Origin of the sequence: Bradyrhizobium sp. USDA 223 (genome assembly GCF_044909005.1) — a bacterium.
Lineage (GTDB): Bacteria > Pseudomonadota > Alphaproteobacteria > Rhizobiales > Xanthobacteraceae > Bradyrhizobium > Bradyrhizobium yuanmingense.
On sequence record NZ_JBIYDR010000001.1, the window covers coordinates 7375281 to 7490623 of the forward strand.

The 115343-nt window shown below is 64.4% G+C and carries 99 protein-coding genes and 1 pseudogene (2 of these 100 cut by a window edge); 55 read left to right on the forward strand and 45 right to left on the reverse strand.

Features of this window, described 5'->3' with window-relative positions:
* Positions 1-1222, reverse strand: partial view of an indoleacetamide hydrolase gene (gene iaaH / locus ABIA40_RS34365; protein WP_404545667.1) — the 5' portion only. The gene continues 200 nt to the left of window position 1, outside the view; the window shows 1222 of its 1422 coding nt (coding positions 1-1222); it begins with the start codon at positions 1220-1222; the stop codon falls past the left edge of the window.
* A 75-nt stretch (positions 1223-1297) separates the two neighbouring features.
* Positions 1298-4747, reverse strand: a complete 3450-nt coding sequence (locus tag ABIA40_RS34370) for an indolepyruvate ferredoxin oxidoreductase family protein (RefSeq protein ID WP_404545669.1) — start codon at positions 4745-4747, stop codon at positions 1298-1300.
* A 152-nt stretch (positions 4748-4899) separates the two neighbouring features.
* Between ABIA40_RS34370 and ABIA40_RS34375 the strand changes: the two genes are divergently transcribed.
* Together ABIA40_RS34375 and ABIA40_RS34380 are read left to right on the forward strand one after the other, a co-directional pair.
* Positions 4900-5355: an Lrp/AsnC family transcriptional regulator gene (locus ABIA40_RS34375; RefSeq protein WP_404545671.1), complete on the forward strand. Its 456-nt coding sequence runs from the start codon at positions 4900-4902 to the stop codon at positions 5353-5355.
* Positions 5356-5600: 245 nt separating this feature from the next.
* Positions 5601-9713 (forward strand): GAF domain-containing protein, encoded by a 4113-nt coding sequence (locus ABIA40_RS34380; RefSeq protein ID WP_404545673.1) that lies wholly within the window; start codon positions 5601-5603, stop codon positions 9711-9713.
* Here the strand turns inward: ABIA40_RS34380 and ABIA40_RS34385 are convergent.
* The 5 genes from ABIA40_RS34385 to ABIA40_RS34405 all read right to left on the reverse strand — a co-directional run bounded on the left by ABIA40_RS34385 (position 9687) and on the right by ABIA40_RS34405 (position 15515).
* Positions 9687-10028: a hypothetical protein gene (locus ABIA40_RS34385; protein WP_157283101.1), complete on the reverse strand. Its 342-nt coding sequence runs from the start codon at positions 10026-10028 to the stop codon at positions 9687-9689. The two genes, ABIA40_RS34380 and ABIA40_RS34385, sit on opposite strands and share 27 nt — an antisense overlap.
* A 220-nt stretch (positions 10029-10248) precedes the next feature.
* Entirely contained in the window at positions 10249-11241 is a 993-nt protein-coding gene (galE, locus tag ABIA40_RS34390; RefSeq protein ID WP_404545675.1) for a UDP-glucose 4-epimerase GalE, read from the reverse strand.
* Between the two features lie 19 nt (positions 11242-11260).
* Positions 11261-12064 (reverse strand): WecB/TagA/CpsF family glycosyltransferase, encoded by an 804-nt coding sequence (locus ABIA40_RS34395; RefSeq protein ID WP_404545677.1) that lies wholly within the window; start codon positions 12062-12064, stop codon positions 11261-11263.
* Positions 12057-14432 carry a Wzz/FepE/Etk N-terminal domain-containing protein gene (locus ABIA40_RS34400; protein ID WP_404545679.1) on the reverse strand — a complete coding sequence of 792 codons (2376 nt, stop codon included), beginning with the start codon at positions 14430-14432 and terminating at the stop codon, positions 12057-12059. The genes ABIA40_RS34395 and ABIA40_RS34400 overlap by 8 nt, the downstream gene beginning before the upstream one ends.
* A 282-nt stretch (positions 14433-14714) precedes the next feature.
* Positions 14715-15515 carry a bifunctional 2-polyprenyl-6-hydroxyphenol methylase/3-demethylubiquinol 3-O-methyltransferase UbiG gene (locus ABIA40_RS34405; protein ID WP_157283098.1) on the reverse strand — a complete coding sequence of 267 codons (801 nt, stop codon included), beginning with the start codon at positions 15513-15515 and terminating at the stop codon, positions 14715-14717.
* A gap of 322 nt (positions 15516-15837) precedes the next feature.
* Between ABIA40_RS34405 and ABIA40_RS34410 the strand changes: the two genes are divergently transcribed.
* Positions 15838-16866, forward strand: a complete 1029-nt coding sequence (locus ABIA40_RS34410; protein ID WP_404545681.1) for a glycosyltransferase family 2 protein — start codon at positions 15838-15840, stop codon at positions 16864-16866.
* Between the two features lie 221 nt (positions 16867-17087).
* Here ABIA40_RS34410 and ABIA40_RS34415 read toward each other — a convergent pair whose 3' ends face one another.
* Positions 17088-18074, reverse strand: a complete 987-nt coding sequence (locus ABIA40_RS34415; RefSeq protein ID WP_275510744.1) for a glycosyltransferase — start codon at positions 18072-18074, stop codon at positions 17088-17090.
* Positions 18075-18359: 285 nt separating this feature from the next.
* On the opposite strand from ABIA40_RS34415, the gene ABIA40_RS34420 reads away from it, so the two are divergent.
* The 3 genes from ABIA40_RS34420 to ABIA40_RS34430 are packed head-to-tail and all read left to right on the forward strand — an operon-like array spanning position 18360 to position 21925.
* Positions 18360-19427, forward strand: coding sequence for a glycosyltransferase (locus ABIA40_RS34420; protein ID WP_404546427.1), 1068 nt, complete (start codon positions 18360-18362; stop codon positions 19425-19427).
* Between the two features lie 3 nt (positions 19428-19430).
* Positions 19431-20783, forward strand: coding sequence for an O-antigen ligase family protein (locus ABIA40_RS34425; RefSeq protein WP_404545683.1), 1353 nt, complete (start codon positions 19431-19433; stop codon positions 20781-20783).
* Positions 20780-21925, forward strand: a complete 1146-nt coding sequence (locus ABIA40_RS34430) for a GNAT family N-acetyltransferase (protein ID WP_404545685.1) — start codon at positions 20780-20782, stop codon at positions 21923-21925. Before ABIA40_RS34425 ends, ABIA40_RS34430 begins: the two co-directional genes overlap by 4 nt.
* Before the next feature lie 21 nt (positions 21926-21946).
* On the opposite strand, the gene ABIA40_RS34435 is transcribed toward ABIA40_RS34430, so the two are convergent.
* The gene (locus ABIA40_RS34435) at positions 21947-22486 is read right to left on the reverse strand and encodes an RBBP9/YdeN family alpha/beta hydrolase (protein WP_404545687.1); all 540 of its coding nucleotides are present in this window, start codon (positions 22484-22486) and stop codon (positions 21947-21949) included.
* A 123-nt stretch (positions 22487-22609) separates the two neighbouring features.
* Between ABIA40_RS34435 and ABIA40_RS34440 the strand changes: the two genes are divergently transcribed.
* A complete protein-coding gene (locus ABIA40_RS34440; RefSeq protein ID WP_404545689.1) occupies positions 22610-23086 on the forward strand; it encodes an Lrp/AsnC family transcriptional regulator in 477 nt (158 codons plus the stop codon).
* A 103-nt stretch (positions 23087-23189) separates the two neighbouring features.
* Complete coding sequence (locus ABIA40_RS34445) at positions 23190-24074, forward strand: protein-L-isoaspartate O-methyltransferase (RefSeq protein ID WP_404545691.1); 885 nt, start codon at positions 23190-23192, stop codon at positions 24072-24074.
* Positions 24075-24139: 65 nt separating this feature from the next.
* Here ABIA40_RS34445 and wrbA read toward each other — a convergent pair whose 3' ends face one another.
* Together wrbA and ABIA40_RS34455 are read right to left on the reverse strand one after the other, a co-directional pair.
* Entirely contained in the window at positions 24140-24739 is a 600-nt protein-coding gene (gene wrbA, locus ABIA40_RS34450) for an NAD(P)H:quinone oxidoreductase (RefSeq protein ID WP_057028278.1), read from the reverse strand.
* Positions 24740-24878: 139 nt separating this feature from the next.
* Positions 24879-25577, reverse strand: coding sequence for a pirin family protein (locus ABIA40_RS34455; protein ID WP_404545693.1), 699 nt, complete (start codon positions 25575-25577; stop codon positions 24879-24881).
* A gap of 113 nt (positions 25578-25690) precedes the next feature.
* On the opposite strand from ABIA40_RS34455, the gene ABIA40_RS34460 reads away from it, so the two are divergent.
* Together ABIA40_RS34460 and ABIA40_RS34465 are read left to right on the forward strand one after the other, a co-directional pair.
* Complete coding sequence (locus ABIA40_RS34460; RefSeq protein WP_404545695.1) at positions 25691-26626, forward strand: LysR family transcriptional regulator; 936 nt, start codon at positions 25691-25693, stop codon at positions 26624-26626.
* Positions 26627-26763: 137 nt separating this feature from the next.
* Complete coding sequence (locus ABIA40_RS34465; RefSeq protein WP_404545697.1) at positions 26764-27285, forward strand: REP-associated tyrosine transposase; 522 nt, start codon at positions 26764-26766, stop codon at positions 27283-27285.
* Positions 27286-27397: 112 nt separating this feature from the next.
* On the opposite strand, the gene ABIA40_RS34470 is transcribed toward ABIA40_RS34465, so the two are convergent.
* Positions 27398-27655: a hypothetical protein gene (locus ABIA40_RS34470; RefSeq protein WP_404545699.1), complete on the reverse strand. Its 258-nt coding sequence runs from the start codon at positions 27653-27655 to the stop codon at positions 27398-27400.
* A 142-nt stretch (positions 27656-27797) separates the two neighbouring features.
* Between ABIA40_RS34470 and ABIA40_RS34475 the strand changes: the two genes are divergently transcribed.
* Positions 27798-28784, forward strand: a complete 987-nt coding sequence (locus tag ABIA40_RS34475; RefSeq protein WP_157283087.1) for a tripartite tricarboxylate transporter substrate binding protein — start codon at positions 27798-27800, stop codon at positions 28782-28784.
* 8 nt (positions 28785-28792) lie between these two features.
* Here ABIA40_RS34475 and ABIA40_RS34480 read toward each other — a convergent pair whose 3' ends face one another.
* Positions 28793-31408, reverse strand: coding sequence for an autotransporter domain-containing protein (locus ABIA40_RS34480; protein ID WP_404545701.1), 2616 nt, complete (start codon positions 31406-31408; stop codon positions 28793-28795).
* Positions 31409-31658: 250 nt separating this feature from the next.
* Here ABIA40_RS34480 and ABIA40_RS34485 point away from each other — a divergent pair, with 250 nt between their 5' ends.
* Positions 31659-31997 carry a hypothetical protein gene (locus tag ABIA40_RS34485; protein WP_157283186.1) on the forward strand — a complete coding sequence of 113 codons (339 nt, stop codon included), beginning with the start codon at positions 31659-31661 and terminating at the stop codon, positions 31995-31997.
* Between the two features lie 6 nt (positions 31998-32003).
* Here the strand turns inward: ABIA40_RS34485 and ABIA40_RS34490 are convergent, their stop codons facing one another.
* The 4 genes from ABIA40_RS34490 to ABIA40_RS34505 all read right to left on the reverse strand — a co-directional run bounded on the left by ABIA40_RS34490 (position 32004) and on the right by ABIA40_RS34505 (position 34742).
* Positions 32004-32471, reverse strand: coding sequence for a YbaK/EbsC family protein (locus ABIA40_RS34490; protein ID WP_157283085.1), 468 nt, complete (start codon positions 32469-32471; stop codon positions 32004-32006).
* 41 nt (positions 32472-32512) lie between these two features.
* Positions 32513-33244, reverse strand: a complete 732-nt coding sequence (locus tag ABIA40_RS34495; protein ID WP_404545703.1) for a haloacid dehalogenase type II — start codon at positions 33242-33244, stop codon at positions 32513-32515.
* Between the two features lie 125 nt (positions 33245-33369).
* Positions 33370-33684: a hypothetical protein gene (locus ABIA40_RS34500; protein ID WP_275497763.1), complete on the reverse strand. Its 315-nt coding sequence runs from the start codon at positions 33682-33684 to the stop codon at positions 33370-33372.
* Between the two features lie 686 nt (positions 33685-34370).
* Entirely contained in the window at positions 34371-34742 is a 372-nt protein-coding gene (locus ABIA40_RS34505; RefSeq protein ID WP_275498095.1) for a helix-turn-helix domain-containing protein, read from the reverse strand.
* Between the two features lie 159 nt (positions 34743-34901).
* On the opposite strand from ABIA40_RS34505, the gene ABIA40_RS34510 reads away from it, so the two are divergent.
* Positions 34902-35636 carry an SDR family NAD(P)-dependent oxidoreductase gene (locus ABIA40_RS34510; RefSeq protein ID WP_275497764.1) on the forward strand — a complete coding sequence of 245 codons (735 nt, stop codon included), beginning with the start codon at positions 34902-34904 and terminating at the stop codon, positions 35634-35636.
* A gap of 177 nt (positions 35637-35813) precedes the next feature.
* Entirely contained in the window at positions 35814-36713 is a 900-nt protein-coding gene (locus ABIA40_RS34515; protein ID WP_404545705.1) for a hypothetical protein, read from the forward strand.
* 59 nt (positions 36714-36772) lie between these two features.
* Here ABIA40_RS34515 and ABIA40_RS34520 read toward each other — a convergent pair whose 3' ends face one another.
* On the reverse strand, positions 36773-37657 hold the full coding sequence (locus tag ABIA40_RS34520) for an amidohydrolase family protein (protein ID WP_128266238.1): 885 nt from the start codon (positions 37655-37657) through the stop codon (positions 36773-36775).
* Between the two features lie 309 nt (positions 37658-37966).
* Here ABIA40_RS34520 and ykgO point away from each other — a divergent pair, with 309 nt between their 5' ends.
* The 3 genes from ykgO to ABIA40_RS34535 all read left to right on the forward strand — a co-directional run bounded on the left by ykgO (position 37967) and on the right by ABIA40_RS34535 (position 39232).
* Positions 37967-38092: a type B 50S ribosomal protein L36 gene (gene ykgO, locus ABIA40_RS34525; RefSeq protein WP_006611362.1), complete on the forward strand. Its 126-nt coding sequence runs from the start codon at positions 37967-37969 to the stop codon at positions 38090-38092.
* A gap of 119 nt (positions 38093-38211) precedes the next feature.
* The gene (locus tag ABIA40_RS34530) at positions 38212-38847 is read left to right on the forward strand and encodes a tetratricopeptide repeat protein (protein ID WP_157283076.1); all 636 of its coding nucleotides are present in this window, start codon (positions 38212-38214) and stop codon (positions 38845-38847) included.
* Positions 38848-38971: 124 nt separating this feature from the next.
* Entirely contained in the window at positions 38972-39232 is a 261-nt protein-coding gene (locus ABIA40_RS34535; RefSeq protein ID WP_404545708.1) for a hypothetical protein, read from the forward strand.
* Between the two features lie 7 nt (positions 39233-39239).
* Here ABIA40_RS34535 and ABIA40_RS34540 read toward each other — a convergent pair whose 3' ends face one another.
* On the reverse strand, positions 39240-39422 hold the full coding sequence (locus ABIA40_RS34540; RefSeq protein ID WP_028180446.1) for a hypothetical protein: 183 nt from the start codon (positions 39420-39422) through the stop codon (positions 39240-39242).
* A 328-nt stretch (positions 39423-39750) separates the two neighbouring features.
* Between ABIA40_RS34540 and ABIA40_RS34545 the strand changes: the two genes are divergently transcribed.
* Positions 39751-40707: an alpha/beta fold hydrolase gene (locus ABIA40_RS34545; RefSeq protein ID WP_157283072.1), complete on the forward strand. Its 957-nt coding sequence runs from the start codon at positions 39751-39753 to the stop codon at positions 40705-40707.
* 117 nt (positions 40708-40824) lie between these two features.
* On the opposite strand, the gene cycA is transcribed toward ABIA40_RS34545, so the two are convergent.
* Positions 40825-41220, reverse strand: coding sequence for a cytochrome c-550 CycA (gene cycA, locus ABIA40_RS34550; protein WP_157283070.1), 396 nt, complete (start codon positions 41218-41220; stop codon positions 40825-40827).
* A gap of 228 nt (positions 41221-41448) precedes the next feature.
* Between cycA and ABIA40_RS34555 the strand changes: the two genes are divergently transcribed.
* Positions 41449-42942, forward strand: coding sequence for an FAD-linked oxidase C-terminal domain-containing protein (locus tag ABIA40_RS34555; RefSeq protein ID WP_404545711.1), 1494 nt, complete (start codon positions 41449-41451; stop codon positions 42940-42942).
* A 5-nt stretch (positions 42943-42947) separates the two neighbouring features.
* Here the strand turns inward: ABIA40_RS34555 and ABIA40_RS34560 are convergent, their stop codons facing one another.
* Together ABIA40_RS34560 and ABIA40_RS34565 are read right to left on the reverse strand one after the other, a co-directional pair.
* A complete protein-coding gene (locus ABIA40_RS34560) occupies positions 42948-43718 on the reverse strand; it encodes a hypothetical protein (protein ID WP_404545712.1) in 771 nt (256 codons plus the stop codon).
* A gap of 220 nt (positions 43719-43938) precedes the next feature.
* Positions 43939-45516, reverse strand: a complete 1578-nt coding sequence (locus tag ABIA40_RS34565; RefSeq protein ID WP_404545714.1) for a cation:proton antiporter — start codon at positions 45514-45516, stop codon at positions 43939-43941.
* An 85-nt stretch (positions 45517-45601) separates the two neighbouring features.
* On the opposite strand from ABIA40_RS34565, the gene ABIA40_RS34570 reads away from it, so the two are divergent.
* From ABIA40_RS34570 to ABIA40_RS34585, 4 genes and pseudogenes are all read left to right on the forward strand, one after another.
* Complete coding sequence (locus tag ABIA40_RS34570) at positions 45602-46360, forward strand: tetratricopeptide repeat protein (RefSeq protein ID WP_404545715.1); 759 nt, start codon at positions 45602-45604, stop codon at positions 46358-46360.
* A gap of 306 nt (positions 46361-46666) precedes the next feature.
* Positions 46667-48059 (forward strand): annotated as a pseudogene (locus tag ABIA40_RS34575) (tetratricopeptide repeat protein).
* A 367-nt stretch (positions 48060-48426) separates the two neighbouring features.
* A complete protein-coding gene (locus ABIA40_RS34580) occupies positions 48427-50337 on the forward strand; it encodes a propionyl-CoA synthetase (RefSeq protein ID WP_157283058.1) in 1911 nt (636 codons plus the stop codon).
* Between the two features lie 157 nt (positions 50338-50494).
* Positions 50495-50764, forward strand: a complete 270-nt coding sequence (locus ABIA40_RS34585; RefSeq protein WP_404545717.1) for a hypothetical protein — start codon at positions 50495-50497, stop codon at positions 50762-50764.
* Between the two features lie 149 nt (positions 50765-50913).
* Here ABIA40_RS34585 and ABIA40_RS34590 read toward each other — a convergent pair whose 3' ends face one another.
* On the reverse strand, positions 50914-51609 hold the full coding sequence (locus ABIA40_RS34590) for a DUF1013 domain-containing protein (protein WP_035997500.1): 696 nt from the start codon (positions 51607-51609) through the stop codon (positions 50914-50916).
* Positions 51610-51872: 263 nt separating this feature from the next.
* Between ABIA40_RS34590 and ispH the strand changes: the two genes are divergently transcribed.
* Genes ispH through rnhA form a run of 3 tightly spaced genes read left to right on the forward strand, consistent with a single transcriptional unit; the run spans position 51873 to position 54292 of the window.
* Positions 51873-52841, forward strand: a complete 969-nt coding sequence (gene ispH / locus ABIA40_RS34595) for a 4-hydroxy-3-methylbut-2-enyl diphosphate reductase (protein WP_404545719.1) — start codon at positions 51873-51875, stop codon at positions 52839-52841.
* Positions 52842-52847: 6 nt separating this feature from the next.
* Entirely contained in the window at positions 52848-53831 is a 984-nt protein-coding gene (locus tag ABIA40_RS34600; protein ID WP_404545721.1) for a homoserine kinase, read from the forward strand.
* Positions 53828-54292, forward strand: coding sequence for a ribonuclease HI (rnhA, locus tag ABIA40_RS34605; RefSeq protein WP_271545843.1), 465 nt, complete (start codon positions 53828-53830; stop codon positions 54290-54292). The genes ABIA40_RS34600 and rnhA overlap by 4 nt, the downstream gene beginning before the upstream one ends.
* Positions 54293-54445: 153 nt before the next feature.
* On the opposite strand, the gene ABIA40_RS34610 is transcribed toward rnhA, so the two are convergent.
* The 6 genes from ABIA40_RS34610 to ABIA40_RS34635 form a co-directional block, all read right to left on the reverse strand.
* The gene (locus tag ABIA40_RS34610; RefSeq protein ID WP_028180275.1) at positions 54446-54931 is read right to left on the reverse strand and encodes a peroxiredoxin; all 486 of its coding nucleotides are present in this window, start codon (positions 54929-54931) and stop codon (positions 54446-54448) included.
* A 108-nt stretch (positions 54932-55039) separates the two neighbouring features.
* A complete protein-coding gene (locus tag ABIA40_RS34615; RefSeq protein ID WP_404545722.1) occupies positions 55040-55594 on the reverse strand; it encodes a DUF924 family protein in 555 nt (184 codons plus the stop codon).
* A 15-nt stretch (positions 55595-55609) separates the two neighbouring features.
* Positions 55610-57295, reverse strand: a complete 1686-nt coding sequence (locus tag ABIA40_RS34620) for a long-chain fatty acid--CoA ligase (protein ID WP_157283050.1) — start codon at positions 57293-57295, stop codon at positions 55610-55612.
* Positions 57296-57485: 190 nt separating this feature from the next.
* On the reverse strand, positions 57486-58991 hold the full coding sequence (locus ABIA40_RS34625; RefSeq protein WP_225111594.1) for a D-alanyl-D-alanine carboxypeptidase family protein: 1506 nt from the start codon (positions 58989-58991) through the stop codon (positions 57486-57488).
* Positions 58992-59180: 189 nt separating this feature from the next.
* Positions 59181-60977, reverse strand: coding sequence for a glucan ABC transporter ATP-binding protein/ permease (locus ABIA40_RS34630; RefSeq protein WP_404545724.1), 1797 nt, complete (start codon positions 60975-60977; stop codon positions 59181-59183).
* Positions 60978-61059: 82 nt separating this feature from the next.
* Positions 61060-62109 carry an ABC transporter substrate-binding protein gene (locus ABIA40_RS34635; RefSeq protein WP_404545726.1) on the reverse strand — a complete coding sequence of 350 codons (1050 nt, stop codon included), beginning with the start codon at positions 62107-62109 and terminating at the stop codon, positions 61060-61062.
* 226 nt (positions 62110-62335) lie between these two features.
* Between ABIA40_RS34635 and ABIA40_RS34640 the strand changes: the two genes are divergently transcribed.
* The 7 genes from ABIA40_RS34640 (at position 62336) to ABIA40_RS34670 (ending at position 67924) form a co-directional block, all read left to right on the forward strand.
* Complete coding sequence (locus ABIA40_RS34640) at positions 62336-62695, forward strand: hypothetical protein (protein ID WP_157283042.1); 360 nt, start codon at positions 62336-62338, stop codon at positions 62693-62695.
* Positions 62696-62813: 118 nt separating this feature from the next.
* Positions 62814-63218 (forward strand): phosphoribosyl-ATP diphosphatase, encoded by a 405-nt coding sequence (gene hisE / locus ABIA40_RS34645; protein ID WP_157283040.1) that lies wholly within the window; start codon positions 62814-62816, stop codon positions 63216-63218.
* A 46-nt stretch (positions 63219-63264) separates the two neighbouring features.
* Complete coding sequence (locus tag ABIA40_RS34650; RefSeq protein WP_081492862.1) at positions 63265-63867, forward strand: YqaA family protein; 603 nt, start codon at positions 63265-63267, stop codon at positions 63865-63867.
* Positions 63868-63914: 47 nt separating this feature from the next.
* A complete protein-coding gene (locus tag ABIA40_RS34655) occupies positions 63915-64457 on the forward strand; it encodes a hypothetical protein (RefSeq protein WP_036021240.1) in 543 nt (180 codons plus the stop codon).
* A 30-nt stretch (positions 64458-64487) separates the two neighbouring features.
* The gene (locus tag ABIA40_RS34660; protein WP_271545832.1) at positions 64488-65888 is read left to right on the forward strand and encodes an aspartate ammonia-lyase; all 1401 of its coding nucleotides are present in this window, start codon (positions 64488-64490) and stop codon (positions 65886-65888) included.
* 271 nt (positions 65889-66159) lie between these two features.
* Entirely contained in the window at positions 66160-67128 is a 969-nt protein-coding gene (locus ABIA40_RS34665) for a nitronate monooxygenase family protein (protein WP_036021244.1), read from the forward strand.
* A gap of 22 nt (positions 67129-67150) precedes the next feature.
* Positions 67151-67924 (forward strand): thioesterase family protein, encoded by a 774-nt coding sequence (locus ABIA40_RS34670; protein ID WP_271545830.1) that lies wholly within the window; start codon positions 67151-67153, stop codon positions 67922-67924.
* Positions 67925-68298: 374 nt separating this feature from the next.
* On the opposite strand, the gene ABIA40_RS34675 is transcribed toward ABIA40_RS34670, so the two are convergent.
* A complete protein-coding gene (locus ABIA40_RS34675; protein WP_404545730.1) occupies positions 68299-69861 on the reverse strand; it encodes an AMP-binding protein in 1563 nt (520 codons plus the stop codon).
* 108 nt (positions 69862-69969) lie between these two features.
* Here ABIA40_RS34675 and ABIA40_RS34680 point away from each other — a divergent pair, with 108 nt between their 5' ends.
* The 4 genes from ABIA40_RS34680 to ABIA40_RS34695 all read left to right on the forward strand — a co-directional run bounded on the left by ABIA40_RS34680 (position 69970) and on the right by ABIA40_RS34695 (position 72930).
* The gene (locus ABIA40_RS34680) at positions 69970-70935 is read left to right on the forward strand and encodes a nitronate monooxygenase family protein (protein ID WP_271545828.1); all 966 of its coding nucleotides are present in this window, start codon (positions 69970-69972) and stop codon (positions 70933-70935) included.
* A 136-nt stretch (positions 70936-71071) separates the two neighbouring features.
* Positions 71072-71320, forward strand: coding sequence for a hypothetical protein (locus ABIA40_RS34685; protein WP_271545826.1), 249 nt, complete (start codon positions 71072-71074; stop codon positions 71318-71320).
* 132 nt (positions 71321-71452) lie between these two features.
* Complete coding sequence (locus ABIA40_RS34690) at positions 71453-72166, forward strand: hypothetical protein (RefSeq protein WP_271545824.1); 714 nt, start codon at positions 71453-71455, stop codon at positions 72164-72166.
* An 89-nt stretch (positions 72167-72255) separates the two neighbouring features.
* Entirely contained in the window at positions 72256-72930 is a 675-nt protein-coding gene (locus ABIA40_RS34695; protein ID WP_404545733.1) for a hypothetical protein, read from the forward strand.
* 43 nt (positions 72931-72973) lie between these two features.
* Here ABIA40_RS34695 and ABIA40_RS34700 read toward each other — a convergent pair whose 3' ends face one another.
* A complete protein-coding gene (locus tag ABIA40_RS34700) occupies positions 72974-74530 on the reverse strand; it encodes a winged helix-turn-helix domain-containing protein (RefSeq protein WP_271545820.1) in 1557 nt (518 codons plus the stop codon).
* Positions 74531-74902: 372 nt separating this feature from the next.
* On the opposite strand from ABIA40_RS34700, the gene pcaB reads away from it, so the two are divergent.
* Both pcaB and ABIA40_RS34710 read left to right on the forward strand, forming a co-directional pair.
* Positions 74903-76264, forward strand: a complete 1362-nt coding sequence (gene pcaB / locus ABIA40_RS34705; RefSeq protein WP_404545735.1) for a 3-carboxy-cis,cis-muconate cycloisomerase — start codon at positions 74903-74905, stop codon at positions 76262-76264.
* A gap of 113 nt (positions 76265-76377) precedes the next feature.
* Positions 76378-77637 carry an aminopeptidase gene (locus ABIA40_RS34710; RefSeq protein WP_035997576.1) on the forward strand — a complete coding sequence of 420 codons (1260 nt, stop codon included), beginning with the start codon at positions 76378-76380 and terminating at the stop codon, positions 77635-77637.
* Positions 77638-77826: 189 nt separating this feature from the next.
* On the opposite strand, the gene ABIA40_RS34715 is transcribed toward ABIA40_RS34710, so the two are convergent.
* Positions 77827-78381, reverse strand: a complete 555-nt coding sequence (locus ABIA40_RS34715; protein WP_404545737.1) for a hypothetical protein — start codon at positions 78379-78381, stop codon at positions 77827-77829.
* Positions 78382-78618: 237 nt separating this feature from the next.
* Here ABIA40_RS34715 and ABIA40_RS34720 point away from each other — a divergent pair, with 237 nt between their 5' ends.
* Complete coding sequence (locus ABIA40_RS34720) at positions 78619-79074, forward strand: cupin domain-containing protein (RefSeq protein ID WP_036036523.1); 456 nt, start codon at positions 78619-78621, stop codon at positions 79072-79074.
* Between the two features lie 81 nt (positions 79075-79155).
* Here ABIA40_RS34720 and ABIA40_RS34725 read toward each other — a convergent pair whose 3' ends face one another.
* The 6 genes from ABIA40_RS34725 to ABIA40_RS34750 form a co-directional block, all read right to left on the reverse strand.
* On the reverse strand, positions 79156-80208 hold the full coding sequence (locus ABIA40_RS34725; RefSeq protein WP_157283014.1) for an amidohydrolase: 1053 nt from the start codon (positions 80206-80208) through the stop codon (positions 79156-79158).
* Between the two features lie 110 nt (positions 80209-80318).
* Positions 80319-80840 (reverse strand): hypothetical protein, encoded by a 522-nt coding sequence (locus tag ABIA40_RS34730; protein WP_157283012.1) that lies wholly within the window; start codon positions 80838-80840, stop codon positions 80319-80321.
* A 71-nt stretch (positions 80841-80911) separates the two neighbouring features.
* Complete coding sequence (locus tag ABIA40_RS34735; protein ID WP_157283010.1) at positions 80912-81856, reverse strand: EamA family transporter; 945 nt, start codon at positions 81854-81856, stop codon at positions 80912-80914.
* Between the two features lie 68 nt (positions 81857-81924).
* Positions 81925-82737 carry an MBL fold metallo-hydrolase gene (locus ABIA40_RS34740; RefSeq protein WP_404545740.1) on the reverse strand — a complete coding sequence of 271 codons (813 nt, stop codon included), beginning with the start codon at positions 82735-82737 and terminating at the stop codon, positions 81925-81927.
* 91 nt (positions 82738-82828) lie between these two features.
* The gene (locus ABIA40_RS34745) at positions 82829-84358 is read right to left on the reverse strand and encodes a permease (protein ID WP_404545742.1); all 1530 of its coding nucleotides are present in this window, start codon (positions 84356-84358) and stop codon (positions 82829-82831) included.
* Positions 84355-85104, reverse strand: coding sequence for an ABC transporter ATP-binding protein (locus ABIA40_RS34750; RefSeq protein WP_157283004.1), 750 nt, complete (start codon positions 85102-85104; stop codon positions 84355-84357). The genes ABIA40_RS34745 and ABIA40_RS34750 overlap by 4 nt, the downstream gene beginning before the upstream one ends.
* 274 nt (positions 85105-85378) lie before the next feature.
* On the opposite strand from ABIA40_RS34750, the gene ABIA40_RS34755 reads away from it, so the two are divergent.
* From ABIA40_RS34755 to ABIA40_RS34780, 6 genes are all read left to right on the forward strand, one after another.
* The gene (locus ABIA40_RS34755) at positions 85379-86254 is read left to right on the forward strand and encodes a branched-chain amino acid ABC transporter permease (RefSeq protein WP_036021277.1); all 876 of its coding nucleotides are present in this window, start codon (positions 85379-85381) and stop codon (positions 86252-86254) included.
* Positions 86255-86259: 5 nt separating this feature from the next.
* Positions 86260-87411 carry a branched-chain amino acid ABC transporter permease gene (locus ABIA40_RS34760; RefSeq protein WP_157283002.1) on the forward strand — a complete coding sequence of 384 codons (1152 nt, stop codon included), beginning with the start codon at positions 86260-86262 and terminating at the stop codon, positions 87409-87411.
* Positions 87408-88166, forward strand: coding sequence for an ABC transporter ATP-binding protein (locus tag ABIA40_RS34765; RefSeq protein ID WP_035997604.1), 759 nt, complete (start codon positions 87408-87410; stop codon positions 88164-88166). The genes ABIA40_RS34760 and ABIA40_RS34765 overlap by 4 nt, the downstream gene beginning before the upstream one ends.
* 3 nt (positions 88167-88169) lie before the next feature.
* Positions 88170-88958 (forward strand): ABC transporter ATP-binding protein, encoded by a 789-nt coding sequence (locus ABIA40_RS34770; RefSeq protein WP_404545745.1) that lies wholly within the window; start codon positions 88170-88172, stop codon positions 88956-88958.
* A 95-nt stretch (positions 88959-89053) separates the two neighbouring features.
* Entirely contained in the window at positions 89054-90892 is a 1839-nt protein-coding gene (locus tag ABIA40_RS34775; RefSeq protein ID WP_404545747.1) for an AMP-dependent synthetase/ligase, read from the forward strand.
* 81 nt (positions 90893-90973) lie between these two features.
* Positions 90974-92173 (forward strand): ABC transporter substrate-binding protein, encoded by a 1200-nt coding sequence (locus tag ABIA40_RS34780; RefSeq protein ID WP_035997612.1) that lies wholly within the window; start codon positions 90974-90976, stop codon positions 92171-92173.
* Between the two features lie 222 nt (positions 92174-92395).
* Here ABIA40_RS34780 and ABIA40_RS34785 read toward each other — a convergent pair whose 3' ends face one another.
* Both ABIA40_RS34785 and ABIA40_RS34790 read right to left on the reverse strand, forming a co-directional pair.
* A complete protein-coding gene (locus ABIA40_RS34785; protein WP_271545796.1) occupies positions 92396-93511 on the reverse strand; it encodes a lysozyme inhibitor LprI family protein in 1116 nt (371 codons plus the stop codon).
* 178 nt (positions 93512-93689) lie between these two features.
* Positions 93690-94421 carry a transglutaminase-like cysteine peptidase gene (locus tag ABIA40_RS34790; protein WP_404545749.1) on the reverse strand — a complete coding sequence of 244 codons (732 nt, stop codon included), beginning with the start codon at positions 94419-94421 and terminating at the stop codon, positions 93690-93692.
* A 658-nt stretch (positions 94422-95079) separates the two neighbouring features.
* Here ABIA40_RS34790 and ABIA40_RS34795 point away from each other — a divergent pair.
* From ABIA40_RS34795 to ABIA40_RS34805, 3 genes are all read left to right on the forward strand, one after another.
* A complete protein-coding gene (locus ABIA40_RS34795; protein WP_271545792.1) occupies positions 95080-100869 on the forward strand; it encodes a VCBS domain-containing protein in 5790 nt (1929 codons plus the stop codon).
* Between the two features lie 142 nt (positions 100870-101011).
* Positions 101012-103243 carry a CHASE2 domain-containing protein gene (locus tag ABIA40_RS34800; RefSeq protein WP_271545790.1) on the forward strand — a complete coding sequence of 744 codons (2232 nt, stop codon included), beginning with the start codon at positions 101012-101014 and terminating at the stop codon, positions 103241-103243.
* Between the two features lie 134 nt (positions 103244-103377).
* Positions 103378-104076 (forward strand): nitroreductase, encoded by a 699-nt coding sequence (locus ABIA40_RS34805; protein ID WP_271545789.1) that lies wholly within the window; start codon positions 103378-103380, stop codon positions 104074-104076.
* A 97-nt stretch (positions 104077-104173) separates the two neighbouring features.
* Here ABIA40_RS34805 and ABIA40_RS34810 read toward each other — a convergent pair whose 3' ends face one another.
* Positions 104174-104722, reverse strand: a complete 549-nt coding sequence (locus tag ABIA40_RS34810; protein ID WP_018316216.1) for a sigma-70 family RNA polymerase sigma factor — start codon at positions 104720-104722, stop codon at positions 104174-104176.
* A complete protein-coding gene (locus ABIA40_RS34815; protein ID WP_025032292.1) occupies positions 104722-104955 on the reverse strand; it encodes a NepR family anti-sigma factor in 234 nt (77 codons plus the stop codon). Before ABIA40_RS34815 ends, ABIA40_RS34810 begins: the two co-directional genes overlap by 1 nt.
* Before the next feature lie 231 nt (positions 104956-105186).
* On the opposite strand from ABIA40_RS34815, the gene ABIA40_RS34820 reads away from it, so the two are divergent.
* The gene (locus ABIA40_RS34820; protein ID WP_035997648.1) at positions 105187-105993 is read left to right on the forward strand and encodes a response regulator; all 807 of its coding nucleotides are present in this window, start codon (positions 105187-105189) and stop codon (positions 105991-105993) included.
* Between the two features lie 84 nt (positions 105994-106077).
* Here ABIA40_RS34820 and ABIA40_RS34825 read toward each other — a convergent pair whose 3' ends face one another.
* Complete coding sequence (locus ABIA40_RS34825) at positions 106078-106926, reverse strand: TonB family protein (protein ID WP_404545753.1); 849 nt, start codon at positions 106924-106926, stop codon at positions 106078-106080.
* Between the two features lie 184 nt (positions 106927-107110).
* On the opposite strand from ABIA40_RS34825, the gene ABIA40_RS34830 reads away from it, so the two are divergent.
* The 4 genes from ABIA40_RS34830 (at position 107111) to ABIA40_RS34845 (ending at position 110789) form a co-directional block, all read left to right on the forward strand.
* Positions 107111-107767, forward strand: coding sequence for a nuclear transport factor 2 family protein (locus tag ABIA40_RS34830; RefSeq protein WP_404545755.1), 657 nt, complete (start codon positions 107111-107113; stop codon positions 107765-107767).
* 198 nt (positions 107768-107965) lie between these two features.
* Complete coding sequence (locus ABIA40_RS34835; RefSeq protein ID WP_404545757.1) at positions 107966-108466, forward strand: lipocalin-like domain-containing protein; 501 nt, start codon at positions 107966-107968, stop codon at positions 108464-108466.
* Between the two features lie 283 nt (positions 108467-108749).
* On the forward strand, positions 108750-109907 hold the full coding sequence (locus ABIA40_RS34840; RefSeq protein ID WP_404545759.1) for an alpha/beta hydrolase family protein: 1158 nt from the start codon (positions 108750-108752) through the stop codon (positions 109905-109907).
* 87 nt (positions 109908-109994) lie between these two features.
* Entirely contained in the window at positions 109995-110789 is a 795-nt protein-coding gene (locus ABIA40_RS34845) for a DUF3313 domain-containing protein (RefSeq protein ID WP_404545761.1), read from the forward strand.
* 192 nt (positions 110790-110981) lie between these two features.
* Here ABIA40_RS34845 and ABIA40_RS34850 read toward each other — a convergent pair whose 3' ends face one another.
* Positions 110982-112412 carry a pyridoxal phosphate-dependent decarboxylase family protein gene (locus ABIA40_RS34850; protein ID WP_404545763.1) on the reverse strand — a complete coding sequence of 477 codons (1431 nt, stop codon included), beginning with the start codon at positions 112410-112412 and terminating at the stop codon, positions 110982-110984.
* A gap of 1251 nt (positions 112413-113663) precedes the next feature.
* Positions 113664-114272 carry a TetR/AcrR family transcriptional regulator gene (locus tag ABIA40_RS34855; RefSeq protein ID WP_246732191.1) on the reverse strand — a complete coding sequence of 203 codons (609 nt, stop codon included), beginning with the start codon at positions 114270-114272 and terminating at the stop codon, positions 113664-113666.
* 263 nt (positions 114273-114535) lie between these two features.
* Between ABIA40_RS34855 and ABIA40_RS34860 the strand changes: the two genes are divergently transcribed.
* Positions 114536-115343: the 5' portion of an SDR family oxidoreductase gene (locus ABIA40_RS34860; RefSeq protein WP_404545765.1), read on the forward strand. 107 nt of this gene lie beyond the right edge of the window; only the first 808 of its 915 coding nucleotides appear in the window; the start codon lies at positions 114536-114538; the stop codon falls past the right edge of the window.

Below are 115343 nucleotides of genomic sequence, written 5' to 3' on the forward strand. Positions count from 1 at the left end.
AATTCTCGAGGCTGCTGGACTCCGGATTGGAGGGGATGGCGACGCGCGGCGTGGTCGGGAAGGCGATCGCATCGAGCCGGTTGTCGGCAAAGCTCCTGGCGTACAGCGCCTGCAGCGCGGGGCGCGCAATCTCGATCGCGGCGTCGTAGATCGGCTTGGCGTCGACCAGGGTGCCGTCGGGACCAGGCAGCTTGCGCGGGATCACCAAGCCGTCATAGGTGCCCTTCACATCGGCGCTGGCGATCTGCTCCGCCAGTGCCGCGATGGAGAGGCCGGTGCCGGTGTGCCTGAGATAGGCGACCAGATCGTCATAGGCCTCGTACAGCGCGACGGGAAAGCTGACCTGGGCGTCGAGCTCTGCCAGTTGCGACATCTCGATCTCGACGACCGTGACGCCTTGCATCTTCATTTTCGCGACGGCTTCCTGGAACGCGGCCTCGGTGTCGGCATCGAGATTGGCTAGCATCGATCTCGCGAGGCCGACTCGGACCTGAGTCAGATCCGCCGGCGCAAGCGCATCGCCACCGGCGATGACGCGGTCGAGCAGCGCGACATCTGCCATGGTCGCAGCCATCGGGCCTGCGGTATCGCGGGTGTGCGAGATCGGCGCGATGCCGTCTTGCGGGTAGCGACCGACGGTCGGGCGCAGCGAGGCGCATCCGTTCAGGGCGGCAGGCACCCGCACCGATCCGCCGGTGTCCGTGCCGAGCCCGCCGGCGACGATCCGCGCGCCGATCGCCGCGCCCGTGCCTGACGAGGAGCCGCCGGCGATCAATGTGCGATCATAGGCGTTGCGCACGCCATACTCGGCGCCGGTCTTGAACGCGGTGTTGTAGCCGGAGATACCGAAGGCGAGCTCGTGCATGCTGGTCTTGCCGATGATGACCGCTCCGGCATCGCGCAGCTTTGTCACGACAGGCGCGTCGGCCTTCGGAATGTAATCCCTCAGCGCCGGTGTGCCGGCGCTGCAGGGCAGTCCCGCGACCTCGATATTGTCCTTGATCACGATAGGTACGCCGCCGAGCGGCTTTGTCTTGTCGCCTGCCGCGTCGAACACGGCCGCGGCCTTCAAGGCGCCAGCTTCGTCCAGGGTGACAAAGGCATTGAGTTCGGCGTTGGCCTTGGCGCGGGCCAGGGCTTCCCGGGTGAGTGCGGTGCTCGTGAATGTCCCAGCGGCGAGGCCGGCCGCGGCCTCGGTCAGTGTCAACTGGTCGAAATCCATGATGCATCACCCGATTCCAGGAGGCCATCAGAGCGCCCCTTAAGGAGCAGAGGCTGAAGCGTCCGCGGCGCCGCGTCAACCGGTGGCGAGCATCCTTGCCGGCGTTGGTGTGTCCAGTTCGGCGAGTAGCCGCTCGACGTCGGCCTTCACCTTCACAACCGCGATGTCCTTCACCGGGCCATAGCCGCGGATATCCATCGGGCCTTTGGCGATCGCCACGAGATTTGGCAGATGCGCCGCGTCGAGCTCGCCCAGCATCCGCTCGATCAGGCCCTCATACCAGGCGATCAGCTCCCGCTCGGCGCGCCGTTCCGCGGTGTAGCCGAACGGATCGAACGGCGTTCCGCGCAACCCCTTCAGGCGCGCGAGCATGGCCATAGGCATCTGGATCCACTGGCCGAAGGCGCGTTTGCGGGGACGTCCACGAGCATCGCGCCGCGAGGGCAGGAACGGCGGGGCAAGGTGGTACTGGATGCTGAAGCCGTCCTCGAACTCACGCTTCAGCTCGTCGAGAAAGCCGCTTCGCATGTGCAGCCGCGCCACCTCGTACTCGTCCTTGTAGGCCATCAGCTTGAACAGGCCGCGAGCGACCGCCTCGGTCAGCGCCTCACTGTTCAGCTTGGCCTCGGCATTGCGGACCTTTCCGACCATCGCCCGGTAGCGCGCCGCGTAGGCGTCGTTCTGATAGGCCGTGAGGAACTCGGCGCGCCGGGCAATGAGCTGGTCGAGCGTCTCGGCTTCAGGTGCCTTGTCCGAGGTCGGCAGAAAATCCCGATCGGCCTCGGCGATCCGGCCCCAGGCAAAGGCCTGCTTGTTGCGTTCGACCGCGACGCCGTTGAGCTCGATCGCGCGGATCAGCGCCTGCAACGAGACAGGGACGAGACCGCGCTGCCAGGCAAAGCCCAGCATGATGATGTTGGCGTAGACGGCATCGCCGAGCAGGCGCTCGGCCAGCGCATTGGCATTGATCGCGTCGAGATTGTGCTCGCCGATGACCTGACCGATCGCGCGCAGGCGGCTTGGCGCAGCGAGATCGGCGTCGCGGAAGCGGACCACGTCGCCGGTCGGCATTTCCGCGGTATTGACGGCGGCACGGGTGCCGCGGCGATATGTGCCTGATGCCTTGGGCGAGGCGCTGACGACGAGGTCGCAGCCGATCAGCGCATCGGCCGCGCCCTGGTCGATGCGAACCTGGTGCAGCGCCTCGGGGCTCGCGGCCAGGCGAATGTAGCTCAGCACAGGCCCGAATTTCTGCGCAAAGCCGGTGAAGTCGAGCACCGAAACGCCGCGGCGTTCCAGATGCGCGGCCATGCCGATCAGCGCGCCGACGGTGATCACGCCGGTGCCGCCGACGCCGGTCACCAAGAGATCGTAGGGCCGCTCGAGCGTTGCGGGGGCGGGCAGGGGTAGCGTGGCGGCGTGGCCGGCCGCATCGATCCGGCTCGCGCTCTTCTTCCGCCGCGTCGCGCTTTCTATCGTGACAAAGCTCGGGCAGAAGCCGTTGAGGCAGGAAAAATCCTTGTTGCAGGACGACAGATTGATCTGCCGCTTGCGGCCGAACGGCGTCTCCTTCGGCTCGACGCTGAGGCAGTTGGATTCGACCGAGCAGTCGCCGCAGCCTTCGCAGACGAGGTCGTTGATGTAAGCGAAGCGCTTGGGATCGGCCATCTGCCCGCGCTTGCGCCGGCGCCGCTTCTCGGTGGCGCAGGTCTGCTGGTAGATCAGCACCGAGACGTCGGGAACCTCGCGCAGCTCGCGCTGCACGGCATCCATCTCCTCACGCGGATGGATGGTCACGCCGGATGGCAGGTCGGCCGGCCTGAATTGCGCGGGATCGTCCGACACCAGGGCGATGCGCTCGACACCCTCGGCGCGGACGCTCTGGGCGATGGCATGGACGCTGACGGGCCCGTCGACCGGCTGGCCGCCGGTCATGGCGACCGCGTCGTTGAACAGGATCTTGTAGGTGATGTTGGCCTTGGCCGCGATCGCCTGCCGGATCGCCATCGAGCCGGAATGGTAGTAGGTGCCTTCGCCGAGATTCTGGAACACGTGCTTGCGGCCGGTGAATCGCGATGAAGCAGCCCAGTTCACGCCCTCGCCGCCCATTTGGATCAGTGAGGAAGTCTCGCGGTCCATCCAGCTTGCCATGAAGTGACAGCCGATGCCGGCGAGCGCCTTCGATCCTTCCGGCACTTTGGTCGAGGTGTTGTGCGGACATCCCGAGCAGAAATAGGGCGTGCGGGTCGCGCCGCTGACATTGATCGTGCGCGCGGCCTCCGGCATCAGGGCGGCCGCGCGCGCGGCGAGATTGAGACCCGGAAACATCGGATCGAGCCGGCGCGCGAGCACGTTCGCGAGCGCGCGAGGCGACAATTCGCCGATCCAGGAGATCAGCCGTGCGCCGGTTTCGTCGTGCTTGCCGACCATGCGCTCGGGCTTGCTGCCGGGATAATCGTAAAAATATTCCTTGAACTGGCTCTCGATGATGCCGCGCTTCTCCTCGACCACCAGGATCTCGCGCTTGCCCTTCACGAACTCCATCGCGTCGTGCAGCGCCAGCGGCCAGACCATGCCGACCTTGTAGACGTCGATGCCGATGCGGCGACAGGCCGCTTCATCGAGGCCCATCAGCCGCAGCGCTTCCATCAGGTCGAGATGCGCCTTGCCGGTGGTGACGATGCCGTAGCTGGCGCTGGGGATATCGTAGATGTGGCGGTCGATCGGATTGGCCTTGGCGAAGGCGTAGACGGCGTGCTTCTTGGCTTCCAGCCGTTCCTCGATCTGCGGGCCCGGCAAATCGGGCCAGCGATAGTGCAGGCCGCCGGGCGGCGGCGTGAAATCGGGCGTGCGGAAGACGCGCGGCGGGCGCAGCGCGACGGATGCGCCTGATTCCACGATCTCGGAGATCGCCTTGAAGCCGACCCACATGCCGGAGAAGCGGCTCAGCGCGTAGCCATATTCGCCGAACGCCAGATATTCGCCGACGTCGCCCGGATGCAGCGTCGGCATGAACCAGCTCATGAAGGCGACGTCGGACTGGTGCGGCATCGAGGAGGAGACGCAGCCATGGTCGTCGCCGGCGACCACCAGCACGCCGCCATGCGGCGAGGAGCCATAGGCATTGCCGTGCTTGAGCGCATCGCCGGACCGATCGACGCCCGGGCCCTTGCCGTACCAGAGCCCGAATACGCCATCGACCTCGCGGTCGCCTTGCGTCTCGACCTGCTGCGATCCCAGCACCGCGGTCGCCGCGAGGTCCTCGTTCACGGCGGGGAGGAATTCGATGCGGTCCTGCTTGAGCCGCTGCTGGATGCGCCAGAGCTCGAGATCGATGCCACCGAGCGGCGAGCCGCGATAGCCGGAGATGAAGCCGGCGGTGTTGAGCCCGGCCGCACGGTCTCGTCGCGCCTGGTCGAGCGCGATGCGGACGATGGCCTGCGTGCCCGTGAGGAAGACGCGGCCCTCCTCGCGCTCGTAGCGATCGGAGAGCTCGTACGTGTCGAGTGACGGAATGGCGTCCATGGCGGACCTCGCGCGGCATCCTGCCCAGTGATGGAAGGTTATGCCTGGGTCGCCGGTAGGTCTTACCTATTTATCCCTTCTGCTATAGAAATTCGGTAGAATTTTGCATGCAGACGTCGAATCTGGTAGATCTGCTCGAACTGGAGCCTCCCATGATCGAAGAGCAGGACACCCGCATTCTTGCCCATCTCCAGCGAGATGGCCGCGCCACCAACCAGCAACTCGCCGACGAGGTCGGCATGTCCACCTCGGCCTGCTGGCGGCGGGTGCGAGCGCTGGAGGAGAGCGGCGTCATCCAGGGCTATGCGGCGCTGGTCGCGCGCGAACGGGCAGGCTTTGCGATGTCCGCCATCCTCCACGTCTCGCTGGAGCGGCACGATGCAAAGTTCGTCGATGAATTCGTGGCGAGGGTCACCAAACGCCGCGAGGTGCTGGAGTGTTTTGCGACCACCGGGGACGCCGATTATCACCTCCGCGTCGTCGTCCAGGACATCGCGGCCTACAACCGCTTCCTCGACGAGTTCATGTTCCGCATCCCCGGCATCCGTTACGTCCGTAGCAACGTGGTGCTGAAGGAGATCAAGACCAGCGTGGCGCTGCCGTTTTGAAGGAGGTGCTACGGCACCGCGATATCAACCTCCCGTAAATCATCACAGGCTGCAAACTGGTAGACGGAACATGCCATTCGTGGGCGGTTCGACCTCGCAGCGGTATTCCGGTCAGTTTTGTCGCGCTCGTTCGCAGCTCGTTCACTTTGATCGACGGTTTGCGCCGCGCAATAACGACCACTTAGGCGATCGCCGCGCATAAAGGCCCCGGGATAAATAGGCAGAAATGCCCGGGAGCTGAGATCGTGCCGACGACACTCGCGCGCACCTTTGCGGCGTTGAGCGCCATCAATGAAGCGATCCTGTACGCGAGATCGCCGGAGGAGCTGTACCAGAAGGTCTGCGACGCCGGGTTTTCGAGCGGGGATTTTCTGGCCGTTGCCGTTTTCCTGGTCGAGCCGGACGGCCGAAGGCTGCGCTACGCGGCCGGTTGTGGCGATGACATTGCGCGGCTCCGCTCGATCGTGATCACGACGGAAGCCGGCACGCCAGAGGGATCCGGCGTCGGCGGCGAGGCGTTTCGCGATCAGAAGCTGTGCGTCAGCAACGACTATCTGAACGATCCGCGCTCGCTGGCGTGGCGCGAAGGCGCCGCCAAGGCGCATATCGGTGCGGCCGCGGCGCTGCCGCTGCTCTGCAATGGCAAGAGCGTCGGCGTATTGTATGTGACGCGGAGCGAGGCCAACTCGCTGAACGAGCAGATGGTGTCACTGTTCGAGCGCATGTCGGCGAACGTTTCCTACGCGCTGGACAATTTCGCCCGTGAGACCGCGCGGCAGACCAGCGAGCGGGCGACGCGGCGGCTCAACCGCATGTTCGGCGCCATCAGCGCCACCAACGAGGCCATCCTGCGCGCCAAGACCGAGCGGGAGCTATACCAGCTCGTGTGCGACGCTTCGGTCCACAGCGGCAAGTCGCTGGCGACCATCGTGCTGCTTCGCGAGCCGGACTCGCACTGGATGAAGCCTGTCGCCGCCACCGGGCAGAACCTCGATCTCGTCACCCAGGCGCGCTATTCGGTCGATCCGGACAATCCTTACGGCAAGGGTATCTCGGGCGAGGTGTTCCGGACGCAGAAAGCCATCGTCGAGGACGATCTTGCCAGCCGCACAAGGGGCACGCCGTGGGAGCAGGCCAACGTCAACACCGGCGTCGCCGCCTGCGTGGTCGCGCCGTTGATCAGGTACGGCGAGAGCGTCGGCGTGCTGCTGTTCTTCATCAGCCGGTCCTGGGCCAAGGACGAGGAGATCGTCGCGCTGCTGCTGCGCATGGCCGAGAACGTCTCCTTCGCGATCGAGAATTTCGGCCGCGAGGCCGAGAAAGCCCGGATCTCCGCCGAAGAAGAGTGCCTGGCGCGGATGTATGCGGCGCTCAGCGCCACCAACGAGGCGATCCTGCGGGCACGGTCGCGGGCTGAGCTGTTCGACCTCGTCTGCGAGGCGACCGCAACGGGAGCAAAGTTCACCTCGGCCACCGTCGCGCTGGTCGACCATCAGACCGGGCTGCTGCGCGTCGTCGCCTGCTACGGGCCGAATGCGGATCAGGTTCGCAACTTCACGTTCTCCACCTCCGACCAGGTGCCCGAAGGGCGCGGCTTGACCGGCACCGCGTTTCGCACGCGCCAGCCCGCCGTCAGCAACGACGTGCTCGCTGACGAGCGCATTGCGCCGTGGCAGGCCAGTGCCCGCCGCAACGGCATCGCGTCCTCCGCGGCCTTGCCGCTGTTCAACGGCGACTGGGTCGAGGGCGTCTTTCTGTTCAACTCCCCGGAGCGCGGCACCTTCACCCCGGAGCTTGTCGAGCTACTGCGCAAGCTTCAGGCCAACGTCGCCTTCGCGCTCGAAAGTTTCGACCGCGCCGACGAGAAGGCGCGGGCGGACAAGCAGCGCAATCGTCTGAGCGGAATGTTCGAGGCGCTGAGCGCGACCAACGAAGCCATCATGCGCGCCAAGACGCGCGAGGAGTTGTTCGAGGCGGCCTGCCAGGCGGCCGTGCTCGGCGACCTGTTCGCCTCGGCGACGATCGGCATCATCGACGACGCGCGCGAGCTCGTCCGCGTCGTTGCCGTCAAGGGACGCCTGCAGGAGCGTATGACCGGGCGCACCTGCATCATTTCCGCCGATCATCCCGAAGGCCAGGGCATCATCGGCACCTCGCTGCGGACGTGCCGGCCCAGTGTGATGAACGATTATCTGAACGAGCCGCGCTCCGCATATTGGCGCGCAAAGGCCATCGAGGATGGAACGCGGGCTGCGGCGAGCTTCCCGCTTCTGAGAGCGGGACGGGAACCGATCGGCATTCTGCTCTTCCTCGCACCGGAAGAGAATACGTTCACGCCCGATCTGGTCGAGCTGCTCGGGCGCCTCGCGGAGAACGTCTCCTTCGCACTCGACAATTTCGAGCGCGCTGAGGAGAAGGCCCGCACCGAAGCGCAGAAGGAGCGCCTGACGCGCATGTTCGCGGCGCTGAGTGCGACCAACGAGGCGATCATGCGCGCGAAGTCGCGCGCCGAGCTGTTTGACCTCGTCTGCCTTGCGGCATCGAACGGCGCCAAGTTCACCTCGACCACGATTGCCCTAGCCAGATCCGGCACGGACCAGCTCGAGATCGTCGCCGCCGCAGGTCCCTCCGCCGGCACCACGCGCAATGTCCGTCTCTCCATCGATCCGGATCGGCCGGAAGGGCGCGGCATGAGCGGCACGGCGTTCCGCACGCGCCAGCCCTGCATCAGCAACGATTATCTCAACGACGACCGCGTCCGTGTCTTCCACCCCATCGTGCGCGGGGACGGCGCGCGGTCGGGCGCCGCGTTTCCGCTCATCGTGCACGACCAGGCGGTTGGCGTCATGATCTACATGTCGACCGAACCGGCGACCTTCACGCCCGAATTCGTCGAGCTGTTGCAGCGCCTCGCCGACAACGTCTCCTTCGCGATGGAGAACTTCGATCGCGCCGACGAGAAGAACAAGGCCGACGAGCGCATCGAATACCTCGCCTCGCACGACAGCCTGACCGACCTGCCGAACCGCGAGACCTTCAACGCCCTGCTGCGCGAGGCGATCGATGCGGCGCAACGCCACGATCACCGCTTTGCGGTGCTGTTCATCGACCTCGACCGCTTCAAGGTCATCAACGATTCGCTGGGTCACGAGGCCGGCGACCTGCTCCTGCTCGAAGTGGCGAACCGCTTGCGCGGCGCTCTGCGAGCGAGCGACGTGGTCGCGCGCCTCGGCGGCGACGAGTTCGTGGTGATCCTCGACCAGTGCGGCGAGATCGAGGACGTCCAGCGCATCGCCACCGGGCTGCTCGCCGCGCTCGCCGAGCCCATGCAGCTGGCCGGCCACGAGTGCCATTCCACCGCCTCGATCGGCATCGCGATGTATCCGGCCAACGGCTCCGACGCCCAGACGCTGACCAAGAACGCCGACATGGCGATGTACCTCGCCAAGGAGGACGGCAAGAACGGCTATCGCTTCTTCTCCAACGAGGTGAAGACGCAATCGATCGAGCGGCTGTCGCTGGAGAGCGCGCTGCGCCGCGCGCTGGAGCGCGAGCAGTTCTCGCTCAACTACCAGCCCAAGGTGGACATGGCGACGGGGCAGATCACGGGCGTCGAGGCGCTGCTGCGCTGGACGCATCCCGATCTCGGCAATGTCTCGCCGGCACAGTTCATTCCGCTCGCGGAGGAAACCGGGCTGATCGTGCCGATCGGCCGCTGGGTGCTGAAAGAGGCCTGCGCGCAGGCCATGGCCTGGCAGCGCCGCGGCCTGCTGCCGCTGTCGATGGCGGTCAACCTGTCGCCGCGGCAGTTTGCCGACGAGCATCTGTTGCAGGACGTCGACGAGGCGCTGGCGGCCTCCGGCATGTCGCCCGTGCTGCTCCAGCTCGAGGTCACCGAGAGCATGATGATGCGCAATGTCGGCCGCGCGCTGAAGGTGCTCGACTCCATTCAGAGCCGCGGCATCCGTCTCGCCATCGACGATTTCGGCACCGGCTATTCGTCCATGTCGCTGATGAAGCACTTCCCGATCGACACCATCAAGATCGACCGCTCCTTCGTGCGCGATCTGCCGCAAGATTCGGAGGATCAGGCCATCGCGCAGGCGATCATCAGCATGGGCAAGGCCCTCGGCATGACCGTCGTCGCCGAAGGCGTCGAGAACGCCGAGCAGGAGGCATTCCTGCGCGCCCATGGCTGCGACGAGATGCAGGGCTTCCTGATCTCCAAGCCGCTGCCGGCGCGGCAGATGAGCGAGCTGCTGCGGCCCATGGCGCTGCCCGTCGCGCCGCCGCTGCAGCCGGAGCAGGACGCTGCAGTCACGGAAGCTGCGTCACGGCTGAAACGCACTGTCGTCTGACGGCTGCGGCTGCAGCTCGCGAATCTCGTCATCCTTGGTGTCTGCCTTGCGCGGAAAATCCTCCGGCCAAGACACCGAGGTCTGATCCTCGAACAGAGCGAGGAGCAGACACGCGCCCTCTGCAAAGGTCGATCCGTCTTCGAGGCCGAGCGCATGCGACCACGCACCGGGCATCGGCTGGCGCACGTCGAGCACCGCGATCGCGGGTCCCCACCACCAAGCCGGCGCCGGCGAGCGCTCGTCCTCGGGCACGGCGAGCCAGCGGGCGAACTCGTTCACCACGCGCTCGAATTGCAGGCTTGCGGCCTGATGCATTCGCTCGGTGCTCCTTGTCGCGCCTGAAACCAGGCCGATGCGCGCACTCGGTCGTGGTCGTGAAGTTTTGAAGAACGGCGTCTCTCGGAGGCCGTATGCCGGCCCATCGGGGCCATACCACAAGCAAGCGACGGCCGGAAAAGAGGCCGGCGCGGCTGTCATAGTCTCTTCATTCTCTTTAGCGGTTGAAGGTGCCCACCGGCAAGGAGCAATATGCTGCCTAACGCGGCCTGAACGGATGCGCTTTCTGGTGCCAGGCCCAGGCCGTGCGGACGATCGTCGGCAGGTCGGAGTGACGCGGCACGAAGTTCAGCACCTTTCTCGCAGCAGAGGGATCGGCGACCAGGAAGGTGGGATCGCCGGCGCGGCGCGGCTTGACCGTGTGCGGCACCTCGCGCCCGGTCTCCAGCCTGATGGCGTCGAGGATCTCGCGCACGGAAAAGCCGGAGCCGGTGCCGAGATTGAAGCTGCCGCCGGCGTGGCCTTGCTCCAAGAGCCTCAAGGCCGCCACATGCGCCGCCGCAAGGTCCGTGACGTGGATGTAGTCGCGGATCGCGGTGCCGTCGGGCGTGTCGTAGTCGTCGCCGAACACCGCGAACTCGACATGGCCCTGAAGCGCCATCATCGCGCGGGGAATGAGGTGGGTTTCGTTGTCGCGCAGCTCGCCGATACCACCGGCCGGATCGGCGCCGCTGGCGTTGAAATAGCGCAGGCAGAACGCGCCGAAGCCGTAGGCCGTGCGGTAGTCGGCGAGCATGCGCTCGATCATCAATTTCGACGCGCCGTAAGGATTGATCGGCGCGCAAGGAAAGTCCTCCGGCAGCGCCTTTGAATCGGCGTTGCCGTAGACGGCGCCGGTCGAGGAAAACACGATGCGATGGCAGCCCGCGTTGCGCATCGCCTGCAGCAGCGACAGCGTGCCCTGGACGTTGTTGATGTAATATTTCTGCGGGTCGGTCATGGATTCCCCGACGAGGCTCGCCGCCGCGAAATGCATCACCGCCGCGATCTTGTGGTCGGCGAAGGCGCGCGCCAGGGCCGCGCCGTCGAGCAGATCGCCCGTCACCAGCGGGCCCGATACGAAGCTGCGATGACCTGTCGAGAGATTGTCATAAACGACGGGCTGGTAGCCGGCGGCGGACAATGCACGGCAGGCATGCGAGCCAATATAGCCAGCGCCCCCGGTGACGAGGACGGTCGGTCGGTCGGTCATGTCGTATTCTGCTCTTCTCTTAATGGAGGGGCCGGTTGCGGCTGAAGAGAAGATAGAGCGCGCGGGGGTTGGTGGTCAAATAACGCCAGAGCAGACGGCGCGGCTCGAGCAAGGTGCGCCAGGCCCATTCGAGCCCGATCTTCTGCATCCATTGCGGCGCGCGGGAACGGCTGCCTGACAAGAAGTTGAACAATCCGCCGGATGTCTTGATGACGCCAACATTGGTCAGATGCGGCGTAAATTCCTTCACGAATGCCTGTTCGTTGGGCACACCGAGCGCGACCCACAGATAGTCCGGCGCCAGGGCGTTGATCTCCTCGACCTTGGCACGCAGCGCCTCGCCGCGCAGATAGCCGTGGCTGTGCCCGACGATCTTGAGACGTGGATACATTTTCTGGACGTTCGCGACCGCCGCGGCGTTCTCGGCCTCGCTTGCGCCGAACATGTAGAAGGTGCGGCCGGCGGCTTCGGCCTTGCGCGCGACGACGTGGAACAGGTCCGTGGTTGCGACGCGCTCCGGCAGCGGGAACCAGGATTGCAGCTTTGAAGCGGCGACCAGCGGCTGTCCGTCGGCGTTGATCAGATCGGCGGCACGGAACAGCTGCTCGGTCTGCGGCTCGGTCGAGCAGCGCGCCAGCACCTCGCCATTGGCCGAGGTCAGGAACAGCGGACGGCCGATGCGATGGTCGGGATTCGTCGCCTCGATCATGAAATCGGCGGTCTCTTCCAGGTCGATCGCGGCCATGCGAAGTCCGCCGACGGTGATTCTCGGCACCTCGGCAGTTGCTGCCCGTCCGTCGAGGTTGACGCGGCGCTCAAGCATATTGTCTGCCTCGCTGGCGCGTTTGCATTGCAGGGGTGAGCTCGTCGAGCACGACGCCGACGAGCTTGCGCTCGGCCGGGCCGAGCGCGGCTAGGATTTCTTCCAGGCTGTCGTTGACGTCGAGGCTGGTCGGCAGCACTGCCACCAGCGAGTCGATGTCCTCAAGCAGCTTGCGGCCGCCGGCCGCGAGCGGAATGGCCGGGCCGTCGAGGATCACGAGATCATAGCCGCCGGCTGAACGGGCCTGCGCAATCGCCTTGTGGATGGCATCGGCGGCCTTGCCGGCGTCGCCTTCGGCGGCCGGCAGCACCGAGATGCCGTTGACCGTCTTGATCTCGCGCGCGTCCTTGCTGCCGATCGAGAGCCAGCCGAGCCTGCTCGACTCGCTCTTGCCGGGACGGATGACCCTGTTCGTGAGCGAGCGCGCCTGATGGTCGGCATCGATCATCAGCACGCGGGCGCCGTCGCGTGCGGCCGCCAGCGCGAAGTTCAGCGCGGCCACGCTGCGGCCGCTGGTCTTGCCGGTGCCGACGAGCGCGACGACCGGCATCGCCTTGCCGCCGGCGCGGCGCGTCACCGCGGCGCGCATGTCGCGCCAGGCGTTGAGCAAGCTCGTCATGGGAAAGCCGGGGCGCAGCGTCGGCCAACCCAGCCGCGTGAGATCGACGCCGCCGCCGGTGGGAAGGATGGCGCCGAGCGTATGGATGACGTCGGCCTCCTGGAAGCGTGCGATCAGCGGCTTCTCGATCACTGGCTGCTCGACCATCGAAGGCTGCAGCGGGGGCGCGGCAAGTTCCGGCGTCGATGGCGCTGCTTCAGGAACGCGCGGGGCCTGCCGCGGCGGAGCAACCTCCGCAGCGCGCGGCAGCTCCGGAGCTCGGGACGTCTGCGGCGCCGGCGAGCGCTCACGCCGGGCGGGTGTCGGCGTCCCGGGCGCGGCTGCGCCGGCGAAAAGCAAATCTGCCACAACGAACCAGCTCGACGCCGCGATCGCCCCGAAGATGAAGCCGATCATGGCGAACAGGCTCATGGCCGGCGGGAACGAGCGCCGCTGCGGCACCGTCGCCTCGCCGATGACGCGGGCGGCCGAGGTGTTCAGGCTCTCCTGCTCCTCGGTCTCGCGGGAGCGCTTGAGAAAGGACTGATAGACCTCGCGGCTGGCATCGGCTTCGCGCTCGAGCTCGCGCAGGCGCACGGCGGCCTGGCTGAGCTGGACGCTCTGCCGCTTCTGCGCTTCCAGCGCGCGGTTGAGCGAGGCCTCGAAATCGCGGGCGCGCGTCAGATCGTTCTTGGCGGACTGGGCGAAGCGGTCGATCTCCTCGTTGATGGTGCGCTTGAGATCCTCGACCTGCTTCTCGGTCTGACGCAGCGCCGGGTGGCGCGGGCCGAGCTCACCGGCCTGCTCCGCATATTTCTTGCGCGCATCGGCATATTGCGCGCGCAAATTCGCAATCGTCGGCGATTGCAGCGCCTCCGGAATCGCGCCGGCATCGGCAGCGGTGCGGCGGCTCGCCTCGATCTGGTCGAGCCGCGCCTGCGCGTCCATCGTCGCTGCGCGGGCCGCGGAAAGCCGCTGATTGCTGGCGGAGAGCTGCTGATCGCTAATCAACGCATCCTGGGTGCCGACGAAATTGTTCTGGGCCTTGTAGGTCGCCAGCGCAGTCTCGGCGTTACGCAGCCGGTCGCGCAGCTCCTTCAGGCGGCTGGAGAGATCGTTGGTGGCGCGCCGTGCCGCCGAAGCCTGCGACTTGCGGGACTCGGCGAGATAGGCATTGGTCAGCGTGTTGGCGAGCATCGCCGCCTTGGCGGGATTCGTCGACCAGACCTCGATGTCGACGATGAAGCTCTTCTCGGTTTTGCGGATCGCGATGTGCTTGTTCAACGCATCGAGCGCCGCGAGCTCCACTTCCCTCTTCTCCGCAGCGGAGGGCGCGCGCGGTTGCAGGCCGATCAGGCCGAGCAGCGACGACATCAGGCTCCCAGCCTCACCGCCTCCGAATTCCGGATCCTTGTCGAGGCCGGCCTGCTGGATCACCTGGAGCAGCACGCTGTTGGAGGTGATCAAGCGCGCCTGGCTCTCCACCACCATGGCCATGCCGGTGACGTCCTGGGCCCGGGGCGTGAGCTCGCGGTCGACGAGCTGAAGCTCGCGCGGGTCGACATAGAGCTGAGCGGTGGCGGTGTAGCGGGGCGTCACGCTCTTGCCGATCGTGACGGCAAGCGCCGCACCGAGCAGGGCGGCCGCGGCGATCGCGACCTTCCGCCGCCAGAGCAGATTGGCGAGCTCCAGCACGTTGAAGCCGGCCTGAGGCTTCCGTTGCGCGGCCTCCGGTCCGGCTCGATCGATCGGCTGGTTATAATCAAGCATGATCCCCAGCTTTCATTCCAAGTGCCGCGGGCTGAGGGGTTACTCTTCGCTTTACGCCACGCACCCGGGATATAGGTGTCCGATCAACGCAACAGGGAAAATTAACCATACTCATTGAGGGACTATTCACCGAAATGGCAAACAAAGCGTTTAAGCGCATGCCATCCCTCGGCGCCTTCCTGTGAATCTCGCGATACCCGCTCCTTAACGGTTCGTTACCGCGCGCAGCATGGCCGCGAGCCGTCGCTCGTCCGTTGATGGGCCGCGCACGTGCCATCGCCGTCAGATCCTCCGAAGGATGACGTGATAGTCGCCGCGGCGGACGTCGGTGCCGCGCGGCAGCACGGCGTTGAGCACCGCGGCGCCGGCGTCGACCAGGGCCGCAAACAGCGGCTTGCGCCGGCGCATCTCGGGATAGCGCGGACTTTCGACTTCACGACGATAGATCATCTCGAGGCCGTTGGCGGCTGCGAATGCTTCCAGCCGGGGCAGCGTCACCAGCGGATGGAAGAACGTCGGGAACGGCGGCTCGCCGGGCAGGCCGGCGTCCTTGATGCCGCGGATATGCCGGTAGAACCAGACGTGAAACCAGTGCGGCGAATATTTGGTGACGAACCCGGAGAGCGAGCGCGGATTCGGTGCGCCGATCAGGATCATCCCGCCCCGCCTCAGCGCATCGCGGAAGTTCAAGAGCGCGGCGTCGACATGGGGCAAGTGCTCGATCACGTTGTAGCATATCACGAGATCGAAGGTCTCGCGGGCGAAGCTGTAGGTCTGGACGTCGCCGAGGATCGCCTCGTCGGCGTAGGTGTTGTTGCGGACCTGGTCCTCGTCGATGTCGACCACGGTGACCTTGCTGCGGCTCAGCAAGTCCGGTGGCAGAACGCTGCACGAGCCGCCGCCCGCCTCATAGATCGCGAGCCGGCCCTGCGGCAGCTCGCGGCACAGCACGTCGTGGACGGCGAGCAGGCTGTCGCGGGCTTCGCCGGGAACGAGATCATGGAGCGCCTCGGCATATGGTGCAGCCGCGGGGAATTGGATCGCCGTGGCTGTCGCGAAATCGATCGGTGCTGGCTTGTTCATGGATTCTGACCGCGCTTGTTCTATTCAAATTTACAGGAAAAAATGCGCCTGCCCGAAGAGCAAATCCGATGCCGCACCGTCTCACCGGTCGCAGTGCTTACGGCCCGGTTAATGCGCATGCGCATTAACTACGGTATTGTTCATGTTGGAGCGTTGCCGGCGCATGGACCGCCGATTGCAGCATGACGCGCGGCGAACATGGTGGCTATGTACCGCGCGGCAGCCGTTCATTTTGAGACGCATCTGTCCCGCGGCGATGTGCCGTCGTGGGACGCGCGATCGAAGCAGGGATTCTTCAATACATCTCGGACATCTAGACCTCATGACATTGATCCCGACAGACCTGTCTGCAGCACGCATCCCGGATGCCGTGCGCGATCCCAACCGGGAGATCGTGGCGAGCTCTCGCGTCATCGACCTCTCGGTCGGCATCGTCGTCTGTGTCCCGTGCTTCCGTCGTCCGCAACACCTGCGCCTGACGCTGGAGTCGCTCGCGAACCAGCGCACCCCGCGCTCCTTTGCCGTCGTCATGGTCGAGAACGATGCGGTGCGGCGCGAAAGCGCGCCGGTTGCCGCGGAGTTTCTGGCCGCTGGAAGGCTCCAGGGCGTCTGCCTCATCGAGAAGCGGCAGGGGAACTGCCAGGCGATCAATGCTGCCTTCGAGACGGCGCAACAGCTGTTTCCCGCCGCGACCCGTTTCCTGATGATCGACGACGACGAGATCGCATCAAGCGACTGGCTTGAGCTGATGGTCCGCACCGCGGAGGCGACCGGCGCCGACGTGGTCGGCGGGCCGGTGCTGCCGGTCTTCGACGACGACAGCAAGCCCTGGCTTTCGCGTCATCCCGCCTTCTGTCCAGCCTACGACTACAGCGGTGCGGTGCCGCTGATCTACGGCTGCGGCAATTGCCTGATCACGCGTGCCGCCTTTGAGCGGTTCGACCGTCCCGCGTTCGACCTGCGCTTCAATTTTCTCGGCGGGGGAGATTGCGATTTCTTCGTGCGGTGCCGTGACGCCGGCATGCTGTTCCACTGGACGGCGGAAGCCGTCATCACCGAGACCGTGCCGCGTAGCCGCACCAGCCTCGGCTGGATCGCAAAGCGCGGCTTGCGCATCGGCGCGATCAATTATCGTGTGCAGTACAAGGCCGCCCCGAGCGCAGCAGCGCGGGCGCGGGTGTTTGCGCAGATGCTGGGCCGTTTGCCGCTGTCGCTGCTTCGCGCCGCCGCCTTGTTGCCGTCGTCGAAAGCCGTCGTCGCGATGCATCCGGTGATGGTTGCGTCTGGCGCCGCGCTGGCGGCTCTCGGCCTTGAGCCGAAGCCTTACGAGGCCTCGAAGATCGCGTCCTGACGCGGCGACGACTAGAGCGTGATGAGATCGGGTTGATTGCTACAAGGTAAGTGCACTCCCTCTCCCGCTTGCGGGAGAGGGCCGGGGAGAGGGTGTTTCCGCAATGGGATAGCCCCCTAGAGGAGAAAGCCCTCACCCGCGCCTTCGGCGCGACCTCTGCCGCAAGCGGGAGAGGTTGCAACGAGCCCGTGGCAAGCGATTCGACTTAAAGCCATTCCGCTTTAGATACCGAAACGGGCGAAGGCGACCCGGATTGCCGAGCGTGGCAGCGATTTGAGCGACTGCCGGCCGATCATCGCGAGATAAGCGAACGCCTGGCGATATCTGCCGAAGCGGACCGCCTGCATCGCCGAGTAGGTGACGAGATGAATCTCGGCGGCAAGGCGCAGCCCGGCTGTCATGTGCTCGGGCAATCTCGCCAGGATCAATCCGTCATCGAACACCCGCGCGATGGCCGGGAAGAAGTCCTTCGGCGTCCGGACCGCGGCGTTCATGGTGTTGGCGGTGTGAAGACGATAATCGAGCAGCAGCTCCGGCGCGAACGCGAACTCCCCGATCGCAGCGAGGCGGCACCAGCAATGCCAGTCCTCGCAATATTTGAGGGACGTATCGAAGCCGCCGATGGCGCGGAAAGCTTCCGCGCGTGCGAGCGCGATGCCGCCATTGACGATGAAATTGCCGGCGGCGAGCCGCGTCAGCACGTCTCCGGACGGCTTCCGGCGCCCCTTTAGGAGGCCGCGCCGGCCGATCTGGCGGCCTTCGCTGTCGATGGTGTTGTAGTCGCCATAGACGAGAACGGCGCGCGGCGCGCCACGCGCTGCAGCGAGCAGCGCCGCCACCGCGCCGGGGCGCAGGCGGTCGTCGGCATCGAGGAAGAGCAACCACTCGCCGCTTGCCTGTCTTGCGCCGAGATTGCGTGCGGCCGATACGCCCGCGGAATCGTTGTGGAACAAGTGCAGCCGCGGGTCACGCATGCCGCGGACGATCGCAACGGTTTCGTCGTCCGAGCCGTCGTCTACGACGATCACCTCGGTCACCTCGCGCTGCGCCAGTGCGCTGGCGAGCGTTTCGCCGACATAGGCCGCAACGTTCTTGGCGGGAATGACGACCGATACCGATGTGGTCGAGCCGACCTGAAGCGGAAAGCGCGCCGGCGCTGCCGCGCGGGAGGCGGCTGGCAGTTCAAGAACCTCTTCAGCGGTGATCAAGCTACGGCTCGCCTTTAATGATCCGTTAACCAGGACCCATGTGCCGCGCTGGTAGCGCTGGCGATCTGCAAGTCCGGCGTGCGCGCATGATACTCGCATTGCGCTCGAGCGGTTGCCGAGAAGGCTCGCGTGCCGCCGGTTTCGTAGAATAACGTTAAGCCGCTGGCATTAAGCCTGTGGCAAATTTGGAAGAGTGCGGCGGCCTATCCCGTGCGAGAATACGCATCGGAATGCCGCGGATGGAATCCCGTGCCCGTAAACAGGTTCGAACACGCCCCCGATACGATGATCCTGAACCTCTTCTACGAGGACAAGGATGACCGCTGGTTTCCGGGCGACCGGCATCTGCGCCGCATCGCCCGCCGGTTGTTGCTCGGCGAGCCGCGCATGAGTGGCCAGCTGCGCGTGTTCCTCAATCTCTGTGCGGGGCTCGACCGGCTCGGCATCCGCTACCGCGTCAACGATTACGGCTACATCGCGGAACATCCCGACGAGCTCGCCTGCGTCGTCGGCCGCACTTTCTTGCTCGACAAGTTCCCATGGAAGAACCCGATCCTGCTCGGCGCTGCCGCCCACAATCATCCGCTCGACGACCCTGATCTATTCAAGCGTCTGCCGGTGAAGAAGGTCGTGGTGCCCGGTCCCTGGTACGTCGATATGTACCGGCCATATTGGCCCGAGACCGAGGCCTGGCCTGTCGGCATCGACACGAGTCTCTGGGCGCCGTCGGCTCGAGCCCAAAAGACCATCGATGTCCTGATCTACGACAAGGTGCACTGGGATCGCGAGCGTTACGCGCCGGAGATGATCGAGCCCGTGCGCGCCCGGCTCATCAAGGAAGGCCGCTCGTTCACGGAGCTGCGCTACGGCAGCTACAAGGAGGCAGATTATCAGGCTGCGCTCGCGCGTTCGCGCGCGATGATCTTCCTGTGCCAGAGCGAGAGCCAGGGCATCGCCTATCAACAGGCCTTATCCTGCGGCGTGCCGGTGTTTGCCTGGGATCCGGGCGGGCCGTGGCGCGACCCCGACTATTATCCGCATCGCGTGCAGTTCGCGCCGGTGTCGTCGGTGCCGTATTGGGACGAACGCTGCGGCGTCAGGTTCACCGACATCGCCGGCTTCGAGGCGGGCTGGGACAATTTCTGGGCCGGGTGCAGCGCTGGCGAGTTCGATCCGCGCGGCTACATCCTGGACAATATCACGCTGGAACAAAGAGCGCTGCAATATTACGAGATCGCGCGGAGCATCCTGCGGCAGCCCGTGGTGTCGCAGACCTCCGCAAGGCCCGTTGACGAAGCCTCGGAAGGGTTGAGCCGCGACCCGAAGCTTCACCGGCGTTACCAAATGTCTTGAGCCATGGACCGCAGCGCCGCCAACATGACCGACGTCGAGCCCCGACCGTTCGGCCATATCCTGCGTGATCGCCTCGCAGGGCTCGATGCCGTGCAGGTGGCGCGCTGCCTCGTTGCGGTCGGGGCGCTGCTGCTGGTGCTCGTGACACTCGATCCGTTCCCGGACCTTGGCAATCCCAACGTCACCATGATCGTCGGCGGACGAATGGCGCTGACCTATGTCGCCTGGGGCCTGCTGGCTGCGGTCGCTATCCTGTGTGTCGCTGCCACCGATGCGCCCGCGCTGAAGAGCCTGGTGACGCCGCTGCATCTCTGCCTGCTGGGCTGGCTTGTGATCAACATCGTGTTCTCCGAAAGCCGCGGCGTTTCGATGCAGCGATTCGTGCTCACGGTCAGCGTGACGTCGCTCGCCATCGTGTTGCTGTTGCTGCCGCCGACGCGGCGCAGCTTCAACCTTTGCCTGGGCGGCGCTGCGCTCGTGCTGCTCGCGCTGTGCTATCTCGGCGTCTTCCTCGCGCCGCAATATGCGGTCCACACGGCGCTCGACGTCACCGAGCCGCAGCTTGCCGGCGACTGGCGCGGCAGCTTTGGCCACAAGAACATCGCCTCCGCCGTGATGACCATCCTGGTCTATGTCGGCATCTACCTGTCCGCCGTCGGCTCGTTCGTGATGGGGCCTGTGGTCGCCGTGCTGGCCGGCACCTTCCTGATCTTCACCGGCGGCAAGACGTCCTCGGTGCTGTGCCTTGCGATCTACGTGCTCGCTTCGCTGGTCTATGTCACGCCAAGCCTGTGGCTGAAGCGGCTCATCTGCTTCGTGCCGCTGATTGCGATGAACCTGTTGACCGTCGGCAGTGTCGTCAGCCCGGTGCTGGCGGCGATGACACGGCTGCTTCCGCTCGATCCCACCTTCACCGGACGCTCCGCGATCTGGGATTTCGCGCTCGCGGCCGTCGCCGAGAAGCCGATCATCGGCCACGGCTATTCTGCGTTCTGGGACGACGTGAGTGCGCGGGCCACCGCGGAAGGAGCCGAATGGGCAACATCGGCGGCGCACAGCCACAATAGCTACCTCGATCTCGCGGTCATGATCGGTCTGCCGGGGCTGCTGCTGGTGATCCTCATCTTCGTGCTCGCTCCGCTCCGCAATTTCCAGACGGCGCAGGCTCACAGCCGCAGTGGCGCACTGGCCAAGCTGTTCCTGACCGTGTGGCTGTTCGGCCTGTACTACGGTGCCACCGAGACCTTCCTGCTCGAACGACAGAATCCGATCTGGTTCATGTTCGCGCTGGCGGTGGCCGGCCTGCACTTCCTGGCAAGGTTCCAATGCATCGAGCAGACCGAGCCCCGCGCATGACCTTCCTCAGCGTTGATCAGCCCGACGATTTTGCGTCCAGCGCGTCGGCCATCGCGGTCGATTTCCTGCGTGACTGGCGGCATGCGGCCTCGCGCCTGAACGCCGGGCACCGCACCGCTTTCCAGCATGCTGGCTGGCTCGGCGCCTGGTACGAGTCGTTTCACGACGTCGCTCCGTTGATCGCCGTGATCTCCGATGCTGCCACCGGCAAGGACATCGCGGTCGTGCCGATGATGAGCCATGTCCGGCGCGGCATCCGCATCGTCGAGTTCGCGGACCTCGGCGTCTCCGACAACAACGCACCGATCCTGGCGCTCGATGCCTCGTTGGATGCGGGAACGGCGGATGCGATCAACACGGCGCTGATCGGCACGTTGCGCGCGCTGCCCGATCGTTTTGATCTGCTCCGCCTGAAGAAGATGCCGGCAGAGGTCGGCGGCAAGCCGAATCCGCTGGTATCGCTCGGCCGGATCGGATCCTCCTCGCTCAACGGCAATCTCGTGTTGATGGGCGACGACTATGGCGGCTATCAGGCCGCGATCAAGCGCCTGCAGATGCCGCGCTGCTGGCGGGTCTTCAGCCGTCATGCCGGTGCGCGGTTCGAGATCGCCGCCGATGTCGGGCGTGCGCACGAGCTGTTGGACGTGATGGATCTCCAGCAGCAGGCACGCATGCAAAAGCTCGGCTCGCGGTTCGTTCTCAACGACGAGACCCATGCGCGATTCTATCGCGAGGTCGTCCGCCGGGGCCTCGCGGGAGGTCATGCCATGGTCTCGGCACTCGTGTGCGAGGAAGGCATTGTCGCCACCGCGCTTGGCGTCAAGCATGGCGCGACCTATGTCCTGCTGCGCATCAGCCATGGCGGCGATCAATGGTCGAATTGCTCGCCGGGTCTGCTCGTCATCGAGCGCACCATGGCGGCGCTGCATGCGCAAGGCCTGCGCCGTTTCGACCTCAGCATCGGCAATCAGGACTACAAGCGGCGCCTCGGCGCCGAGAGGGTGCCGCTGATCGATGTCAGCGTCGCGCTGTCCTGGCGCGGCCTGCCCTTCGCCTGGCGCGATCACGCCGCGCAGGGCCTTCGGCGCTATCCGAAGCTCGCCTCCCTCGCGGCGAGGGCGATGGGCAAGGGAGCGCGCTGACGGGCGCCCTCTGTTTCGCCATCACCTCGGAAGGCCCGCCCGGAAAGCATCCAGCAACGCGCGTCCGTGCGGCCAGTCGCAGAGCCCGCTCGCGGCATTGATGTGGCCGAGCGCGCCGGGCACGATCAGGCCGGACTGCCAGTCCTGCGCCCGCCGCCGTGTCACCTCGAGCGCTCCATAGGGATCATTCGTGCTCGCGATGATCAGCGCGGGAAAACGCAACGCGCCGCCGGGGACCGGCTTGAACGCTGCGGCCTCCGCGGGAAAATGGCCGCCATCGGGATCGGGCACGGCCACCAGAAAGGCGCCTGCAATCGCAGAAGGGAAGCGCGCGGCCCAGTGCGCCACCAAAAGGCAGGCGAGGCTGTGTGCGACCAGGACGGGCGGCCTGGCGCAGCGCGCGACCGCGTGCTCCAGGGCTTGCTCCCAGTCGTCGAGCTCCGGCTGGTCCCAGCTCGCCGGCTGGAATCGCGCGAAGCGCGCATCAGCGCGCTCCCATAGCGTCTGCCAGTGGGTATCTCCGGAGCCGCCGAGCCCGGGCAATGTGATGATGTCGTGCATGAACGTCTCGTGATATCTGAGGTGACGCCGCAGTGTGACCGATCGCGGTCCTGCATCACATGGCAAGTCATCGGCGAAATCGACCATCTGCCGATGATCTCAAGGTGGAACGGAGAATTGAGTTTGGATCGCTTCGGGAGCATCGATGCCAAGGATTTGAAGATCCTCGAGGCGCTGCAGGCCAATGCGCGCGTGCCGTTGTCCGAGCTCGGCCGTTCCGTCGGGCTGTCCCAGCCGGCCGTGTCCGAACGCGTCAAGCGGCTCGAGGAAGCCGGCATCATCGAGGGCTACGGCGCCCGCATCAACCCGCGCGCCCTCGGGCTCGGCCTGATGGCGCTGGTGCGCCTGCGCACCTCGCACGAGCATATCAAGACCTGCCTCAAGCGGTTCAGCGAAATCCCTCACATTATCGAAGTCCATCGCGTCACGGGCGATGACTGTTTCGTGCTCAAGGTGCTCGTTCCGGCGCCGGAGGATCTCGAGACCATCGTGGATCGCATTGCCGGTTTTGGCGCTGTGACGACCTCGCTGGTGCTGCGGAGCGAACCCGTGCGGCCAATCGGCAGGGACCTCGTCAGGAAGAAAACAGAACGGAGTTGAGGCGTGGCCACGTCACCGCGCCGTCACAAAGGCCCGCGATTGCGCAAGCCTTCCGATGATCGTCCTCGTTGTGTTATCGTCGCTTCCATTCCGCGGAGGCGACATGGAAGACCGTTCGGCAAAATATCGTGCATTCTATGCGCAGTTGATTTGCGCTGCTGCGAAGGCTGCAGACCCTCGCCTCGAGCAGGCCTTTCGGACCATCAGGCGCGAGCCGTTCGCCGGGCCCGGGCCGTGGTCGATCTGTCTCGGCGGTCATCCCTATGTGGTCACGCCTGACGATGATCCCGCCTTCCTCTATCAGAACGCGCTGTTGGCGCTGGACCCGGCGCGCGGTCTCAACATCGGCATGCCCGGAGCGCACGCCTACTGGCTCAACGGCTGCGCCGTGAAGGAAGGCGAGACCGTGGTCCAGATCGGCGCCGGCAGCGGCTACTACACCGCGATTCTCGCGCATCTCGTCGGTCCCGGCGGCCGCGTTCACGCCTATGAGATCGATGAACGTCTGGCGGGACTGGCGCGCGACAATCTGAAGGGCATCGCCCATGTGGACGTGCGCGGACGCTCGGGCATCGCTTCCGATCTGCCGGCGGCCGACGTGATCTATGTCTGCGCGGGGGCGGCGCAGCCGGCGGCGGAATGGCTCGATGCGCTGCGGCCCGGCGGGCGGCTGGTGTTTCCGCTCGCGCCCGAAGGCATGCTCGGCGGCATGTTGATGATCACCCGGCCGGATGATGGTGCGATCTGGCCGGCGAAATTCCTCAGCCGCGCCCAATTCATCGGCTGCGCGGGATTGCAGGATGCCGAGGCCGGCCGGCGATTGGGCGAGGCGTTCGCGAAAGGTTGGGAAGGGGTGCAGTCGTTGCGGAGAGAGGGCGCCCCCGACGAGACATGCTGGTTTGCCGGTGAGGGCTGGTGGCTCTCGAGAGCGGCCGCACCTCTACCGACGGAGCCGGTTCGGCCTCACGCCGACATCACGCAGATTTAACGGTGACCCTATCCCAATCCCGGATTGGGGCGGCATTCCCGACTGAGAATGCCGCCCGGGTCGCATCAGCCATGCAGCTTCTTGGCGGTCTCCGCGATCTGGCGGCCCTGATAGCGCGCGCCGGCGAGCTCGTTGGCGCTGGGCTGGCGGCTGCCGTCGCCGCCGGTGATCGTGGTGGCGCCATAGGGCGCACCGCCCGTGACCTCGTCGAGCTTCATCTGGCCGGCAAAGCCGTAGTTCATGCCGACCACGACCATGCCGAAATGCAGCAAGTTGGTGATGATCGAGAACAGCGTGGTCTCCTGGCCGCCGTGCTGGGTCGCGGTGGCCGTGAAGGCGCCGCCGACCTTGCCGTGCAGCGCGCCCTTGGCCCAGAGCCCGCCGGCCTGGTCGAGGAAGTTCGCCATCTGCGAGGCCATGCGGCCGAAGCGGGTGCCGGTGCCGACGATGATCGCGTCGTAATTGGCGAGGTCCTCGATCTTGGCGACCGGCGCGGCCTGGTCGAGCTTGTAATAGGAGGCTTTCGCGACCTCGGCCGGCACCAGCTCGGGCACGCGCTTGATGTCGACGGTCGCGCCGGCCTCGCGCGCGCCTTCGGCGACGGCATTGGCCATCGCCTCGATATGGCCATAGGCGGAATAATAGAGGACGAGAACTTTGGTCATGGTGGTCTCCGTTGGGACTAGTGTTGGTCTAATTGTTGAGGTCGTCATGCCCGGGCTTGTCCCGGGCATCCACGTTGTTGTCGGCGCGTGGAGAGGCGTGGATGGCCGGGACGAGCCCGGCCATGACGGAGAGAGCGGTTTAGGCCGCGTCGACGAGCACGAGCTCGGAATCTTCGAGCGCCGTGATCTTCAGCCTGGCCTCGTCGCGGATCGCGGCGCCGTCGCGGGCATTGACGCGGACGCCGTTGACCTCGACGGCGCCTGCCGCCGGCACCAGATAGAGATGCCGCGACGTCTGCGGCTCATATTCCGCGCTCTCGCCCGCCTTCAGCGTGGTGGCGAGCACTCGGGCATCGGCGCGGATCGGCAGTGCGTCCGTGTCGCCCGCCAAGCCGCTGGCGATGGTGACGAGCCTGCCGGAGCGGTCTGCCTTCGGAAACGGCTTCGAGCCCCAGGTCGGCTGTCCGCCGCGCATCGCCGGCTCGATCCAGATCTGGAAGATCCGCGTCCTGGTCGGCTCGAAATTGTACTCGGAGTGGCGGATGCCGCTGCCGGCGCTCATCACCTGCACGTCGCCCGCTTCGGTGCGGCCCTCGTTGCCGAGGCTGTCCTGATGGGTGATCGCGCCCTCGCGCACATAGGTGATGATCTCCATGTTGGCGTGGGGATGGGCGGGAAAGCCGGTGTTGGGCGCGATCTCGTCGTCATTCCACACCCGCAAGGCGCCGTGGCCCATGTTGTTCGGGTCGTAATGGCCAGCAAACGAGAAATGATGCTTGGCCTTGAGCCAGCCGTGATCGGCGCCGCCGAGCTTCGCGAAAGGTCTGAGTTCGATCATCTGTGCAATTCCTTGATGTCGGATTGACTGTTGGATAAGCCTTCGCCCGTGGTATAGAAATAGAAACTGTTGAAACGCATTGTTTCCTCAAATGCCCTACCAGGACGGCTGTCATGGCAAAACTCCCCGACTTCGAGGCACTCGCGATCTTCGCCAAAGTCGTGGAGCTGCGATCATTTGCGGGGGCTGCGAGCGAGCTTGGGATGTCCAAGGCCACGGTGTCCAAGGCGGTCACGCGATTGGAGGAGCGGCTCGGCGCGCGGCTGTTCAACCGCACCTCGCGCCGGCTCGCGCTGACCGATGCCGGCCACAAGCTGGCCGAACGTGCGACGCGCCTCTTGGCCGACGGCGAGGCCGCCGAGAACGAGGCGTTGGCGCAGTCGGTGGCGCCGCGCGGCCTGGTGCGGCTCGCCGTCCCCATGACGTTCGGCATCAAGGCGGTGGCGCCGCTGCTGCCGGAATTTTTCGAGACCTATCCGGAGGTCTCGGTCGATCTGCATTTGAGCGATGCGACCGTCGACCTGATCGGCGAAGGTTTCGACATGGCGGTGCGGATCGCGCGGCTGCCTGACTCTTCGCTGATCGCGCGGCGGCTCTTCACCATGCCGCGCTACACGGTCGCCGCGCCGTCTTATCTCAAGAAGCACGGCCGGCCGACGCACCCGATGCATCTCGCCGCACACAAATGCTTCAGCTACGCCTATCTCTCCACGCCCAACGCGTGGCACTACACCAATTCGGCCGGCGAGCAGGCCAGCGTCCGCCCGGGCGGCCAGCTTCGCGTCAACAATGGCGAAGCCGTGATGCCGGCGTTGATCGCGGGGCTCGGCATCGCCGAGCTGCCGGAATTCATCGTCGGCGAGGCGATCTCGTCGGGCGAGGTCGAAGTCATCCTGAAGGACTGGAAGCAGGCCGAAGGCGCCGTGCATCTCGTGACCCCGCCCGGCGGCCCCCGCCCCGCGCGCGTCGAAGCGCTCGCCGATTTCCTCGCAGCCAAGCTGCCGGGCACATGCAAGCGGCGGCCGAAGAAGGGTGTGAGAGTGCCGTGATATTTGGTCGGCGGGCACGGCGCGCGAGGAGCGCGCCTTTGCCCACCCTGCGGAATCTCGCTAGTCTATCCTAAACGCAGCTATCGTAGGGTGGGCAAAGCGAAGCGTGCCCACGTCTTTGCCCGAGGTTATTGCAAGTGTCTCGATATCGGCGCGCGCAGGGCAGCACGTTCTTCTTCACGGTCGTGCTCGCCGATCGTTCAAGCACGTTGCTCGTGGATCATGTTGATCGCCTGAGGCGAATTTACCAGACGGTCCAGCAACGCCGCCCGTTCGAAACGATCGCGATCTGTATCCTGCCCGATCATCTCCATGCCATTTGGTCGCTTCCGGACCACGACGTCAATTTTTCGTCGCGGTGGAATCTGATCAAGGGCGGCTTTTCGCGCGGGATAGAACCGCGGGAGCGCTCGGTAAGCAAACTGCTCAAGCGCGAGAAGGGCATCTGGCAGCGCCGCTACTGGGAGCATGCCATTCGCGACGATGCGGACCTGGAGCATCACGTTGACTACATCCATTTCAATCCAGTGAAGCACGGCCTCGTCGAGCGCGTGCGCGATTGGTCTCTCAGCAGCTTTCATCGCTACGTGCAACAGGGTGACCTTCCCCTGGATTGGGGCGGGGATATGCGAGACATCGCGGGTCGTTTTGGAGAGTGATCGTGGGCACGGCGCGCGAAGAGCGCGCCTTTGCCCACCCTACGAGATCTCGCTGGTCGAATCTAGGTGCGGCTACCGTAGCGTGACGCAAAGCGGCGTCCCCACCATCTCGCTACGACACCTTCACGCCATGGATCGCGACGACGCGCAGGTTCGGCTTCAGCGTCCCCTCCAATTGCGCCTTCAATTCGTGAACACGTGGGTCGCTCGACCGCGCCGCGCACACACCATATTGATGGACGGATCGTGCCAGCGCGCGCCGCGCTTCCGGCGTTCGCGTCAATTCGGGCGTCGAAAGCCGCAACACGATCGCTGCGAGATTCACCAGCATCTCGTCCAAGGCGACGTCGATGGTTCCAAGATTGTGCATCACTCACTCCCTGGAAGGCCAACGGCGGCTCAAGGCCGGCGTTCCTGGCCACCCCGGACATGGCTAACGTTTGGTAAACGACTTGTCCTTGCCGGTCGCCGCGCTAGGCTGGCGAAACAAGAAAATCAGGGGAGGGACCACTATGGATCGACGCGATCTCTTGCGCGCCGCTGCGGCATTGCCGTTGCTGCGGGCTGCTTGGCCGGACAAGGCCGCTGCGCAAGCCTATCCGGCGCGCAACATCACCATGATCGTTCCGTTTCCGGCCGGCGGACAGGCCGATCTCGCTGCGCGACCGGTCGCGACGGCGTTGGAGCGAATTCTCGGCAAGCCCGTGATCGTCGACAACCGGGCGGGAGGCGGCGGCGGATCGGTCGGAAATGCCGCGGCCGCGCGTGCCGAGCCCGACGGTTACACGCTGCTGATGACACTGTCCTCGCTCGCGGTGCTCCCCGAGGCCGACCGGCTGTTCGACCGACCCGTCGCCTACGAGGTGTCGCAGTTCATGCCGATCGCGCGCGTGCTCGCCGATCCCACGCTGCTCGCCGTGCCGGCCTCGGCGCCCTGGAGAACCGCACAGGATTTCGTCGAGGACGCGAAGAAGCGGCCGGGCCAGATCACCTATGGCTCGTCCGGACCGTACGGCACCCTGCATGTGGCGATGGAGATGTTCGCGAGCAGCGCCGGCATCAAACTGCTGCACGTGCCGTTCCGCGGAGCAGGCCCCGCGCTGACCGCGATCCTCGGCGGCACCGTGCAGGCGATCACCGCTGCACCCGGCACGCTGAAACCGCAGGTCGACGACGGCAAGCTGCGCGTGCTCGGCAATTGCGGCGCGCAGCGCATCGCGAGCTTCCCTGATGTGCCGACCTTCCAGGAGCTCGGCTACAAGGATGTCGAGTTTTACATCTGGGCCGGGCTGTTCGCGCAGAGCGCTCTGCCTGCGCCGATCGCGACCCGCCTGCGCGAGGCGATGGCGCAGGTGATGACGAGCCCCGACGTCCTCAAGGCGTTCGAGACCTCGGGCAGCCTCGTCGCCTATCAGGACGCGCCGGCCTTCTCTGAGTTCGTCGCGACCGACAGCAAGCGGCTGATCGCGGCGGTGAAGAAGATCGGCAAGGTGGAGTAGGGCGAGGTTCAGAATTCGCTGCGGACCAGGCCGCGCAGCGTGTGACGGTCGTATCCCGGCGCGAACGCGCCCTCGTACGAGGCCTTGAACGATGTCGCGGTCGTCAGATCCCACCGGATTTCGGCGCCGGCAAGCGCCACCGTGCGCGCGCGCTCGACGCCGGTGATCGCGAACGGAATGCCGGGTGCGCCTTCCAGAGCCGCCGTCGTGGTTGCCGCGCTGCCGGTAAACTCATGACGAACGGCAATGGTCGCGCCGAACTGTGCCGCGTGGCCATTCGGCATCATCATGCGCTGGCTGCCGCGCAGGCCAGCCGTGCCATAGCCGAGGTCGAAACTGCCGCCTCGCACCAGCTGATTTACCCCCGGCGCACCGGCCTCTGAAAGACTGCCCTGGCGTGTCGCGTACCAGTCAGCCTTGGCAAAGGGCTCGGCGACAAGACCCCATCCGGTCTGGAACGGCCGCGAGATGCCCAGCGAAGCGGCAAAGGTGTTTGCGCGCGAAGCGGCAGTTGCCGTCTCGCCGAGGAACGCGATCGTGCGTGAGGAGTCGAGCGCCGCGAAGGAATAGCTGATCGCCGATGCGAGATTGAATCCGCCGGCTTCGCCGCGCGCGTAGACGCCGGCATGCCCGGCATTGGCCTCGATGCGGTCGGCGCGGCCGGCCATGCGCAGCTGGCCGGTCGATGCGCCAATCGCGAGGCCTGCCGTAAAGCCCGGCCTGTGCCAGAGATCGGCACCGAGCGCGGCGCCGGCGATGGTCGTATTGGTTCCGAAGGCAATGTCGCTCGCGGCCACCTTGTCCCAATTGCCATAGCCGCCAAACCAGACGCTCTGCATCGGCGCCGCGCGGCGGCGGTTCAGCGCCTTGCCGATCGGGTCCGTGGGCTCCGGCGCATAAGCGGACGCGGTCATCCGAACGGTCTCGCCGCGCGACTGCGTTCCGGCGTTCCACATGAAGCTCTGAAACATGTCGGCCTGATCGGCGACGAAGCGGCGTCCATCGGCGTGGATTTGACCGGCCAGGTCGTCGAGGCCGGCCTTGATAACAGGCGTGTTGAGCGCGGCGAGCGTGTTGATCGCAGTCGCCAGCAATCCCGATGCGCCGCCGAGCTGTGCCTGATCGAGTGCGCCGGCCACCGCAGCCTGGTTCGGCGTCAGACCGGACAGCGTGCCGAACCCGCCGATCTGCTGCAGCAGGAAATAGACGTTGTTTGCATCGTAGCTGAGCTGCCCCGTGACCAGCGGGCTGCCGGAGTTCGTGAGCGCCGCGAACGTGCCGCTGACGCCGCCGGCCGCCGAGAGGATGGTGTATTGCGTATTGGCGATAAAGCCTGCGCCGAGCGGCACGATCTGCACCGTCCCGCCGTTGAGCGTCGCGGTGCCCGTTGCCGCGATTCTGTCGGACTGGCCGGCGGGGTTGATCTCGACCTGGAAGGTCGAGCCGGCATTGAAGGCGACGTTGCCGTTGACGTTGAGCGTCCCGATCGAATTGCCGGGCGCGACCATGCCGCCATTGTTGACGACGATTCCGCCGACCGTGCCGGTGCCGCCGAGATAGCCGCCATTGATCGTGACGACCGAGGGCAATGTGCCGTTCACGATCAGGCCGCCCGCGTCCACTGTCGTCGCGCCGTTGAAGGCGGTGGTGCCGGTCAGCGTCCAGACGGAGTTGCCGTTCTTCTTCAGTTGCTCGAACTCGTCATATTGCAGGCCGGGGCCGAGATTGCCGAGGTCGAACGTGGCGCTGCCAATGCTGCCGAAGTTCAGCGTATCGGTACCGCTCCCGCCGCGAACATTCCCGGTGATCGTCGCGCCCGGCGCGAGGCCGAGCTGATCATCGCCGCCATTCAGCTCGATCGCTCCGCTGCCGCCGCCCGAGATGGTGCCGGCGTTGAAGATGGTGTCGCTGCCGGAAGAGCCCTGGATGGCGAGGAAGAAGCCGCCGGAGATCGTGCCGCCATTGACGAGCGAATTGCCGCCGGCGATGAATTGCACGCCGGTATGGCCGCCGCCGATCGATCCGCTGTCATAGACGAGGACAACATTGCCGCTCGACGTCCCGCTGATCCGGAGCCCCGTCGTGTTTGCCCCGGTGCCGACCGCCGTCCCGCGAATGTTGACGAGATTGTCGTTCGAATTGTCGATGACTATGGCTGCTTCGGCATTGCCCGTACCCTCCGCGATCCCACCGGCCGCGATCGTCACATTGTTGTGGATCGATCCGTTGGAGAGCAGAACCGCTCCGCTGTAGGTCGAGGCTGTCGCCTGATTGTTGACGGTAATGTGCGAGGCGATAGTGCTGTCGAAAACGACCGCAGGTATGCCTGCGCCCGGCAGCAGCGACGTCGTGGTGCCGTCACCGACATTCACGGTGACGTTGCTGCCGCCGGTGGCGTTGATGTGATCGGTGTTGCCGAGGCCGGTGCAGGTCGCGACGTCGCCCGAATTGAGCGCGCCGATCGTGCCCGTGCCGGCCACGGTGCAGGCGGCGCGCGCCGGGCTGGACGTCAGGACGGGGAAGGCGAGCACGATGGGCGCCAGCGCGGTGGTGACCAGCAGCTTGCGGCGAAAGATTGCGGCCGTGCTGGCGTTTTGCGCATAGACCGGTTGTGCAGTCGGCATCGACGTTCCCCTCATTGCAGCACATTGCTAGCGGGAGCGCCCTCATCCTTCTTGGCGTCAGGCGAAATGCCTTATGGCGAAAGACGCAAGACGCCGGTTTGCCTCGGCCCTGTTGCTGAGGCGCCACGGACCAAAGCGTCAGCGAGAGCTGCCATGGTTCCTGACCCGTTTTCACAATTTGTTGTTGGTCCAGAACCGGCTCCCGCCTCATTGATTGATGAAAATCGACGGGAATCGGGAAGGATCTGACATGCGGACAGAGCGGATAGCGCTGGGTGTCGTGCTCGCGATCGGCGGCATCGTCGCGCCGGGCGCAGCATTCGCCCAAGAATATCGCGGGACCATGGAGCAGCAGATGGCCTGCACGCCGGATGTCTGGCGTCTCTGCAGCGATCAGATTCCCGATGTGAACCGCATTGTGGCCTGCCTGCAGCAGAATACGCCGCAGCTTTCGAGCGGCTGCCGCGCGGTATTCCAATCCAACAATCAGATGCCGCCGCAGCAACAGGTTCCGCGCGGTCGCGCCGCTCCGCCACCACGCTACATTGCTCCGCCGCCTCCACAGCGGCCTTACGACGAGGACGAATAGCGCCGCTCAGGGCCTGTGCTCGCAGACGTCGACCCATTCAGCCGCGGTCAGCTCGGCCATCCGCTCCGGTGTGATGCGCACCGCGCTATGGGTCGAGCCGGCAGCCGGCACCACGACATCGAAGGCCTTCAGCGAGACGTCGCAATAGATCGGCAGCGGCGACTTCAGGCCGAAAGGGCAGACGCCACCGACCTCGTGTCCGGTGATGTCGGCGACTTCCTCCAGACCCAGCATCTTCGGCTTGCCGCCGAACTGCGCCTTCACCTTCTTGTTGTCCATGCGCGAGGTGCCGCTCGCGACGATCAGGATCACGCGCTCGCCGATCCGCAGCGACAGCGTCTTGGCGATCCGTCCCGGCTCGACGCCATAGGCTTCGGCCGCCAGCGCCACGGTCGCGGAGCTGATCGGGGATTCGATGACGGAGATGTCGGGGGCTTTCTCGGCGAAGAAGGCGCGAACGGATTCCAGGCTCATTCCGGGCAGCTCATTCCAATCTTACAGGCGGGCAACGACCCCTAAGCGATTCTCGGCAGCTCGGAGAGGGCGCGGACACGATGATCCGGCGCAAAGCCGAGCTCATCCATCTGGGTGCGGATCGCCTTGAACATGGTGAGCGGTGCCACGAGTTCGTTCTCGACGCAAGCCAGCGCCATCGCTTCGGGCGTCACCCGCTCGATCCAGGCAACCTTCAGTCCGAACGATTTTGCCCCGGCGGCGTCCCATGGATTGGAGGAGACGAACAGAACCTCATCAGGCGCGGTGCCGAGCACCTCGCCGATCAACTCATAGGCCTGTGGGCTCGGCTTGAAGATCTTCTTCGCGTCGACGCTGATGCTGGAATCGAGCAGGAGGTCGAGCCCGGAATTGCGCACCAGCGCATTGAGCATGTCCGGGCTGCCGTTGGAGAGGATGGCGAGCTTGCGTGGTCTCAAGGCCGCAAGCGTTTCCGCCGCATCCGGATAGAGATCGAGATGCAGATATTTCTCGATGACGCGCTCGAATGCCTGGCTCTCATAGACGAGCCCGAGCACACGCAGCGTATAGGCGAGGGAATCGCGCGTGACCGCGTCAAAATCCTGGTAAGCTTGCATCAGCGAGCGCAGCCAGGTGTATTCGAGCTGCTTGATGCGCCAGACCTGCGTGATGATCTCGCCATAGCCCGGAAACGCATCCTCGGTGACGTCAGCGACCGACTGGATGTCGTAGAGCGTGCCATAGGCGTCGAAGACGACGGCTTTGATGGGCATTGGCTGTCCTCCCGGGGTTGTGGTCACAGGAACTCCGATTGGGGCGTGCGTATAATTCGTCAGCTTACCAGAGCAATGCGGATATGTGTGTCATGCAAGCGTGACCGGTGGCTGCGGACCCGAGCTCAGTTTGTGATTTCAAGACTAGCCGCAACGTTCTCGCCTGTTCGGGTGAGCCGACGCTTTCGTGTTGCTTCCATGGCAGAGGAAAGGTCGTGGACCAGCTCCTTTAGCGCCGGCGCAAGCTGTGCGGTATTCACGACTTTAATGATGTATGGAGGCTTGAGCGCATTCATGCCTCCTCCAAAAATTGAGTCCAGGAAGGCACCGGCCGTGTCGCCATGCCACTCCGGTGCTCCTATCGCAACCTTAAGTGCGGACCGAAAATCGGATGCTGTATTCCAGCTGCTAGCATCGAGTTCTATAGTGACAATAGTCATTTCGATGTCGTCCGCCGCGCGTTTCTGATGCACCAAGGTGGCTACAAAGTCTCACCACGCCCGAAGCAATAATCTCATCTTGCCACTTTCATGGCTATTGCGCCAACTTCCGCTTGGGCCCAGCAGGAACGTGCTGCGCTTCCGCGAGAGGACCGGCTACCGAGAGTATTGCGGGCACCAACGGAGCAGGTAGTAATCTGTGACCCACAGGTCGGCCAACGAATGACTCGGACTAATTCATTCACGCTTCTGCTTGTGCTGGCAGCAGCCCTTCATCCGCTCGTCACGTCTGCGCAAGAACAGAGCTGTCTCGGAATTCGCTGCCGCGCACATGCCCATTTCTAACCTGCGATAGGCCGCGGGAGGGAGCTACGGTCGTTTCGGCGCATGTGATCGCGGTCTCAAGAGAATGCTCGAACGAAATCCTCTCAATGCGGATTGATGATGCGAAAGCCCGGGATCTTCCGGCATCATCGAGGTCAAACTTGGCGGTTGCATTTCGTTTGCCGGTCAAGTGGGTGATTTAATCCGGGTCGCATTATTTGAACGACCTCGTCCCGATAGGAAGCGATACCGCTTCGCCTGTAATGTTTGGTAGGTGAGCTTGTGATCCCAGCCGGTCTCAGAGCCAGTCACGCCAGCGCTGCTGAAGGGCAGAGCAGACCTCGGACGGAGTCTTGCGCAAATCAAACGGTCGGCTGACGTCCTGGCCGCGGCCAGGTCGCCCTTTCGGCAAACACCCGGCTGACCTCCGCCATGTGCTCGGTGCCCCACGTGCAGAGCGGCACCAGCGCTTCGGCGAGGCTCTGGCCCAGAGGCGTGAGGCTATAGTCCACCCGCGGCGGCACCTCCTTGTAGTCGGTCCGCTTCACCAGGCCATCGGCCTCCAGCTCCTTGAGCTGCTGGATCAGCACCTTGTCGCTGACGTCGCGTATGGCGCGCCGAAGCTCGCCGTAACGGGTCGGTCCGTCCTGGGCGACAAAGTACAGGATCAGCGGCTTCCACTTGCCCGAGACGACCCGCAAGGTCGCGTCGAGGCCGCAGGTGAAGCCGGGCAGGTTCGGTGTGCAACGTTGGACGTCTGCTTGGGCTTGCGCCGGCGGGGAGATGAGGTCTGAATGGTCTGACGACATTTTTGGGTACTTACCAAAAGGTGCATACTTGTGGTTAGGTAGGTAGGCCGCCAGCTCAGTGCAACCTCAATGAAGGAGCACATCATGAGCAGACTACAAGGCAAGACGGCGGTGGTGACGGGCGGTGGAACGGGCATCGGGCTCGGAGCCGCCAAACGGTTCGTCGATGAGGGCGCATTCGTCTATCTCTTCGGGCGGCGGCAGGAGCCGCTCGACGCTGCGCTCGCGCAGCTGGGGTCCGCGGCGCGCGCCGTCAGGGGATCGGTCACCGATCTGTCCGACCTCGACCGGCTGTATGCGACGGTGAAGGCCGAACGCGGCAATGTCGACGTCCTGTTCGCCAATGCCGGGACCGGCGCGTTTGCGCCGCTCGGCCAGATCACCCCCGAGCACTATGATCAGATCTTCGATGTCAATGTGAGGGGGCTGGTGTTCACCGTGCAGAAAGCCCTGCCGTTGATGCGCAGGGGATCGTCGATCATCCTGACCGGCTCGAGCACGGGCGTGATGGGGACGCCGCAATTCAGCATCTACAGCGCGACCAAGGCGGCGATCCGCAATCTCGCGCGCAGCTGGGCGCTGGACCTGCGCGGCACGGGCATCCGCGTCAACGTGCTGTCGCCGGGACCGACCAAGACCGAGCTGGCGCTGGAGGTCGTGGGCGAGGAAGCCTTCGATGCACTCGGCAGCGCCACGCCCATCGGGCGCGTCGGCGACCCCAGCGAGACCGGCGCGGTGGCCGCATTCCTGGCGTCCTCCGACAGCAGCTACATGACGGGCGGCGAGGTTTTCGTCGATGGAGGCCTCGCGCAGGTCTGACGCAGCTTGAGCGCGATGGGCGCCGACTGCCTCCACAGCGTCATGGCCGGGCTTGTCCCGGCCATCCACGCCGTTCCACGCAGCACAAAGAACGTGGATGCCCGGGACAAGCCCGGGCATGACGAGCTCTGTGATAGAGTAGAAAGCGACCTCGGAACGCAGGTTAGAGATCCATCAATGAAGGATGATGTCAGTAGTCAACCATTGCTGGTCGAGGTCGCCATCGAGGCAGCGTCTCGGGCGGAGCATGAGAAGCTCGTGACGGCGCTCGCCAGGCTCGCCGCCGAGGACCACTCGTTCATGGTGTCGCTCGATCCCATGTCGGGTCAGACTGTGCTGAAGGGGGTGAGCGAAGGTCATCTCGCAGGCAAGATCGACGTGCTCAATCGGGCCGATGGGATCGCCGTCAATGTCGGCGCGTTGCAGGTCGCATTTCTGGAGCGCCCAACCACACGGGCAGAGGTAACTTACACGCACAAGAAGATCTGTGGCCCTAAAGGCGACTTTGCCGCCGTCAAGCTTGGTGTGGGACCCATCGATTCCGGGAAGGGCTTTCACTTCGAGTCCAAGATCGACGAGAGCGTGCTACCGAGGAAGTATCTCCCTGGCGTCGAGAAAGGTGTGAAGGACGTCCTCGCTTGCGGCGTCGTTGCGGGCTTTCCGGTGATCGATGTCGGGGTCGAGCTGATCGATGCCAAATATCACGATGTCGACTCATCGGTACTTGCCTTCGAGGTCGCTACGAGAACAGCCTTTCGCGAGGCCCTGAACATGGCGAAGCCGGTTCTGCTCGAACCGATCATGAACGTCGAGGTGGTGACACCGGCAGCCTTTGCAGAAGCCATCGCCGACGATTTGCGATTGCGTCGTGGGCAGGTTGGCGTCACGAAGGTCGAGAACGACATTGTCGCGATCGACGCGATCCTGCCGCTCATGACCATGCTTGGCTATACGAACAGTCTTGGCTTGATGAGCGAGGGGCGAGCGACCTACACCATGCGCTTCGACCATTACGCTGCAATTCCATCGCCGGGGGGTGATCCGCCGTTTCGCCCAGCGATCGGGATGCGCGCTTGAGGCCCGCAATGTCCGCGCGCGCAGTCGCGGCAAGCGGCTCCGCCGACTTATAAGGACGCCTAGATCCCTAACAGCTTCCTTGCGTTCGCCTTCAGCACCTTCGGCCGGATCTCGTCGCGGATGTCGATCTTGGCGAAATCGGACAGCCAGCGGTCCGGCGTGATCACCGGCCAATCGGAGCCGAACAGCATCTTGTCCTGGAGAATCGAGTTGATGTAGCGCACCAGGATCGGCGGGAAATACTTTGGCGACCAGCCCGACAGGTCGATGTAGACGTTCGGCTTGTGGGTCGCGACCGAGAGCGCCTCCTCCTGCCAGGGGAAGGAGGGGTGGGCGAGGATGATCTTGAGGTCGGGGAAATCGGCCGCGACGTCGTCCATGTACATCGGGTTGGAATATTTCAGCCGCATGCCCATGCCGCCGGGCATGCCGGAGCCGACGCCGGTCTGGCCGGTGTGGAACAGCGCGATCGCGCCGCCATTGTTGATCTCTTCATAGAGCGGATAGGCCATGCGGTCGTTGGCGTAGAAGCCCTGCATGGTCGGATGGAATTTGAAGCCGCGCACGCCGTATTCCTCGATCAGCTTGCGCGCCTCGCGGGCCCCGAGCTTGCCCTTGTGCGGGTCGATCGAGACGAAGGGGATGAGCACGTCGAGATGCTCGGAGGCGATCTCCAGCATCTCCTCGTTCTTGTAGCGGCGGAAGCCGGTCTCGCGCTCGGCATCGACAGGGAAGATCACCGCGGCGATGTTCTTGGAGCGGTAATAGGCCGCGGTCTCGGGCACGGTCGGCGGATGCTTATGCGGCGACTTGAAATACTCCGCCATCTGCGCCTGGAAATCGTCATAGCCGTCGTCGGGATGGGTGCCGCAGGGCTCCTCGGCATGGGTGTGGATGTCGATGGCGACGACTTTGTCGATATCAGGCAGCTTCAGCTTCGGCATGGGTGTCCTCCCGACGGGTTGCCGAATTGATTATAGGATATAACGAATTTGGCAAGGCCGCGTTGGAGGCCCTTGAAGTCACTGCAAGAAAATCGGGCCGATCCGGCCGCTTCTACTGTGCATGGGGTTGTTTTCACGTTTTGCCGGGCCGCACGGGCAGTTAACATTGACATGACCTCCCGCCATGCCTTAAGAACCGCTCCGTCCCGGGCGGTCGGTCTGCCAGCGGGAAAAATCTCATTTTGCCACATTCGCGCGTGCCGAAACGGTAGTGCCGAACACGGCCTTTCGAACGTTCAGGATTCTGCCATGAAGGTCCGTAACTCGCTGAAATCGCTGCGCGGTCGCCATCGCGCCAACCGCCTGGTCCGCCGCAAGGGCCGGGTCTATGTGATCAACAAGGTGCAGCGCCGCTTCAAGGCGCGCCAAGGCTGATCTGAGCGGCTGACCACGCCCGGCCGGGCGCTTTCGCGCGCCCGCAAGACCACGGTCTCACACGAGTTTGACGCCGCCTTTGCTTTGCAAGGGCGGCTTTGCGCGTTTAGACTTGCACCATGGCAGTGAGATTCCGTTTCGCGCGCACTCTGTGTCTGGCCCTCGTGCTGGGAACCGCCGGCCTTGCTCCGGCCGCCCTGGCCCAGCAGGTCGAGCCGCCCGGCAAGCAGAAGAAGCTGCCCGAGGCGCCGTCAAAGCTGCCGAAGGTCGACCGCAGCAAGAATCTCGATTTCCTGTTCGGCGCGCTGAAGGCGGCGCCCGATGAGGCCAGCGCCAAGCATGTCGAGGCGCGGATCTGGGCGATCTGGCTGCAGACCCCGAGCGACACCGCCGCGCTCCTGATGTCTCGCGCCAAGACCGCGGTCGATGCGAAGAAGATCGACGTCGCGATCAAGCTCCTGGATTCGATCATCAAGCTCAGGCCCGATTACATCGAGGCCTGGAACCGGCGTGCGACGCTCTATTACATGCAGAACGATTATGGCCGCTCGCTCGCGGACATTCAGCAAGTGCTGATCCGGGAGCCCCGCCATTTCGGCGCGCTCGCCGGCCTCGGCATGATCATGCAGGAGGTCGGGGACGAGAAGCGCGCGCTAGATGCCTACCGCAAGGCGCTCGCCGTCAATCCGCACCTGGAAAAGATCCCCGACCAGGTCAAGGCGCTGACCGAGAAGGTCGAAGGCCGCGACATCTAGCTATAACTCGATCATTTCTTGAGCGATCGCGGCCGCCGCGGATTAACCACGATCCGAGCCGGGGCGTCGCAAGGACTATTGCGGGGCCTGTTGCAGGCCTACCTGCATGGGAGGAGCGAAAGCCATGAAGCATTTGATGGTCACAGCGACATTGCTGCTCGCGTCGGGGACGGTGAGCTTCGCCGACGGACTGTTCTGGGTGGTCGGCAATCGTGCCACCGGCAAATGCACCATCGTGACCAGCAATCCAGTCATCATTGGCGACATCTGGTTCGGCGACGGTCCCTACAAGTCCAGGGCCGATGCCAAGCTTGCGCGCTCGACGATTCGCGTCTGTCCCCCGGTCACGCCCGAGGAAGAAAAGCAGGAGGAGGGGGCGAACTAGGCTGCGCTTAATGCAGCACGCTGCTGCCGCGCTCGACCAGGCCGCGGTCGGCGGCTGCGGCGTAGGCCTTTGCCAGCTCGGTCTCGAGATGCTCGTTGATCAGGAGCAGCGCCCGCACGGCACCGCGCAGGTCGCCGTTGCAGCTCGCGACGATTTCGTCGATTGCAGTATCGTTCGATCTGAAGCTCATCGAAAATTCTCCGGTTCAAACCAGGACAATCCTGCCGGTCTTTCCCGCATCCCCTGATGTTGCGAGGAGGATCGGCGCCCACCCGCGCCTAGATGGCGGAACCGACCATGGCGATTATATGGAAGCTGCGATGACGCCCGCATGAAGCTGGTCCGAAGCTTGCGTGCGGCTTTGAACATCCCTGATTTCATTGAGTTTTCTCGATCGGCAATTATGCACATATCCACAGCCCCTGCATTTTCAGTGGAAGCGCGCACCGCCGGCGGCGAAACTGCCGACCGAGCAGACCCGTAACTGCCCCGTGCCCAGGATCACCCGGATTCTCTCCATGATCGTGATGTCAGTCGTGACGGCGCTGGTCCTGCTGGCGCTGCTCACGCAGGCCGGAGTCGTCGCCGTGCAGCGGGCCTTTCCGCCGCAGGGGCGCATGATCGAGGTCGAGGGCGCCGCGCTTCACGTCGTCGAGCTCGGCCCGCGCGAGGCCGCCCCGCCGATCGTGATGCTGCACGGCGCGAGCTCCAACCTCGAAGCGATGCGGCGGCCGCTCGGCGATCTCCTCGCGAGGGATCATCGCGTGATTCTGATCGACCGCCCCGGCCATGGCTGGAGCACGCGCGCAAGCCGGCAGGATTCGACGCCGCAGATTCAGGCGCGCATGATCGACGAGGCGCTCGGCAAGCTCGGGATCGATCGCGCGGTCTTCGTGGTGCATTCCTGGAGCGGCGCCCTCGGCGCGCGGATCGCGCTCGATCACCCGCGCCGCGTGGCGGGCCTCGTGATGCTCGCGCCCGTCACGCATCCCTGGCGCGGCGGTGTCGGGCGCTACAACGAGATCATCGCAACGCCCGTGATCGGCCCGCTGCTCGCCTACACGATCACGCTGCCGCTCGGCTATTTCATCACCGAAGCCGGCGCCCGCAACGTGTTCCTGCCGCAGACCATGCCGGATGGTTTCGTGCAGGACTCCGCGACGCCGCTCTTGCTGCGCCCGCGCGAGTTCATTGCCAATGCCTATGATCTGGTGACGCTGAAGGAGTCGGTCGCCGCGCAAGTCGCGCGCTATGGCGAGATCACGGCGCCTGTTACGATCATCGCCGGCGAGCCCGACAAGACGGTGAGAACCAATATCCACGCGCGTCCGTTCGCCGCGGCTGTGTCGAATGCAAAGCTGATCGTGCTGCCCGATCTCGGCCACATGGTGCAGAACGCCGTGCCGGATCTCGTGAAGGCGGAGATCGAGACGATGATCGGACACATCGCCCCGGCGCAGGCGGTTGCCGAATAAAGCGTTTTTCGAGCGAGGTGGAAACCGGTTCGCGCGAAGAAACGCGTCAGAACAAGAAAGCCAGAGCTTCAATTCCGATCCGATCAGAACCGAAGCTCTAGCGTCCGCCTCGTGCGCTTACTGCTTGATCTTCCCATCCTTGTCGTATTGGGCAAGGAAGGCCCAGAGATTGGTGATCTCTGTCTCGTTCTTGATGCCGGCGAACGCCATCTTGGTGCCGGGGATCTTGGCCTTGGGGTCCTTGATGTATTCCTTGAATGTGGCCTCGTCCCAGGTGATGCCGGAATTCTTGTTGGCGTCCGTGTAGCTATAGCCCTCAGCCGTGCCCGACTTGCGGCCGTTGAGGCCGTTGAGCTCCGGGCCGACCTTGTTCTTGGCGCCTTCGCCGATCGCGTGGCAGGCCAGGCACTTGTTGAACGATGTCTTGCCGGCCGCGACATCCTGCGCCATCGCGGCGGGTGCGGTGGCAATGACGGTGAGGATCGTCAGCGCGCCCAAAGTCAGTTTTGTCATAGTGTGCTCTTCGTCTCTTCCCGGGTCAGATGGAGGGTCGTGGTTTTGGCAGGTCCGATGCAAGTGGACAAGCCGCGAAACTTTGACAGGTTTCCTGCTAGCAGACTTGCCCCAGAGAGAACTTGCGCTGCAACAAAGCAATGCGACCTTCGGAGGACCTACCCAAAGACGACAAGACATGATTGATTTGCCGAGATAATTCCATCCGTCGGACGAAGGCTTCTTAAAATGGCCATCATGATGCCCGCAAGCGACCAGGCCGTGCTGGCGCGTCGCAGCGAAATCGTCGCCGCCTTGCGCGCAATCGTGCCGGGCGAGGGCGTGATCGACAGCCTCGCCGAGATGCGGGCCTATGAATCCGACGGGCTGACCGCGTATCGGCAGCCGCCGATGGTCGTGGTGCTGCCGGATACGACCGAGCAGGTCTCGCTCGTCCTGAAATATTGTGCGGCGCAGAACATCAAGGTGGTGCCGCGCGGCTCCGGCACTTCACTGTCCGGCGGCGCGCTGCCGCTGGAGGACGGCGTGCTGCTCGGCCTCGGCAAGTTCAAGCGCATCCGCGAGATCGATTTCGACAACCGCGTCGTCGTCACCGAGCCCGGCGTCACCAATCTCGCAATCAGCCAGGCGGTCGCCCATGCCGGCTTCTACTACGCGCCCGATCCGTCCTCGCAGATCGCCTGCTCGATCGGCGGCAACGTGGCGGAAAATTCTGGCGGCGTGCACTGCCTGAAATACGGCATGACCACCAACAACGTGCTCGGCTGCGAGATCGTGCTGATGAGCGGCGAGATCCTGCGCATCGGCGGCAAGGGCTGCGAGAATCCCGGCTATGACCTGATGGGCGTCATCACTGGTTCCGAGGGCCTGCTCGGCGTCATCACGGAGATCACGGTGCGCATCCTGCAGAAGCCGGAAACGGCGCGCGCGCTGATGGTTGGCTTCGCGCAGGTCGAGGCGGCCGGCGAATGCGTGGCACGCATCATCGGCGCTGGCATCATCCCCGGCGGCATGGAGATGATGGACAAGCCCGCGATCCACGCCGCGGAGGCCTTCGTCCATGCCGGCTACCCGCTCTATGTCGAAGCGCTGCTCATCATCGAGCTCGACGGGCCCAAGATCGAGGTCGACGAGCTGATCACGCGCGTCGAGGCTATTGCGAACGCTTGCGGCTCGACCACCTGCCAGATCTCGACTTCGGAGGCCGAGCGCAACCTGTTCTGGGCCGGCCGCAAGGCCGCATTCCCCGCCGTGGGCCGCATCTCGCCCGATTATCTCTGCATGGACGGCACCATCCCGCGCGGCGCGCTGCCGAAGGCGCTGGCGCGCATCCGCGAGCTCTCGGAAAAGTACCAGCTCGGCTGCGCCAACGTGTTCCACGCCGGCGACGGCAATCTGCACCCCCTGATCCTCTACGATGCCAACAAGCCCGGCGAGATCGAGCGCGCCGAAGCCTTCGGCGCCGACATCTTGCGCGCCTGCGTTGAGTTCGGCGGCGTGCTCACCGGCGAGCACGGAGTCGGCATCGAGAAACGCGACCTCATGCCCGACATGTTCAGCGAGATCGACCTCAACCAGCAGCAGCGCCTGAAATGCGCCTTCGACGCGAAGGGCCTGCTCAATCCCGGAAAAGTATTTCCGACCCTGCACCGCTGCGCCGAGCTCGGCCGCATGCACGTCCACGCGGGCAAGCTGGCGTTCCCGGATTTGCCGCGGTTCTAGGCCGCCTACTGCGCCAGCGCCAGGATGCCGCCGGCAAATGCGTGCCACGCCGCCGTTTCGCTGACCGGCCAGTTGAGCACCTTCACCGCCAGAAGCGCGAGCGTGCCCGTGATGTACACCGGATGCACGCGGCCCTCGGCGCGCCAGTCGCGCACCATGGCGACGACGAGCAGAAGGGAGGCGACGACAGCAGGCGCGATCGTCACAGGCACCGGCGGCGGGCCGGGCGGTCCTGATGGTGCGAGGAAGGTCAGGAACCAACGCGCGATCGCGGCGTCGAGGATCGAGACCGCCGCGAGCAGCATCAGGCGCTTGTGAACCTCGAGCCTGCGCGTGTTCATGATGGCGAGCACGAACACCACGGCAAAGAACGCGATGCCGCTCAGCGGCACGATCGAGAAGGCGATGCCCGCATCGGCCTGTCCCAGCGCCGCAGCCTTCTTCATCGACGCTACGGAAGCGAAGAATCCGAAAATGACCATCGCGGTCGCGAGCGAGACGCCGACGATGCCGCACGAGCGGTGGTTGACCACACGGCCCGAGGCGGCGAGCCAGGTCTGGAGCACGAAATAGAGCGACCAGGTGAAGAACAAGAGTCCGTGAAAATGGATCACCGGGCTTGCGGAGAATGTCCGGTGAGCGAGCGGCACCCAATAGGTCGGTGCGAAGCCGAGAAAGGCAGTGGCGGCGCAGGCGAGCGCCATGTGAAGATAAAAATATCGTGCAGGCGAGGCATCACGCGCGCGTACACGACGGTCGTCAATCAGGGTCGTCATCAGGGGTGAGTCTGGAAAGGCGGCGTTTGGTTCAACGTCTCCCCGTCCACCCTCCGGTGTCGTCCCGGACAAGCGTAAGCGCAGATCCGGGACCCATAACCATAAGGCGTAGTTGTATCGCTCGCCGGCAACTCCGCGTCTTCGCCAAACAGAATTTCGTGGCTATGGGTCCCGGATCTGCGCGCGCTTTGGGCGCGCTTGTCCGGGACGACAGCGGAGGTTAACCCCCCGCACTCAATTCTGCGCGATCGAGCTCCTCCTCGAGCCGATGAAACGCATCGTCGCCGATCACCTCGGTGGCGCGCAGGTCGAAGATCGCCTTGCGCGCGGCCTCGATAGCGCGGCGGCGCAGGGGATCGGCGGGCAGTTCGCTGTTGCTGATGCCACCGTTGGGATCGGTCTCGGCCTGCATCAGGATGGCGCGATATTCGAGCCGCAGGATCTCCGCCTCCTCCGACGGATCGCTCTCGATCGCATTGAGCGCGGCACGATAGGCCACGGCGCGGCCGCGGGCGACCTCGATGCCGACCGGATCGTCGTCCTTGAGGTTGAAAGCGAGGATCAGCGGCCGCAGCGTCAGGCCCTGGATCACCAGCGATCCCAGCACCACCGCAAACGCGATGAAGACGATGAAGTCACGATAGGGAAAGTTTTCCGGCAGGGCGAAGGCGGTGGCGAGCGTGACGAGGCCGCGCATGCCGCACCAGGAGATGATGAGCCCGCCCTTGGGCGAGGCCACCTGCTGCGGATCCTTGGGGTGATAGAGCCCCTGCGCGATCAGCACCCGCAGGCTCGTGCGATAGAACGTCACCCAGAACAGGCGTACCAGGATCACCGTAAGCAGGATCCAGGCGGCGGCCACGCAGTATTCCCAGCGCACGTCCGCATCCAGCCGCGTCCAGATCGGCCGCATCTGCATGCCGATCAGCATGAAGGCGAGCACGTTGAGCACGAACACGGTCGTCTCCCATACCGCATAGGACGGCACCCGCAGCCGCGCCGGGATGCGCGCCGGCGCGGTGCGCGCGACCGTGATGGCGTAGACCACGATGGTGAGGATGCCGGAGAGACCGAGATGCTCGGCGGCGATCCAGACCATGAAGGTGGTGGCGAACTGCACGATGAAGGCGCTCGGCGCCTCCGTCACCCGCTCCATGAACAGCGGAATGATGCGGCCTGCGGCCAGACCCGCGATGACGCTGCCGACCAGCGCCAACGCCATGGTCGGGGCGACCTGGCTCCAGGTCAGATGCTCGGTGGCGACCGCGCCGACGGCGATGCGATAGATCAGCAGCGCACTGGCATCGTTGAGCAGGCTTTCGCCCTCCAGCACCTTGACCATGCGGTGGGGCAGCTTGACCTGGCTCAGGATAGCAACCGCAGCGGCCGCATCCGGCGGCGCCACGATGGCGCCGAGCGCGACCGCGGCGGCCCAGGGCATGTCGGGCATCAGCCGGTGCGCGACATAGGCCACGGCGGCCGTGGTCAGGCCGACCGCGGCCACCACCAGGGTCGAGACCGGAACCCAGTTCTTGCGAAGGTCGCGCAGCGACGTGTCGAAGGCGGCATCGAGCAGGACCGGCGCGACAAAAAGGGCAAGGGCGAGGTCCGGCTCCAGCGTCCAGGACGGGCTCGACGGCACGAAGGCGATCAGCGCGCCGCCGATGGCGAGAAAGGTCGGGTAGGGCACCTTGATCCGCCGCGCCAGCGCCGATAAGCCGACCGCGCCGAGCAGCAACACAATGATCCATTCGAATGTCGACACGATGATCCCCGAAGCCGATTTCAGCGGCGCCACAAGCTAGCACCAATCCGGCCGTATGATGGATAGTGCGGCTTCAAGGCCAGAGCTTAACATCGACGACAAGGCTCGACTGCAACGCATGCGTTTTCTCATTCAACTGATCGGCGCCGGACTGCTCTATGCGCGCTCGTTCGCCCCGGCCGATGCCGTGACCGGCGGCGAGCCGGTGGCTGTGACGCAGGTCGATGTCGCGCCCTGCCTCGCCGCGGCCGCAGCCGATGACATGGACAAGGCCGCCACGGCCTGCGCCGAAGTGATCGACAACGAGAAGACGACGAAGGGCGATCTGATCAAGGCCCTGATCGCGCGCGGTGCGCTCTATGCGCGGCACGATCAGGTCGACCATGCCATCGCCGACGACAGCCGTGCTCTTCTGCTCGATCCCGGCCTTGCCGACGTCTTCAATGCGCGCGGCGAACTCTGGCTGAAGAAGGGTGACAAGCCGAAGGCGGTGCAGGATTTCGGCGCAGCGCTCAGGATCGATCCGAACCACGAGAAGGCCAAAGCCAATCACAAGGCGATGGCGCGCGAGATCGAGCGGATCGGCGCGCAGATGGCGGTCGCCGGCAAGCCCAGCTTCAATTGCGGGCGAGCGCGTCGGGCGGTGGAACGGGCGATCTGCGGCAATCGCGAACTCGCCGATCTCGATCGCGAGGTCTTTGCCTCCAATGCCCGTGCGATCCGGGAGGCGCGCAATGCGGCCGAGGCCAAAGCGCTCCAGCGCGAGCAGGACGAGTTCATCGCGCGCCGCAATGCCGATTTCGGCCGGCCGGGATACGATCTGAAGAAGGCGATGCAGCAGCGCTTGCAGCGGCTGAACGGTGTGGATGGATATTGAGACTTTCGCCTCTCCCCGCAAGCGGCAGGGCAATCGCATTTGAATATTGCGGGGGTCGTCATGCCCGGGCTTGTCCCGGGCATCCACGTTCTTTGCGCCGTGTGGAAAGGCGTGGATGGCCGGGACAAGCCCGGCCATGACGCTGTGGAGACAGCCGGTGCCCATAGCCACATCTCATATGCGATAGTCCTGCCCAAGCAGGGCGAGGGAGAGCCGGCAGCGCTCCGTCCCTCCCAGGCCCGGTTTGAACCCATCGCTTGCCAGCTGCGACAACGGTGAGAACCCGACGTCACGGAGCCCTATGTCATGTGCGGCACTCACGCCTCCGCGCAAGCGCTTTCGCCTGCCAAAATCTCGCTTCGCGCCCTCTTTCTCGGCGCGGCCATGAGTTTCGTTCTCGCGGCTCCCGCCGCGGCGAGCACCGAGTGCGTGCTGGGAAGCAAGGCCACCCCGGCCGAGTTGATCTCCGCGTGCAGCGCCATCATCGACCAGACCGCCAATTCGGCCGCCGAACGCAGCGCGGCCCTCGTCGTCCGCGCCGAAGCCAATGCGCAGACCCTTGGAGGCCAGTCGCAGGCGCTGCGGGATCTCGACCGCGCCATCGCGCTCGACGGCAAGAACGCGAAGGCCTGGCGCGTGCGTGGCGACCTCCTGCGCGAGGCCGGCGGCGACCTCAATCGCGCCGCGGCGGATCTGACCAAGGCGATCGAGCTCGACCCGCAGGATGCCGAAGCTTACGAGCTGCGCGGCGTCGTCTACACCAATCAGCGCCGCCTCGACCGCGCGCTCGCCGATTACGACCAGGCGATCAAGCTGAAGCCAGACGATGCGCAAGCCTGGTCCGACCGCGGTGTGGCCTATTATCTCGGCGGCGACAACGAGAAGGCGATCAGAAATTTCGACGAGGCGCTGCGGCTCGATCCCAACCGCGCGCGTACCTACACCAATCGCGGCGCGGCCTACAAGAAGCTCGGCCAGCTCGACAAGGCGGTCGCCGACGACGGCGAGGCGATCAGGCTCGACCCGAAGGTGCCGGAATATTACGACAACCGCGGCCTGACCTATGCTGCGATGGGCGAGTACGACAAGGCGATTGCCGATTACGACCAGGCGATCCGGCGGGAGCAGCGCGCCAACTTCCTGACCAACCGCGGCGATTCCTACCAGTTCAAGGGCGAGCTCGGGGCGGCGCTGAGCGACTACGAGGCTGCGCTCAAGCTCGATCCGAATTTCGCGAAGACCTACAATAACCGCGCGGTGCTCCACAAGAAGATGGGCGAGCGCAAGAAGGCGCTGGCCGATTATGAGACGGCGCTGAAGCTGGATCCTGGCAACGAGAATGCAGCGAACGGCCGCCGCAGCATGATTGCCGAGATCGCCAGGTTCGGCGCGGCGTCGCCGGGCCCAATGCATGCGCGCTCGGCCGACGATAGCGGTCCTTCGTTCAATTGCGCCACCGCCAAGCGCGAGGTCGAGAAAGTGATCTGCGCCGATCCGCAGCTCGGCGTGCTCGACCGTCAGATCGCCGAGACCTATGAACGTGTGCTGAGGGCTTCCAAAGGACGTTCCGCTAGCGACCTGCGCAAGACCCAGCGCGAGTTCCTCACGACGCGCAATGCGAGCTTCCGCCGCCCCGGATACGATCTGAAGAAGATCATGCAGGACCGCTTGCAGCGGGTTGAACGCGATGGAGAGCTGAAAGGCGAAGGAGCTGAAGCCTTGCGGCTGGCTCCGTAACCTCTCCCGCCTGCGGGAGAGGTCGACGCGCTCGGAGAGCGCGGCGGGTGAGGGCTCTCTCCTCTGGGGGACCTCATGAATCTTGCACGATCCCAACGCGGAGACACCCCCACCCCAACCTCCCCCGCAAGCGGGAGAGGGAGCCGACTGCCGATGCCGCGCAAGCTTCACACCTCTCCGCCAAAAAACCCATCCTTTTCAGCTTGAACCGCGGCCCGTTCCCGGGAAAATGGCTCCAAACAAGGCCGGCAATTGATCCTGGTCATGGCGGGGCGCCTGTCCTGCCACGAGGTTCAAGCCAGGTGAATAAAGGGAACGGGAGCGCGGGAATGAATATCCAGGGCAAAAGCCGTTATCACGAGGTCCACGCGCGTTCGCTGGCGGATCCGGAAGGGTTCTGGGCCGAGGCGGCCAAAGAGATCGACTGGATCGAGCCTGCAACGAAGATCTTCGATCCCTCGCAAGGAACCTACGGCCGCTGGTTTGCCGGCGGCGTCGTCAACACCTGCTACAACGCCCTTGACCGCCACGTCGAGCGCGGCCGCGCCGACCAAGTCGCGCTGATCCATGATTCGCCGCTGACGGGCTCGGTCACCAAGCTCACCTATGCCGAACTGCTGAACGAGGTCCAGGCGCTCGCCGCAATCATGCAGGATTTCGGTGTCGCCAAAGGCGATCGTGTCATCCTCTATATGCCGATGGTGCCGGAGGCGGTGGTCGCGATGCTCGCCTGCGCGCGGCTCGGTGCGGTGCACTCGGTGGTGTTCGGCGGCTTTGCCGCGAAAGAGCTTGCCACCCGCATCGACGATGCGCAGCCCAAGCTGATCCTGTCCGCCAGCTGCGGCATCGAGCCCGGCCGCATCGTGCAGTACAAGCCGCTGCTCGACGAGGCGATCAAGCTTGCCAGCAGCAAGCCGAAAGCCTGCATCGTGCTGCAGCGTCCGCAGCTCACCTGCGAGATGACGCCGAGCCGCGATTACGACTGGGCCAGCCTGCGGCGCAAGGCGCTGAACGACGGCAAGCGCGCGGCTTGCGTGCCTGTCGCCGCGACAGACCCGCTCTACATCCTCTATACCTCGGGCACAACAGGCGTGCCGAAGGGCGTCGTGCGCGACAATGGCGGGCATCTCGTCGCGGTGAAATGGTCGATGTTCAACCTCTACGGCGTCAAGCCGGGCGAGGTCTGGTGGTGCGGCTCCGACATCGGCTGGGTGGTCGGCCACAGCTACATCGTCTACGGCCCGCTGCTGCACGGCGCGACCACGATCATGTACGAGGGCAAGCCGGTCGGCACGCCCGACGCCGGCGCGTTCTGGCGCGTGATCTCCGAGCACAAGGCGGTGGCCTTCTTCACCGCGCCGACGGCCTTCCGCGCCATCCGCAAGGACGACCCGGAAGGGAAATTCATCCGGCAGTACGACCTCTCGAAATTCCGCACGCTGTTTCTCGCCGGCGAGCGTGCCGATCCGCCGACCGTGGAATGGGCGGAGCAGCAGCTGAAGGTCCCGGTGATCGACCATTGGTGGCAGACCGAGACCGGCTGGTGCATCGCCGGCAATCCGGTCGGCCTCGGCATGTTGCCGGTGAAGCACGGCTCGCCGACGGTGCCGATGCCGGGCTATCAGGTCGATGTCGTCGACGAGGCGGCAAAGCCGGTCGGCCCCAACACCATGGGCTCGATCGTCATCAAGCTGCCGATGCCGCCGGGCTGCCTGCCCACGCTGTGGAACCAGGACGCGCGCTTCAAGGAGGCGTACCTGAGCGAATTCCCCGGCTATTACAAAACCTCCGACGCCGGCTACAAGGACGAGGACGGCTATGTCTTCGTGATGGGCCGCACCGACGACATCATCAACGTCGCCGGCCATCGCCTCTCCACCGGCGGCATGGAGGAGATCCTGGCCTCGCATCCCGATGTCGCCGAATGCGCCGTGCTCGGCGTCAAGGACGCGATCAAGGGCGAGGTGCCCTGCGGCTTCCTGGTGCTGAAGGCAGGCGTGAAGCGCCCGCCGGCCGAGATCGAGAAGGAGATCATCGCGCTGGTGCGCGACAAGCTCGGCCCGGTCGCCGCGTTCAAGCTCGCCATCACCGTCGGCCGCCTGCCCAAGACGCGCTCCGGAAAGATCCTGCGCGGCACCATCAAGAAGATCGCCGACGGCGAATCCTGGACAATGCCGGCGACGATCGAGGATCCCAAGGCACTCGAGGAGATCGGAGAGGCGCTGAAGGGACGGATGTGAGGCGAAGCGTCATCCCGGGGCGGGAAGGGCGTTGCTTCACCGCTCTCCACTGTCATCGCTGCCTGTGCGGGGAACGACAGCGAGCGTGGAACGGCGTCCAGGGACTTACAATCTCCGCATTCCGCGCTAAACAGGGCCGGCCGATAGGGAACCTCGTATGCCACTTGCCGCCGCGCCACGCCTGCTGACCGCCTTAGCTTTCGCCGTCGCTCTCTCCGCCTGCTCGGCACGCTACCAGAATCCGGTGGCGGCGGGCGGCGATGATGACGACGCCGTCTGCCAGAGCCGGGGATATGCGCAGGGCTCGCCGGATTACGTGGCCTGCCGCAAGGACCGCGACGTCCAGCGCAACGCGGCCACCGCGCGCGCCGACCGCCGCCAGCGCGATCTCGGCGAGTACATGCTGAACAACCCCGTGCGGCCGTAAAGATAGCGCTCCCCGCCTTCTACGTCATTGCGCGCTGCGCTTGCAGTGACGGGATGGCTGAAGTTCTCTCGCGACAATCGAGCAAAAAACGCGGCAGTTTTTCCTGCCGCGTCTTGCCTGATGCATAATCGCGAACGAAGTGCGGAGCCTTACTCCTCCTCGTCCTCGTGCTTCTTGCCGCCGAGCGTCTTCAGCTTGGCGAACACGGCGTCGACGTTGAGGTCGTCACTGGACTTCTCCGCGGGCTCGTACTCGTCCTTGCGGGTGGTCTCGGAGGCCGGCAGCAGGGTGGCGCCGCCATAGGCTGCGTCGATCGGCTTCTCCTTCGCCGCGCGCTGCACCTCGAAATCGAGCTCGATCTGCGAGCACAGACCGAGCGTGACCGGGTCGATCGGGGTCAGCGCCGAGGTGTTCCAGTGGGTACGGTCGCGCACGCTCGCGATCGTGCTCTTGGTGGTGCCGACCAGGCGCATGATCTGGGCGTCCTTGAGCTCCGCATGGTTGCGCAGCAGCCAGAGGATGGCGCTCGGGCGCTCATGGCGGCGCGAGACCGGGGTGTAACGCGGGCCCTTGCGCTTGGGCTGGGGCGGCAGCACCACCTTGCTCTCCTGGAGGCGGAGCCGGTAGTCCGGGTTCTTCTCGCCCTTCTCGATTTCCTCGCGGGTCAGCTGGCCATTGGAGAGGGGATCCATGCCCTTGATGCCCTGGGCCGCGTCGCCGTCGGCGATGGCGCGCACCTCGAGGGGATGCATCTTGGTGAAATCGGCGACCTGGTCGAAGGTCAGCGCGGTGTTGTCGAGCAGCCAAACGGCGGTCGCCTTGGGCATCAGAGGTGCGTTGCTCATGGCAAATCTCCTTTGTGCTTCGCCCACCCCTCTGGAGGCGAAACCGGTGGTCATCAGCGATGACAGGGAATTCGCGCTATATAAGCCCGGAGGGGGTAGCCATGCAATGGTTCTGCTATAGATAGTGCCTTGACACCGCCCGAAAGGGGGCCCAATTCCCTTTGAACCACTGTATGGTTCAAGCCGACAGTTTTAAGCCAAATTCCCATCCATCGACCGCCCCGGCAGAACGCGATCGGGTGATTCGGTCCCGAGATCGCTCAATGTCAGCCAAACCAGACCTCAAGATCGTGCTTTGTTCTCCCCGCGGCTTCTGTGCCGGGGTGGTCCGGGCGATCGACACCGTCGAACGGGCGCTCGATAAGTACGGCGCCCCCGTCTATGTTCGCCATGAGATTGTGCACAACAAGTACGTCGTCGATGGGTTGAAGAAGAAGGGCGCCATCTTCGTCGAGGAGCTCGCAGAAATCCCGGATAATACCACCGCCCCGGTGGTGTTCTCGGCCCACGGCGTGCCGAAGTCGGTTCCGGCCGACGCCCAGTCCCGCAACCTGTTCTCGCTGGATGCGACTTGCCCGCTGGTGACGAAGGTGCATCGCGAGGCCGCGATCCACTTCAAGCGCGGCCGCGAGATCTTCCTGATCGGCCATTCCCACCATCCCGAGGTGGTCGGCACGCTCGGCCAGCTGCCGCCGGGTGCCGTGACCCTGATCGAGACCGCCGAGGACGCCAAGACCATCACGCCGAAGGACCCCAACAACCTCGCCTTCGTGACCCAGACCACGCTGTCGATCGACGACACCGCGGAGATCGTCGCGCTGCTCAAGGAACGCTTCCCCAACATCAACGGGCCGCACAAGGAAGACATCTGCTACGCCACCACCAACCGCCAGCTCGCCGTGAAGAAGGTGGCGCCGGTGGTGGACGCGCTCATCGTGGTCGGTGCTCCCAACTCGTCGAACTCGCAGCGCCTGCGCGAGGTTGCCGAGCGCGAGGGCTGCAAGATCGCGGTGCTGGCGCAGCGCGCCACCGACATCGACTGGGGCAGGTTCGGCAACATCAAGAGCCTCGGCATCACCGCGGGCGCGTCCGCGCCCGAGGTGATCGTCGAGGAAATCATGGACGCCTTCGCCGAGCGCTACACGCTGCACGTGGAGACGGTCTCGGCCGCGGAAGAGAACGAGTTCTTCCCGTTGCCGCGTCAGGTGCGCCCCGAAGCCGCCGCCGAGTAGACCTTTATGGCGGTCTACACCGACGTCGCCGCCGACGAGCTTGCGGATTTCCTGGAGCAATACGATCTCGGCGAATTGCTCTCCTACAAGGGCATCGCCGAGGGCGTCGAAAATTCCAACTTCCTGCTGCACACGAGCAAAGGCTCGTTCATCCTCACGCTGTACGAAAAGCGCGTGGCGAAGAACGATCTGCCGTTCTTCCTCGGACTGATGACGCACCTCGCCGAGCACGGCCTCAATTGTCCGCTGCCCGTGAGGGGACGCGACGGCGAGGCCTTGCGCGAGCTCGCAGGCCGGCCCGCCGCGATCATCACCTTTCTCGAAGGCATCTGGCCGCGCAAGCCGAACGCGACCCATTGCGCCGGCGTCGGCGAGGGGCTGGCCCGGATGCATCTGGCCGGCGCCAATTTCGCGGTTCGGCGCGCCAATGCACTCTCGGTCGCCGGCTGGCGGCCGCTGTTCGATGCGGCTTCGAATCGTGCGGACGAGGTGCAGCCGGGGCTGCGCGCCTTCCTCGCCGCCGAGCTCGACTATCTTTCCAGCGGGGTCTGGCCGAGCAACCTGCCCGAAGGCGTGATCCACGCCGACCTTTTCAACGACAACGTCTTTTTCCTCGGCGACAAGCTCTCGGGGATCATCGACTTCACCTTCGCCTGCAACGACATGCTGGCCTATGACGTCGCGATCTGCCTCAACGCCTGGTGCTTCGAGCCGGATCATTCCTTCAACGTCACCAAGGCGCGTGCCTTCCTCAACGCCTATGGCCGGGTGCGCAAGCTGAGCGAAGCCGAAGAAGCCGCGCTGCCGCTGCTGGCCCGCGGGGCTGCGATCCGCTTCCTGCTGACGCGGCTGGTCGACTGGCTCAACGTGCCCGCAGGCGCGCTGGTCAAGCCGAAGGATCCCTTGGAGTATTTCCGTAAGCTGCGCTTCCACCAAAGCGTGACGAGCGTGCGTGACTACGGGCTTATGCCGTCGGGACTGGTGGCGTGAGCGAGCTTCCCAAGGTGACGATCTACACCGACGGCGCCTGCTCGGGAAATCCCGGGCCGGGCGGCTGGGGCGCGATCCTGAAGTTCGGCGACAAGGAGAAGGAGCTGAACGGCGGCCAGCCGCACACCACCAACAACCAGATGGAATTGATGGCGGCGATCTCGGCGCTCGAAGCGCTGAAGCGGCCGTGCACGGTCGATCTCTACACCGACAGCCAGTATGTCCGGCAGGGCATCACCGGCTGGATCTTCGGCTGGAAGCGCAACGGCTGGCGCACCGCCGACAAGAAGCCGGTGAAGAATGTCGAGCTATGGCAGCGCCTCGACGCATCGCTGAAGCAGCACGAGGTCCGCTGGCACTGGGTCAAGGGCCACGCCGGCCACCCCGAGAACGAGCGCGCCGACCAGCTGGCGCGCGATGGGATCGTCATGGCGCGGTTGCAGCAGCGGGTGAGGGAGTAGGGGGCGGCGTCGTCGCTCCGCCCCGAACTGTCATCACCCGCGAAGGCGGGTGATCCAGTATTCCAGAGGCGGTTGTGATTGAGCCGAGAGGCCGCGGCGTACTGGATGCCCCGGTCAAGCCGGGGCATGACAGCGTCTGTTGTCGCGAAGCGCTTACAGCTGCCCAAGCAGCGTATCGCCGCCGGAGACCTCGACCTTGCCGGGCATCGCCTCGAGGTTCAGCTTCTTGACCACGCCGTCCTCGATCAGCATCGAATAGCGCTTGGAGCGGATGCCGAGGCCGTTGGCGGAGGCGTCCAGCTCCATGCCGATCGCCTTGGTGAAGTCGGCATTGCCGTCGGCGAGGAAGACGGCCTCGTCGCGCTGGTCCGTGTCGCGCTTCCAGGCGTTCATGACGAAGGCGTCGTTGACGGAGACGATGGCGATGGTGTCGACACCCTTGTCCTTCATGGCATAGGCGTTGAGGAAGATGCTCGGCAGATGCATCTTGTGGCAGGTGCCGGTATAGGCGCCGGGCACCGCGAACAGCGCCACCTTCTTGCCCTTGAAGATGTCGTCGGTGGTCTTCACCTGCGGGCCTTCCGCCGTCATCACGCGGAATTTCGCCTCGGGCAGCTTGTCGCCAATCTGGATCGCCATCGTCAGTCTCCCTGAAAATCGGTCCCGCTTTTTAGACCGGGCGGCGGGCCTGCACAATATTGCCGGTGGCGGAAGCGGCGAGGATGGCGGCCGTTCACCGTGATGTCATCAGCCGGCAAAACCGCCGCCGTCGAGGAAGGCCTGCTCCTCCTCGGTGGTGTCGCGGCCGAGGAGACGGTTGCGGTGGGGAAAGCGGCCGAACCGCGCGATGATGTCGGCGTGGTCGCGCGCGTATTTCAGGCTTTCGGCATTGTCGGTGTTTTGAAACAGCGCGACGCAGTGCAACTGGTCGGCCAGGTGCTCGGAATGCATGAAGGGCAAATAGAGGAATTCGAGCAGGAGGGGATCGACCCTGCGATCGACGCCGCGCGCGATGGCGCGGCGGGCGACGTCGCGCGCCTGTGCGTCGCTGGCAAAGGCCTGCGGTGTGCCGCGAAACATGTTGCGGGGAAACTGGTCGAGCACGATGACGAGTGCGAGCGCGCCGTCGTCGCTCGCCTCCCATGACGCCAGCTCGCCAGCGGCCGCCCTCTGCCACAGCGAGAGAAAGCGGCGTCGTATCTCCGCATCGAAAGCATCGCTGCGCTCGTACCAGCGTTCGCGCCCGGCCTCTCGCCAGAAGGCGAGAACGCCTGATGGCGTGATGTTGCGGGCGTCAGCCATGAACGGAGGCGCGCCTTAAGCCGCCTCCGCCTTCTTCTCGTCGCGCAGCTGCCGACGCAGGATCTTGCCGACATTGGTCTTCGGCAGATCGTTGCGGAATTCGACGTGCTTGGGCACCTTGTAGCCGGTGAGCTGGTCGTGACAGAACTTGATCACGGCATCCGCCGTGAGGTTCGGGTCCTTCTTCACCACGAAGGCCTTCACCGCTTCGCCCGACTTGGAATCGGGGATGCCGATCACGGCGCATTCGAGCACGCCCGGATGGCTCGCGATGACTTCCTCGACCTCGTTCGGATAGACATTGAAGCCGGAGACCAGGATCATGTCCTTCTTGCGGTCGACGATCTTGATATAGCCCCTCTCGTCCATCACGCCGATGTCGCCGGTGCGGAAATAGCCGTCCGCGGTCATCACCTTGGCGGTCTCCTCCGGCCTGTTCCAGTAGCCCGACATCACCTGCGGGCCCTTGGCGCAGATCTCGCCCGCCTGTCCGAGCGGCACCTCGTTGCCCTCGTCGTCCCGGATCGAGATGTAAGTCGACGGCACGGGGATGCCGATCGAGCCGGCGAACTCGGTCGCCGTCGGCGGATTGCAGGTCAGGACAGGCGAGGTCTCCGACAGGCCGTAGCCCTCGGCGATGCTGCAGCCCGTGATGTTCTTCCATTGCTCGGCAACGGGGCGCTGCACCGCCATGCCGCCGCCGTTCGAGATCTTCAGCTTGGAGAAGTCGAGCTTCTTGAAGTCGGGATGGTTCATCAAGGCGTTGTAGAGCGTATTCACCGCCGGGAAGGTGTTGACCTGGTATTTCGCCAGCTCCTTGATGAAGCCGGGAATGTCGCGCGGGTTCGGGATCAGCAGGTTGCAGCCGCCGGCGCGCACTGCGAGCAGATAACAGGCCGTCAGCGCGAAGATGTGATAGAGCGGCAGCGCGCAGACGATCATCAGCTGCTCGACATGTGGCGGCGCGGCGAGCGCCGGCTGCAGCCACGCATCGTTCTGCAAGACGTTGGCGACGATGTTGCGGTGGAGCAGGGTGGCGCCCTTGGAGACGCCGGTGGTGCCGCCGGTATATTGCAGGAAGGCGACGTCGCCCGGCGACAGCTTCGGCTTGTTGAACGTCATGCCGCGGCCGGCGGATAGTGCGTCGTTGAAAGAGACCGAGCCTGGCAGCGACCAGGCCGGTACCATCTTCTTGACCCGGCGGACGACGAGGTTGACGATCACGCCCTTGAAGCCGAGCAGGTCGCCCATGCTGGCGACGATGACGTGCTTCACCTGCGTCCTCGCGATCACCTGCTCGACCGTATGAGCGAAGTTCTCCAGCACGATGATGGCTTCGGCGCCCGAATCCTTCAGCTGGTGCTCGAGCTCGCGCGGCGTATAGAGCGGGTTGACGTTGACCACCGCGAAACCGGCGCGCAGCACGGCGGCTGTCGCGACCGGGTATTGCAGCACGTTCGGCATCATGATGGCGATACGCGCGCCGCGCTGCAGCCCGCGGCCCTGCAAGTAAGCGGCAAGCGCGACCGACATCTGGTCGAGGTCGCGATAGCTGATCGACTTGTCCATGCAGATGAATGCCTTGCGGTCGGCGAACTTGGTGAAGCTCTCCTCCAGCAGGTCGACCAGCGATGCGTATTGCGTCGGCTCGATATCGGCAGGCACGCCGGGCGGATATTGCTTGAGCCAGATGCGCTCCATGGAAGACTCCCCTCATTGACCAGGGCCCGTTGTTCTCGGGCTTGCCTCGTTGTCGCCAGTATCCAGCTTGCCGGAACGGGTGGCAAGCCGTCGTGGCTTAGGGCAAAGGTCGCAGCGTCGCTACTGGAATCGTCGCAAAACGGTGCTGCCGCAGGTGCTAAGCGGGGCTGCGGTTTAGTGCCGAGCGGCGTTAACTGTTGTTGGCCGGCTTGGCCGCGGCGGGAGGCTTCGTCGCGGCGGGGGTCGTCGCTGCCTTGGGCTTGGCGGGCTTCGCCGCCTGATCGCCGCCGGCCGAAGGCTTCTCGGCGGGCTTCGCCACCGCATCCGGCTTGGTCGCGGCATGCTTGGCGCCAGCCGGCTTGGTTGCGGCCGGTTGGGGCGTGGCCGGCTTGGCCGCCTTGCCGTCAGTCGGCTTGGCATCCGGCTTGGCCGCCGCGGTCTTGGTGTCCTTGGGCTTATCGGCCGGCTTGTCGGCGGCGTCTGGCTTCTTGGCGACGCGCGGCTTCTTGGCGCGCGGCTTGGACGCGGCCTGCTGGTCGGCATCGGCTGCCACAGCAGCAATCAGGGCGGTGCCGGTGCGGGTCGGGCCGGTATAGACCAGCACGGGCTCGGTCGGCGCCGCAGCCGAGGCCATCAGCTCGGAAGCTTTCATCAGCGGCGGCTGCAGGCCTGCCGTGAAGAAGGTGAACTGGGCCGCGCCGCCGGTGGCGGAGCCCGATCCGGTCGCGCCGCCACTGGCCGCAATCAGCGCATCGTCGTCGTCGCTGGCCGGCCGCTTGCGGTTGGGTCCGCACATCTCGTCGCGCAGGTTCGGCGGCGTGGCATCGACCGGCACGAGATTGTCGACCGTGCCGAGCGAGGGGCGCAGCCAGGTGAGGTTGTCCGGAGCGAAGCCACGCTCCAGCAGCTGCGCCGCCTTCACCGCGCGTGCCGTGCCGGAGTTTGCACCGAGCACCACCGCGATCAGCCGGCGGCCGTTGCGCGTGGCCGAGGCGACGAGGTTGTAGCCGGAGGCGCAGATGAAGCCGGTCTTGAACCCGTCGGCGCCGGGATAGCGGCCGATCAGCTTGTTGAAATTGCCGGTGACGCGCTTGCCGAAGCGGATCGCCGGGATATGCATGTAGTACTCGTATTCCGGCAGGTCGCGCAGGAAAGACCGCGCCAAGATGCCGAGGTCGCGCGCAGAGGTGATCTGGCCCTCGGCGGGCAGGCCGTTTGGATTTACATAGCTCGTCTGCGCCATGCCGAGCTTCCTCGCGGTGTCGTTCATCACCGCGGAGAAGCCGTCGACCGAGCCGCTGACGCCTTCGGCGAGCACCACGGCCATGTCGTTCGCCGACTTGACCATCATCATCTTCAGCGCGTTGTCGACGGTCACTTGGGTTCCCGGGCGGAACCCCATCTTCGATGGCGATTGCGAGGCCGCGGTCGGCGACACCGTGAGCAGCGTGTCGAGCGTCAGCCTGCCGTCCTTGACCGCCTTCAGCGTCACATAGGCGGTCATGATCTTGGTGACGGAGGCCGGATACCAGGGAAGGGTCGCGTTTTCGGCCTGCAACACCTTGCCGCTGTCGGCCTCGATCAGCAGCAGCGCTTCGGCACTCGCCGTGCGCGGCGCGAGCATCGCGGCACAGGCGAGCATCGCAGCGAACAGGTTGAACAGGGATTTGCGAAGCAGCGGGCGAAGGGCGTGCACTATCCGATTCCGGTCCTTGGAGATCCGCCTGATACGGCCGGTTCTCGTGATCTGATTGTCGGTTCTGAAATCCAGCGCCGCCGCTTGCGGCGTCGCAAACCTATACCGGCTGGTGCGTCGAGAATAGGGGGATCGGCGCGGTATTCCGCAACGAAGTAGGCCGAATTTCGACGGTCCTCTCGGGACTTGCTAGGGGGATTTGACAGCTGTCGAGGCAGCCTCGGCGGCCGTCACGCTGGCCCGTGCGTTCTCCTGCACCATGAACTGGGCCTTGGCCATCTCGGCAAAATGGCCGCCTTTGGCCACGAGTTCATCGAAAGTTCCGGTTTCGATCACCCGTCCATTCTCGAACACCAGGATCCGCGTGGCGTTGCGAATGGTGGAGAGGCGATGGGCGATCACGAAGGTGGTGCGGCCCCTCATCACTTCGTCGAGAGCGGCGTTCACCTTGACCTCGGTGACCGCGTCGAGCGCGGAGGTCGCCTCGTCCAGGATCAGGATCGGCGGGTCCTTCAGCAGGGCGCGGGCGATCGAGAGCCGCTGCCGTTCGCCGCCGGAGAGCATGCGGCCGCGCTCGCCGGCATTGGTCTCGAAACCGCCGCTGCGCTCGATGAACTCCAGCGCCTGCGCGCGTTCCGCCGCCTTACGCATCTCGGCCTCGGTCGCATCCGGCTTGCCGACGCGCAAGTTCTCCGCGATCGAGCGGTTGAACAGCAGCGCTTCCTGGAACACGACACCGATGTTCCGCCGCAGCGAGGTCAACGTGACGCCGCGCACGTCCATGCCGTCGATCTTGATGACGCCGGATTGCGGATCGAAGGCCCGGTGCAGGAGCGCAATCGCGGTGGACTTGCCGGCCCCGGTCGGGCCGACCAGCGCAATGGTCTGGCCCGGCAGCGCGGTGAAGGTGAGGTCCTCGATCGCCGGCCGCTTGCCGTCATAGGAGAACGTGACGTCGTTGAACTCGACGAGGCCCGACAGCCTGCCGGCATCGATTGCGTCCGGCCGGTCGTGCACCGCGGGCACGGCGTCGAGCACATTGAAGAACTCGCGCAGCCGCGGAGCTTCCATGAACACGTTGTTGATGAAGCTGACCACCTGCTCGAGCTTCTGGATCAGCAGCGTCGCGAAGCTCACGAACATCACGATCTCGCCGACCGAGGTCAGGCCCTGGTCGTGCAACGCGATGCCGAGGGTGAAGATCGCGAGCACCGTGATGGTGGTGGAGGCGCGCGTGATCACCGTGACCAGCGCCCACCACGACAACACCGGCATCTGCGCGGCCAGCAGCTCGTCGGCGACCGAGCGCAGCCCTTTGACCTCGGATTCGACGCGCACGAAGCTCTGCACCAGCGCGACGTTGCCGAGCGCATCAGACGCGCGCGCGGAGAGCTCGCTGTAGTGCTCCTCGACCGCCATCTGCATGCCGAAGGTCCTGCGCACCACGAAGGTGGTCAGCGCCGTGAACACGATGCAGAGCACGAACAAGAGGATCGCCAGCCGCCAGTTCAGGTAGAGCGACAACGGCAGCAGCACGACGACCGACAGGATCGCGGCAAAATGCTCGCGGAAGAAGCCGACCCACAGCCGCCACAGCGCGTCGGTGCCATTGAGCATGACCTTCATCAACCGGCCGGAATGGGTGCCGGAGTGGAAGGTCAACGGTAGCTGCAGGATGTGCTCGAAATAGTCGGTCAGCACCGCCTGGCGCTGGCGATGCGAGAGGCGGTCGGCCTGCAAAGCCACGATCGCGCTGCAGACGATGGTGAACAGCCCGAACGCGACCCAGGCGACCAGGAACGGCCAGGCCGAGCTCGAGCCGGCCACGGTCTTGCCCGAGAGCACGTCGACGATCCGGCCGAACAGCACGGGCTCGGCGAACTGCGATCCCGCCAGCAGGAGGTTGGCGACCGCGAGCAGCCAGCCCAGCCGCGCCTCCTTGCCGAGCAGCTCGAGAACGCGGGTGTAGAGACGGAGGAGGGACATGGAGGCGAGGGACTCGGCGAAGACGGAGTCCACATTCTAAGCCGGGACCGCCGCGAGATACAGCGCAAGCTTTCAGTTTTGCTCAGTTGATCAGCCGCTCTGCCGGCGGCGGCAGGTACTGGTCGTCGAAAACGTCGCGAGCCGTCGGCCGTTTGCGGAATTTGAAGTCCCGCGCGATCTGATCGATCGAACGTTCCAGGCGCGCCGGCTCGACGCCGCCGAGGCCGTTGCGCTTGACCTCCTCGGTCAGGATGTTGTCGGCAAGGACCGCGTGCAGGCGCTTCAGCTCCAAATTGCGGTCGCCGTCGTCGATGCGGCTCGCGGCCTCCTCCGCCGCACGCGCCGGCTCCCTCGCCGTCGCGATGATGCCCGCGATCAAGGCGCGAACGAAGCCTTTCACGGCATCCGGCTTCGCTGCGGCGAAGGCGGTGTTGGCCACCACGGCAAAGCCGTAGGCCTCACAGCCGTAGTCCGCATAGCGCAGCACGACGAGATCGGCTTCGGGTACGCCGCGATCGCGCAGGTTCACCGCCGAGAGATAGCTGAACCCGGCGACGGCATCGACCTGTCCTGCGGACAGGATCGGCTCGCGCACCGCGGCACTGATCTTGTGGAATTTGACGTGCGATGCCTTGATGCCGTTCTGCTGCGCCAGCGCCGGCCATAGCCGCATCGACAGATCGCCGTCGGCAACGCCGACGGTCTTGCCGTCGAGGTCGGGCAGGAGACGGATACCGCGGCTTTTGCGCGCGACGATCGCATAAGGCGCGCGGTCGAACAGCACGAACACGGCCTTGACCGGCGCCGCGTCGTCCTTGTCACGAAAGCGTATCAGCTCGTTGATGTCGACGAGCGCGAGCTCGCTGTCGCCTTTGGCGAGCCGTGCGAGCGCCTCCGGCGATCCGCTCGCGCTGTTGAAGGACACGTTGAGATGCTCGGCGCCGAACCTGCCGTCCTTCGCCGCAAGGAAGAATGGCGCCATGCTCGCATCGATGGGACGGTCGAAGGTGAAATGGATGGCAGTCGAGGGAGTGTCGCTCCCGGCCGCAATGGCTTCGCGCACCGTCGATAGGGCGAACGCGATTGCAAGGGCCAGCAGCCACTGAAGGGCGATCGTCTTGAATCCGGACATCGGTCGCGCCGGCCCCGCATTGTTATGGTTTCGTGACGCTTGGCAAGCGCCGGCCGCGACGAACGTGCGCGCGCCAACATGAACGGCGGATGAGCGGGCTTGCGGCATCGTTACGCAACCCCGTTCAGCCTGTGTTGGGGTGGGGGAACCTACTTAGGTGGTGAGTGTTTGACAGACATCAGCCTGTCGTCAGGCACAATCCGAGGTCCCAAGGAGGGTCCAGATCATGTTTGACAGCCTTTCGAAGTTCGTCGGCCGCAAGGCCGTTCTGGCCACGGCCGCCGTGGTGGCCCTGACTGCCGTTGCACCCAGCGCCTCTTACGCGGGCGGTCGTCATTGGCATCGCGGTGGCGGCGGCGCAGCTGCTGCAGCGATGTTCGGCCTGGCCGCGACCGGCCTCGCCATCGCAGCCAGCCGCAATGCCTACGCCTATGATCCGGGTCCGGTTTACTATTACGAGGGCGGCCCGGCCTATTACAGCGGCCCCGGCTATGGTCCCTATTATTACGACTCGGGCAACCGCTACACCTATGGCGGCTACAAGAACCCCTGCGCCCACGGCTATTCCGGCTACAGCTGCTATTAACCGGTCGGGCATACGTCATCGGCGAACAGGCCGTCGCGCTTGCCGCGGCGGCTTGTTTTTTGCTTATATTGCCGCGTGTTAACACGCCGGCCATTTGTTTCGAGTAGTTTTGGGTACCATGAGTGATTCGCTTGAGCGGCTATATCTGGCTGTGCTCGCGGCCAGAGACCTTGATCCGGCAACATCGCGCACGGCCCGGCTGTTTCAGCGTGGGCCCTCACAGATGGCGAAGAAACTGGCCGAAGAAGCCATCGAGGTCGTCATCGATGCGGTCAATGGCGATAGCGAGGCCGTGATCCGGGAAAGCGCCGACCTGCTCTACAATCTCACCGTGCTGTGGGCTTCGGCCGGAGTACGCCCCGAGGACGTCTGGCGGGAAATGACGCGGCGGGAGGACATGCTCGGAATTGCCGAGAAACTGCCGAAGTCGCCGGCGAAATTGCCCAAAGTCGCATCACCGCGCATGGCCTCGCGGCGGCCTATTGTCGCGCTTGACGGCCGCGCCGCGCGCAAGCGCCACTAGAAGCGTCACAAATCGCTCAAAAACTGGCGATGGACAAATCCGTCCCATGGTGCTTCATCGCGGCGCCATGCTGAAACGAATGTACGACTGGTGCATCGACGCCGCCCACAAGCCCTATGCGCTCTGGATCATGGGCATCGTGTCCTTCGCCGAAAGCTCCTTCTTTCCGGTCCCGCCGGATGTGATGCTGATTCCGATGTCCCTGGCGCGGCCGCAGCGCGCCTGGTTCTATGCCGCGATCTGCACCGTGACCTCGGTGCTCGGCGGCGTCGTTGGCTACGCCATCGGCGCGCTGCTGTTCGACTCGGTCGGCCAGTGGCTGATCCAGGTCTACGGCCTCGCCGACAAGGTCGACGCCTTCCGCGCCTCCTATGCGGAATGGGGTGCGGTCATCATCCTGCTCAAAGGACTGACGCCGATCCCCTACAAGCTCGTCACCATCACCTCGGGCTTTGCCGGCTACAACATCCTCCTGTTCGTCCTGTGCTCGATCGTCGCGCGCGGCGGACGCTTCTTCGTCGTCGCGATCCTGCTCAACCGCTACGGCGACTGGATCCGGGTCAGGATCGAGCGGCATCTCGGATTGTGGGTCGCGCTCGGCGCGATCGTGCTGGTGCTCGGCTTCGTTATCGCCATCAAGCTGATCTAGAGCCGCGGCGCTTTGCCGCCGCGCCGGCTTCGGCTACGGTTGTCGTCATGATGGTTCGATCCGGCAATCCGGCGGCACGGCATGGGACGCTGATGTCGACAGCGCTGCTGCTGCTGCTGCTCGCTGCCGGAGGGACGGCCCGGCCGCAATCCGCCCCGCCGGCGCTCGGCCTTCAGCAGCAGGGGGCGCAGGCCGGCCCGTCGCCATCGACGCCCGCTCCCTCGGCGCCGCCGGCGCGCGAGGAGAATCCCGGGCTGATCAACGAAATGGGCAAGCTGTTCGACAAGCTGCCTTCGATCCTGCCGCCGATTAAAAGCCCCAGTGAAACCATGGACGACCTGTCGCGGCTGGCCAAGCCCTCGACCATGGTGTCGGGGCGCGTGATCTGCCCGGTCTCTGCGAACGGCGCGCCCGACTGCAAGCAGGCGGCCGACCAGCTCTGCCAGGGCAAGGGCTACAAGGAAGGCAAGAGCCTGAACGCCGACTCCGCGGAAAAATGCTCGGCCAAGGTCCTGATCCCGGGCCGGCAACGTAAACCGGACGACTGCCGCACCGACACTTTCGTGACCAGCGCGCTGTGCCAGAACTGAAGGCCGGCGCGCGAGAACCAAGGAGCGCCCATGAGCCGCACGGAGCAGGACTTCCTCGGACAGCGTGAGATCGCCGACGACATCTATTACGGCGTCCAGACCATCCGGGGTAAGGAGAACTTCCACATCACCGGCATTCCGATGAACCAGGAGCCTTACTTCGTGAAGGCGCTTGGTTATGTCAAGAAGGCCGCCGCGATGGCCAATCGCGACCTCGGCGCGATCGATGCCAAGGTCGCGGACGCCATCATCCTCGGCTGCGACCGCGTCATCGCGGGCGACATGATGGATCAGTTCGTCACCGATTTCATCCAGGGCGGTGCCGGCACGTCGACCAACATGAACGCCAACGAGGTGATCGCGAACCTCGCGCTGGAATCGCTCGGCTTTGCCAAGGGCGACTACCAGCACGTCAGTCCGAACGATCACGTCAATTACGGCCAGTCGACCAACGACACCTATCCGACCGCCTTTCGGCTGGCCCTGATCCTGCGGCTCGAGAGCTACATGACCGCGTTGCGCCAGCTCCAGGAAGCCTTCTTCGCCAAGGGTCGCGAGTTCGACCGGGTCCTGAAGATGGGCCGCACGCATCTGCAGGACGCGGTGCCGATGTCGCTCGGCGCCGAATTCCGGGGCTGGGGCACCACGATCGGCGAGGAGGTCGACCGCATCTCGGAAGCGCGCGCGCTGCTGCGCGAGATCAATCTCGGCGCCACCGCGATCGGCACCTCCGTCACGGCGGCGATCGGTTATCCCAAGCTCGCCGTCAGGCACCTCAGCGCGCTCACCGGCGTCGATTTCATTCTCGCCGGCGATCTCGTCGAGGCGACCTCCGACACCGGCGCCTATGTGCAGCTCTCCGGCGTGCTGAAGCGCACGGCCAGCAAGCTGACGAAAATCTGCAACGACATCCGCCTGCTTGCCTCCGGTCCACGCGCGGGCTTGAACGAGATCAACCTGCCGCAGCTTCAGCCGGGCTCCTCGATCATGCCCGGCAAGGTCAATCCGGTCATTCCCGAAGTCGTCAACCAGACCAGCTTCCTCGTCATCGGCCTCGATACCACGGTGACGCTGGCGGCAAGCGCCGGCCAGCTCCAGCTCAACGTGATGGAGCCGGTGATCTCGTTCGCGCTGTTCTTCTCGATCCGCACCATGGAGCGTGCGGTCAACAGCCTGCGCGAGAATTGCGTCGTCGGCATCACCGCCAACGAGGAGCACACCCGCAACATGGTGCTGAACTCGCTCGGCATCGTCACGGTGTTGAAGCCGCTGCTCGGCTACAAGCAATGCGCCGAGATCGCGCGCGAAGGCTACAAGAGTGGCAAGTCGCTGCACCAGATCGTCGTGGCCGAACGCAAGCTGCTGACGCAGGAGAAGTGGGACGAGATGTTCTCGTTCGAGCGGCTGATCAACCCGGATCTGATCGGGTAGGCGGTCGCTGTCATTCCAGGGCGCGCGAAGCGCGAGCCCGGGATCCATTGCGCCGCGCGTGCTGACGCCCGACGGATTCTCTGATGCGCAATCGCGCATCATAGCTCGACGCTCCGCCTCGCCCCGGAATGACGGGTGAGGAATTCCGCTGCTTGGAATTGCGGCAATGGCCTCCGCTGCGGCGCCAAAACGCAATACTTGACAGTGGAAAGATTGCCTTGTTGGTATGGCTCCCAACTTCAACTTGACCGGCTGAGAGGATCGTACCGCAATGTCCATGCCTGCCTTGTTCAAGGGGCGCCTGTCGATCCCCGTGATCGGCTCGCCGCTCTTCATCATCTCGGTGCCCGATCTCGTGATCGCGCAGTGCAAGGCGGGTGTGGTCGGCTCGTTTCCGGCGCTGAATGCGCGGCCGCCGGAGCTGCTGGACGAATGGCTGGCGCGGATCACCGAAGAGCTCGCGGCCTATGACCGCGCCCATCCCGACAGGCCGTCGGCGCCGTTCGCGGTCAACCAGATCGTGCACAAGTCGAACAACCGGCTCGATCACGACATGCAGCTCTGCGCCAAGTACAAGGTGCCGATGATCATCTCCTCGCTCGGCGCCCGCGAGGAGCTGAACCAGGCCGTGCACGGCTGGGGCGGCATCGTCTTCCACGACGTGATCAACCAGAAGTTCGCGCACAAGGCGATCGAGAAGGGCGCCGACGGCCTGATCCTGGTCGCGGCCGGCGCCGGCGGCCATGCCGGCACCATCTCGCCGCTGGCCTTCGTGGCCGAGACGCGAAAATGGTTCGACGGTCCGATCGCGCTGTCGGGTGCGATCGGCAATGGCAAGGCGATCCGCGCCGCGCGTATCCTGGGGGCCGACTTCGCCTATATCGGTTCGGCCTTCATCGCGACCAAGGAGGCCAATGCGGTCGAGAAGTACAAGGAGATGATCGCGGGCTCGAGCGCCGACGACATCGTCTATTCCAATCTCTTCACCGGCGTGCACGGCAACTATCTGAAGCCCTCGATCCTGGCCGCAGGCATGGACCCCGAAAATCTGCCGACGTCCGATCCCTCCAAGATGAACTTCGGCACCGACGCCTCCGGCGAGCGCGCCAAGCCGAAGGCCTGGAAGGAGATCTGGGGAAGCGGCCAGGGCATCGGCAGCATCGACAAGGTCGTGCCGGCGGCCGAGCTGATCGCGCGCTTCAAGAAGGAATACGACGAAGCGATCGATCCGCCGTTGTGATCGCACCCAGATCGAGTGCTGCATGCCCCCCATCTACCGCGTCGACGGCAACGACGTCGTCACCAGCCCCGATGCAGCCGGCCCCTGGGACCGGCGCATGCAGCACGGCTCGGCACCGGCATCGCTGGTGACATGGGCGGCTGAGCGCATCCCTGCGGCGGTGCCGATGGATATCGCGCGCGTGACCATCGATCTGATGCGCCCGGTACCGGTGGCGCCGCTCACGATCGCGACCGAAATCTTGCGCGAGGGCCGCAAGATCCAGCTCTGCGGGATCAAGCTGCTCGCCGACGGCGTGCAGGTGGTCGGCGCCACCGTGCTCAAGATCAGGCGCCAGGCGCTGACGCTGCCCGACGAGGTCGAGGAACTTCCGGTCACGTTGCCTTCGCCGGAGGATTCGTTGGTCGAGGACGGTCACGCCGCCACCAGTCCGTTCGTGCGATCGGTCTCGATGCGCGCCGCGCGCGGCCGCTTCGGCCAGGCCGGCGCCGGCGCGATCTGGTTTCGCGTCGACCATCCGCTGATCGAAGGCGAGGCCGTCTCGCAGGCGATGCGCGCCGTGGTCGCCGCCGACTTCTCCAACGGCACCGCCTCGACGCTCGATTTCCGCGCCTGGACCTACATCAACGCCGACCTCACCGTGAGCTTTGCGCGCCAGCCGGTCGGCGAGTGGATTTTGCTCGACGGCGATTCCTGGATCGGCCCCGACGGCGCGGGCCTTGCGATGTCACGCCTCGCCGACCGCCAGGGCTATTTCGGCCGCGCGGTGCAGAGCCTCGTGATCGAGAAGCGGTGAGAGGCGCTATGTGCGATCAGCCGGGCGATGACACCGATAGTGTGAGAGCTATCTTGCGCATCGCGGGATTGAACGGCAGGCTTCCGCCGCCGCGGAAGGGATGCAAGGTCGTGTTCGACCAGGGCATCCTGCCAGTTCACACACCGTAGAAGATCTTGATCCCCCACAGCACCACGATGATGGCCGTGATCAACGTGATCGCGGCGACTGCACTTTCCAGGGAAGCGACTCTCATTTCACTCTCCGCTTCCCAGCCCCGTCAGCGGTCTAGTTGATTCCCTGATTCGCCGGCAATTGCGCGGGCGTCGCCGTCGCAGACTCCGTTGCGGGCTGTGGTGCCGAAGCAACAACGACACCGTAGAATTCCGGAGTATTTACCCCACCATCCGGTCCCGCCCGCTCCAAAAGCCCGCGCGTAGCACCTTCTTGTCGACCTTGCCGACGCCGGTCATCGGCAATTGCTTGACGAACTGGATCTGCTTGGGCGCATGCGCCGAGCCCTTTCGCGTCTTCACCAGGTTGATCAGCTCGTCCGGATTGGGCTTCGTCCCTTCGCGCGGGACGACGATGGCGGTGACGGCTTCGCCCCATTTCTCGTCGGGAATGCCGACGACCGCGACCATCGCCACGTCCGCGTGCTGCGACAGCACGTCCTCGACCTCGCGGGGGAAGATATTGAAGCCGCCGGTGACGATCATGTCCTTCTTGCGATCGAGGATGAACATGTAGCCGCGCTCGTCCTGACGTGCGATGTCGCCGGTGTGGACCCAGCCGTTCTTCAGCGTCTCGGCGGTGATGTCGGGCCGCTTCCAGTACTCCGCCATCACATGCGGCGCGCGCACGCAGATCTCGCCGGCCTCGCCCGTCTTCACCTCCTGGTCGTTGTCGTCGAGGATCTTGACCTCGCAGGCCGCGATCGGGAAGCCGCAGGACAGGAACAGCTCCGGCCGCTTGGGATCGTGATCGGCCTTGCGCAGCACCGAGACGGGATAGCACTCGGTCTGTCCGTAGAGCTGCGAGAACACAGGGCCGATGCGTTCGATGCCCTCCAGCAGTCGGCTCGGCGACATCGCGGAGGCGCCATAGAGCACGAGCTCGAGCGAGGAGAGGTCGGTCTTGCCGAGCGCGGGCTGATCGAGCAGCACATAGATCATGGTCGGAACGAACAGCGTGAAGTTGATGCGCTCGCGTGCGATCGTTGACAGCACGGCTTCGGGATCGAAGCCTTTCAGCATGTGCACGGTGCCGCCGCGCATCAGGGTCGGCAGCACCTTCGTGCCCGCGACATGGCTGATCGGCGCGACCGTGAGGTAGCGCGCAGCCTCGGGGATCTCGAAGTCGGCGAGGATCGCGCCCGCTGCGCCGGCATTTTCGCGGTGATAGCGCAACGCGCCCTTGGATTTTCCGGTGGTGCCGCCGGTGTAGTTCAGTGTGGCGAGATCGTCGGAGCCGGCGAGGCACTGTGCGCTGGCGTGCCCCGCACTCTCGACCGCCGCCAGCAGATCGACGCCGTAGCTGGCCGGTCCCATGGTGAAGACCGCCTTGAGCCGGCCGGCCTTCGCGGCGAGCTCGCCGCCGCGGTCGCGGAAGGCGGCCGCATCCACCACCAGCATCTCGGCTTCGGAATCCTCGAGCTGGAACAGCTGGTCCTCCAGCGAGCCCAGAGGGTGGAGCCAGGTGATGCAGAGGCGGGCCAACTGGGCGGCGACGCCGGCGCACCAGCTGTCGGCGCGGTTCGCGGTGAGGAAGGCGACGCGGGCGCCGGGCTGCAAGCCGAGCCGCATGAACACGCCCTGGATCCGTCCGATCAGGTCGATGGCCCCGCGATAGCCCAGCGATCCCTCGGGCCAGGCGAAAGCAATGCGGTCGGGATAGCGCGACAGCGCCCGTAGCGTCTGCGCACAAGCCGGGGATGATGCGTGGAGCGGATCAGGCATATGTTTCCTCGTTGCTTTGTCACCGGCTTGTGGCGTGCCAATGTTGCTGACGACGCTAGCACAGAGACTGCGGGAGGAAACTACAAAGCCCGCGCGAGGGAGGCATGCATGCCATCGGATCGACTGCAACGCTTCCGCGATCGTCTTGCTCTGCCGCTGATCGCGGCGCCGATGTTTCTGGTATCGGGCGTCGAGCTCATGGTCGCAGCCTGCCGCAACGGGGTGATCGGCAGCTTTCCCACCGCGAATTGCCGTGGCGCGGAACAGCTCGATGAATGGCTCACCGAAATCAAGCTGCGGCTGCGGCAGCATGAAGATCAAACCGGGCGAAAGGCAGCGCCACTTTGCCCGAACTTGATCGTCCACCGCTCCAATGCGCGGCTGGAGCAGGATCTCGCCATGCTGCTGCGGCACAAGCCGGAGATCGTCATCACGTCGGTCGGCTCGCCCGCGCCAGTCTTGAAGCCGCTGCACGACGCCGGTGCGCTGGTGCTGGCGGACGTGGCCTCGATCCGCCATGCCGAACGCGCCGCGGAAGCGGGGGCGGACGGGCTGGTCCTGCTCACTGCCGGTGCCGGCGGCCAGACCGGCTGGCTCAACCCGTTCGCCTTCGTCCGTGCGGTGCGCGCATTCTACGACGGCATCATCGTGCTCGCGGGCGGAATCAGCGACGGTCGCGCGCTGCGTGCCGCCGAAGTGCTCGGCTGCGATCTCGCCTATATGGGCACGAAGTTCATCGCGACGCGTGAGAGCATGGCGGACGAGCGTCACAAGCAGATGCTGATCGAGAGCAGCGCCGACGACATCTTGCTCACCACCGCGTTCACGGGCTTGCAGACCAGCATGCTGAGGCCATCGATCGCGGCCGCCGGGCTCGATCCCGACAATCTGCCGGCGCGCGGCGCGATCAATATCACTGAGGATATCGACGTCGCCGCCCGCGACAGCCGCCCCAAGCGCTGGCGCGATATCTGGAGCGGCGGGCATTCGACCTCGGGTGTCACCGATGTGCTCGCGGTCGAGGATCTCGTTGCGCAGACCATCGCCGAATATCGGGAGGCGGGTGGGCGGTAGCGTCGTCGCCTCTCCCACAGGGGATCGGGCAGGGTTAATCCCGCATCCATCCGGCCCGTCCCACTTAACAGCGGATTAACCATCGCCAGCCAAGAATCCCTCTTGTGGCCGCCAATCAGGACGAGAGGGACAGGCGATGGACTTCAATTATCTCAACGGCAAAACGGCTGCGACCCTGGACGAGATTCGCGTCCGCGTCGCCCATGCGCTGGCCCGCCACCCGCTGTGCCGCAACGTCCGGTTTGATATCGTCAGCGTCCCCCGGACTCGCCGCGGCGGCAATTGGACGGTGACGCTGCAATCGGTCGAGCCGCGCGCGGTCTGGGAAGCCTCGGAGATCGTCGCCGACATCCAGGAGGCCTATGACCTCGCGGCAGCGGCCTGATTTCCTTGGGGTTTCCAGGCGATGTCGCCGTAGTCCGCGCGATTGCCGCCGCGATGGCACGGTTCAGCCTTAATTATCGCCCAGTTTCCGGGCAGTGATCACGTGGACTTGAAGTCGGACGCGGAGAGACGTTTGTCCAAAGCCATCACCATCGTCGCGCTGACCTGTTTCCTCGTCCTCGGCGCCGCCACCACCGCCATCCTCGGCCGCGACAGCGTTCCCAGCGTCAGCGCCGCGATGATCGCCGAGACCCCCCCGGCCAAGCCGCTCGCAACCAACCGCGCCGCCAAAGCCGACCGTCTGGTTCCGACGCTCGCGCTGGCCTCGGCCGCGATCGAGCCGGTCCAGGTTGCCGCCGACAAGCTGGCGCAGGCACCGGCCCTGACCGAGCCGCTGCGTCAGGCCTTCGCCGCCGCCACGCCATCCGATTTCCCGATGCCGAAGCCGAGCGCGCACGAGGCGCCCGCCGCGACCGAGGTTCCGGCCATCGAAGTTCCAGCCAAGCCGAAAGTCGTCGCCAAGCCGCAGCCGCAAAAATCCTATTCGCTGCTGTCCGACGTGCAGATCGCGGGCATCAGGGATCGCCTGAAACTCTCCTCGTCCCAGGAATATTACTGGCCCTCGGTCGAGACGGCGCTGCGCAACGTCGCCCGCAAGATCCAGGCGAACAGGCTGTCGAATCCGAATGCGCCGCCCAGCGCGCAGATCGATCCGAATTGCGACGAGGTGCAGCAGTTGAAGTCGGCCGCGATGCCGCTGTTGTTCCAGCTTCGCGACGACCAGAAGGAAGAAGTGCGCAAGCTCGCTCGCCTCATCGGGCTCGAGAAGGTCGCGCAGCAGATCTGATGCACGCGGTTCCTCGTCGAGGAGCCGCGGCATATCAGGAACATCTGGCAATCCCCAGGCGTTGCCCGCTCCAAAGAGGGAGTGGATGAATGCGCGCCTCGACAGCCTATTTTGTCGGTGCAGGAACCATCATCGCGGCCATCGCCATTGGTCTCGGTGGTGGCATCGTTGCCGGCAACATCATGAACCCGGTTGAGTCCAAGCAGGGGCCGGACACCAGCAAGATGGCGCAGCGCGCGGCAACTCCCACGCCGGCCAGCACCAACGCTCCCTCCGAGCGTGTGAACTATCTCACCGGCTCACAAGCCTTTGGCGCGATGATCGCCGCGCCCGCACAGGCCGAAGCAAAGCCTGAACCCGCAAAACCCGACACGCCAACTACGCAGGCGAATGTCGCACCGGCGCCGCAACCTTCGCAAGCCGCTGCAGTCGAGCCGCCCAAGCCCGCCGCTGCGCCACAGGCCGCAAAGCCTGCCGAGCAGCAGGCCTCGACCGAGCCGTCGTCCTCACCGAACGCCTATGCCAAGGCGAGGGATTCCGATGTGAAGCGCGTCGCGTCCGAACGGCGCCGCGCCGAGCGTCGCGAGCGCTGGGCCGAGCGCCGCTATTATTACGAGTCCCGCGAGCCGCGCGGCATGCGCGACCGCACCGATTGGGATGACGTCGCGCGTAACATTCGCGAGGATTCCGATGCGCGCGATTACGCGGGGCGGTCGCGCGGCGGCTTCCCGCAGATCAGGCTGTTTGGGCCTGACGACGATTAGCACCTGAAGCGGGGATCAAGCGGAGCAGTCGCGCCAGCGACCGTCACGTCATTCCGGCGCGCCGCAACCCCTCGAGATAGTGCGTACGATCCTCTTCCCGCAGCATCGGCAGCTCGCGCGTGATCCAGGCAAGCGAGACCTCGGGCTGGGCGCGGCGTAGGCCTTCCAGGGCGGATGCCGCGAGGGCGGGATCGCCGAGCATGCCGGCGGCGGCCGTCAGCACGCGGTGGGCGCCGACGAAATCCCCGCGCTGGCGCATCGATTCCCGAGCCATCTGCACGGCGCCCGCGTAGTCGCGGCCGACGAACCGAGCATAGGCCGCAACCCCGCAATAGATCGCCGCGAGCGGGTCGCGCGGGCTCAGCCGCAGCGCGCGGCGGGCGGCGGCATCGCCGTCCTGCCATCGTCCGGCATAGCACAGCGTCACGCCGTGGAAGGCATGCGCCATCGCGAAATTCGGGTTGAGCCGCAGGGCCAGCTCGAATTCAGCCAGCGCGTCGTCAAAGCGGCGGCGGAACAGATAGGTGTAAGCAAGGCCGTGATGGGCCCAGGCATCCTCGCGATCGGCCTCCACGGCAGCGAGCGCCGCACGTTCGGCGACCGGCACGGTCGCCGCCATGTCGGCCCAGCCCATATGTGCGCCGAACATATGGCTGGTCGCGAGCAGGCCGAGCGCCTTGCCATAGGCGGGATCGACCGCCACCGCTTCTTCCAGCAGCTTCTGCGCGGCGGCATTGTCCTCGCGGGTGATGCGCCAATAATGCGACAGCGCACGCATCACGAGGTCCCATGCATCCAGGCTGCCCGGCGGCTTCTGCTGGGCCCGGAAGCTTTCGGCAGCATAGAGCTGCGGCTCGATGGCGGCGACGATCGCTTCCGTGATCTCGTCCTGCACGGCGAAGATGTCGGCGAGCTCCCGGTCGTAGCGTTCGGCCCAGAGATGGCTGCCGGTCGAGACGTCGTTGAGCTGGGCCGAGATGCGCACCCGTTCGCCGCTCCGCCGCACGCTGCCCTCGACCACGTAGCGCACCCCGAGCTCCCGCGCGACCTCGTGGATGTGCACGGCGCGGCCCTTGTAGACGAAGGAGGAGTTGCGGGCGATGACGAAGAACCAGCGCAGCTTCGACAGCGCCGTGATGATGTCCTCGCTGATACCGTCGGAGAAATAATCCTGCTGGACCTCGCCGCTCATATTGGTGAAGGGCAGCACGGCGATCGCGGGCCGCTCCGGCAGCCCGAAGGTGGCCTGGGACGGGGCGATCCGGACCGGCTCCGGCGCGACCGCGCCGATTTGTGTCTGGACGTCGCCGACGAAGCGAAAACCCTTGCGCGTGATGGTACGGATCAGCGACTGGCTCGCGCCATCGTCGCCGATCGCCTTGCGCGCCGCGTTGATCCGGCTGGTCAGGGTGGATTCGGAGACGCTACGCCCGTGCCAGATCTTGTCGATCAACTCGTCCTTGCTGACGACCCGGTCGCGGTTCTGCATGAGATGGACGACGAGGTCGAAAACCTGCGGCTCCACGGCAATGGGAACCTGCTCGCGGCTCAGCTCGCGCCGGTCGGTATCCAGAAGGTGGTCCCGGAACAGAAACTGCACGTCGAAAACTCGGGCCTCATTGCGAAATCGGGCAAACAAACAAAATGAAATTTGGGTCGAAAGATCGTGTGTCTACCGAAGGGGGCGTTTGGTTCATCGCAATCGCGTGATTGCAGCCATGTGGTTTTCCGAGGGGGAATACATCCGCAGCTAGAATGTTGCGGTGTAAATCTGGCGACGAGATCAGGTCGCCCCTCCAGCACCGTCATCCTGGAGCGCGGGAGCGTAGCGCAGGCCCTCTCAGCGACAACGGCTTCGCCATTGCGCGGGAATGCCGTTTTAGTGTCGCGCACAACGGCGAATGCCCTTTGCCGATCTGCCCTGCGTACGTAAGGTACACCGACAGAAAACACCAACCCAGAAGAAGTGTCCATGCCTGCTTTCCCCGCCGCCACCACTGTGCTCGACTCCCTGCTGTTTCGCGACGCTTTCGGCACGCCTGAGATGCGTGAGGTGTTCTCGGACGTCGCGACGGTCGCACGCTATGCCGAGGTCGAGGTGGCGCTGGCGAAGGCGGAGGCGAAGTGCGGTGTGATCCCACAGGAGGCGGCCGCAGCGATCGCGGCGCGGACCGACATCGGCGCGCTGGATTTCGATCTGCTCAGGCACGAGACCGATGTCGTCGGCTACCCGATCCTGCCTTTGGTGCATCAGATGGTGAAGCAATGCGGCGAGGCGGGCCGCTACGTGCATTGGGGCGCCACCACGCAGGACATCATGGACACCGCCGTCGTGCTGCAACTGCGTGCCGCGCTCGAGATCGTCGAACGCGACATCGCCGAGCTGCGCAAGATCCTCGCCGATCTGTCGAAGCGCCATCGCGACACTGCGATGGCGGGCCGCACCCATCTGCAACAGGCGCTGCCGGTGACCTTCGGCTACAAGTCCGCGATCTGGCTCGCGATGTTCGACCGCCATGCCGAGCGGCTGGCGCAGCTGAAGCCGCGCGTGCTGGTCGGCCAGTTCGCCGGTGCGGCCGGTACGTTGGCTTCGCTCGGCGACAGGGGGTTCGAGGTGCAGGAAGCGCTCTGCACCGAGCTGAAGCTCGGCGTTCCCGCCTCGACCTGGCACGTCGCGCGCGACGGCTTTGCCGAAGCCGTTAACTTCCTTGCTCTCGTCACCGGCTCTCTCGGCAAGATCGCGCTCGACATCATGATGATGGCCTCGACCGAGTTCGCCGAGGTCTATGAGCCTTTCGTCAAGGGGCGCGGCGCCTCCTCGACCATGCCGCAGAAGCGCAACCCGATCTCCTCGGAGCTGATGCTTGCGGCCTCCAAGGCGGTGCGCCAGCACGCCGGCCTGATGCTCGACGCCATGGTGCAGGATTTCGAGCGTGCCACCGGCCCCTGGCACGCGGAATGGATGGCGATCCCGGAAAGCTTCGTGCTGACCGCCGGCGCGCTGCATCAGGCGAAGTTCGCGCTTGGGGGCCTCATCGTGGACGAGGCGAAGATGAACGACAATCTCGCCATCAGCCGCGGCCTGATTGTGGCCGAAGCGGTCATGATGGGCCTCGCCCCGCAGATCGGCCGGCAGGAGGCGCACGACGTCGTCTACGACGCCTGCCGTCAGGCCAACGAGAGGGGAATGAGCCTTGCTGACGCGCTATCCGCAGATTCACGGATATCGAGCCGCATCGATCGTGCCACAATCGAGGCGCTCACTTCACCGAAAAATTACCTCGGCCTTGCGCCCGCCATGGTCGACCGGGTGCTGGCATCAGCAACGCGTTGAAAACCAAAATGCGTGAAACTGCGTATCTTTCCAAGGGCGCAAGACGCTCGCATACTTGTGCCCCGCGATGCTAGACTTAAATTGAGTGAGCGACTTTCGGCAGAGGGCCCGGTATGACTGATCAACGCAATCCTTCCACTCCCATCGATCCGGCGAAGCTCGACCGGCTGGCCGAGGTGGCGGTGAAAGTGGGCCTGGGCTTGCGGCCGGGACAGGATCTGCTTCTGACGGCGCCCGCGATCGCGCTGCCGCTGGTGCGGCGGATCGCCGTGCATGCCTACAAGGCCGGCGCTGGCCTCGTGACGCCGATCCTGTCGGACGAGGAGATGACGCTGGCGCGCTACCGCCACGGCCACGACAACAGTTTCGATCGTGCCGCCGGCTGGCTCTACGAGGGCATGGCCAAGGCGTTCTCCGACAACACTGCACGGCTCGCCATCGTCGGCGACAACCCGATGTTGCTGTCGGGCGAGGATCCTTCCAAGGTGGCGCGCGCCAGCAAGGCCAATTCGATGGCCTATCAGCCTGCGCTGGAGAAGATCGTCAATTTCGACACCAACTGGAATATCATCGCCTATCCGAGCGCGTCCTGGGCGAAGCTGGTGTTCCCGAACGATCCCGAGGACGTTGCGGTCGGCAAGCTCGCAGACGCGATTTTCGCCGCGTCCCGTGTCGATCGCGAGGACGCGATCAGCAATTGGGCGAGCCACAATGCGGTGCTGCGCGAGCGCACCAACTGGCTCAACGGCCAGCGTTTCCGCGCGCTTCAGTACTCGGGTCCCGGCACCGATCTCACCATCGGCCTTGCCGACGGCCACGAATGGGAAGGCGGCGCCTCGCTGTCCAAGAACGGCATCAGCTGCAACGCCAATATCCCGACCGAAGAGGTCTTCACCACGCCGCATTGCCGCCGCGTCTACGGCCACGTCGTGAGCTCGAAGCCGCTGTCCTATCAGGGCACGCTGATCGACAACATCGCGGTGCGGTTCGAGGACGGCAAGATCGTCGACGCCAAGGCCTCGCGCGGCGCCGAGGTGCTGAACAAGGTGCTCGATACCGACGAGGGCGCGCGGCGCCTCGGCGAAGTGGCCTTGGTGCCGCATTCCTCGCCGATCTCGCAGAGCGGGCTGTTGTTCTACAACACGCTGTTCGACGAGAACGCGGCCTCGCACATCGCGCTCGGCCAGTGCTATTCGAAATGCTTCGTCAACGGTGCCCAGCTCACGCCGCAGCAGATCGCGGCGCAAGGCGGCAACCAGAGCCTGATCCATATTGATTGGATGATCGGCTCGGCCGAGACCGACATCGACGGCATCTTGGCCGACGGCAGCAAGGTGCCCGTCTTCCGCAAGGGCGAATGGGCGAAGTCGTAATCTAGACGTGGTCCACCTCTCCCGTAGGGAGAGGTGGATCGCATCGAAAGATGCGATTCGGGTGAGGGGTTACAGCCTCACGTCATGCTGCGGCCCCTCACCCGGATTGCTGCGCAATCCGACCTCTCCCCGCTGGGGAGAGGTAAGGGTCGGCCGATAGACTTCATTAGACTCACGTCAAGTGCTCTCTCACGCCGCCGCGTTGCGCAGGGTCGGGCTATTGTCGATGCTGAAGCGGTTGAACAGCGTCGTGAACGGGCTGCCGTCGGTGGCCCGCACGATCGCGTCGGACGCCGCCACCGCCTCGTAGAGCGCGCCAACCGGATCGTCCGCGTCCGCCAGCGCGAGCGCGCCGCGGATTTGTTCACGGGCCTCGCTGACGTCATCCTCGTCTTGGAGCCTTGCCTCCAGCGCATCCGCCGCGCGGCGCATCTCTGCAAGGTCGCCGCCCCCGGAGAATTTGAGGATGTCGCGCCAGTAAGGACGGGCAACGACAAGCTGGATCAATGCATCGAAACTTTCCGCGATGATGCCCGCGCGGCCCTCTGACGAGACATAGAGCACATTCTGTGACGGCAGCAGCACGAACGCGCTGCCGGAGCCGTCACTGTCGATGTGCCGCGGGCTTTCGATGCCGTCGATGGTGAACCAGGGCTCCTCGTCCGGTTCGAAGGAGACGTCGAGACTGCGGAGCCTGGCGACGACCTCGCTGTTGGCTGTCAGAATCTCCGGCGTGAGGGGCATCGGTGCGGCTCCTTCCCAAGACTTCGCGCACTTTGTCGCACCCCGGACAAGCTAGGTTCATGTGTGCGAATTCGCAGAGGAAATCGTGACGTTAACCGTATCGCACCCGCAACTCGGGGCTGATTGTCGAGTACCATGTAAGAAAGAATTAAAAGCAGCCTACTAGCGTCCCAACTTCTTTCGAAGCAATCCGGGCCGAGACCCGGCCATTCATATTTATATCTTCTGGGGAAGCAGATGTCGCGCACATTGATTGAAATCGGTAGTTGCAATGTGGACCTCGAGCTGCGGCCGATCGAGCCGTCCTGGATCATCGAGGGCAATCCGGTATCCCGCTCCCGCGTCCTGTCGACCAGCGCGGACGGCACCGCGCAGACGATCATCTGGCACTGCACCGAAGGCCGCTTCAACTGGTACTACGACATCGACGAGACGATCATGATCATGGAAGGATCGATCGTGCTCGAGAGCGACGGCATGCCGCCCAAGCGCTACGGCCCCGGCGACGTCATTTTCTTCCGCGACGGCGCGCATGCCAAATGGCATGTCGAAGGCCACGTCAAGAAGATCGCCTTCTGCCGCAAGACCAATCCGGTGATGATCGGTTTCCTGATCCGCGTCGTCAACAAGCTGAAGAAGATGTTCGCCTCCACCGGCGAGCGCCGTCCGGCCTCGCTGATGGGCGCCGGCTAAGCGGACACCAGGGTTTCAAGGACGCTTCCCAGCGGCCACGACGAAGAGGGGTCGGGATCAAGGTCCCGGCCCCTCTTTTCATCATGACGGCAGCTCGAGCCGGTAGACGTCGATCGCGGTCTGCGAGAACAACGCCGTCTTGTCGGCCTCGCTCAGCTTTGAAGTGATACGCTTGAAGGCGTTGAAGATCACCTGGTAGCTGCACTGGCCCTTGTCCGGGGGGAAGTTGCTTTCGAACATCGCGCGCTTCGGGCCGAACGCCTCGATGCAGGTCTCGACATAGGGCCGCCAGGCCGCAGCCAGCTCCTCGGATGTCGGCGGCCTCTCGCGCAAATGGAAGTCGTAACCAAGCAGGCACATCGCGAGACCACCGAGCTTCACCACCACGTTCTCGCATGTCGCGATCTCCCGGATCGAGGCGCGCCATTGCGCAAACACCTCCTCGCGCCGGCCCGCGAAGCGGCCGGTTCCGACCGGGCCGCCGCAATGGTCGAGCACAATCCTGGTGTCGGGGAAGGCGTGCGCCAGCGCCGTGAGCTCACCGATCTGCGGGTGGAACAGCCAGGCATCGAAGCTGAGCTTGAGGGGGGCGAGACAGGCAAAGCCTTTGCGGAAGGTCGGGTCCTGCAACAATCCCTTCGGCCTTTTCGCATACATGCCGGCGACGACAGGATCTTCGTCCCAGGCCGAAGAATGCCGGATGCCGCGAAAGCGGCCGTTGCCTGCGGCGATCTCGGCTTCCAGCACGCCCTTCGCGGCGTCGCCGAGCAGCAGGTTGGCATGGCTGACGATGCCGGCGCAGATCGCGGCCTTGCCGTAGCCACCGCTCGCGCTCATGGCGGCGACGCCGTTGGCGAACTCGACCTCGCCCACGGGGCGGAATGATTCCGGCCCATGCGCGCGGTACATCGAGCGGCAGTCGACATAGACGGTGGCGATGACGTTGTGGCCGGAGGCGATGTCGGCGGCCATCTCCTCGATCAGATAGCGGTGCCCGCGATTCCACAGATGGTGATGGGGATCGACGATCGGCCGCAAGGGATCGATGATCTCCTCCCGATGCAGCGCGAGCCAGTCCTCACGCGGATCGACGAACAGCCCGCTCGTGTTGGCGGGCACACCGCTTGCTGCCATCGGCCTTCGCTCCCTGATGTTTTGTGTCGGGAGCCTAGCACCTCATTTCCGCATGCAGCAGCGCGCCTTGCGCAACCGCACCCATCATCACGAGCAATGCGGTATGCTCGTCAGCCCGTCCGCCGTCTCGCTCTCACTTCGACCATCAGCCGCCAGTCCGCTGCCGTGGCCGGCTTGACCTCCCCACGCCAGAGGAAGGAGTCCCCGGTAATCTCAGTAAAGCTCCAGCGCGTCAGCTCGCCGGATTCGGTCGTGCCTTCCTGCACGATGTCCTCGCCGCGGGGACGGCCGATCTGCTGCCGGAACACACGGCGGCCCGGATCGAACCAGGAAATCCGCCACGCATCCATGGCCGGATCGTAGACGCGCAGCGTGGTGCCGTACCAATTGCCGGCGATCGGAAAGGCTGCGCTGCCCGCCGGCCGGGGAATGATCCAGACGTCCTGCACCGCACGGCCTTCCAGCACCCAGCCGAAATGGATTTCGCCCGGCGCGGTGTGGCTTCTGCCGTCCGGTCCAAAGGCGGTGATCTCGGCGTCCCAGTCGCCGACGAAACGGCCGTAGAGCTGAAGCGCGGCCGCGTGCTCGGGATGCGGTGCGCTGGCGTGAAGAAGTCTCGCAAAGTCGTTCATGTTGCTCTCCTGCTGCGGAGGATTCAGCACGGATGAGCCGCGGGCGACTTGGAGAAAATTGCCGTCGGTCGTCAGGTCTTGCGCAGCGACAGATGTCTCATGGGACGATCGGCCTCCGCCTGCGTCGACCGATTGCTCGAGCTCTCAGCACGCCAGATGGCGACAACGGCGACAATGACGAGACTCGCGCCCACGAGCATCATGCGAGAGAACGGCTCTCCGAGCACGAGGGTGCCGAGCAGCACCGCGATGACCGGATTGACGAATGTGTAGGTCGAGACCAGGGAGGTCGAGACATTCTCGAGCAGCCAATTGTAGGCGGCGAAGCCGATCACGCTGCCGGAGACGATCAGCCAAAGTGCTGCTGCAACGGACGTCATCGAGACCTCGCTCGGTCTAAAGCTCTCCAGTTCGCCCGTCAGCCAGCTGATCGCGAACAACACGGCGCCCCCGATCGATAGCTGCATGCCCGACAGCGCGATCGCGGATGCTTGATGCGACATGCTGCGCGACAGCACGGTGCCGATCGACCACGACAGCGCCGCCGCGAGCAGCCAGACGATCGGAAGCATGCTGATGCCGGCCTGCTGGGCATTTTGCCATGCCACGAGCCCGACGCCCACGAAGCCGGGGATGAGCGCGAGCAGCGCGATCGGTCGCGGGCGCTGATCGCCCGGAAAGAGCGTGTCCGCCAGAAGGATCCAGAACGGAATCGTGGCGAGCACGATGGCGGCCACGCCGGACGGAACCGATTGTTGTGCGAAGGCGAGAACGCCGTGGCAGCCGACGAAGAAAAGCAGCCCGCAAAGGCCTGCCTGCAACCATGTCCGGCCCGGGGTATTCGCGACATGCCTGCCGCTGAAGGCGAGCAAGATCATGCCGCCGCATAACGATCGAACTGCCATCAGCAGAAACGGCGGTATCGATTGCAAGCCCAGCGTGATGGCGAAATAGGTGGAACCCCACAGGAGATAGATGGCCGCAAACGAGCCGATGACCAGGAACCGTCTGCTCATGATTGCTCCGACTGAGGTGGGTCTTGGAGCAACCAAGTCGTTGACGGGTGATGCGTTCCGGTTCTGAGTCAGACCCCGTCGAGGATGATCACCGTCGGCTTCGTCGGCAGCGTATCCCGCGACATCCGGAACGAGCGCTCGACGCGCCGGTCGATCTCGAACTGCTGGCCGATCCGGCGCATGAAGTCGTCGAGCGGGGTGGCGAAGCGGTGCATCGGCAGCACCACGGAGGCGCGCAGCCGCTTGGTGATCTCGGAAATGCCGTCGAGCGACATGGTATAGGTGCCGTCGATCGGCACCATCACGATGTCGAGCCGCCCGATCTGCGCAAAATGGCTGTCGTCGAGCTTGTGATGCAGGTGGCCGAGATGGCCTATGCAGAGGCCGGCCGCCTCGAAGATGAAGATGGAATTGCCGTCGCGGATCATGTCGCTGCCGGCATCGTCGGCGAAATAGCGGCGGATATCGGTGGTGACGTTGCGGATGAAGGTGTCGCTGATGCGCTGCGACACGATCGCCGGCTTGCCGTCTTCGCTCCAGCCATGCAGCACGTGGGGAATGCGCTTGTCCGGAAAGAGAGTGTAATGGGTGCTGTGCGCCCGGTTCATGGTGACGACATCGGGCAGTCGCCCGACCTGGTAGGCGCCGCTATAGTCGGTCGCGATGCGCAAGCCGGCGGGCGTGTCGATGAAATAAGTGGAGTGGCCGGCATAGGTGATCTCGACCTCGGCCGCAGCTGCAGCCTGCCTGAAGACGACCGGCATGATCCGCGGCGCCGCATTGGCCATCGCCAGGCATTCGCTGCGCAGTGGCTGCTGGGCCAAGGTAGGGGTCAGGAATACGCCGAACAGCGCGATAGCCGCCAAAACCAGTCGCCGCATGGATCCGTCCCCGATGACTTCGCGGCGAAGTCTAGCGTGCAATGCGGAGCCTCGCCAATGGGGGGCGATCAACAGCGCGTCAGTGTCGCACCTATTGCTCGCGCTTCGGGCTGAACTTCCAGGTGACCGCGACAAGGCTAGCGGTAATCAGGCCGCTGATGAGGCCGGCCAGTGGCAGGGCGAGCAGCAGTGCGGCGGTGGCGGCCCAGCCGATCGAGGAGAAGGCCTCGGCGAAGGTCGCAAGCCGCGAGGACGTCTGCCGGCGCCGGAATTGGCTGCGCCTTGCCTGCACCCGGAACCAGAGCTGGATCGCGGTCGCCGAGGCCGCGCTAATGACGATCGCAACCGCGCTGATTGCGGCCTGGGATGGCGAGGCAATGGCCAGCGCCGCGAGCAGCGGAGCGAAGATTGCGGCAATCGCGATCAGCACCACCTCGATCTTGGCACGGATGATGCCGGACGGCATCAAGGGCGCGGTCGCGACCAAGTCGGGCGCGTCCTCGCCCGAGATCGTCAGCCAGGCGAGCCCGCCGGCGAGCTGTCCGGCCGCCATCACGATGACGGGTGTGATCAGTGTCAGCGCCGCGGAGCTGTCGGCGAAATTGCGCCAGAGCAGCAGCGCCGGCGGCACCAGATAGAGCAGCTGCATCAAGGTCTGCGAGATCAGCCAGGGATCGCGCCACAGCAGCATGAACTCCTTGCGCCGCAGCGCCTGCTGGCGCGATCCGCGGCGGAACGGGCGCTCCTTGGCACGGACGCGGCCCGACGTGGCGTAGGCCGCCGCATCGATCGCGGTGTCGGCAAAGCGGTGCGAGAAGATCGCCATCACGCCGCCGAGCATGACCAGCGCGAGCGCGAGAAGCAGCGCCAGCGCCTCGCTGTCGCCCATCGCGGCCCGCGCCGGCCACCACCAGATGCTGTCGACGTCGGGGGCGTAGGCGGCAACGCTGCCCGAGGTCAGCATGGTGAAGCGCGACAGCGTGCCGTAGGACATGATCGCGGCGACCTGAAGCGCGATCACGAAACCCGCACCGATGATGGCGGCGAGGATCTGTGCTATCAGGCGCGTCCGCGCCGGGCCGATCAACCGGAACAGGAGAATGGTGACGGCGATCGCGATCGCCGCCGCGGACAGGCCCATCGCAATGACGACGCCGAAGGCCGCCAGCCAGCGTGCGCCGCCGCCGATCACCAGAACGTCGATGAAGGGCGTCGAGAACAGCAGCGCCAGCACGGTGACGGTCAGCGCGATCGCGGCGATGCGGACCGAGAACAGATTGGCCAGCCGCGCCGGCGAGGACATGATCAGGTCGAGATCGGCGCGGGCGTAGAATACCCGCGTCACGGATTCGATCGCTTGCGACAGCATCAAGGTCCAGGCGAGAAAGATCGTCGCCGAAATCACGATCAGAGAGGATTTGTCGAGCGGCAACTGCAGGTCGGCGAAACGGCCGATCACCGCCCAGGCCGGCAGGTGGAGCAGCGCGGCGAAGCACATCAGGCCGATCATTGCGGCGCGCGCCCGTTTGCGCCGCCCGCCCGTCATCATGGCGAGCCATTCGCGCCAGGCGAGCCGCAGCTCGTGGCGGGCAAACCAGGACAGCGCGGTGGCCGAGCTCATGCCGCTTCCTGAAGCGTCACTAGCGCGATGAAGAGATCTTCCAGGCTGGTGTCGGCATGGCCGTTCTGGTGGCGCAGCTCGGTGAGCGTGCCCTCCGCGACCAGGCGGCCGGAGGCGATCACGCCGATGCGGTCGGCCATGCGCTCGGCGACTTCGAGGATATGCGTGGTCATGATGACGGTGCAGCCGGCGCGGACACGCGCGCTGAGCAGGCCCTTCACATGGCGGGCGGAGACCGCATCGAGCCCCGTCAAGGGTTCGTCGAGGATGATGAGGCGGGGATCGTGCACCAGCGCCCCTGCGAGGGCGACCTTCTGGCGCATGCCCTTGGAAAAGCCCTCGCAGCGCTCGTGGCGGTGCGCCTCGAGGCCGAGCGAATCGAGCAGTTCCTCGGCGGCCGGTTGCGCGATCGACGGCGCCATGCCCCAGAGGCCCGCGACGAATTCGAGATATTCGAGCGGGGTGAGCTTGTCGTAGATCATGGGCTCGTCGGAGACCCAGGCCATCACCTGCTTGGCGGCGACGGGGTCTTGGAGGGCATCGATGCCGAAGATCGAGACGGCGCCGGCATCGGGCCTGAGCAGGCCCGCAACCATGCGTAAAGTGGTGGTCTTGCCGGCGCCATTGGGGCCGACCAGCGCGTAGAATTCGCCGGCGTGAATGGTGAGATCGAGGCTGTCGACCGCCAGACGGTCAAAACGCTTCGTTAATCCTCGGACTTCCAGGGCCGAGTTGTCCGGCTTCATGACGGCCACACCATCCGGTTTGCATCGCCCGCGACCATGACCCGAAGATGTTTCGGCGCCGTGAATCGCACTGCCGCAAATTCCGCCAACCGGATTGGACTAAAGGCAAGGCATCCCGACAAGTCACCGTTTGTTGACAGCGCGCGGGCGTTCAGGCTGAATTGATTCCGGACAAATGGCGCTAATGCGGCGAAACGACTGCGTAGCGACTGGACACAAGATGCGGCAAGGCGGCCTCGAAGAACGCCGGTTGCATCGGGGAGGACGCGCGTCAATGCTGGATTTCGTTCAGCAGCTGGTCAGCGGTGTTGCGCTCGGCTGCGTCTACGGCCTGATCGCGCTTGGCTTCGTGCTCGTCTACAAGGCCACCGAAGTCGTCAATTTTGCCCAGGGCGATCTGATGATGCTGGGCGGTTTCTTCGCCTTCACCTTCATCGGCATGATGGGCCTGAACTACTGGATCGGCTTCGCCGGTGCGGTCGCCGCCATGGCGCTGTTCGGCATGCTGGCCGAGCGCGTGGTCGTGCGGCCGATCCTCGGCTATCCCCAGTTCTCCATCATCATGGTCACGATCGGTCTCGGCTATTTTCTGCGTTCGGTCGCCGGGATGATCTGGGGCACCGACGACCTGAAGATCGAGACGCCGTTCAGCCAGGGCGTGCTGCGCATGGGCTCGCTGGTGCTCGCCTACGACAAGCTCTCGGTGATCGCAGCGACGATGATCCTGTGCACCCTGCTCTGGCTGTTCTTCAACAAGACCACGCTCGGCACCGCGATGCGCGCCAGCTCCGAGAACATGCTGGCGGCCTATTACATGGGCATTCCGGTCAAGCGCGTGGTGGCGGTGGTCTGGGCGATCAGCGCGGCGGTCGCGACCTGCGCCGGCGTGCTGCTGGCGCCGATCACCTTCATCCACTCCAATGTCGGCCTCGTGCTCGGCCTGAAGGCATTTCCCGCCGCCGTGCTCGGCGGCTTCGGCTCGATCCCGGGCGCGGTGGTCGGCGGCGTCCTGATCGGCGTGATCGAGAGCATGGCCGGCTTTTACCTGCCCGAGGGCTGGAAGGACGCCGCGCCCTACATCGTGCTGCTGACCGTGCTGCTGCTGAAGCCCGAGGGCCTGTTCGGCCTCCACGTCCGCAAGAAGGTCTGAACGCCATGCGCTTCCTGTTCAAGACCGACTACGAGGACGACATCAAGCTGTTCCCGCATTCGGGCTACGTCGTCACCTACGGCGTTCTGCTCGCGCTGCTGCTGATCGCGCCCCACGTGCTCTCCAGCTATCTGATGAGCCAGCTCGTCTTCGTCTGCATCTATGCGATCGTCGGCGTGGCGCTGCTGATTCTGACCGGCTTCACCGGCCAGGCCTCGCTTGGGCACGCGGCGTTCCTCGCGATCGGCGCCTACACGGCGGCGTACTTGCAGAAATACAACGTGCCGTTCCCCGTCTACTTCCTCGCCGCCGGGCTGTTGACCGGCATCATCGGCGCGATGGTCGGCTTTCCGGCGCTGCGCCTCACCGGCATCTATCTTGTCATCGCCACCATCTCGTTTGCCCTGATCGTGGAGGAGATCCTGGCGCGGTGGGAAAGCGTTACCCACGGTAACGAGGGCATGCGGGTCAAGACGCTCTCGCTGCTCGGCGTCGCCGTGCCGCGAGACAGCCCGACCTTCTATTACCTCTGCCTCGCCGTGCTGGTGCTGACCATCGTCGGCACGCTCAATCTGCTGCGTTCGCCGACGGGCCGCGCGTTCGTCGCAATCCGCGATTCCGAGACGGCGGCGCGCAGCATGGGCGTCAATGTCGCGCTCTACAAGGTGAAGTCGTTCGCGATCTCGGCCGCGATCACCGGCTTTGCCGGCGTCCTCTTCGCGCACAAGCTCTCCTTCATCTCGCCGGAGATGTTCACGCTTCAGCTCTCGATCGAGTTCATCATCGTCATCCTGATCGGCGGCACCTTCAGCCTGCACGGCGCCGTGCTCGGCGCGATCTTCATCGTGATGATCGACCCGTTCCTCACCTATCTCAAGGACGACATGCCCGGCATCATCGCCGGCATTGCCGCGACATTCGGCGCCGGCACGGCGACTGCGGGCAATATCGAGGCGAAGGTCGCGGCCTTCGCCTCGCTCAACGGCCTGAAGGGCGCGATCTACGGCATCATCATCGTGCTATTCGTGCTGTTCGAGCCGCTCGGGCTCTACGGCCGCTGGCTCAAGATCAAGCTCTTCTTCCAGCTGTTCCCGCTCTACAAGCGCGCCACCTTCAAGCGGCAGAAGATCTACGTGAAGTCGGAGCGCAATCGATGAGCTATTTCCGCGCCGAGAACCTGTCGCTGCATTTCGGCGGCCTCAAGGCGGTCGATGCGGTCTCGTTCGCGGTGGAGAAGGGCGAGATCCTCTCGATCATCGGGCCGAACGGAGCCGGCAAGAGCTCGATCTTCAACCTGATCTCGCGGATCTACCGGCCGACCTCGGGCCGCATCTTCTTCGAGGACCAGGACATCACCGAGCAGCCGCCCTACGACATCGCCAAGCTCGGCATCGCCCGTACCTTCCAGAACATCGAGCTGTTCGAGAACGCGACCGTGCTGTCGAACCTTCTGGTCGGCCGCCACCGCCATTCGACCACGCAGCTGTGGCAGGAGCTCTTGTTCCTGCCGAGCGTGCGAGCCAACGAAAAGGTTCACCGCCGCCGGGTCGAGCAGGTCATCGAATTCCTCGACCTCGAACCCTATCGCGACAAGCTGATCTCGGGCCTGCCTTACGGCGTGCGCAAGGTGATCGAGCTGGCGCGCGCGCTATGCTCGGAGCCGAAGCTGATCCTGCTGGACGAGCCGTCCTCGGGTCTCAACGTGGAGGAGACCGGCGACATGTCGTTCTGGATTCGGGACATGAGGACCGAGCTCGGTATCACCGTGCTGATGGTCGAGCACGACATGTCGCTGGTCAACCGGGTCTCCGATCGCGTCATCGCACTGAACTACGGAAGGGTGCTGGCGATGGGCTCGCCCGCTGAAGTGCAGCAGCACCCCGACGTCGTCGCCGCGTATCTGGGAGCCTGACCGATGGATGCCGCTGCGCCCCAGGATATCATCCTCAAGCTCTCCAACATCGAGAGCTATTACGGGCCGATCATGGCGATCCGCGGCATCTCGCTGGAGGTGCCGCGCGGGCGCATCGTCACGCTGCTCGGGGCCAACGGGGCCGGCAAGACCACCGTGCTGAAGACCATCTCCGGCATCCTCGATCCGCAGAAGGGCTCGATCGAGTTCATGGGCAAGCCGATCCAGCGCATGGAGGCCGACCGCATCGTGCGCCTCGGCCTCAGCCACGTGCCCGAGGGGCGCGAGGTGTTCCCGTTTCTCACGGTGCGCGAGAACCTGATGATGGGTGCTTATCCACGCAAGGATCGGGACGGCGTCGCGGAGGATATGGAGCGCGTCTACGGCTATTTCCCGCGCCTGAAGGAGCGCACCAACCAGCCGGCGGGCCAGCTCTCCGGCGGCGAGCAGCAGATGCTCGCGATCGGGCGCGCGCTGATGAACCGGCCGACGCTGCTCTTGCTCGACGAGCCCTCGCTCGGCCTGTCGCCGCTGCTGGTAAAGGAGATATTCACCATCATCCGCCGGGTGAACGAGGAGCAGGGCATGTCGATCCTGCTGGTCGAGCAGAACGCCAAGGTGGCGCTGGAAACCGCCCATTACGGCTATGTGCTGGAGATCGGCCGTATCGTGATGAACGATACCTGCGACCGCTTGATGCATTCCCAGGACATCCAGGAATTCTACCTTGGCGCCAAGGAAGCCGGCGCGCGCGGCGAGCGGCGCTGGAAAAAGAAGAAGACGTGGCGGTGAGGACGAGCTGGCAGTAAGATGAGCTTGCCCAACGTTGAGCAAAGACCGGCCGGCAAGGCAGGCAGCGGAGGGAAGGCGACAAGGAGGAGAGGTGCATGGCCCGACCGGCGGTGCTGACGGTCGCTGATACGATCGCGAAGAGCTTCTTGCGCGCCGCCGAGACGCGGGGCGACAGGCCGGCGATCCGCGAGAAGAAGTTCGGCATCTGGCAGCCGACGAGCTGGCGAGAATGGCTGGAGATCTCCAAAGAGATCGCCTACGCGCTCCGCGCCGTCGGCTTCATGCCCGGCGAGGTCGCCTCCATCATCGCCAATGCCGTGCCCGAATGGGTCTACGCCGACATGGGCATATTGTGCGCCGGCGGCGTCTCCAGCGGAATCTATCCGACAGATTCTTCGTCCCAGGTCGAATATCTCGTCAACGACTCCGCCACGAAGGTGATCTTCGCCGAGGACGAGGAGCAGCTCGACAAGATTCTCACCTGCCGCGCGCGGTGCCCCAGCTTGCAGAAGATCATCGTGTTCGACATGGAGGGCCTCAGCGGTTTCTCCGACGACATGGTGATGTCGCTCGACGAGTTTCGCGCGCTCGGCCGCAACCACATGGTCAGCCGCGAAGCGCTGTGGCAGGAGATGATCGACAGCCGCAGCGCCGGCGATCTCGCGATCCTCGTCTATACGTCCGGCACCACCGGTCCGCCCAAGGGCGCGATGCACGCCAACCGCAGCGTCACCCACCAGATGCGGCACGCCAACGACTTCATACCCGCGCGAGAGGACGAGGACCGGCTGGTCTTCCTGCCGCTCTGCCACGTCGCGGAGCGCATCGGCGGCTATTACATCTCGGTCGCGCTCGGCTCGGTGATGAATTTTGCCGAGAGCACGGAAACCGTGCCTGACAATCTGCGCGAGGTGCAGCCGACCGCCTTTCTGGCGGTGCCGCGCGTCTGGGAAAAATTCTATTCCGCCATCACCATCGCGTTGAAGGATGCAACGCCGCTGCAGCAATGGGTCTATCGCCGCGCCATCGGCATCGGCTACCGCATGGTCGATTGCCGGCTCGAGGGCAGGGCGGTGCCGCTGTCGCTGCGCATCGCCAACCGCATCGCCTACCTGATCGCGTTCCGCAACATCCGCCGCATGATCGGGCTCGACCGCTGCCGCATCGCGTTCACCGGCGCAGCCCCGATCGCACCGGAGTTGATCCGCTGGTATCTGGCGCTCGGCATCGACATGCACGAGGTCTACGGTCAGACCGAGAATTGCGGGGTCGCAACCATGATGCCCGCGGACAAGATCAAGCTCGGATCGGTCGGCACCGCGGTGCCCTGGGGCGAGGTCGCGCTGTCGCCCGCCGGCGAGATCCTGATCAAGGGCGACTTCCTGTTCATGGGCTATCTGAACCAGCCGGAGAAGACCGCAGAGACGATCGATTCCCGCGGCTGGCTGCACACCGGTGACGTCGGCACCATCGACAATGAGGGCTTCGTCCGCATCACCGACCGTATGAAGGACATCATCATCACCTCGGGCGGCAAGAACATCACGCCGTCCGAGATCGAGAATCAGCTCAAGTTCTCGCCCTACATCTCCGACGCGGTCGTGATCGGCGACAAGCGGCCCTATCTCACCTGCCTCGTGATGATTGACCAGGAGAATGTCGAGAAGTTCGCCCAGGATCACGACATCCCCTTCACCAATTATGCCAGCCTGTGCCGGGCGAAGGAGATCCAGGACCTGATCGGGCGCGAGATCGAGCAGGTCAACGGCAATTTTGCCCGCGTCGAGACCATCAAGAGGTTCTACCTGATCGAGCGCCAGCTCACGCCCGAGGACGAGGAGCTGACGCCGACCATGAAGCTGAAGCGCGGCTTCGTGAACAAGCGCTACGCCGCCGAGATCGAGGCGATGTATCGCGAGCGTGCGGTGGCGTGACGAGTCGGTCCATTTCGAGAAAGCGAAGGAGCTGTGGCCCCGCCCTTCGTGCAATACGGGCCTTTAGGAGAGGAGACGTCAATGTCGAAATCGTTCAGCGCATTCGGCCTTGCTGTGGGTGCCGTGGTGCTCACCTGTCTGCCGGCCGCAGCGCAGACCAAGGTCACCAACGAGGGCATCTCGGCAACCGAGATCGTCATCGGCACTCACCAGGATCTATCGGGTCCGATCAAGGGATGGGGTGTCCCGGTCGCAAACGGCATGAAGATGGCGGCCGAGGAGATCAATGCGGCCGGCGGAATTCACGGCCGCAAGATCCGGCTGGTCGTCGAGGACAGCGGCTACGATCCGAAGAAGGCCGTGCTGGCGTCGCAAAAGCTGATCGAGCGCGACAAGATCTTCGCGATGGTGGGGCCGATGGGATCACCGACGGTGCTCGCCGCGCAAGACATCCTGTTCGATGCCGGTGTCCTGCAGCTGTTCCCGCTGACGGCGGCCGAATTCACCTTCAAGTTCGACCCGGCCAAGCCGCAGGAGCGCCTGAAGTTCAACAATTTGCTGCCTTATGTCGAGAGCACGCGGGCTGCGGTGAAATACATGATCGAGTGGAAGGGCTTCAAGAAGCCCTGCATCATGCATCAGGACGACGAGTACGGTAAGAACGTGCTCGATGGCTTCAATCAGCAGCTCACCGCCATGAAGGCGCAGCCGGCCTCGATCACGAGCTACAAGCGCGGCGCCTCCGATTTCAGCGCGCAGATCGCCAAGATGAAGTCAGATGGCTGCGACCTCGTCGTGCTCGGCACCGTGCTGCGCGAGACCATCGGGGCGATGACCGAAGCCAAGAAGCTCGGCTGGGACGTCACCTTCCTCGGGGCCACCCCCACGAACGTGATGGAGGTTCCTGCGCTGGGCAAGGACGCCGTCGAGGGTCTCTATGCCGCCAGCGGCTTCGAGATACCTTATGAGGACACCGCCAAGGGCAAGGTGAAGGATTGGCTCGTCAACTACAAGAAGATGTTCAACGCCGACGCCAACACGCAAGCCATCATCGGCTACAATGCCATGATGACGTTTGCGTTCTACGCCAACAAGGCCGGCAAGGATCTCACCGGGCAGAAGATGCTCGATGCGCTCGAGTCGGGCGAGAAATTCCTCGACATCTTCAACTCGCCGCCCACCAAGTTCTCCAAAACCGACCACCTCGCCAACACCATCACCCAGGTGCAGCAGGTCAAGGGCGGCCGCTGGGTGCTGGTGAAGGACAATCTGATGTTCTGATGCGTGTTCGCCTCTCCCGCTTGCGGGAGAGGCCGACGCGCTCGCAGAGCGCGGCGGGTGAGGGCTCTCGCCGCGCAGGGACAGCCTCCGCATTTCTCGACCATCCCGCCGCTGAGACACCCTCTCCCCAACCCTCCCCCGCGAGCGGGGGAGGGAGCGCAGTCCCGACGCCGAAGCATTATTCACACCATATGCGATAGCCCTGCCCTCAGAGGAGAGTCCCTACGATCCCCCGCCCGCGGTGCCCGCGTTCACCGGGGCGAGCTCGTCTTCCCGGCAGCGCCAGCCGTCGGCGGCTTTGACGAAGGCGAAGGTTCGCTGGACCCGCAGCCGGCGCGAGACGTTGAAGACGTCTGCTGAGCGCGTCTTGTTGCCGGCTCCCTGCTGCGGCCGACCCGTCGTGGCGTCCCAGCAGGTGCCGGTGCAGATGGAGGCGATCCTGCTGCACACGGTGAAGGGAGCGAGCACGGCCATCTCGATTTCGCCCGTGACCAGTGCCTCCTGTTCGGTCACCTGGCTGTCGAGCGCATAGACGCGGTTGATGCGCAGGAAGTTGCCGCAGGAATTGGCCGCATGAATCCGCGCGGCGCAGAAATCGACGGCGTCGGCGTCGGGAATGCGGGCCGCGACCTGCCGGCCGAACACTTTTTTGGGATCGCCCTTCGCGGCGCGGATTTCGTCTGTCTTGCGCTTCAAATGTTCGGCGAGACAGTCCTCCGCGGATTCCAGCTCCTGCAGCGGCACGTTCTCCTTGCCGACCAGATTGCATTTGCGGTCGCGCTCGCGCGTCCACCGTCCATATTCGGCGAAGGCAAAGCGTGCCGCAGTCGGGTCCAATTTGCCGATCAGGCCGAGCACCTGGCCGTTGAGCTCGGTTTCGGCAAGCGTCAGCGAGGGGTCTGCGCAGATCACCGCGCCCGCAGCAGTGTTGGCCGCAAGGCAGTCGAAATCCGGATCGCTAACGATCGCGGCCCGCTCCTCGGTGACCTTGAGCAGGCACGCCTTGACCGCCTCGAAGTGGTCGGGGCGGATCGCGGTCTGGCCGACGATGCCGCAGCTGAGGTTGCGTTGGCGGACCCAGATCGCATTCTCCTCGATAGCGGGCAGGCGATCCGGCAGGCGGGCGAGCCGCGCCTCGATCGCGATGCTCAGCTTCTCGGCGGCGGCGGCAAGCGCGGCATCACCGCAGAACAATTGGTTGCCGGGGTCGCGAATCAGCTGGCAGTCATTCCTGGCAAACAGCGGCAGCCTGTCGGCAATCGCGCGGTCGGATTGCGCGGACGCGGGCACAGCCGGCAATGCCAGCAGCGCAAGCACAGACAGCACGATGAATCGCATTCCAAGTCGCCCCCGCACGGAAGGCGCCATGCTAGCGCCTGGTCTTGCGCGGTGAAATGGGTTTGTGGGGACGAGCAGTGGAAGGTCTGTAGCCCGGTTGGAGCGCAAGCTTAATCCGGGGCCGGTGCGAGTGGTAAGAGGCCCGGATTTCGCTGCGCTCCATCCGGGCTACGAGCAATCAACGCGCCACCGCGGCCGCCATCGAGACCTGCACCGGCTCGTCGACATATTTCAGCACGGCCGACTGGTGGAGCACGAACAGTGGCTGATAGCTCCGCGTCGCGTCGTCCCTGACCATCGCCATGCGGCGATTGTCAAGCATCAGCCATTGGCCGTCGAGCTTTGCCGCGGCAATTGCGTGCGCCTCGCCGGCCCTGACGTCGCGCACCACGACGATGCGGAGGTCTTCAGAGGCAATTCCCGCCAGCCGCAGCGCGGCCAGCTTGGCGATGGCATAGTCCTCGCAATCGCCGGTCCCGCGCGCGAAGGTCGAAAGCGGCGAGCTCCAGACGTCGTCGGTGCCATCATTGGCGGCATGGATGGCGAGATTGATGGCGCGGTTGACCTCGCCGAGCCGCGCGCGACCGTCGCGGGCGCGGGCGTGGTCGACGATGGCGAGCAGCTCGAGAGCCGCCGGTGAAGCGCAATTGTCCCGGTCGCCGTCGCACAGCGCGAGCTGCACCATGTCGTCGTCGAGCTTGTCCTTCAGCGCGGACCATCGCTGTTGCAGGCCACCGGACGAGATGGCGAAGGCGAACACGCCGAACGGTTCGGCGGATTTGCGCACGAGGACGCCGGCGCCCGGCGACAGCAGCGTGCCGGCGCGAAGCTCGGCGGCCGATCCGAGCAGAATCAAGCCGCACATGACAAGGATTGCGCGCCAGGCGCGCGAGCGAGCAGCGGTCTCCATCTGACATCCCCTTCCCAGGCTTCACGAGATCCCCCTCGATCTCGACGTGCCGGGCTTTGTTGCTTTCGTGGAGATAGTGCGAGACGGGCCATTTTGTTCTGCTTAACGCGGTCGGCTGGGGTTCCAAAACCGGGTGACAGGCTGAACCGGACCCGCTCGAATTGCGTAAAATTTTATGATTCGGGCCTAGGAGGGACCTGGATGCCGCGAAATGGAACCAATTGCGGGCAGAAGTTGCGATGGCCGCCGATTCTGGCGCCTATGGCTAACGGCCCGCTATTTCACGGGTTCTGTTAGTTAGGTCACAGAATTAACGTCGTATTTGCTGCAGGATGTTGCAGGGCGTCACGAACAAAAGATAACGCAAGTATCCATTCTACGCATTTTACTTGAGAGGACTTGGGGTGAGGGGGAATGCGCGCATCTAAGCTTATTTCGACTTGGAAGCTCCGGAAAAATGACTTCCGCTCCTCTGGGAGGGGCGCCGCGCCGCGCAGGCTCTTACGGTCAAGTGACGCGAAATCACACAAGCAATAGATGGTTTCGCTAAGGACTTGGTAATGCTAAGCAAGCTTAAGCGGTCGATACTTACTTAGATTTTAACCCTTTTTACGGTGCCCGGTTGAATTACGCTGGCAAATTTGACGCCGCGACGTCTTTGGACGGCCAGGGTTCCAGTTCGCCCGCCTTTGCCGATTCCTTTACCGCCAAGCCCTTCATTGCCAAGGCGCACGGCCATGTGCCTGACGGGGCGTTCGTTGTTCCCGACCCCAATCTGATCTTCAACGGCGAGTTCAAGCGTGCCGGGCTCGACCTCGTGCTGTCCCACGACGGCCACGAATTCGTCGTTCACGATTATTTCAGGGGCGACAAGCGCGCCGCGCTCGCTTCGCCCGACGGCGCCCACCTCAGCGGCGACGTCGTCAACGCCCTCACCGGCCATGTCCAGGTTGCCCAGGCCGCCCCCGGTGCCGGTGCGGGCCAGGTCATCGGTCACGTCACTAAGCTCGTGGGCAGCGCGACCGCGATCCGCAACGGCGTCTCGGTCATCCTGAATAACGGCGACAACGTCGAGAAGGGCGACGTGGTCTCGACCGGCTCCGACTCGACGCTCGGCATCACCTTCATCGACGGCACCGTGTTCGGCCTGTCCTCCAACGCGCGGATGGTGCTGAACGAGATGGTCTACGACCCCAACGGGTCGAACAATTCCTCGCTGCTCAGCCTCGTCGCGGGCACCATCACCTTCGTCGCTGGCGAAACCGCCAAGCGCGGCGACATGAAGGTCGACACGCCGGTCGCCACCATGGGCATCCGCGGCACGGCGGTGCTGACCCAGATCAACTTCGTCGTTCCCGCCGGCGGCGGCGATCCGCAGCCGCAGGCGAGTTTCCAGGTGCTGGTCGAGCCGAACGGCACGACCGGCTCCTACATCCTGTTCGACAAGGTCACGCTGCTGCCGATCGCGACGGTCAACCAGGCCGGCCAGATGATCCAGATCAGCGGCGGCAACGTCTCGATCACCAATGCACTGATGTCGCCGGAGGTGCAGAAGCTGATCACGGACGTGTTCACGCTGAAGTTCACCGACAACAACACCAACACCAAGCTGACCACGAACTACACCGATACGATCACGCCGTTCGGCTATGAGGTGTTGCTCAAATCGTCGTCCGGCCCCACCGCCACCGCGACATTCGTCAATCTCAATCCGCAGACGCAGGAAAGCTCCAACACGCCGACGCCGACGCCCGGCCGCATTCCCAATCAGCCGATCGCGCAAAGCTTCGACCTCGCCGGCAACGTGAAGACGGCGTTCGCGCTGACCGAACGGGCGGACACCACCGGCGATACGCGCGCCGACACGATTTCCGGATTGATCAGATTCCTCGATCAAAACCTCGGCGACCTGCCGACGGTGAGCGTGAGCCTCGCCGAGGCGCCGAACTACGTCTACAAGAATGCCGGCCAGCAGGACGTTACCGGTTCGCTCACCGCGCTGCAGAAGCAGGACATCGCGGCGACGCAGATCCAGATCAGTGTCGTCGCCGACCCCGCCAACAACAACAACGGCTCGGCGGTCTGGACCTATACGATCCCCGACCACGTCTTCGATTTCCTCGCGGCTGGCGAAACCCTGACGCTGACCTACATGGTCCGCGTCGACACCAATTTCGCGGTGAACCCCGAGTCCAAGTTCATCCCGATCACCATCACGATAACGGGAACGAACGACAAGCCGACCGTCGCGACATCGGGCGGCACTGTCATTGAGCAGGTCGGGACCGGCAACGAGGCGCTCGACGTCATTACCGGCACGGTCACCTTCACCGACGTCGATCTGACGGACCGGCCGATCGTCAGCGCCGAACTCTCGTCCACGCAGCCGTTCAAATATCTCGACGCGGAAGGCAACGACATCACCGCGACGTTGACGCCGGCGCAGCTCGCGGCGATCTCTGCTGTCAAGGTGCCCCTGACCGTTGTTCAGGGAGCCGGCAACGGCAACAACGGCACGGCAACTTGGACCTACAGCGTTCCCGACCATCTTTTTGACTTTCTTGCCGAGGACGAGAAGCTTATCCTCAACTACGTGGTGCAGGTCGATGACGGTCACGGCGGTGTCGTCAGCACGCCGCTCACGGTGTCCATCAACGGCGCGGACGTCAATGTCGAGGGCACCAACGACCTGCCGACGATCGTCGAGGACTCGACGACGCCCACCGGAGCGGTGACAGAGGATACGGCGGCAACCCTGACGGCGAACGGCACCATCGCCTTCAACGACCCCGATCTCACGGATACGCACACTGCCAGTTACGTCCTGAAGTCGACGACGTCGAACGCGCATCTGCCCGGCTTCGGCAACGGCACCTCGCATATCGGCACGTTTGCGCTGGGAACGGTGATTCAAAGCCCGGGCGCAAGCTCCCGCGGATCAGTCGGCTGGACCTTCACGATCGACGACAACGATCCGGTGCTGCAGTCGCTGGCCGAGGGCCAGACCATCACCCAAGTCTACACCGTGACCGTCGACGACCATCACGGTGGCACCGTCACCCGGGACGTCACGGTCACCATCACCGGCACCAATGACACGCCGACCATCACGAGTGATGCAGACGCTGCAAAGGGCAGCGTCACCGAGGATGCCTGCGCGACGCTGTCGATCGAGGGCACGCTTGCGATTCAGGATCTCGATCTGATCGACACCCACACCGCGCAGGCCGCATTCAAGTCGGCGACGTCGAACGCGCATCTGCCCGGTTTTGACGGCAGCGCGCCGCTCGGCACGTTCACGATCGATACCGACGTCTCGGAGTTCAGCACCGACACCATTAATGTTGCGACGCTGGGCTGGCACTTCAGCCTCGACAACAACAACGCGGTGCTTCAGTCGCTGGCCAAGGGCCAGACCATCACCCAGGTCTACACTGTCACCTTCACCGACGACCACGGCGCGCAGGTTTCGCAGGACGTGACCGTCACGATCAACGGCGCCAATGACGCGCCGACGATCACCAGCAGCGCCGCGGATGCCGCCGGAGCCGTCACCGAGGATTGCGCGACGCTTTCGATCGAGGACACGCTGGCGATCCAGGATGTCGACCTGATCGACACCCACACCGCGGAAGCCGTGTTCAAGTCGGCGACGTCGAACGCGCATCTCCCGGGCTTCGATGGTAATACGCCGCTCGGCACCTTCACGATCGATTGCGAGGTCGCGGAGTTCAACACCGATACCGACAACAGCGCGACGCTGGGCTGGCACTTCAGCCTCGACAACGACAATGCGGTGCTGCAATCGCTGGCGCATGGCCAGACCATCACCCAAGTCTACACCGTCACCTTTACTGACGATCACGGTGCACAGGTCTCCCAGGACGTCACTGTCACGATCAACGGCGCCAACGACGCGCCGACGATCACGAGCGATCCCGAGGCGGCAACGGGTGCGGTTACCGAGGATGACTGCGCCTCGCTGACGACCAGCGGTACGCTGGCGATCCAGGACGTTGACCTGATCGACACCCATACGGCGCAGGTGCAGTTCAAGTCATCGTCCGTCAGTTCAACTCTGCCGGGATTCGAGGACGACAGCACGAATATCGGCACCTTCTCCATCGGCGCGGTGTCCGAATCCAACGCCGACACCAGCAACGGCGCGACGCTCGACTGGCACTTCACGCTCGACAACAGCGATCCCGTGCTGCAGTCGCTGGCGGAAGGGCAGACCATAACTCAGGTCTACACCGTCACCTTCAAGGACAATCACAACGCGACGGTCACGCAAGACGTCACCGTCACCATCACCGGCACCAACGATGCGCCGACCGTCTCCTATGTGACGTCGGACTACATGAACTTCGACGGTGCGACCATCGCGGTCGGCGACGTACCGACGGTCGCCACCGACGACGTGACGCTGGACGGCTGGGTGAACTGGAACGGAGACGCTGCCTCCGCCAGCCAGGTCTTGTTCTACAATGGCAATACCTCGACCACCGGTTTCGGCCTCATGGGCACCGTCATCAGCGGCAAGCTGGAGATCGCGATTCTCGAGGGCGGCGTCGAGATCCAGGATACCGGCTTCGCGCTTACTGCGGGGCAATGGCATAACCTCGCCTTGACGCGCGACGACGGCATCTTCACGCTTTATGTCGATGGCAACGTCGTCTATTCCCACAGTGGCGGCGTCAACGCGATCGCTGGCGCTCAGGAACCGTCCTACATGATGATCGGAGCGGCGAGCGGCAGGTACGCTCCGGGCTTCGGCACGCAAGGCTTCACCGGCTCGATCGCCGATGTCAGCGTCTGGACCACCGCACTCACGCAGGCGCAAATTCAGTCGTACGACTTCACCGCGCTCACCGGCAACGAGGCCAATCTGGCCGCCTATTATACGCTTGGCGACGGCAGCGGGAGCACGGCCTCCAATACGGTCAACCCCACCAAGAGCCTCGCCATTGAAGGTGATGCGGATTGGGCCAGCGGGACCTCCGGGCCGGGCGGCGCATTTGCCGATCTGATGGAGACCAATGGCGGCCAGCTTTCGCATGGCGTGCTGGCGGTCTCCGACGTCGACGCGACCGATCACGTCACGGTATCGGTCGATGCAGTGCAGGTTAAGCTCGACAACGTGTTGCAAACGGGCAGCGTCGGCGGGCTGTCGCATGCCGATCTCCTGAACTATCTGACCGTGCCGTCCGGCGACATTCTCAACGGCACGGCGACCCACGCCCAGTTTACCTGGCAGTTCAACTCGGCCGGCCAGGCCTTCGACTTCCTCGCCGCTGGTCAGACGCTATCGCTGCAATACACCATCGTTCCGTCGGATGCTCAGGGCTTTGGAACTAGCGCGGTCGTGACCATCAACGTCACCGGCACGAACGACGCACCGACGCTGTCCGATCTCCACATCGGCCCGCTCACGGACACCGCTGACGACGACACCTTCTCCAATCTCACCGGGCAACTGGCCGGGACGGACGCCGACAGCGGTGAGACGGCGACGCTGACCTATGCCGTCCTCAATTCAGATCACCAGGCGGCCACGACGGTCGCGGGACTCTACGGCTCGCTGACGGTCAATTCCAACGGCAGCTACAGCTACGTTCCAAATGATGCTGCGATCAATGCTTTGGCGGACGGCTCGTATGTCGATACGTTCACGCTCCAGACCACGGACATCCATGGTGCGACCAACACGGCAACGCTCAAGGTGAACGTGACCGGTGCGGACGACGGTGCAGGCCCGGTCATCAACACCGAGAGCTTCCAGGTCGAGCACATCATCGAGAACAGCAACGAGATCATCACCGATCTCATGATTACCGACACCGATCCCGGCGCCGCGACGGACACTTTCACGGTCACGCTGTCGACCGCAAATCCGGACGTCAGCCTCGCCAGTGTTTATCCGACGACCGGTACGCTCGAGCAGATCAACACCGCCCTCGCGCAAGGCGCGGGCATCGTCTACGAGCCGACCGGCGCTGATCCCGAGGCGGAGCTGCCCGCCACCGATCAGATCACGCTGACCATTGCCGACTCCGCCGGCCGCTCCGACACTGTGAACTTCATCTTCGTCGAAGGGGCCGAGAGCCAGGGCATGACCCTGCAAGGCACCGCCGGCAAGGACGTCATTTTCGCGACCGAGTCGAGTGATACGCTGATCGGCGGCAGTGCCAAGGATCAGTTCGTATTCGCACCGGCCTCGTCGCAGGATTCGGTTCAGCACACCGTGAATGATTTCGAGTACGGCCTCGACAAGATCGACCTACGGCAGTTCAGCGGCATCGGCTCCTTGAACGACCTTGCCCCGACCGCCGCGCAGGATGGCGGCACGTTGCTTACGCTGGATAGCCACGAGACGATCCTGCTCAAGGGTGTCGCCGTCGCGAATCTCCAGTCCAGCGATTTCATTTTCGGCACTCACGTCGGCTAGTGGAAGCAGGCGGCGCTCCCGGCTTGCACCTCGACCGCGGCAAAAAATCCATAATCCTCGGCACTAAGGGAATAGCCAACCGTCTGCCGACGCTCCATGATCGGTGCGCCCGGCATCGTCCGGGACAGGAAGTCAGACTGGCATGAAACGTCTCAAGATCCTGCGGCGGTGGTTTGCGCGGAAGTTCGGCCTTGCGCGGCTGATCTGCCTTGCGCTGCTGGTCTTGTTCGCGGGCGCGCGCCTGTGGGATCCGCCGCCGATCCAGGAATTGCGGCTGCGCACCTTCGACATGTTTCAATTGATCGATCCGCGCGAGAAGGCGGCGCGGCCGGTCGTCATCGTCGATATCGACGATAAGAGCCTCGCCAGGCTCGGCCAGTGGCCCTGGCCGCGCTCGCGCATCGCCGACATGGTCCAGAACCTGACCAACAACGGCGCGGTGGCGATCGGCTTCGACGTGGTCTTCTCCGAAGCCGACCGGCTCAACCCGGATCAGGTCGCGAGCCAGATGCGCTATCTCGACGACGCGACCCGCGCCAAGCTGCGTGAGCTGCCGAGCAACGATCAGATCCTCGCCGACGCGATCAAGCGCTCGCTCGTCGTGCTGGGCGAGACCGGGCTTCCGGAGGTCTTGTCCGAGCTCGACAAGTCGCTGCCGTTCACGGGGGTGGCCACGGTGGGGGAGGACGGGGCCGAGCGTTTCCTGTTCGAATTCCCCGGCCTGCTCCGCAACGTGCCGGTCATCGAGAGGGCCGCGGCCGGCCGCGGCCTGTTCTCGATCCGGACCGAGCGTGACGGATTGATCCGCCGCGTGCCGATGATCATGCGCGCCCAGGGCAACATCATGCCCTCGCTCAGCCTCGAGATCCTGCGCGTCGTCACGGGCACGCCGACCCTGCTGGTCCGTACCGATAAGACGGGTATCAAGTCGATCCGCCTCAAGGGTTTGGAGGTTCCGACCGACAAGAACGGTCAGCTCTGGGTGCACTATGCCCGCCGGGATCCTTCGATCTACGTCTCCGCGGTCGACGTGCTCGACAATGCGGTGCCGCCCACGAGGTTTGCCGGCAAACTAGTGCTGGTCGGCACTTCCGCGGGCGGCTTGAACGACATCAAGACCACGCCGGTGTCCCGGGCCATGCCGGGTGTCGAGATCCATGCCCAGGTGCTGGAGGGCGTGCTGAGCCGTGCGGTGATCTCGCAGCCGAACTATGCGCTGGGCGTCGAGCTGATCGCGGCGCTGATCATCGGCCTGCTCGTCATCATCTTCACGCCGAATCTCGGCCCCGTCCGCCTAGTGCTGGTGGGCGCGGCCTTCGCGGCCATCCTGATCGGCGTGTCCTGGTTCTCCTACACCCAGCACCGCTATCTCATCGACTTCACCTATCCGCTGCTGTCGACGACCGCAGTCTACCTGACGCTGATCTTTGCGAGCTTCGTGCGCGAGCAGCGCCAGCGCGTGCAGATCCGCGGGCAATTCGCGCAATACATGTCGCCTGTGCTGGTCGAGCAGCTGGCGCAGTCGCCGGAAAAGCTCGTGCTCGGCGGCGAGGAACGCGAGATGACGATCATGTTCTCCGACGTGCGCGGCTTCACCACGATCTCCGAGAGCTACAAGCACGATCCGCAGGGCCTGATCGAGCTGATGAACCGCTTCCTGACGCCGCTGACCGACGTCATCATCGACCGCAAGGGCTATATCGACAAGTATATGGGCGACGCCATCATGGCGTTCTGGAACGCGCCGCTCGACGACGCCGAGCACGAGATCAACGCCTGCGAAGCCGCGATCCAGATGCTCGAGCAGATCGACGAGGTCAACAAGGAGCGCGAGCAGGAGGCCGCCGACGGCGGCCACGTCTATATCCCGCTCAATGTCGGCATCGGTCTCAACACCGGAATCGGCGTGGTCGGCAACATGGGGTCCGACCTGAAGAAGAACTATTCGGTGCTCGGCGACAGCGTGAACCTGGCCTCACGCCTCGAGGGCCAGTCGAAGGCGTACGGATTTCCGATCATCGTGGGCTCGCGCACGGCGCTCGCCGCCAAGGAGAAGTTCGCGATCCTCGAGCTCGACTTCATCATGGTCAAGGGCAAGACCGAGCCGGAAGTGATCTACGCCATCGCCGGCCGCGAGGACGTGATGCATTCGGCCGCGTTCCAGCGGCTGCGCAACATCACCATCGAGATGCTCGGCTGCTACCGCAGCCGCGACTGGCAGGGCGCACTGGATGCGATCGAGCGCGGCCGCAAAAGCGAGGACGCCGACACGCTGGAGAAGCTGTTCAGGCTTTACGAGGCGCGAATCAAGGATTTCCAGATCGATCCGCCGCCGGAGGGCTGGACCGGTGCCTATGCCCTGCTGACCAAATAGGTGTCACGGTCACCGCTCGCGCTGGGTGGGCAGAACAAAGCCTGCCTACCATATGCAGGTGCATCGAGGTAAGTATGGCGGTGGGGACGGCGCTTGGCGCCTCTGCCAACCAGAAGAAAAAGGCGAGCTGAGTGATGGACGCACAAGTGAGACAGAACGACCGCATCGAGGTGCTCGAAGAGCTCCTCAACGAGCGCTACTCCGTTCGCGCATTTCTCCCCAAGGAGGTCGATCGCGCCACCATCGAGCATGTGCTGGCGACCGCGCAGCGCACGGCGTCCTGGTGCAACAGCCAGCCCTGGCAGGTCATCATCGCCAGTGGCGAGGCCAAGGAGCGCTTTCGCAAGGCGATCTACGCGGAGGCCTCGAAGGGCCTCGGCGATGACTACGACTTCACGCCACCGCGCGAATATGTCGGGGTCTATCTCGATCGCCGCCGCGAGAGCGGCTTCCAACTCTACAACACGCTCGGCATCGCCCGCGGCGACAAGGCGGCCTATGCCAAGCAGGCGCTGGAGAACTACAATTTCTTCGGCGCACCGCATGTCGCCGTCATCCACACCAACGAGCCGCTCGGTATCTACGGTGCGATCGATTGCGGCGCCTATGTCTCCAACTTCATGCTGGCGGCGCAGGCGCTCGGGCTCGGCACTATTCCGCAGGCCGCGCTGGCGCGGCATTCCGGCCTGATCCGCCGCCACTTCGATCTGCCCGATGACCGCCGCGTCGTCTGCGGTATCTCGTTCGGCTATGCGGACCATGCGCACCAGGTCAACAGCTACCGCACTTCGCGGGCGAGCGTGGCCGAGACCGCAACCTTCGTGGATGTGTAATCGCGGCGTGAGCCGGACGCATCGGCGTCAGACGCGCGCGAAGACAGCCGTGGAAGCGGCCGTCTTCGTCTCGTTCCGGTGCGATTGACGGCGGCGGTCAGCCGCCGCTGCCGCCGATCACGGCCCGCACGGTCTCGTCAGGCCCAAAATCCTCGGCGCCGTCGACATAGAGCAGCGCGGCGAGCTTCGAGCGGGCGCGGTTCACGCGGCTCTTGATGGTGCCGACTGCGCAGCCGCAGATCGAGGCGGCGTCCTCATAGGAGAAGCCGGACGCGCCGACCAGGATCAAGGCTTCACGCTGATCCTGCGGAAGCTTGTCGAGCGCGGTGCGAAACTCCTCGAATTCGAGGTGCGCATTCTGCGAGGGCTGGGTCTTCAGCGTCTTGGCGTAATTGCCCTCGGCATCCTCGACCTCGCGCCGCCGCTTGCGATAGTCGGACCGGAACAGGTTGCGCAGGATCGTGAAAAGCCAGGCCGGCAGGTTGGAGCCGGGCTGGAACGAGTCGATGTTGGCGAGCGCACGCAGCAGCGTCTCCTGGACCAAATCGTCGGCGCGGTCCGCATTGCCGCTGAGCGAGATGGCGAAGGCGCGCAGACTAGGCACGGCCGCCAAGATGTCGTTACGCAGGGAGTCCGTGAGAGGCATCAATCCCTCCCATTGTTGTTGTCGTTGGATCCGCCCTCATTTTCCACGTGGGGTGACGCTCCCGGCGCATCAAGCTTCTTGATCAGTTCTGCGAACCGATCCGGAACCCCCTGTCGCACGACATCGTCGTACATGGCGCGCAACTGGTGCCCGATCCGGGATTGAATCTCCGGAGTCAGGCCTCCCTTGCCGGGGGTCGTGCTTCTGCTGGCTTGAGACTTGAGATCTTTCATGACCTGTTCCACGTTTCCCCGAGTTAAGTGACTGTAAAATCGAGAAGTTTTCTCAACCGGGAGCCGTTCCCTGGATAGGCACAATTCCAGCTGCGCCAAAAAGTTCCCAGCTCGGCGGAACTTTTGTTGTCGTGAGGCGTAGACAGCCCAGCAGGGGAACCTGGGCCCCCCGCGTGATGCCTGACCTCAGGATTGGACCTCAAGGTTGGCCCGAAGACGAATGGAGTGGGGATGTCCCGTTCACAGGTAGTTGCTGAACACTTGCCGTTGTTGCGCCGGTACGCGCGGGCTCTGACAGGCAGCCAGGCCTCCGGTGACGCCTATGTCGCCGCGATGTTGGAAGCCATGCTGGGCGATCCGTCGGTGCTCGACGAGAACCATGGGCCCCGGGCCGGCCTGTTCCGGCTCTTCACCCAGATCTGGAATTCAGTCTCGATCAACGACGATGCCGAGGTGACGACCCTGCCGATGCCGCCGGAACGGCGGCTGTCGAACATCACCCCGCTGCCGCGCCAGGCCTTCCTGCTGCTATCGCTCGAGGGCTTTTCGGAAGAGGAAGTCGCCTTCATTCTCGGCACCGACGTCGCCGAGACGCGCCGTCTTGCGGACGCAGCCGGACGCGAGATGGCCGCCGAGATCGCCACCGACGTGCTGATCATCGAGGACGAGACCTTCATCGCCATGGACCTCGAGAGCCTGGTGAAGAATCTCGGCCACAACGTCGTCGGCGTCGCGCGCACCCATGCCGATGCGGTCGCGCTGGCCAAGAACAAGCGGCCCGGCCTGATCCTTGCCGATATCCAGCTTGCCGACGGCTCGTCGGGCCTGGACGCCGTCAACGAGCTCCTGCGTACCTTCGAGGTGCCGGTGGTGTTCATCACGGCCTATCCGGAGCGCTTCCTCACCGGCGAGCGTCCCGAGCCGGCGTTCCTGATCTCAAAGCCGTTCCAGCCCGCGATGGTATCGGCGGTGGCGAGCCAGGCCCTGTTCTTCCAGCGCAACTCGCGCAATCGCACGCCGAAGGCGCCGGCGGCGTAAGAAAAGGCCTATCGAACACAAGGGCGGCGCGTCGCAAGGCGCGCCGCCCTCATATGTGCCGACGGAGCGTCATCCTGCTCTGCCTCAGCAACCGCGGCAGATGCTGCGAAGCATCGCGTTCAGCTTTGTATCATCCGTTCCAGGAGATTTCGCATTCAGCTTGGCCTGGCCCTCGATCCAGGATTGAAGCAATTTCTCGCCTTCCGGCGACGGCGCCAGGTTGGGCTCCGTCCCATCGTAAGCTATGAGGACGGTTAATCTCTGCAGGTCGTCCTTTGCCTCGGCGGGCGGCTTCGGGAACGGCACGGATCGCTCGACCATTGCCAACGTCGCAGCATCCAGCGGCGCGAAGCCCGTGCTTTCCACTAAAGCGCTTGAGATTAATTTGCCCGAGCGATCGACCACGAATGTAACGCCGGCATCAGCCCTTCGCCCAATCGCCTGCGGAGGAAATCCCCTGTTGCGCCAGACATGCTCGGTGATTGCCTTGCGCCAAGCGGCCATGGCCTCGGACTCTGCGAGGCCGGAAGCCGGTGTGCTCAGCACCAGACCGTTGGGCGGCACCTGAAACTGACGGCCCTTGAAGACAATCGGGATCAAGAAATGGAAAGTCTCTTCCTTCAGCTCCGAAGGTGGTTCGGGAAACGGTTGGGCGCGGGCGACGATCTCCAGCGCAGCATCGTCGAGCAGTCGCGAGCCGCTGCTCGCAGCCAGTCCCCGCGAGACCAATTTGCCGGACCGGTCGACGACGAAGCCCACCTTGGCCTCACCGGTTTGCCCCAGTGCCTGGGCTGGAAATAGTCTGCTCTTGGCGATATGCGCCGAAAGCCTTGCCTTCCAGGCCTGGGCACTTTCGCTCTGCTTTTCAGTCTGTGCGTGCGCCGGGAAAGCCGCAAGGAATCCGAGAAATGCGGCCAGCAAGGGAATTTTCATCTGCATGATCCCGGATACTAATCGCCGGCTGGTTGATTGCAAGGCTCGTTGCTCGCATCGCATTCACCCGGGTTAGGGTGGTGAACGACCGCGCCCGGCCGCTTGACGCCGTCCAAATTGCCCCGTTGATACGTCGGGCCGATGACGTCCATCGCAGCCTCAGGCCGCCGGGAGAATACGGACCATGGACCAGCAACTCCTCGATCGTCTTGCCATCCGCGACCTCATCGAGAACTGGGCGGTGTGGCGCGATGCCGGCGACTGGGAGCGCTTTGCCACGGTCTGGCACGAAGAAGGCTGGATGTCCGCGACCTGGTTTCAGGGGCCGGCGCGGGACTTCATGCGCGTCAGCCAGGAGGGTTTTGCCAGGGGCGTGCGCATCCTGCATTTCCTCGGCGGCACCAGCATCGACCTTGCGGGTGCGCGCGCGATCGCGCAGACCAAGATGACCATCTCGCAGCGCGGCCTCGTGCACGACGTGCTCTGCGACGTCGTCTGCACCGGACGCTTCTACGATTTCCTGGAGAAGCGGGACGACCCATCAGGTATCGGCAAATGGGGCATTGTCCGCCGCCAGCCGATCTACGAGAAGGATCGGATCGACCCGGTCGATCCCGCCGCGACGCTTCGGCTCGACCAGGAAGCGCTGGCTGCGCTCCCCGAGGGCTACCGCCACCTCGCCTACATGCAGGAGCTGATCGGCTACAAGGTCAAGCGCGACATGCCGGGCCTGATCGGGCCCGAGGTCGAGAAGCTCTATGGCGAGGGCCGGGAGTGGCTGGCAGGAAAGGCGAAGCAGACCGCGGACAGGCGTGGAGATGAGAGCTGCTGTCCCATTTGAGCTATTGGGTCGCGCGAGCTTTTTCGGCGCGGCCGTCCAGCCGTCGTCCCACAAATGCCCGTTGTCGGACCTTGTCATCTCGTCGGTTGCGGAGTGACGCCATGGCAAACGCAGCAGAGGCAGTACTTGGTCTTTCATCAAGACCAACTACGTAGAGCGACGATCAACGACTAACAACCTGTAAAAGATGGAGCCTACATGAAGAGCCCCGGACTTGCAGCCCGGGTCTTTGCGGTCGCATTGGCCCTCGCTGTCGGCACTGCCGAAGCACGGCCGCTCAATCAGGTGCTCGGCACTTGGCGCATGGTTTCAGCTCAACTCGATCCGGATGGCCGGAATGTCCCGGCCTACGGGCAGAAGCCAAACAGCCTTTTGGTCTTCACCGAAGACATGCACTTTATCGAGGTTCTGACCGACGCCTCCATTCCGAAATTCGCTTCCAACGAGCGAGGTGCCGGCACCGACGAAGAGAACCGGGCTGCGATGGCGGGCAGCATCGCGTTCTTCGGCACTTACACCGTCGATGAGAATGGCGTCTTCAGCGGCAATCGCGTTGAAGGCTCGACCTTCCCAAACTGGGTCGGTAGCGAGCGCACGCGACAGGATCTGAACTTCGATGTAATCGGGGACCGCATGATCGAGAACTTTCAGCGGCCGGAGGGCACCAAGGTCGTCATCATCTGGGAGCGGGTGCGCTAGCGCGTCCCCCAGGCAGACCCGTCCGAATGGAGGCTGGAGGCGCAGACCGAAGCTCTCCGGCACCACGTGCGCGACGTAGTGCCTTACAGCAGCCTTGAGCAAGACGAGAGATGGAGGTGACCTGTCGGATAATCACGCGCGCGTTACTGACTGCCGCGTGGCCTGCGTCAAAATAATGCACCCAGTGCAGTTTTATTGACACAAAGAACGCGGACTGTTACCGAATTGGCTTCGGCACAGTGCTGTAGATGCCGAGTGCGGGGACGTAGCAGGAGTAATGGTCATGAGAAGCTGGCTCGCTGCTATGGCATTGGCATGTGCCGTCGGGATGGCGCTGCCTGAAGGTGCGAACGCACAGAATGCTCAGGTGCAACAAGAGCATGCGGCCTTTCGTGCGGTCGACTTCGATTGGATAGATACGTCTCGAGGTCGCGAAGTTCCTGCTCGCTTGTATTGGCCCACTGAGGCATCGCCGGGACGGGTGCCACTGATCATCTTCTCGCACGGCATGGGCGGTTCGCGAAACGGCTACACCTACCTCGCCGCCCGGTGGGCCGCCCACGGCATCGCGAGTTTGCATGTCCAGCATATCGGGAGCGATTCCTCTCTCTGGCGTGGAAATCCCTTCGAGCTCGTGGGGCGGCTGCAAGCGGCGACCCGGGATGATGAGGCCGCCGCACGTGTCGGAGATATCCGTTTTGCGCTCGACCAAATGCTATTGTTTGCAACCGGTCCGTACGCCCGATTCATCGATATGCGACGCATCGCCGTGGCCGGCCATTCCTATGGCGCGAACACTGCATTGTTGACGGTGGGTGCGCGGGTCGTTCGGGATGGTCGTTGGCTCGATTTCCGCGACCGGCGCTTCAAGGCGGCGATCGTGATTTCCGCCCCACCTTTCTACGGCGAGAAAGACTTGCCGAGCGTGCTCGCCAACATCGCCGTGCCGACGCTTCACGTGACGGCGACGCAGGACGTCATCAAAATTCCCGGATTCTACTCGGCTGCGCGCGATCGGGTCGCAATATTCGAGGCGATCGCCAATCGGCGCAAGCTCCTGGTCATGTTCCAAGGGGGATCCCATAGCATATTCACGGACCGCGCTCTGACCGGAGGACCAGGACTGAATCCGAAGGTCAAGGAAGCCACCGGAGATCTAACGCTTGCATTCCTGGACTATGCGTTTGCCGGGGATTCCAAAGCTTTGGCGCAATGGAGCTTCGACTGGCAGGACATTCTCGCGCAGCCCACAATGGCGAACGCGATCCCGATCTCAGGTGCGACCGCACAGTCGGATCGACAAGGCCATATCCGTGTGACCTCGGCCGAAAAGGGCCGTGCGACAACCAGTGAGCAACAGAAAAATTATCCTCTCCTTGCGGCCGGCGCACGTCAGGCGACCGCAGAAATCGACGGGCCGGCATCTGCATTGCGTCGCTGAAGTCCGATGCAGCGTTTCCCGCTCATAGCGGTCTTGTGTCTGCTGACCGCCGGGTGCGCGACTGCGCCGCTGAACAGGGCGGGATCGTTGACCAGTTATGATGGTCTGGCGCCGTCAGACGGTATTTTGACGAAGTCGATCGTTCGTGTCGACAAGGAAGACGTTCTCGGCGCCAAGACCGTCCGGCTGGTAGAAACTCGATTTTCGACCAAAGCGGCTGCAGAGGTCTCCTTCTCGCCGGAGCAGCGCAAGATCATCGGCAACGCCATCGACCGTGCTCTGTGCTTCGGACTGAGCGAGCGGTTCGACATTGTCGGCCCAGCGGATCAAGCCGACCTGACCGTTCAAGCCGTCGTCACACATGCGGCGGCGACCGATCCTGCGGCGGCAGGCGCGTCCGGTGTCGCGCGGGTCGCAAAGTCTGTACTCCTGCCTGGCGTGCCGGTACCCGTTCCGCGCATCCCGTTGGGACTTGGCAGCCTTTCGGTCGAAGGTGAGGCGAGGGACAGAAGAGGGAAGCAGAAGGCGGCTATGGTGTGGGGCCGCGGGGCGAATTCTTTCACGAGCTCGCCGCGCGTATCGCCGGACGGCGATGCATACGACCTCTCGACCGCCTTTGCCGCCGACTTCAGCAGGTTGCTGGTCACGGGCAGTACCCCATTCGGGGCGGCTCCATCGCTGCCGTCGCTGGACAGCTTGCACGTTCTGCTGGGTGGTGCGCCGAAGCAATCCGCGTGCGAAGCGTTCGGACGAGCTCCCGGAATTGCGGGGTTCATCGGCCAAGGACTTGGAGCTCCCCCAAGTTGGACCGACAAGGGCGCGGCGCCTCCATCGCCTCCGGCGGCCGCGCCACCAGTCAGCGAGCCTTCACCCGCGACATGAGATCGACGAAGCGGCGGATCGCCGACATGCGCGATGTTGACGCGCATACCGGGCCACCGGCGAGCGTCGGGTATGAAGGTCGATCCAGGCGCAAGCAGTTGCCGCCTGAGTCCGCACCTCAGTTGCAACCTGACCGTGGCGTCCCGATGTGGCGATGTCCGCGGGCCATGCACCCCCATCTATCCGGGCCATTCACGAAAATTTTGGAACGGACGCGGCAGCCGCTTCCTGGATCGTGCGCCACACCGCCTCGATGTCGCTCGCCTCGGTGGATATCGTGCCGATCGAGACACGAACCATCCAGTGCCCGGCCGCGGTAGCGGGCGTGACATAGGCTTGGCCCGAGGCGTTCACCGCATGCGCCCATGCGCGCGTGAAGTCATCGAGACGTTGGGAAGGCACCGACATCGGGCGGTTCACAATACATACGGTCTGCAGCACGACGGGTGCGACGACGTCCCAACCCGGTGTTGCTTCGACTTTGGACCGAAGATCTTGGGCCAGGCTAATGTCTCGCCGCAACCTCGCCTGCAACCCGGAAACGCCCTGTTCCCGGATGGCGAACCATAGTTTCAACGCCCTGAATCTCCGTCCGAGCGGAATTCCGGTGTTACGCAGATTGCGCACCTTCCCGTCGGCCTGAGATTGGAGGAAGCTCGGATCGGCAGACATCACCCTGAGAAGGTGAGGCTCGTCCCGAACGAAATAGAGCGAACAATCGAACGGGACGCCGAGCCATTTGTGCGCATTGATAACGACACTGTCTGCGTCCTCGATGCCTTCCCACATCCACCGTAGCTCGGGTAAGATCATCGCATTCCCGGCCATGGCAGCGTCGATGTGAAGCCACAAACCATGCCTCCGCGCTATGGCAGCGATCTCGGAGAGCGGATCGATGGACACGGTCGCGGTCCCGCCCACTGCCGCGACGATCGCGCATGGCTTGAACCCGGCGTGAATATCCGCAAGGATTGAATCTTCGAGCGCCCCGGGACGCATTGCGAAATTGGCGTCGATATCGACCATGCGGACATTCTCACGGCCGAAGCCCGCTAGCAGCGCCGCCTTTTCGACGGAAGAATGAGCGCTTGCCGATGTGTAGATCGTCAACGGCTTGAGTTCTGCTTGCAGACCCTGGCGAACGAGCGAGAAGCCCGTCGTCTTCTCCCGGGCGCATAGCAGAGCAACCAAGGTGCTTGTCGACGCAGTGTCGTTGATCACGCCGAACCAGGCGGAAGACAAGCCAACCATCTGCCTGAACCAGTCGACCGTGACCTCCTCGATCTCCGTCACTGCGGGCGATGACTGCCAGGACAGGCCCAGCACCCCAAGTCCGCTGCTTACCAGGTCACCAAGGATGCCGGAGCCAAGTGAATTGGAGGGAAAGTAGCCGAAGAACCGCGGGTGTTGCCAATGCGAGATGTTGGGGAGAACCACTGAATCAAGATCAGCGATGATCTCATCGAACCCCTCAGCTTCTACCGGCGGGGAGGCTGGAAGCATCGCTTTCACGTCACCCGGCTGTGTCGCAGGTTGGACCGGATAGTCGGACATCTTGGCATGGTAGTCGGCCAGCCAGTCGATGATCTCATGGCCTCGTTTTCGGAATTCCTCGGGCGTCATTTAGGCCTCTTTGGTTGCTCGCTTCCGGATTGGCCGGGTGTTCAAAGCTATGGCAGAACGTATCTCGGATGGCTCCGCATATTGCAGTGATGGGATCTGCCAGCGCGATGGCCTGAGGCGTCGAACCCGGGATGCCGCTGACGTGGCCAGCGTGCGAATCCTCGCCATCGTCCCGGTACGAAGCACGCCGAATGCGGGGAATAAGGCGAACAGCAAAGTAAGACCGATCCACCTCATCAGTCGACCCGAGAGGAACGCTTGTATCGTGGGGGTCACCTCTTCTTGCAAGAAATCCACCGTCGCAACCAATATTGGCTTCGCGCCGGGGCAAACGAGGCTGCCTGAGACGATGCCGGCCAGATCGATATAGGGGTGGAATGAGATCACGTACAGGAGAGCAGCGATCCCGACATTCGTGAGAACTGGAGATCGGAGTGCCTTCACAACGCGTCTGGCGAAACGAGAGGAAATTGGAGCAACGTGGGTTTCTTCGTGTTTCGCGGGATCCGCCGGTCGAATGGACTTCAACGCCTCGGCCGGCCGGTAGGAGCTCCGGGATCGATCGAGCCGCGCGCGCGTTCGGTGCTGAACAATCGTTTCCAGTCTTACGGGCACCTCGGCCGACCACACCCGCGCACGTGGCCGAAGGTGGTCGGAGCCGCTGTGATGGATCGCGCGCCTGCCGCCGGCAAACGGCCGCTTGGCATCTCGCTCCCGTTCCCCTTGCGGAGCTGCAATATCCGTCCCATCCGGCGTGTCACATGTCATTCGATGACTCCTTGCTCGTCGACGACGGTCGGGATGCCTCGAGAGCGGTCATTTCAGAAATCTCGCACCAAACGTAAACTTATATTGCACTTGGTGTAATATTATTTGGGCGATTTCGTGGCCCGGCCCAGTCGTCGGCCAGCATGCCGATTGGTGCTGGCAACAAGTCGATTGCTGCGCTTATTTTCTGCTCAAGATCGCCGAAGCGAAGCAGCGATCCGCCGGTTTGCAAACAACGGGACGATGCCGGTGGCGGCGCTGGCGACCGGGACAATCAGCATTCCAATTGCGAGCCCGTTCGATATCTGCGCATTCGTCGCGGCGTCGCTGATCGAGCCGACGAGCAGTGGCCCGAGTGCCGGGCCGAAAAGGCCCGAGCCGATCAGAACGAGGCTCGCCTCTTTGCGAGGAGGAGACGCTCCACCATGGCTCGATGGAGAAGCAGCCCGGCGACCCTAGCGTCTCCCGGGCCATTCCTTCAGCTCAAAGAACGCTCTGCAAATTCGCGAATGACTCGCGGAGATAAGCTGCCGGCGGTCGCCTGCCGTTGTCGTTGCTCCAGGATTCGATCGCCAATCGAAGCGCTCCGACGGAGACCATGGCGACGTATCGAAGGGATTTCCGTCGCTTGGCCTGGGGCCATTTCACGCAAAGGGCTTCGAATATCGCCTGTTCCTGAGCGATATACTTCGCGTGGCTCGCGGAAATCAGCGCCGGGCTCGAGCGGATGACCCGATCGAGGGCGAGACTCTGCTGCGAATTGTAGTTGCCGGTCAATTTCAGCAAAGCGTTCTTGACGGTGTCGATGGGAGATTGATCCGAAGGCTCGGCGATCACGGCAGCTCTAATGAGCTGCGTGAAGTGGCTTTGCCACGCAAGCAAGATTTCTTCCTTCGACTTGAAGTAATAAAAGAACGTCCGCCGCGAAATGCCTGCCGCCTCCGCGATCGCCTCGAGGGTCGTCTCTTCATAGCCATTCGCCATGAACAGCTTGAGGCCTGCTTCCGCGATCCGAGCCAGCGTCTCACGCCGTTTGCGCTCGCGAAGACCCTCCTCCGCAACTTTGTCGTCCGCTGTCACTTTTGCCGGCAAGGATAGCCCCATTCAAAAAATCGCACCCAGTGCAATATATTACACGCTGCGCAAACAATGTGCAAGAAAAAATCGATGTGCCTGCCGTGACTTAGGCTGCCTTTACCATGCGATCGCGGCTCTCAACTGGTCGCCGCGTCCGCGGCCAGAGGTCGCGCAGCCCGCGTCCGCAATGGTCTTGTAATATCGCACGCAGTGCAATAAAAGCTACACCTGGTGTAATAGGCGCCGCGTGCCAAGCTTAGTGAACGTGCAGAGAAGCCATGCCGGATTGGTCCATCAAAGATATTCCCTCTCAGTTGGGGCGGTCAGCCGTCATCACCGGAACTGGGGGAATTGGCTTTGAAGACGCGTTGGCATTGGCGCGTGCCCGCTGTGAGATCATCATCGCAGGCCGTAGCCTGGAGAAGGGTTCGAGCGCCATTGCGCGAATCCGAGCCGCCTTTCCCGACGCCAAGATCCGCTTTGAAGAGCTCGACCTCGCGAGCCTGAAGTCGGTGAAGGATTTTGGCTGTCGGATGCGAGCCCAACGGTCGAGCCTCGACATGCTCATCAACAACGCCGCCGTCATGGCGCCACCTCTGCGGAAGGCGACGAGAGACGGCTTCGAGCTACAGTTCGGGACCAACTATCTTGGCCACTTTGCGCTGACGGCGCAGCTCCTTCCGTTGTTGCGCAACGGCAAGGAGCCGCGCGTCGTCAACCTTTCGAGCCTGGCCGCCCGGAGCGGCGTCATCGACTTCGACGATCTTCAGGCGGAGCGCGAGTACAGACCCATGCGGGTTTACAGTCAATCAAAGCTCGCGTGCCTCATGTTCGCGTTCGCGCTTCAGACCAGAAGCGATGTCTCTGGATGGGGAATCAGGAGCATCGCCGCGCACCCCGGCATCGCCCGCACCGAGTTGATTCCAAACGGCGCCGGACCTCGCAGTTTGCAGGGCCTCGCTCGATCCTTCCTCTGGTTCCTATTTCAATCGCCAGCTCAAGGGGCGCTGCCGACGCTGTTCGCGGCGACGTCTCCGCTCGCCGAACCTGGAGGCTATTTCGGTCCGGATAGACTGGGCGAGACGC

Bases quoted from the DNA above. Each gene is read 5' to 3' on its own strand.
- ABIA40_RS34750 (WP_157283004.1), bottom strand. From the start codon at position 85,104: ATGAAGCCGGACAACTCGGCCCTGGAAGTCCGAGGATTAACGAAGCGT.
- ABIA40_RS34520 (WP_128266238.1), bottom strand. From the start codon at position 37,657: ATGCCGAAGCTGAAGCTGCCTGATATCGACAAAGTCGTCGCCATCGAC.
- ABIA40_RS34725 (WP_157283014.1), bottom strand. From the start codon at position 80,208: ATGGCAGCAAGCGGTGTGCCCGCCAACACGAGCGGGCTGTTCGTCGAT.
- galE (WP_404545675.1), bottom strand. From the start codon at position 11,241: ATGACCGACCGACCGACCGTCCTCGTCACCGGGGGCGCTGGCTATATT.
- pcaB (WP_404545735.1), top strand. From the start codon at position 74,903: ATGCCTGCTTTCCCCGCCGCCACCACTGTGCTCGACTCCCTGCTGTTT.
- ABIA40_RS34460 (WP_404545695.1), top strand. From the start codon at position 25,691: ATGGCAAAACTCCCCGACTTCGAGGCACTCGCGATCTTCGCCAAAGTC.
- ABIA40_RS34610 (WP_028180275.1), bottom strand. From the start codon at position 54,931: ATGGCGATCCAGATTGGCGACAAGCTGCCCGAGGCGAAATTCCGCGTG.
- ABIA40_RS34455 (WP_404545693.1), bottom strand. From the start codon at position 25,577: ATGATCGAACTCAGACCTTTCGCGAAGCTCGGCGGCGCCGATCACGGC.
- ABIA40_RS34400 (WP_404545679.1), bottom strand. From the start codon at position 14,432: ATGCTTGATTATAACCAGCCGATCGATCGAGCCGGACCGGAGGCCGCG.
- ABIA40_RS34560 (WP_404545712.1), bottom strand. From the start codon at position 43,718: ATGACGACCCTGATTGACGACCGTCGTGTACGCGCGCGTGATGCCTCG.
- ispH (WP_404545719.1), top strand. From the start codon at position 51,873: ATGTCAGCCAAACCAGACCTCAAGATCGTGCTTTGTTCTCCCCGCGGC.
- ABIA40_RS34570 (WP_404545715.1), top strand. From the start codon at position 45,602: ATGCGTTTTCTCATTCAACTGATCGGCGCCGGACTGCTCTATGCGCGC.
- ABIA40_RS34840 (WP_404545759.1), top strand. From the start codon at position 108,750: ATGAGAAGCTGGCTCGCTGCTATGGCATTGGCATGTGCCGTCGGGATG.
- ABIA40_RS34385 (WP_157283101.1), bottom strand. From the start codon at position 10,028: ATGCATCAGGCCGCAAGCCTGCAATTCGAGCGCGTGGTGAACGAGTTC.
- ABIA40_RS34850 (WP_404545763.1), bottom strand. From the start codon at position 112,412: ATGACGCCCGAGGAATTCCGAAAACGAGGCCATGAGATCATCGACTGG.
- ABIA40_RS34695 (WP_404545733.1), top strand. From the start codon at position 72,256: ATGCGCGCCTCGACAGCCTATTTTGTCGGTGCAGGAACCATCATCGCG.
- ABIA40_RS34745 (WP_404545742.1), bottom strand. From the start codon at position 84,358: ATGAGCTCGGCCACCGCGCTGTCCTGGTTTGCCCGCCACGAGCTGCGG.
- wrbA (WP_057028278.1), bottom strand. From the start codon at position 24,739: ATGACCAAAGTTCTCGTCCTCTATTATTCCGCCTATGGCCATATCGAG.
- ABIA40_RS34755 (WP_036021277.1), top strand. From the start codon at position 85,379: ATGCTGGATTTCGTTCAGCAGCTGGTCAGCGGTGTTGCGCTCGGCTGC.
- ABIA40_RS34530 (WP_157283076.1), top strand. From the start codon at position 38,212: ATGGCAGTGAGATTCCGTTTCGCGCGCACTCTGTGTCTGGCCCTCGTG.
- ABIA40_RS34410 (WP_404545681.1), top strand. From the start codon at position 15,838: ATGACATTGATCCCGACAGACCTGTCTGCAGCACGCATCCCGGATGCC.
- ABIA40_RS34715 (WP_404545737.1), bottom strand. From the start codon at position 78,381: ATGCCCCTCACGCCGGAGATTCTGACAGCCAACAGCGAGGTCGTCGCC.
- ABIA40_RS34630 (WP_404545724.1), bottom strand. From the start codon at position 60,977: ATGTCCCTCCTCCGTCTCTACACCCGCGTTCTCGAGCTGCTCGGCAAG.
- ABIA40_RS34710 (WP_035997576.1), top strand. From the start codon at position 76,378: ATGACTGATCAACGCAATCCTTCCACTCCCATCGATCCGGCGAAGCTC.
- ABIA40_RS34775 (WP_404545747.1), top strand. From the start codon at position 89,054: ATGGCCCGACCGGCGGTGCTGACGGTCGCTGATACGATCGCGAAGAGC.
- ABIA40_RS34790 (WP_404545749.1), bottom strand. From the start codon at position 94,421: ATGGAGACCGCTGCTCGCTCGCGCGCCTGGCGCGCAATCCTTGTCATG.
- ABIA40_RS34635 (WP_404545726.1), bottom strand. From the start codon at position 62,109: ATGTCCGGATTCAAGACGATCGCCCTTCAGTGGCTGCTGGCCCTTGCA.
- ABIA40_RS34475 (WP_157283087.1), top strand. From the start codon at position 27,798: ATGGATCGACGCGATCTCTTGCGCGCCGCTGCGGCATTGCCGTTGCTG.
- ABIA40_RS34735 (WP_157283010.1), bottom strand. From the start codon at position 81,856: ATGAGCAGACGGTTCCTGGTCATCGGCTCGTTTGCGGCCATCTATCTC.
- ABIA40_RS34435 (WP_404545687.1), bottom strand. From the start codon at position 22,486: ATGCACGACATCATCACATTGCCCGGGCTCGGCGGCTCCGGAGATACC.
- ABIA40_RS34730 (WP_157283012.1), bottom strand. From the start codon at position 80,840: ATGAACGACTTTGCGAGACTTCTTCACGCCAGCGCACCGCATCCCGAG.
- ABIA40_RS34665 (WP_036021244.1), top strand. From the start codon at position 66,160: ATGTCCATGCCTGCCTTGTTCAAGGGGCGCCTGTCGATCCCCGTGATC.
- ABIA40_RS34485 (WP_157283186.1), top strand. From the start codon at position 31,659: ATGCGGACAGAGCGGATAGCGCTGGGTGTCGTGCTCGCGATCGGCGGC.
- ABIA40_RS34515 (WP_404545705.1), top strand. From the start codon at position 35,814: ATGAAGGATGATGTCAGTAGTCAACCATTGCTGGTCGAGGTCGCCATC.
- ABIA40_RS34800 (WP_271545790.1), top strand. From the start codon at position 101,012: ATGAAACGTCTCAAGATCCTGCGGCGGTGGTTTGCGCGGAAGTTCGGC.
- hisE (WP_157283040.1), top strand. From the start codon at position 62,814: ATGAGTGATTCGCTTGAGCGGCTATATCTGGCTGTGCTCGCGGCCAGA.
- ABIA40_RS34495 (WP_404545703.1), bottom strand. From the start codon at position 33,244: ATGCCCATCAAAGCCGTCGTCTTCGACGCCTATGGCACGCTCTACGAC.
- ABIA40_RS34825 (WP_404545753.1), bottom strand. From the start codon at position 106,926: ATGAAAATTCCCTTGCTGGCCGCATTTCTCGGATTCCTTGCGGCTTTC.
- ABIA40_RS34770 (WP_404545745.1), top strand. From the start codon at position 88,170: ATGGATGCCGCTGCGCCCCAGGATATCATCCTCAAGCTCTCCAACATC.
- ABIA40_RS34535 (WP_404545708.1), top strand. From the start codon at position 38,972: ATGAAGCATTTGATGGTCACAGCGACATTGCTGCTCGCGTCGGGGACG.
- ABIA40_RS34590 (WP_035997500.1), bottom strand. From the start codon at position 51,609: ATGAGCAACGCACCTCTGATGCCCAAGGCGACCGCCGTTTGGCTGCTC.
- ABIA40_RS34830 (WP_404545755.1), top strand. From the start codon at position 107,111: ATGGACCAGCAACTCCTCGATCGTCTTGCCATCCGCGACCTCATCGAG.
- ABIA40_RS34545 (WP_157283072.1), top strand. From the start codon at position 39,751: ATGATCGTGATGTCAGTCGTGACGGCGCTGGTCCTGCTGGCGCTGCTC.
- ABIA40_RS34740 (WP_404545740.1), bottom strand. From the start codon at position 82,737: ATGCGGCGACTGGTTTTGGCGGCTATCGCGCTGTTCGGCGTATTCCTG.
- ABIA40_RS34430 (WP_404545685.1), top strand. From the start codon at position 20,780: ATGACCTTCCTCAGCGTTGATCAGCCCGACGATTTTGCGTCCAGCGCG.
- ABIA40_RS34395 (WP_404545677.1), bottom strand. From the start codon at position 12,064: ATGCTTGAGCGCCGCGTCAACCTCGACGGACGGGCAGCAACTGCCGAG.
- ABIA40_RS34445 (WP_404545691.1), top strand. From the start codon at position 23,190: ATGGAAGACCGTTCGGCAAAATATCGTGCATTCTATGCGCAGTTGATT.
- ABIA40_RS34480 (WP_404545701.1), bottom strand. From the start codon at position 31,408: ATGCCGACTGCACAACCGGTCTATGCGCAAAACGCCAGCACGGCCGCA.
- ABIA40_RS34655 (WP_036021240.1), top strand. From the start codon at position 63,915: ATGATGGTTCGATCCGGCAATCCGGCGGCACGGCATGGGACGCTGATG.
- ykgO (WP_006611362.1), top strand. From the start codon at position 37,967: ATGAAGGTCCGTAACTCGCTGAAATCGCTGCGCGGTCGCCATCGCGCC.
- ABIA40_RS34680 (WP_271545828.1), top strand. From the start codon at position 69,970: ATGCCATCGGATCGACTGCAACGCTTCCGCGATCGTCTTGCTCTGCCG.
- ABIA40_RS34370 (WP_404545669.1), bottom strand. From the start codon at position 4,747: ATGGACGCCATTCCGTCACTCGACACGTACGAGCTCTCCGATCGCTAC.
- ABIA40_RS34640 (WP_157283042.1), top strand. From the start codon at position 62,336: ATGTTTGACAGCCTTTCGAAGTTCGTCGGCCGCAAGGCCGTTCTGGCC.
- ABIA40_RS34490 (WP_157283085.1), bottom strand. From the start codon at position 32,471: ATGAGCCTGGAATCCGTTCGCGCCTTCTTCGCCGAGAAAGCCCCCGAC.
- ABIA40_RS34425 (WP_404545683.1), top strand. From the start codon at position 19,431: ATGGACCGCAGCGCCGCCAACATGACCGACGTCGAGCCCCGACCGTTC.
- ABIA40_RS34780 (WP_035997612.1), top strand. From the start codon at position 90,974: ATGTCGAAATCGTTCAGCGCATTCGGCCTTGCTGTGGGTGCCGTGGTG.
- ABIA40_RS34420 (WP_404546427.1), top strand. From the start codon at position 18,360: ATGATCCTGAACCTCTTCTACGAGGACAAGGATGACCGCTGGTTTCCG.
- ABIA40_RS34615 (WP_404545722.1), bottom strand. From the start codon at position 55,594: ATGGCTGACGCCCGCAACATCACGCCATCAGGCGTTCTCGCCTTCTGG.
- ABIA40_RS34720 (WP_036036523.1), top strand. From the start codon at position 78,619: ATGTCGCGCACATTGATTGAAATCGGTAGTTGCAATGTGGACCTCGAG.
- ABIA40_RS34650 (WP_081492862.1), top strand. From the start codon at position 63,265: ATGGTGCTTCATCGCGGCGCCATGCTGAAACGAATGTACGACTGGTGC.
- ABIA40_RS34815 (WP_025032292.1), bottom strand. From the start codon at position 104,955: ATGAAAGATCTCAAGTCTCAAGCCAGCAGAAGCACGACCCCCGGCAAG.
- ABIA40_RS34555 (WP_404545711.1), top strand. From the start codon at position 41,449: ATGGCCATCATGATGCCCGCAAGCGACCAGGCCGTGCTGGCGCGTCGC.
- ABIA40_RS34675 (WP_404545730.1), bottom strand. From the start codon at position 69,861: ATGCCTGATCCGCTCCACGCATCATCCCCGGCTTGTGCGCAGACGCTA.
- ABIA40_RS34785 (WP_271545796.1), bottom strand. From the start codon at position 93,511: ATGCGATTCATCGTGCTGTCTGTGCTTGCGCTGCTGGCATTGCCGGCT.
- ABIA40_RS34660 (WP_271545832.1), top strand. From the start codon at position 64,488: ATGAGCCGCACGGAGCAGGACTTCCTCGGACAGCGTGAGATCGCCGAC.
- ABIA40_RS34500 (WP_275497763.1), bottom strand. From the start codon at position 33,684: ATGACTATTGTCACTATAGAACTCGATGCTAGCAGCTGGAATACAGCA.
- ABIA40_RS34540 (WP_028180446.1), bottom strand. From the start codon at position 39,422: ATGAGCTTCAGATCGAACGATACTGCAATCGACGAAATCGTCGCGAGC.
- ABIA40_RS34375 (WP_404545671.1), top strand. From the start codon at position 4,900: ATGATCGAAGAGCAGGACACCCGCATTCTTGCCCATCTCCAGCGAGAT.
- ABIA40_RS34585 (WP_404545717.1), top strand. From the start codon at position 50,495: ATGCCACTTGCCGCCGCGCCACGCCTGCTGACCGCCTTAGCTTTCGCC.
- ABIA40_RS34470 (WP_404545699.1), bottom strand. From the start codon at position 27,655: ATGCACAATCTTGGAACCATCGACGTCGCCTTGGACGAGATGCTGGTG.
- ABIA40_RS34685 (WP_271545826.1), top strand. From the start codon at position 71,072: ATGGACTTCAATTATCTCAACGGCAAAACGGCTGCGACCCTGGACGAG.
- ABIA40_RS34510 (WP_275497764.1), top strand. From the start codon at position 34,902: ATGAGCAGACTACAAGGCAAGACGGCGGTGGTGACGGGCGGTGGAACG.
- ABIA40_RS34765 (WP_035997604.1), top strand. From the start codon at position 87,408: ATGAGCTATTTCCGCGCCGAGAACCTGTCGCTGCATTTCGGCGGCCTC.
- ABIA40_RS34835 (WP_404545757.1), top strand. From the start codon at position 107,966: ATGAAGAGCCCCGGACTTGCAGCCCGGGTCTTTGCGGTCGCATTGGCC.
- ABIA40_RS34805 (WP_271545789.1), top strand. From the start codon at position 103,378: ATGGACGCACAAGTGAGACAGAACGACCGCATCGAGGTGCTCGAAGAG.
- ABIA40_RS34810 (WP_018316216.1), bottom strand. From the start codon at position 104,722: ATGCCTCTCACGGACTCCCTGCGTAACGACATCTTGGCGGCCGTGCCT.
- ABIA40_RS34760 (WP_157283002.1), top strand. From the start codon at position 86,260: ATGCGCTTCCTGTTCAAGACCGACTACGAGGACGACATCAAGCTGTTC.
- ABIA40_RS34600 (WP_404545721.1), top strand. From the start codon at position 52,848: ATGGCGGTCTACACCGACGTCGCCGCCGACGAGCTTGCGGATTTCCTG.
- ABIA40_RS34580 (WP_157283058.1), top strand. From the start codon at position 48,427: ATGAATATCCAGGGCAAAAGCCGTTATCACGAGGTCCACGCGCGTTCG.
- ABIA40_RS34820 (WP_035997648.1), top strand. From the start codon at position 105,187: ATGTCCCGTTCACAGGTAGTTGCTGAACACTTGCCGTTGTTGCGCCGG.
- cycA (WP_157283070.1), bottom strand. From the start codon at position 41,220: ATGACAAAACTGACTTTGGGCGCGCTGACGATCCTCACCGTCATTGCC.
- ABIA40_RS34405 (WP_157283098.1), bottom strand. From the start codon at position 15,515: ATGAACAAGCCAGCACCGATCGATTTCGCGACAGCCACGGCGATCCAA.
- ABIA40_RS34620 (WP_157283050.1), bottom strand. From the start codon at position 57,295: ATGGAGCGCATCTGGCTCAAGCAATATCCGCCCGGCGTGCCTGCCGAT.
- ABIA40_RS34670 (WP_271545830.1), top strand. From the start codon at position 67,151: ATGCCCCCCATCTACCGCGTCGACGGCAACGACGTCGTCACCAGCCCC.